The organism is Paenarthrobacter sp. NPDC089307 (genome assembly GCF_040685055.1).
In the GTDB taxonomy this organism is placed as follows: Bacteria; Actinomycetota; Actinomycetes; order Actinomycetales; family Micrococcaceae; genus Arthrobacter.
This window is the reverse complement of the sequence record NZ_JBFBHE010000007.1, coordinates 57491-171122: the sequence shown is the minus strand read 5'-3', so window position 1 is coordinate 171122 and position 113632 is coordinate 57491. Positions and strand designations below refer to the sequence as shown.

General features: G+C 63.4%; 106 protein-coding genes, 1 tRNA gene, 1 pseudogene and 2 riboswitches (2 of these 110 cut by a window edge). Of the genes and pseudogenes, 52 read left to right on the top strand and 56 right to left on the bottom strand.

What is annotated here, in order from left to right:
* Nucleotides 1-93, top strand: the end of a protein-coding gene (locus tag AB0N72_RS17845; RefSeq protein WP_363933592.1) for a hypothetical protein. Its footprint begins 558 nt before the window's first position; 93 of the gene's 651 nt are visible here — the last part of the coding sequence; its start codon lies off the left edge, out of view; the stop codon is at nucleotides 91-93.
* A 102-nt stretch (nucleotides 94-195) separates the two neighbouring features.
* Nucleotides 196-618, top strand: a complete 423-nt coding sequence (locus AB0N72_RS17840; RefSeq protein WP_363933590.1) for a hypothetical protein — start codon at nucleotides 196-198, stop codon at nucleotides 616-618.
* A 36-nt stretch (nucleotides 619-654) separates the two neighbouring features.
* Here AB0N72_RS17840 and AB0N72_RS17835 read toward each other — a convergent pair whose 3' ends face one another.
* From AB0N72_RS17835 to AB0N72_RS17805, 7 genes are all read right to left on the bottom strand, one after another.
* Complete coding sequence (locus AB0N72_RS17835) at nucleotides 655-969, bottom strand: DUF3040 domain-containing protein (RefSeq protein WP_363933588.1); 315 nt, start codon at nucleotides 967-969, stop codon at nucleotides 655-657.
* A 172-nt stretch (nucleotides 970-1141) separates the two neighbouring features.
* Nucleotides 1142-2128 (bottom strand): ornithine cyclodeaminase family protein, encoded by a 987-nt coding sequence (locus AB0N72_RS17830; RefSeq protein ID WP_363933586.1) that lies wholly within the window; start codon nucleotides 2126-2128, stop codon nucleotides 1142-1144.
* Nucleotides 2129-2133: 5 nt separating this feature from the next.
* On the bottom strand, nucleotides 2134-3330 hold the full coding sequence (locus AB0N72_RS17825) for an amidohydrolase (protein ID WP_363933583.1): 1197 nt from the start codon (nucleotides 3328-3330) through the stop codon (nucleotides 2134-2136).
* A 23-nt stretch (nucleotides 3331-3353) separates the two neighbouring features.
* Nucleotides 3354-4145, bottom strand: coding sequence for an amino acid ABC transporter ATP-binding protein (locus tag AB0N72_RS17820; protein ID WP_363933581.1), 792 nt, complete (start codon nucleotides 4143-4145; stop codon nucleotides 3354-3356).
* The gene (locus AB0N72_RS17815; protein ID WP_363933579.1) at nucleotides 4142-5095 is read right to left on the bottom strand and encodes an amino acid ABC transporter permease; all 954 of its coding nucleotides are present in this window, start codon (nucleotides 5093-5095) and stop codon (nucleotides 4142-4144) included. Before AB0N72_RS17815 ends, AB0N72_RS17820 begins: the two co-directional genes overlap by 4 nt.
* A complete protein-coding gene (locus tag AB0N72_RS17810; protein WP_363933577.1) occupies nucleotides 5096-6031 on the bottom strand; it encodes an ABC transporter substrate-binding protein in 936 nt (311 codons plus the stop codon).
* Between the two features lie 83 nt (nucleotides 6032-6114).
* Nucleotides 6115-7323 carry an amidohydrolase gene (locus tag AB0N72_RS17805; protein ID WP_363933575.1) on the bottom strand — a complete coding sequence of 403 codons (1209 nt, stop codon included), beginning with the start codon at nucleotides 7321-7323 and terminating at the stop codon, nucleotides 6115-6117.
* Between the two features lie 213 nt (nucleotides 7324-7536).
* Here AB0N72_RS17805 and AB0N72_RS17800 point away from each other — a divergent pair, with 213 nt between their 5' ends.
* Nucleotides 7537-7935 (top strand): nuclear transport factor 2 family protein, encoded by a 399-nt coding sequence (locus AB0N72_RS17800; RefSeq protein ID WP_363933573.1) that lies wholly within the window; start codon nucleotides 7537-7539, stop codon nucleotides 7933-7935.
* Between the two features lie 100 nt (nucleotides 7936-8035).
* Nucleotides 8036-8404, top strand: a complete 369-nt coding sequence (locus AB0N72_RS17795) for a hypothetical protein (protein ID WP_363933571.1) — start codon at nucleotides 8036-8038, stop codon at nucleotides 8402-8404.
* Between the two features lie 9 nt (nucleotides 8405-8413).
* Here AB0N72_RS17795 and AB0N72_RS17790 read toward each other — a convergent pair whose 3' ends face one another.
* From AB0N72_RS17790 to AB0N72_RS17760, 7 genes are all read right to left on the bottom strand, one after another.
* Nucleotides 8414-8842, bottom strand: a complete 429-nt coding sequence (locus AB0N72_RS17790; protein WP_363933569.1) for a helix-turn-helix transcriptional regulator — start codon at nucleotides 8840-8842, stop codon at nucleotides 8414-8416.
* Between the two features lie 9 nt (nucleotides 8843-8851).
* The gene (locus tag AB0N72_RS17785; RefSeq protein WP_363933567.1) at nucleotides 8852-9829 is read right to left on the bottom strand and encodes a DnaJ C-terminal domain-containing protein; all 978 of its coding nucleotides are present in this window, start codon (nucleotides 9827-9829) and stop codon (nucleotides 8852-8854) included.
* Between the two features lie 89 nt (nucleotides 9830-9918).
* On the bottom strand, nucleotides 9919-10578 hold the full coding sequence (locus AB0N72_RS17780) for a nucleotide exchange factor GrpE (protein ID WP_363933565.1): 660 nt from the start codon (nucleotides 10576-10578) through the stop codon (nucleotides 9919-9921).
* Between the two features lie 2 nt (nucleotides 10579-10580).
* Nucleotides 10581-12446: a molecular chaperone DnaK gene (gene dnaK, locus AB0N72_RS17775; RefSeq protein ID WP_363933563.1), complete on the bottom strand. Its 1866-nt coding sequence runs from the start codon at nucleotides 12444-12446 to the stop codon at nucleotides 10581-10583.
* 164 nt (nucleotides 12447-12610) lie between these two features.
* Nucleotides 12611-13585 (bottom strand): DUF817 domain-containing protein, encoded by a 975-nt coding sequence (locus tag AB0N72_RS17770; RefSeq protein ID WP_363933561.1) that lies wholly within the window; start codon nucleotides 13583-13585, stop codon nucleotides 12611-12613.
* A complete protein-coding gene (locus tag AB0N72_RS17765; RefSeq protein WP_363933559.1) occupies nucleotides 13578-14369 on the bottom strand; it encodes an oxygenase MpaB family protein in 792 nt (263 codons plus the stop codon). Before AB0N72_RS17765 ends, AB0N72_RS17770 begins: the two co-directional genes overlap by 8 nt.
* 23 nt (nucleotides 14370-14392) lie before the next feature.
* Nucleotides 14393-15118, bottom strand: a complete 726-nt coding sequence (locus AB0N72_RS17760; RefSeq protein WP_363933557.1) for a WHG domain-containing protein — start codon at nucleotides 15116-15118, stop codon at nucleotides 14393-14395.
* 142 nt (nucleotides 15119-15260) lie between these two features.
* Between AB0N72_RS17760 and AB0N72_RS17755 the strand changes: the two genes are divergently transcribed.
* A complete protein-coding gene (locus AB0N72_RS17755; protein ID WP_363933555.1) occupies nucleotides 15261-16184 on the top strand; it encodes an NAD-dependent epimerase/dehydratase family protein in 924 nt (307 codons plus the stop codon).
* Here AB0N72_RS17755 and AB0N72_RS17750 read toward each other — a convergent pair.
* A complete protein-coding gene (locus tag AB0N72_RS17750) occupies nucleotides 16177-16779 on the bottom strand; it encodes a dihydrofolate reductase family protein (protein ID WP_363933553.1) in 603 nt (200 codons plus the stop codon). The two genes, AB0N72_RS17755 and AB0N72_RS17750, sit on opposite strands and share 8 nt — an antisense overlap.
* Before the next feature lie 138 nt (nucleotides 16780-16917).
* Here AB0N72_RS17750 and AB0N72_RS17745 point away from each other — a divergent pair, with 138 nt between their 5' ends.
* The gene (locus tag AB0N72_RS17745) at nucleotides 16918-19344 is read left to right on the top strand and encodes an HAD-IC family P-type ATPase (protein WP_363933550.1); all 2427 of its coding nucleotides are present in this window, start codon (nucleotides 16918-16920) and stop codon (nucleotides 19342-19344) included.
* Here the strand turns inward: AB0N72_RS17745 and AB0N72_RS17740 are convergent.
* Nucleotides 19326-19736, bottom strand: a complete 411-nt coding sequence (locus AB0N72_RS17740; RefSeq protein WP_363933548.1) for a hypothetical protein — start codon at nucleotides 19734-19736, stop codon at nucleotides 19326-19328. The genes AB0N72_RS17745 and AB0N72_RS17740 overlap by 19 nt on opposite strands.
* Nucleotides 19737-19852: 116 nt before the next feature.
* On the opposite strand from AB0N72_RS17740, the gene AB0N72_RS17735 reads away from it, so the two are divergent.
* Both AB0N72_RS17735 and AB0N72_RS17730 read left to right on the top strand, forming a co-directional pair.
* Nucleotides 19853-20545, top strand: coding sequence for a hypothetical protein (locus AB0N72_RS17735; RefSeq protein WP_363933546.1), 693 nt, complete (start codon nucleotides 19853-19855; stop codon nucleotides 20543-20545).
* A gap of 58 nt (nucleotides 20546-20603) precedes the next feature.
* Entirely contained in the window at nucleotides 20604-21839 is a 1236-nt protein-coding gene (locus AB0N72_RS17730) for a pyridoxal phosphate-dependent aminotransferase (protein WP_363933544.1), read from the top strand.
* A gap of 17 nt (nucleotides 21840-21856) precedes the next feature.
* Here AB0N72_RS17730 and AB0N72_RS17725 read toward each other — a convergent pair whose 3' ends face one another.
* The 4 genes from AB0N72_RS17725 to AB0N72_RS17710 all read right to left on the bottom strand — a co-directional run bounded on the left by AB0N72_RS17725 (nucleotide 21857) and on the right by AB0N72_RS17710 (nucleotide 27064).
* Nucleotides 21857-23503, bottom strand: coding sequence for a long-chain fatty acid--CoA ligase (locus tag AB0N72_RS17725; protein ID WP_363933542.1), 1647 nt, complete (start codon nucleotides 23501-23503; stop codon nucleotides 21857-21859).
* Nucleotides 23504-23507: 4 nt separating this feature from the next.
* Nucleotides 23508-24890 carry an MFS transporter gene (locus AB0N72_RS17720; RefSeq protein WP_363933540.1) on the bottom strand — a complete coding sequence of 461 codons (1383 nt, stop codon included), beginning with the start codon at nucleotides 24888-24890 and terminating at the stop codon, nucleotides 23508-23510.
* A 66-nt stretch (nucleotides 24891-24956) separates the two neighbouring features.
* Entirely contained in the window at nucleotides 24957-26150 is a 1194-nt protein-coding gene (locus tag AB0N72_RS17715) for an acetyl-CoA C-acyltransferase (RefSeq protein WP_363933538.1), read from the bottom strand.
* The gene (locus AB0N72_RS17710) at nucleotides 26147-27064 is read right to left on the bottom strand and encodes an SDR family NAD(P)-dependent oxidoreductase (protein WP_363933536.1); all 918 of its coding nucleotides are present in this window, start codon (nucleotides 27062-27064) and stop codon (nucleotides 26147-26149) included. The genes AB0N72_RS17715 and AB0N72_RS17710 overlap by 4 nt, the downstream gene beginning before the upstream one ends.
* 129 nt (nucleotides 27065-27193) lie before the next feature.
* Between AB0N72_RS17710 and AB0N72_RS17705 the strand changes: the two genes are divergently transcribed.
* Nucleotides 27194-27817, top strand: a complete 624-nt coding sequence (locus AB0N72_RS17705; protein ID WP_363933534.1) for a TetR/AcrR family transcriptional regulator — start codon at nucleotides 27194-27196, stop codon at nucleotides 27815-27817.
* Nucleotides 27818-27868: 51 nt separating this feature from the next.
* Here AB0N72_RS17705 and AB0N72_RS17700 read toward each other — a convergent pair whose 3' ends face one another.
* Complete coding sequence (locus AB0N72_RS17700; RefSeq protein WP_363933532.1) at nucleotides 27869-28906, bottom strand: zinc-dependent alcohol dehydrogenase family protein; 1038 nt, start codon at nucleotides 28904-28906, stop codon at nucleotides 27869-27871.
* A 93-nt stretch (nucleotides 28907-28999) separates the two neighbouring features.
* On the opposite strand from AB0N72_RS17700, the gene AB0N72_RS17695 reads away from it, so the two are divergent.
* Both AB0N72_RS17695 and AB0N72_RS17690 read left to right on the top strand, forming a co-directional pair.
* Nucleotides 29000-29458 (top strand): carboxymuconolactone decarboxylase family protein, encoded by a 459-nt coding sequence (locus AB0N72_RS17695; protein WP_363933530.1) that lies wholly within the window; start codon nucleotides 29000-29002, stop codon nucleotides 29456-29458.
* A 17-nt stretch (nucleotides 29459-29475) separates the two neighbouring features.
* Nucleotides 29476-30375, top strand: coding sequence for a sigma-70 family RNA polymerase sigma factor (locus AB0N72_RS17690; protein ID WP_363933528.1), 900 nt, complete (start codon nucleotides 29476-29478; stop codon nucleotides 30373-30375).
* Between the two features lie 6 nt (nucleotides 30376-30381).
* Here AB0N72_RS17690 and AB0N72_RS17685 read toward each other — a convergent pair whose 3' ends face one another.
* Complete coding sequence (locus AB0N72_RS17685; RefSeq protein ID WP_363933526.1) at nucleotides 30382-31677, bottom strand: amino acid permease; 1296 nt, start codon at nucleotides 31675-31677, stop codon at nucleotides 30382-30384.
* A gap of 102 nt (nucleotides 31678-31779) precedes the next feature.
* Nucleotides 31780-33549: a beta-galactosidase family protein gene (locus AB0N72_RS17680; protein WP_363933524.1), complete on the bottom strand. Its 1770-nt coding sequence runs from the start codon at nucleotides 33547-33549 to the stop codon at nucleotides 31780-31782.
* 196 nt (nucleotides 33550-33745) lie between these two features.
* Here AB0N72_RS17680 and AB0N72_RS17675 point away from each other — a divergent pair, with 196 nt between their 5' ends.
* The gene (locus AB0N72_RS17675; protein WP_363933522.1) at nucleotides 33746-34705 is read left to right on the top strand and encodes a family 43 glycosylhydrolase; all 960 of its coding nucleotides are present in this window, start codon (nucleotides 33746-33748) and stop codon (nucleotides 34703-34705) included.
* Nucleotides 34706-34897: 192 nt separating this feature from the next.
* On the opposite strand, the gene AB0N72_RS17670 is transcribed toward AB0N72_RS17675, so the two are convergent.
* Entirely contained in the window at nucleotides 34898-38176 is a 3279-nt protein-coding gene (locus AB0N72_RS17670; RefSeq protein ID WP_363933520.1) for a discoidin domain-containing protein, read from the bottom strand.
* Nucleotides 38177-38536: 360 nt separating this feature from the next.
* A complete protein-coding gene (locus AB0N72_RS17665) occupies nucleotides 38537-40732 on the bottom strand; it encodes an alpha-galactosidase (RefSeq protein ID WP_363933518.1) in 2196 nt (731 codons plus the stop codon).
* 247 nt (nucleotides 40733-40979) lie between these two features.
* Here AB0N72_RS17665 and AB0N72_RS17660 point away from each other — a divergent pair, with 247 nt between their 5' ends.
* The 6 genes from AB0N72_RS17660 (at nucleotide 40980) to AB0N72_RS17635 (ending at nucleotide 48269) form a co-directional block, all read left to right on the top strand.
* Nucleotides 40980-42329, top strand: coding sequence for an extracellular solute-binding protein (locus tag AB0N72_RS17660; protein ID WP_363933516.1), 1350 nt, complete (start codon nucleotides 40980-40982; stop codon nucleotides 42327-42329).
* Between the two features lie 71 nt (nucleotides 42330-42400).
* Nucleotides 42401-43351 carry a sugar ABC transporter permease gene (locus tag AB0N72_RS17655; protein ID WP_363933514.1) on the top strand — a complete coding sequence of 317 codons (951 nt, stop codon included), beginning with the start codon at nucleotides 42401-42403 and terminating at the stop codon, nucleotides 43349-43351.
* Nucleotides 43352-43355: 4 nt separating this feature from the next.
* Entirely contained in the window at nucleotides 43356-44378 is a 1023-nt protein-coding gene (locus tag AB0N72_RS17650; RefSeq protein ID WP_363933512.1) for a carbohydrate ABC transporter permease, read from the top strand.
* Between the two features lie 27 nt (nucleotides 44379-44405).
* Entirely contained in the window at nucleotides 44406-45413 is a 1008-nt protein-coding gene (locus AB0N72_RS17645; RefSeq protein WP_363933510.1) for a hydroxyacid dehydrogenase, read from the top strand.
* On the top strand, nucleotides 45410-47080 hold the full coding sequence (locus tag AB0N72_RS17640; RefSeq protein WP_363933508.1) for a family 43 glycosylhydrolase: 1671 nt from the start codon (nucleotides 45410-45412) through the stop codon (nucleotides 47078-47080). The genes AB0N72_RS17645 and AB0N72_RS17640 overlap by 4 nt, the downstream gene beginning before the upstream one ends.
* A gap of 163 nt (nucleotides 47081-47243) precedes the next feature.
* A complete protein-coding gene (locus AB0N72_RS17635) occupies nucleotides 47244-48269 on the top strand; it encodes a LacI family DNA-binding transcriptional regulator (RefSeq protein ID WP_364081360.1) in 1026 nt (341 codons plus the stop codon).
* A 15-nt stretch (nucleotides 48270-48284) separates the two neighbouring features.
* Here AB0N72_RS17635 and AB0N72_RS17630 read toward each other — a convergent pair whose 3' ends face one another.
* Nucleotides 48285-48722, bottom strand: coding sequence for a hypothetical protein (locus AB0N72_RS17630; protein ID WP_363933504.1), 438 nt, complete (start codon nucleotides 48720-48722; stop codon nucleotides 48285-48287).
* Between the two features lie 2 nt (nucleotides 48723-48724).
* The gene (locus AB0N72_RS17625; RefSeq protein WP_363933502.1) at nucleotides 48725-50692 is read right to left on the bottom strand and encodes a primary-amine oxidase; all 1968 of its coding nucleotides are present in this window, start codon (nucleotides 50690-50692) and stop codon (nucleotides 48725-48727) included.
* A 122-nt stretch (nucleotides 50693-50814) separates the two neighbouring features.
* Between AB0N72_RS17625 and AB0N72_RS17620 the strand changes: the two genes are divergently transcribed.
* Complete coding sequence (locus tag AB0N72_RS17620) at nucleotides 50815-51405, top strand: TetR/AcrR family transcriptional regulator (protein ID WP_363933500.1); 591 nt, start codon at nucleotides 50815-50817, stop codon at nucleotides 51403-51405.
* On the opposite strand, the gene AB0N72_RS17615 is transcribed toward AB0N72_RS17620, so the two are convergent.
* Nucleotides 51402-52040, bottom strand: coding sequence for a LysE family translocator (locus tag AB0N72_RS17615; RefSeq protein ID WP_363933498.1), 639 nt, complete (start codon nucleotides 52038-52040; stop codon nucleotides 51402-51404). The genes AB0N72_RS17620 and AB0N72_RS17615 overlap by 4 nt on opposite strands.
* A gap of 160 nt (nucleotides 52041-52200) precedes the next feature.
* Here AB0N72_RS17615 and AB0N72_RS17610 point away from each other — a divergent pair, with 160 nt between their 5' ends.
* Nucleotides 52201-53613 (top strand): aldehyde dehydrogenase family protein, encoded by a 1413-nt coding sequence (locus tag AB0N72_RS17610; RefSeq protein ID WP_363933496.1) that lies wholly within the window; start codon nucleotides 52201-52203, stop codon nucleotides 53611-53613.
* Here the strand turns inward: AB0N72_RS17610 and AB0N72_RS17605 are convergent.
* The 3 genes from AB0N72_RS17605 to AB0N72_RS17595 all read right to left on the bottom strand — a co-directional run bounded on the left by AB0N72_RS17605 (nucleotide 53603) and on the right by AB0N72_RS17595 (nucleotide 55289).
* Nucleotides 53603-54109, bottom strand: a complete 507-nt coding sequence (locus AB0N72_RS17605) for a MepB family protein (protein WP_363933494.1) — start codon at nucleotides 54107-54109, stop codon at nucleotides 53603-53605. The genes AB0N72_RS17610 and AB0N72_RS17605 overlap by 11 nt on opposite strands.
* A 50-nt stretch (nucleotides 54110-54159) precedes the next feature.
* A complete protein-coding gene (locus AB0N72_RS17600; protein ID WP_363933492.1) occupies nucleotides 54160-54573 on the bottom strand; it encodes a hypothetical protein in 414 nt (137 codons plus the stop codon).
* A gap of 77 nt (nucleotides 54574-54650) precedes the next feature.
* A complete protein-coding gene (locus AB0N72_RS17595; RefSeq protein WP_363933490.1) occupies nucleotides 54651-55289 on the bottom strand; it encodes a flavin reductase family protein in 639 nt (212 codons plus the stop codon).
* Nucleotides 55290-55355: 66 nt separating this feature from the next.
* On the opposite strand from AB0N72_RS17595, the gene AB0N72_RS17590 reads away from it, so the two are divergent.
* Nucleotides 55356-56060: a helix-turn-helix domain-containing protein gene (locus tag AB0N72_RS17590; RefSeq protein ID WP_363933488.1), complete on the top strand. Its 705-nt coding sequence runs from the start codon at nucleotides 55356-55358 to the stop codon at nucleotides 56058-56060.
* 73 nt (nucleotides 56061-56133) lie between these two features.
* Nucleotides 56134-56991, top strand: coding sequence for a prephenate dehydratase (locus AB0N72_RS17585; protein WP_363933486.1), 858 nt, complete (start codon nucleotides 56134-56136; stop codon nucleotides 56989-56991).
* A gap of 54 nt (nucleotides 56992-57045) precedes the next feature.
* Here the strand turns inward: AB0N72_RS17585 and trxB are convergent, their stop codons facing one another.
* A complete protein-coding gene (trxB, locus tag AB0N72_RS17580) occupies nucleotides 57046-58023 on the bottom strand; it encodes a thioredoxin-disulfide reductase (protein WP_363933484.1) in 978 nt (325 codons plus the stop codon).
* A gap of 137 nt (nucleotides 58024-58160) precedes the next feature.
* Here trxB and AB0N72_RS17575 point away from each other — a divergent pair, with 137 nt between their 5' ends.
* Nucleotides 58161-58970, top strand: a complete 810-nt coding sequence (locus AB0N72_RS17575; protein ID WP_363933482.1) for a hypothetical protein — start codon at nucleotides 58161-58163, stop codon at nucleotides 58968-58970.
* A gap of 20 nt (nucleotides 58971-58990) precedes the next feature.
* Here the strand turns inward: AB0N72_RS17575 and AB0N72_RS17570 are convergent, their stop codons facing one another.
* A complete protein-coding gene (locus AB0N72_RS17570; protein ID WP_363933480.1) occupies nucleotides 58991-61183 on the bottom strand; it encodes an efflux RND transporter permease subunit in 2193 nt (730 codons plus the stop codon).
* 159 nt (nucleotides 61184-61342) lie between these two features.
* On the opposite strand from AB0N72_RS17570, the gene AB0N72_RS17565 reads away from it, so the two are divergent.
* The 5 genes from AB0N72_RS17565 to AB0N72_RS17545 all read left to right on the top strand — a co-directional run bounded on the left by AB0N72_RS17565 (nucleotide 61343) and on the right by AB0N72_RS17545 (nucleotide 65439).
* Entirely contained in the window at nucleotides 61343-61885 is a 543-nt protein-coding gene (locus AB0N72_RS17565) for a helix-turn-helix domain-containing protein (RefSeq protein WP_363933478.1), read from the top strand.
* 44 nt (nucleotides 61886-61929) lie between these two features.
* On the top strand, nucleotides 61930-62745 hold the full coding sequence (locus tag AB0N72_RS17560) for a class I SAM-dependent methyltransferase (protein ID WP_363933476.1): 816 nt from the start codon (nucleotides 61930-61932) through the stop codon (nucleotides 62743-62745).
* A 102-nt stretch (nucleotides 62746-62847) separates the two neighbouring features.
* Entirely contained in the window at nucleotides 62848-63207 is a 360-nt protein-coding gene (locus AB0N72_RS17555) for a YciI family protein (RefSeq protein ID WP_363933474.1), read from the top strand.
* Nucleotides 63208-63210: 3 nt separating this feature from the next.
* Nucleotides 63211-64437 (top strand): DUF6596 domain-containing protein, encoded by a 1227-nt coding sequence (locus AB0N72_RS17550; RefSeq protein WP_363933472.1) that lies wholly within the window; start codon nucleotides 63211-63213, stop codon nucleotides 64435-64437.
* Nucleotides 64438-64455: 18 nt separating this feature from the next.
* A complete protein-coding gene (locus AB0N72_RS17545) occupies nucleotides 64456-65439 on the top strand; it encodes an aldo/keto reductase (RefSeq protein ID WP_363933470.1) in 984 nt (327 codons plus the stop codon).
* A 36-nt stretch (nucleotides 65440-65475) separates the two neighbouring features.
* On the opposite strand, the gene AB0N72_RS17540 is transcribed toward AB0N72_RS17545, so the two are convergent.
* Nucleotides 65476-66567, bottom strand: coding sequence for a DNA polymerase IV (locus AB0N72_RS17540; RefSeq protein ID WP_363933468.1), 1092 nt, complete (start codon nucleotides 66565-66567; stop codon nucleotides 65476-65478).
* Nucleotides 66568-66718: 151 nt separating this feature from the next.
* On the opposite strand from AB0N72_RS17540, the gene AB0N72_RS17535 reads away from it, so the two are divergent.
* A complete protein-coding gene (locus AB0N72_RS17535) occupies nucleotides 66719-67345 on the top strand; it encodes a LysE family transporter (protein WP_363933466.1) in 627 nt (208 codons plus the stop codon).
* 36 nt (nucleotides 67346-67381) lie between these two features.
* Nucleotides 67382-67735, top strand: coding sequence for a hypothetical protein (locus AB0N72_RS17530; RefSeq protein WP_363933464.1), 354 nt, complete (start codon nucleotides 67382-67384; stop codon nucleotides 67733-67735).
* A gap of 9 nt (nucleotides 67736-67744) precedes the next feature.
* Here the strand turns inward: AB0N72_RS17530 and AB0N72_RS17525 are convergent, their stop codons facing one another.
* Entirely contained in the window at nucleotides 67745-68782 is a 1038-nt protein-coding gene (locus AB0N72_RS17525) for a LacI family DNA-binding transcriptional regulator (RefSeq protein ID WP_363933462.1), read from the bottom strand.
* Nucleotides 68783-68920: 138 nt separating this feature from the next.
* On the opposite strand from AB0N72_RS17525, the gene AB0N72_RS17520 reads away from it, so the two are divergent.
* The 3 genes from AB0N72_RS17520 to AB0N72_RS17510 are packed head-to-tail and all read left to right on the top strand — an operon-like array spanning nucleotide 68921 to nucleotide 72389.
* Nucleotides 68921-70003 (top strand): nucleoside hydrolase, encoded by a 1083-nt coding sequence (locus AB0N72_RS17520; RefSeq protein ID WP_363933460.1) that lies wholly within the window; start codon nucleotides 68921-68923, stop codon nucleotides 70001-70003.
* A complete protein-coding gene (locus AB0N72_RS17515; protein ID WP_363933458.1) occupies nucleotides 70003-71445 on the top strand; it encodes an MFS transporter in 1443 nt (480 codons plus the stop codon). The genes AB0N72_RS17520 and AB0N72_RS17515 overlap by 1 nt, the downstream gene beginning before the upstream one ends.
* Nucleotides 71442-72389 carry a ribokinase gene (locus tag AB0N72_RS17510; protein ID WP_363933456.1) on the top strand — a complete coding sequence of 316 codons (948 nt, stop codon included), beginning with the start codon at nucleotides 71442-71444 and terminating at the stop codon, nucleotides 72387-72389. The genes AB0N72_RS17515 and AB0N72_RS17510 overlap by 4 nt, the downstream gene beginning before the upstream one ends.
* A gap of 80 nt (nucleotides 72390-72469) precedes the next feature.
* Here AB0N72_RS17510 and AB0N72_RS17505 read toward each other — a convergent pair whose 3' ends face one another.
* Entirely contained in the window at nucleotides 72470-72793 is a 324-nt protein-coding gene (locus AB0N72_RS17505; protein WP_363933454.1) for a hypothetical protein, read from the bottom strand.
* A 99-nt stretch (nucleotides 72794-72892) separates the two neighbouring features.
* Here AB0N72_RS17505 and AB0N72_RS17500 point away from each other — a divergent pair, with 99 nt between their 5' ends.
* The 3 genes from AB0N72_RS17500 to pabB all read left to right on the top strand — a co-directional run bounded on the left by AB0N72_RS17500 (nucleotide 72893) and on the right by pabB (nucleotide 76204).
* The gene (locus tag AB0N72_RS17500) at nucleotides 72893-73498 is read left to right on the top strand and encodes a TetR/AcrR family transcriptional regulator (protein WP_363933452.1); all 606 of its coding nucleotides are present in this window, start codon (nucleotides 72893-72895) and stop codon (nucleotides 73496-73498) included.
* A gap of 103 nt (nucleotides 73499-73601) precedes the next feature.
* Nucleotides 73602-74162: a low molecular weight protein-tyrosine-phosphatase gene (locus AB0N72_RS17495; protein WP_363933450.1), complete on the top strand. Its 561-nt coding sequence runs from the start codon at nucleotides 73602-73604 to the stop codon at nucleotides 74160-74162.
* Complete coding sequence (gene pabB / locus AB0N72_RS17490) at nucleotides 74159-76204, top strand: aminodeoxychorismate synthase component I (protein WP_363933449.1); 2046 nt, start codon at nucleotides 74159-74161, stop codon at nucleotides 76202-76204. Before AB0N72_RS17495 ends, pabB begins: the two co-directional genes overlap by 4 nt.
* A 4-nt stretch (nucleotides 76205-76208) precedes the next feature.
* Here the strand turns inward: pabB and cls are convergent, their stop codons facing one another.
* Nucleotides 76209-77681, bottom strand: a complete 1473-nt coding sequence (gene cls / locus AB0N72_RS17485; RefSeq protein ID WP_363933447.1) for a cardiolipin synthase — start codon at nucleotides 77679-77681, stop codon at nucleotides 76209-76211.
* A gap of 87 nt (nucleotides 77682-77768) precedes the next feature.
* Between cls and AB0N72_RS17480 the strand changes: the two genes are divergently transcribed.
* Nucleotides 77769-78710, top strand: coding sequence for an aminodeoxychorismate lyase (locus AB0N72_RS17480; protein ID WP_363933445.1), 942 nt, complete (start codon nucleotides 77769-77771; stop codon nucleotides 78708-78710).
* A 265-nt stretch (nucleotides 78711-78975) separates the two neighbouring features.
* Entirely contained in the window at nucleotides 78976-80430 is a 1455-nt protein-coding gene (locus tag AB0N72_RS17475) for an amino acid permease (RefSeq protein ID WP_363933443.1), read from the top strand.
* Between the two features lie 106 nt (nucleotides 80431-80536).
* Here the strand turns inward: AB0N72_RS17475 and AB0N72_RS17470 are convergent, their stop codons facing one another.
* The 4 genes from AB0N72_RS17470 to AB0N72_RS17455 all read right to left on the bottom strand — a co-directional run bounded on the left by AB0N72_RS17470 (nucleotide 80537) and on the right by AB0N72_RS17455 (nucleotide 85070).
* Entirely contained in the window at nucleotides 80537-81019 is a 483-nt protein-coding gene (locus tag AB0N72_RS17470) for a carboxymuconolactone decarboxylase family protein (protein ID WP_363933442.1), read from the bottom strand.
* Nucleotides 81020-81130: 111 nt separating this feature from the next.
* Nucleotides 81131-82183 (bottom strand): cysteine synthase family protein, encoded by a 1053-nt coding sequence (locus AB0N72_RS17465; protein ID WP_363933440.1) that lies wholly within the window; start codon nucleotides 82181-82183, stop codon nucleotides 81131-81133.
* Nucleotides 82180-83742 carry an aromatic amino acid ammonia-lyase gene (locus AB0N72_RS17460; protein ID WP_363933439.1) on the bottom strand — a complete coding sequence of 521 codons (1563 nt, stop codon included), beginning with the start codon at nucleotides 83740-83742 and terminating at the stop codon, nucleotides 82180-82182. Before AB0N72_RS17460 ends, AB0N72_RS17465 begins: the two co-directional genes overlap by 4 nt.
* A complete protein-coding gene (locus AB0N72_RS17455; protein ID WP_363933438.1) occupies nucleotides 83742-85070 on the bottom strand; it encodes an NtaA/DmoA family FMN-dependent monooxygenase in 1329 nt (442 codons plus the stop codon). Before AB0N72_RS17455 ends, AB0N72_RS17460 begins: the two co-directional genes overlap by 1 nt.
* Before the next feature lie 155 nt (nucleotides 85071-85225).
* Nucleotides 85226-85337, top strand: a riboswitch (SAM riboswitch).
* 13 nt (nucleotides 85338-85350) lie between these two features.
* Between AB0N72_RS17455 and AB0N72_RS17450 the strand changes: the two genes are divergently transcribed.
* From AB0N72_RS17450 to AB0N72_RS17435, 4 genes are read left to right on the top strand one after another with little or no spacing between them, the layout of a single operon-like run.
* Nucleotides 85351-85614 carry a DUF1737 domain-containing protein gene (locus AB0N72_RS17450; protein WP_363933437.1) on the top strand — a complete coding sequence of 88 codons (264 nt, stop codon included), beginning with the start codon at nucleotides 85351-85353 and terminating at the stop codon, nucleotides 85612-85614.
* Entirely contained in the window at nucleotides 85611-86021 is a 411-nt protein-coding gene (locus AB0N72_RS17445) for a rhodanese-like domain-containing protein (protein ID WP_363933436.1), read from the top strand. The genes AB0N72_RS17450 and AB0N72_RS17445 overlap by 4 nt, the downstream gene beginning before the upstream one ends.
* Complete coding sequence (locus tag AB0N72_RS17440; protein ID WP_363933434.1) at nucleotides 86022-87230, top strand: O-succinylhomoserine sulfhydrylase; 1209 nt, start codon at nucleotides 86022-86024, stop codon at nucleotides 87228-87230.
* 10 nt (nucleotides 87231-87240) lie between these two features.
* Nucleotides 87241-87840, top strand: a complete 600-nt coding sequence (locus AB0N72_RS17435; RefSeq protein ID WP_363933433.1) for a hypothetical protein — start codon at nucleotides 87241-87243, stop codon at nucleotides 87838-87840.
* Here the strand turns inward: AB0N72_RS17435 and AB0N72_RS17430 are convergent.
* From AB0N72_RS17430 to AB0N72_RS17420, 3 genes are all read right to left on the bottom strand, one after another.
* The gene (locus tag AB0N72_RS17430) at nucleotides 87837-89021 is read right to left on the bottom strand and encodes a glutamate--cysteine ligase (RefSeq protein ID WP_363933432.1); all 1185 of its coding nucleotides are present in this window, start codon (nucleotides 89019-89021) and stop codon (nucleotides 87837-87839) included. The genes AB0N72_RS17435 and AB0N72_RS17430 overlap by 4 nt on opposite strands.
* A gap of 105 nt (nucleotides 89022-89126) precedes the next feature.
* Nucleotides 89127-90650 carry a UDP-N-acetylglucosamine 1-carboxyvinyltransferase gene (locus AB0N72_RS17425; protein WP_363933430.1) on the bottom strand — a complete coding sequence of 508 codons (1524 nt, stop codon included), beginning with the start codon at nucleotides 90648-90650 and terminating at the stop codon, nucleotides 89127-89129.
* A 145-nt stretch (nucleotides 90651-90795) separates the two neighbouring features.
* On the bottom strand, nucleotides 90796-91521 hold the full coding sequence (locus tag AB0N72_RS17420; protein WP_363933429.1) for a siderophore-interacting protein: 726 nt from the start codon (nucleotides 91519-91521) through the stop codon (nucleotides 90796-90798).
* A gap of 101 nt (nucleotides 91522-91622) precedes the next feature.
* Between AB0N72_RS17420 and AB0N72_RS17415 the strand changes: the two are divergent.
* Nucleotides 91623-93742 (top strand): annotated as a pseudogene (locus tag AB0N72_RS17415) (penicillin acylase family protein).
* Between the two features lie 37 nt (nucleotides 93743-93779).
* Complete coding sequence (locus AB0N72_RS17410) at nucleotides 93780-94379, top strand: GNAT family N-acetyltransferase (RefSeq protein WP_363933428.1); 600 nt, start codon at nucleotides 93780-93782, stop codon at nucleotides 94377-94379.
* On the opposite strand, the gene AB0N72_RS17405 is transcribed toward AB0N72_RS17410, so the two are convergent.
* From AB0N72_RS17405 to AB0N72_RS17395, 3 genes are read right to left on the bottom strand one after another with little or no spacing between them, the layout of a single operon-like run.
* Nucleotides 94376-95170, bottom strand: coding sequence for an energy-coupling factor transporter transmembrane component T (locus tag AB0N72_RS17405; protein ID WP_363933426.1), 795 nt, complete (start codon nucleotides 95168-95170; stop codon nucleotides 94376-94378). The two genes, AB0N72_RS17410 and AB0N72_RS17405, sit on opposite strands and share 4 nt — an antisense overlap.
* Nucleotides 95167-96729 carry an ATP-binding cassette domain-containing protein gene (locus AB0N72_RS17400; RefSeq protein ID WP_363933425.1) on the bottom strand — a complete coding sequence of 521 codons (1563 nt, stop codon included), beginning with the start codon at nucleotides 96727-96729 and terminating at the stop codon, nucleotides 95167-95169. The genes AB0N72_RS17405 and AB0N72_RS17400 overlap by 4 nt, the downstream gene beginning before the upstream one ends.
* Nucleotides 96729-97349, bottom strand: coding sequence for an ECF transporter S component (locus tag AB0N72_RS17395; RefSeq protein WP_363933423.1), 621 nt, complete (start codon nucleotides 97347-97349; stop codon nucleotides 96729-96731). Before AB0N72_RS17395 ends, AB0N72_RS17400 begins: the two co-directional genes overlap by 1 nt.
* A 74-nt stretch (nucleotides 97350-97423) precedes the next feature.
* Nucleotides 97424-97560: riboswitch (TPP riboswitch) on the bottom strand.
* A 147-nt stretch (nucleotides 97561-97707) separates the two neighbouring features.
* Here AB0N72_RS17395 and AB0N72_RS17390 point away from each other — a divergent pair.
* Nucleotides 97708-98385 carry an NUDIX domain-containing protein gene (locus AB0N72_RS17390; protein WP_363933421.1) on the top strand — a complete coding sequence of 226 codons (678 nt, stop codon included), beginning with the start codon at nucleotides 97708-97710 and terminating at the stop codon, nucleotides 98383-98385.
* Between the two features lie 27 nt (nucleotides 98386-98412).
* On the top strand, nucleotides 98413-98673 hold the full coding sequence (locus AB0N72_RS17385) for a DUF4235 domain-containing protein (protein ID WP_363933419.1): 261 nt from the start codon (nucleotides 98413-98415) through the stop codon (nucleotides 98671-98673).
* 82 nt (nucleotides 98674-98755) lie between these two features.
* Here the strand turns inward: AB0N72_RS17385 and mnhG are convergent, their stop codons facing one another.
* The 6 genes from mnhG to AB0N72_RS17355 are packed head-to-tail and all read right to left on the bottom strand — an operon-like array spanning nucleotide 98756 to nucleotide 105070.
* A complete protein-coding gene (gene mnhG, locus AB0N72_RS17380; protein ID WP_363933417.1) occupies nucleotides 98756-99145 on the bottom strand; it encodes a monovalent cation/H(+) antiporter subunit G in 390 nt (129 codons plus the stop codon).
* The gene (locus AB0N72_RS17375) at nucleotides 99135-99413 is read right to left on the bottom strand and encodes a monovalent cation/H+ antiporter complex subunit F (protein WP_363933415.1); all 279 of its coding nucleotides are present in this window, start codon (nucleotides 99411-99413) and stop codon (nucleotides 99135-99137) included. The genes mnhG and AB0N72_RS17375 overlap by 11 nt, the downstream gene beginning before the upstream one ends.
* Nucleotides 99410-99976, bottom strand: coding sequence for a Na+/H+ antiporter subunit E (locus AB0N72_RS17370; RefSeq protein WP_363933414.1), 567 nt, complete (start codon nucleotides 99974-99976; stop codon nucleotides 99410-99412). The genes AB0N72_RS17375 and AB0N72_RS17370 overlap by 4 nt, the downstream gene beginning before the upstream one ends.
* Nucleotides 99973-101541, bottom strand: coding sequence for a Na+/H+ antiporter subunit D (locus AB0N72_RS17365; RefSeq protein WP_363933412.1), 1569 nt, complete (start codon nucleotides 101539-101541; stop codon nucleotides 99973-99975). Before AB0N72_RS17365 ends, AB0N72_RS17370 begins: the two co-directional genes overlap by 4 nt.
* Nucleotides 101538-102038 (bottom strand): Na(+)/H(+) antiporter subunit C, encoded by a 501-nt coding sequence (locus AB0N72_RS17360; protein ID WP_363933410.1) that lies wholly within the window; start codon nucleotides 102036-102038, stop codon nucleotides 101538-101540. Before AB0N72_RS17360 ends, AB0N72_RS17365 begins: the two co-directional genes overlap by 4 nt.
* A complete protein-coding gene (locus tag AB0N72_RS17355; protein WP_363933408.1) occupies nucleotides 102035-105070 on the bottom strand; it encodes a Na+/H+ antiporter subunit A in 3036 nt (1011 codons plus the stop codon). The genes AB0N72_RS17360 and AB0N72_RS17355 overlap by 4 nt, the downstream gene beginning before the upstream one ends.
* A 200-nt stretch (nucleotides 105071-105270) precedes the next feature.
* Here AB0N72_RS17355 and AB0N72_RS17350 point away from each other — a divergent pair, with 200 nt between their 5' ends.
* The 3 genes from AB0N72_RS17350 to AB0N72_RS17340 all read left to right on the top strand — a co-directional run bounded on the left by AB0N72_RS17350 (nucleotide 105271) and on the right by AB0N72_RS17340 (nucleotide 108427).
* Nucleotides 105271-106674, top strand: coding sequence for an MFS transporter (locus AB0N72_RS17350; RefSeq protein WP_363933406.1), 1404 nt, complete (start codon nucleotides 105271-105273; stop codon nucleotides 106672-106674).
* Nucleotides 106675-106739: 65 nt separating this feature from the next.
* Nucleotides 106740-107222, top strand: a complete 483-nt coding sequence (locus AB0N72_RS17345; RefSeq protein WP_363933404.1) for a cation:proton antiporter regulatory subunit — start codon at nucleotides 106740-106742, stop codon at nucleotides 107220-107222.
* A gap of 5 nt (nucleotides 107223-107227) precedes the next feature.
* On the top strand, nucleotides 107228-108427 hold the full coding sequence (locus AB0N72_RS17340) for a cation:proton antiporter (RefSeq protein WP_363933403.1): 1200 nt from the start codon (nucleotides 107228-107230) through the stop codon (nucleotides 108425-108427).
* 34 nt (nucleotides 108428-108461) lie between these two features.
* Here AB0N72_RS17340 and dcd read toward each other — a convergent pair whose 3' ends face one another.
* Entirely contained in the window at nucleotides 108462-109037 is a 576-nt protein-coding gene (dcd, locus tag AB0N72_RS17335; protein ID WP_011776299.1) for a dCTP deaminase, read from the bottom strand.
* A gap of 109 nt (nucleotides 109038-109146) precedes the next feature.
* Here dcd and AB0N72_RS17330 point away from each other — a divergent pair, with 109 nt between their 5' ends.
* Nucleotides 109147-111099, top strand: coding sequence for a CAP domain-containing protein (locus AB0N72_RS17330; RefSeq protein ID WP_363933401.1), 1953 nt, complete (start codon nucleotides 109147-109149; stop codon nucleotides 111097-111099).
* Here AB0N72_RS17330 and AB0N72_RS17325 read toward each other — a convergent pair.
* Nucleotides 111096-111533 carry an SRPBCC family protein gene (locus AB0N72_RS17325; RefSeq protein ID WP_363933399.1) on the bottom strand — a complete coding sequence of 146 codons (438 nt, stop codon included), beginning with the start codon at nucleotides 111531-111533 and terminating at the stop codon, nucleotides 111096-111098. The genes AB0N72_RS17330 and AB0N72_RS17325 overlap by 4 nt on opposite strands.
* A 277-nt stretch (nucleotides 111534-111810) precedes the next feature.
* Between AB0N72_RS17325 and AB0N72_RS17320 the strand changes: the two genes are divergently transcribed.
* Entirely contained in the window at nucleotides 111811-113322 is a 1512-nt protein-coding gene (locus tag AB0N72_RS17320; protein WP_363933398.1) for a M15 family metallopeptidase, read from the top strand.
* Nucleotides 113323-113422: 100 nt separating this feature from the next.
* Nucleotides 113423-113493 (top strand) — tRNA-Gly (locus tag AB0N72_RS17315).
* A gap of 83 nt (nucleotides 113494-113576) precedes the next feature.
* Here the strand turns inward: AB0N72_RS17315 and AB0N72_RS17310 are convergent.
* Nucleotides 113577-113632 carry the 3' portion of an MFS transporter gene (locus tag AB0N72_RS17310; RefSeq protein ID WP_363933396.1) on the bottom strand. The gene runs 1333 nt beyond the window's last position, so 56 of the gene's 1389 nt are visible here — the last part of the coding sequence; its start codon lies beyond the right edge, outside the window; the stop codon is at nucleotides 113577-113579.

The window sequence follows — 113632 nt, the reverse complement described above, 5'->3', positions numbered from 1 at the left end:
TCTGCCCCCGAACTTCATGGCGAACTCACCCTCAACGGCACCTGGGCCGGCTTGGAGAACCCGGTGGAACTGGCTTCGGTCGTCCGCGACTGACTGCAGCACCGGCCCGCGCCTGGACACGCCGGAGCACCTTTTGAACACAAGGGCTCCGGCGTAGGCTGGCAATCAGGCCATCTACTTCGATAGAGGTGCACTATGTACACACCGCAGGCAATCATTCCGGCAGCGCAGGACCTCGCACGCGAGTGGGTCTCCCACGCGGCGGAAGGCACATCCTCACAGACTGACGCGGTTGTGAGATGGGCTTTGTCCCGGATCAACCACGCAAACGTCCCGTCAGTGGTCCAGGGAGTCATGCTCACCCTGACCGGCAACAAGAAGACCGCCAAGGAAGCACGACGCAGGGCGGAAAAGGCCGTCCAAAGGGCCACGCAGACGTTGAAACGCAGGGCCCCTCAACGCAGCCCACGCCGGGGCGGATTGTGGATCGCCCTCATTGCGGCGGGAGCTGGCGCCGCTGCTGTGCTGGCGTGGCGAATGATGATGCCTCCAGGCGAACCCGAGCCGGTTAGGGAACCGGAGACACCGATCCAGCCGCCAATTCCCCCGGCACCCTGACGCCGCCCCCGGCTCAAAAGCCGTGCGGTCTCAAGGTTACGTGCCCGGCGAAGGGCCGTCGCCGTCGTCGTGCCTTTTGACCCGACGCCGGAACGGCCGCCGGGCGATCAGCAAATACGCACCGGAGCTTGCCAGCAAGAAACCGAGCACGCCCAGCACTACCAGCTGGGTGATGATTCCGGCTATCACCATCGCGAAGCCGCACACCACGGCAAGGATTCCACCCGTGGTGCGGGCTTTCGCTCCTCGAAGCCGGCCGGATGTCAGCTCAAGTGCAAGATCCGGATCGGTCGCTACCAGATCCCGCTCCAGCTCTTCCAAGCTCCTGCGCTCTTCTTCCGACAAGGACATCGGAATCTTCCTCACCACACGAGCAGGGTCGCCATCCCGGCACTGCTGCTCACTGACCGGCACGGACGCTGCTTGCCGTGCTTTGCCTTCATTATCTGCCCGTGGTGGCGTGCCCGCTACAGGTACCTTGCCCGGGATCCGCGGAAGGCCACTCTTTCGCGGATAGTATCGTTCAGCGCGCCATGTGCACCTCAATTCCGTGGCCGTCGCGGACAGCAGCGTCGAAGAGCAGGCGACCAATGACGAGGTCCTGCATCCCTATACCCACGGAGTTGAACAAGGTGATGTCGTCGTCGCCGCTGCGCCCCGGCAAATCTCCAACGATGACCTCTCCAAGCTCGCCCCGGACGTCCTTGATCGACATGGCGCCTTCCGCGACCGCCATTAGCAGGTCCCCCGATTTTTCAACGGCTGTTTCCATACTGTCCACGAAAACTGTTGAGCGGCTCATACCTGCAGCGTCGATTTCGCGGTGAGTCGGCCGGGGACGCGCTCCTACGGCATTGACGTGCAGCCCAGGGCGGAACCATCCCCCATGGACCAACGGCTGCTCTGAAGGAGTCAGAGTACAGAGCACATCGGCTGATTCAACCACCTCCCTGACGCTGGAAGCTGGAATGACTTTCACGGCGTGGTGGGCGATCTTTTCCCTGAAGGCCTCAACTGTTGACGGGTTTCGGGACCAAACCAGCACAGTGTCAATGGGAAGGACCATGAGCATCGCGTCCACATGCGCCATAGCCAAGGCGCCCGCACCAATAAGTCCCAGTGTTGAGCTCCCCGGACGGGCCAGATACTTGGTGGCCACGGCACTTGCTGCTGCCGTTCGCACCCGTGTAGGCACCCTGCCATCGAGCAAGGCCAAGGTCTCACCCGTACTTTGATCGGCCAGAAGGATGCTCGAGCGCTGAGTCGGCAGTCCCACCGCTCCGTTGCCAGGAATGTCGGAAAGGAGCTTCACCGCCGCCAGCCCCTGGGCATTTGCCAATCCGGACATCAGCACGTACCGGGCATCCGAGCCTGGCAGCTGCAGGGAAGTCGGGGCTGGCTGCCGCGCGGTGCCGCGCGCGATGTCACCAAAACCCTTTTCGACGGCGGCGATGGTCGCCCGCATATCCGCCAACGGTTCCAGAACGGAAGCGGTCAGAATAAGCGTCATGGGCGTCAGACCAATACTTTGCCGTCACGGGCCACCACTCGTCCGCCGGAAACCACGAGGCGGCGCTGCGGGCAGCGTACGAGTACGTCAGGCACGTTCTCGGCGTCGAGGAGCACAATGTCGGCGCGGGCCCCGGCCACGAGGTCATGATTCCCGCGCCCTACGAACGGCGCCCCGTGCCTTGTGGCATATTCGACGGCGGCCACCAACTTGTCGTCGTGACGGAACCCGTGCAGACGCGCGAAGGCGAAGGCCACGCGCAGCAGGTCTCCGTCTCCAAAGGGCGACCACAGGTCGCGGACGCCGTCGGTGCCCAGGCCCAAGGGAACGCCGGACTGCTGCATCCGCTGCCAAGGCAATGGCGCCGTACCGCTCATCGCAACGGTTGTCCACGAGATTCCGGCTTCGGCCAGCCCTTCGATGATTTCCTCCTGGACGCCCTGCGGCAGCGATCCCAGGGCGAAGCCGTGCGAGATATTCACTTTGCCCTGCAAACCGGCATCAATAGTGCGGCGGATTACCTGACGGTATTCATACGCACCGAGCGATCCGAAGTCGTGCAGGTGCAAATCCAGCCCGACTCCCCGCTCCACTGCGATCTGGAACAGCCCATCCAGCTGGCCCTCGACGTCTCCGTCGATGGTGCCCGGGTCAAGACCGCCAATGTTGTGGGCCCCGGCCTGGGCAGCCTCATCCAGCAGCCGCATCACTCCGGGCCGGCGCAGCACGCCGTCCTGTGGGAATGCCACGGTCTCCACTTGAATCGCGCCCTCAAGCTCGGCGGCGGCGGTCTGCACAGATTCGAGGCCCTTCAGCCCGATACCCAAATCAATGTCCACGTGCGTCCGGGTCGCTGTGGTGCCGTGCCGCAGAAATTCGCGCAGCACCGCGGTGGCTGAGTTCACGTTCGGGATGTGATAGTTGCCCCGCTGGGCACGCTCGTTCGCGATCCACCCCTCGACTGTCGGGGTATCCGAATAGGTGTACGACACCCACGGCTTGCCCCACCAGCTCTTGTCCACGTGGGAGTGGGTGTTGATGAAACCCGGGAGGGCCAACAACCCTCCGCCGTCGAGGTCGCCGTCGTTCGTGGTCCTGGCTGCTGGTGCCACCTGGGCGATCACGCCGCCGTCGACGACGATGTCCACTGCGTCCTCACCCCACGGACGGACGTTCCTCAGGGTGTATCCATTTTCAGTCATTCGTTTTCTACTTTCTTAGGGAATTAGTGGACGCGGCGCAGGAAGGCGGCCGTACGCTCGTGCTTGGGGTCGTCGAGTACCTCCCCGGCAGGACCGTCCTCAAGGACACGGCCTTGGTCCATGAAAACCACCCGGTCAGCTACCTCGCGGGCGAAACCAATCTCGTGCGTCACGACGATCATGGTCATGCCTTCCTCCGCGACCTGCCGCATGGTCTGTAAAACCTCGCCCACCAGCTCGGGGTCGAGGGCGCTCGTCGGTTCATCGAACATCATCAGCCGTGGCTCCATGGCAAGCGCCCTGGCGATGGCCACCCGCTGCTGCTGCCCTCCCGAAAGCTGGCTCGGGTATGAGGATTCCTTGTCGGCCAGGCCGACCTTTGCCAGCAGCTGACGCGCATGTGCGATCGCCTCCTTGCGTGGGCGGCGGAGGACCCTGGTGGGGCCGTACGTGACATTATCGAGGACCGTCATATGGCCGAAGAGGTTGAAGTGTTGGAACACCATGCCAATGTGCTGGCGCGCCTTGGCCACACGGCGTTCGCTTTGCTCGTAGAGGTGGTCCCCGTGGAGTTCGTGCCCGACGCGCTCGCCATTGACCTCGATCAAACCGCCATCTACAGGGTCCAGATGGTTGATGCAGCGCAGCAAGGTGCTTTTGCCGGAGCCGGAGGGACCGAGGATGCAGACGATTTCGCCCGTGCCCACTTCGATGTCGACGCCTCTCAGTACATGATTGTGGCCGAGCCATTTGTGTACGCCGTCGATGCGCAACATGGTGCCGCTGGCTGGTCTTGCGTGGATTGCTTGCGTCATTGCGCACCTCCGGCAGAAGTTTGGAGAGAAGTTGGTTCCGGCTCAGTGCTCTTGTCCGCCTTGCGTGATCCCGGCTGCGAGGCGTTGAAGTGCCGCTCGAGGAAGTGCTGCCCAGTGCCGGCGATGGTCACCAGGATGAGGTACCAGAGCACAGCAACGATTAGCAGGGGCAGGATTTTGAAGTTCTGGCCATAGATGAGCTGGACCCGGGTGAGCAGGTCGCTGCCGCCGATCACGGAAACCAGCGAGGTCGCCTTCAACATGCCGATGAACTGGTTGCCGGTGGGCGGGATAATGACCCTGATCGACTGTGGAAGCACGATACGGGCCAGGGCCTGGTTGCGGGTCAGGCCGATGCTTACGCCCGCGTCGGTCTGGCCCGCCGGTACTGAGATGATGCCGCCCCTGATGATCTCGGCCATGTAGCCCGATTCCGCGAGCGAGAGGGCGATAAGGCCGGCGGTGAAGCCGGAAATGAGGCTGTTCGTATCCTGCCCAAGGATCACTGGGAAAAGGACGGCCAGATTGAACCAGAGCAGCACTTGCACGAGCATTGGCACACCCCGGAAGAACCAGACATAGGCGCGGCCAATGACGCTCGCCACTCTGTTGTTGCTCTGGATCATCAAGGCGATCACAAACGCAAGGACGATCGAGATGAGCATGGCAAACAGTGCCAGCTGGATGGTGACACCGACGCCCTGCAGCACCACCGGGTTGAACATGTACTGCCAGGTGAGACTCCACTCCATGTTGGGGTTTTGCGCCTGGGACTGGATAAAGAGGATGAGCAGGGCGATCGCTGCCAGCCCTGTCACGATCTGGCCATATCTGGGTCGCTGCTTCGGACGGATTGGCGCGCTTTGCACTGGAGGTTCATCGCCCGGTTTTCGGACGTAATGCGCCGGTCCGGTGGAAGCGGAGATCAGCGAATGGGTGAGGTCGGACATTTACTTCACCGCCAGGTTGATGCCCGGGGTGTCAAGATCGATGACCTCAACGTGCCACTTCTTCAGAATCTCGTCATAGGTGCCGTCCTCGTGGATCGCCTTCAGTGCGGTGAGGAAGGCGTCACGGAGTCCGGTCTGCTGCTTGTTGAAGGTCATACCGAGGTAGACCTTCTCCTCGAAGTCGACGGGGAGGGACTCGAGTTTGTCGCCGGTCTCGCGCTGGATGACGGATACCGCCATGTCGGGCCAGAAGATGGCATCGATCCGGCCGGATGTGACCGCGAGGTTCTTGTCGCTGGAGTTCGGGAAGGAGATGAGTTCTGTTGCCGGCTTGCCTTCAGCCACGCACGCCGCAGCCATCATGTCCACCAAGCGCTTGGCATCAGACCCCTTCACGTCGCCGATCTTGAGTCCGCAGGCGCCGTTGACGGCGCTCGTGACACCCTTCGGGTTGCCCTTCTGCACCATGAAGACCGTTCCGGCCCACTGGTAGTCGATGAAGTCGACCTGTTCCTGCCGCTGCTTGCGGTCGGTCATGCCAGCGATCGCTGCATCAAATTTGCCACCCTGCATGCCGATCAGGATTTGGTCGAAGGGGACTTTCTCCCACTTGATCGGGATACCGAGCTTCTTTGCCATTGCCTCCATAAGATCCACGTTGTAGCCCCGGATTCCTGTTTGCCCGGCGGGGGTGAAGTTGGCCGGTTCGAAGTCGGGCTGCGTGGCGACCGTAAGCACACCCTTGTCCTTGATTTTCTGGGGCAACAGGTTATGAAGGGGCGCCTGGTCGTTGATGACGGATGGCTGCTGTGACTCCCCGGCCGCCGTGGCTGAGGAATCCGAGATTCCGCAGCCTGTGAAAGTGAGTACAGCCAGGCTGCCGACCATGAGGGTTGCCGCGGCGCGGCGTGCGAGAGTGATGCGGGAGAACGACATTGTTCATTTGCCTTTCGGGCGAGGTTCCGCGGGATGCGGAACTGGTTTTGGGGGGAAGAGCGAGCGGGGGTCCGCTCGCCGGGTCAGGATCGACGCGGGGGCACAGCGAGGCCGTCGCGCGCGACGACCTTGCCACGTTTCAGGACCAGTCGTCGAGGCGGCCGCGCTGCGACTGCCTCGCCAATGCTGGCTGCGTCGACGAGGAAGAGATCGGCTGGCGAGCCGGGTTCAATCCGGGCGGGTTCACGGCCCAGGGCAATCGCCCCGCCGCTGACCGCCAAATCGAAAGCAACGGCTATCTGCTCGTCGGTCCGGAAGCCGCTGCGGTACGCCAGATGAAAGGTGCGGTCCAGCATGTCCCCGTTGCCATAAGGACCCCAAAGGTCCCTCACGCCGTCGTTGCCCGCACCGATGTTCACGCCTCGCTCCTGCAGCTTCGTGAACGGCAAGACCGGAGTGTTGTAGACCGTCGCCGTCAGCAGCGAGATCCGCGCTTCGCCCAGGCCCTGCGAGATTTGCTCGAACTGGGTGCTTCCCACCTCGGCTATGGCTACAGCGTGCGAGATCGCCACCCGGCCCTGGAGCCCGTGCCGCAGCACCCTCTCGATGATGAGCTCCATGGTGTGGGCACCAAGTGTGCCCCGCTCATGCAGGTGGATGTCGAGCTTAGCGCCGTAATTTGCCGCCAAGTCGAAGATGAGATCGAGGTGACGAGCCGAGTCCCGTTCCAGGGCGGCAGGATCGATGCCACCGAGGCATGAGACCAACCCTTGTCGAAGGGCATCTTCGAGCAGCTCGGCAGTGCCGGGGCGGGTCAACAGCCCGCCCTGTGGGAAGGCGACCTGCTCGACGTCGATCACGTCGCCCAGCTCTTCGGCGGCTCTCGCCACAAGCTCGAGGCCTTTCAGTCCAATTCCAGGATCGACGTCCGTATGGGTACGAGCGAGAGTCGTGCCGCATGCGGCCATGTGGGCGAGCAATGCGTGCACCCCGTCGGGATCTGGAAGGTTGAGTTCAGAGCGGCCCCGCTCGCCGTTCGCTATACGGTCCTCCAGCAGCGGACCCGCGGTGTGGGGCACCCATTCGCGTCCCCAGACCGTCTTGTCCACGTGACAGTGGGCGTCAACCATTCCAGGCAAAGCGAGGGCGCCGGCTCCGTCCTCGCGGTCCGCACCGGCAGCGTCGATGACGCCGGAGGGCTGGATTTCCGCGATGTGGCCGTCGCGGACGAGGAGGTCCACCAGCGGCGCCTCATGAGCCAGCCGAATGCGCTCTATCAGCGTCTCCCGCATATTGATCTCCCTACACTGTGACGACCGTCATATTTTGTCGATGACTCATAGAGTAGGGCTTTTGGTATGCCATGACAATACTCGGGAAGTAATCGAGCCAAAATTTCAGCTCATTACAGGCGAGCATCGGCCTCGCATCATTCACATTTTTCAGCTTGGTATACTATTCAGCGGATTCTCGGATTGATGCGGGAGTTGGCGCATACTGGGGGCATGAGCGACAACGACGACTTTCTGGCGTGGGTCAGGTCCACCCTTCACGAGGCTGAGCTTGCCCTCCACAACGGCGATTCTTCCCTGCGCCGGGCCATCTGGTCCCGCAAAGAACCAGTGAGCGTGCTCGGAGCATTCCGCAACGCCTACGGGCAGCAGGAACTGGATGAACTTTTCACGGCACTGGGCGCCAGCTTCTCCGACTGCACTTCCTACGAGTTCGAATTACAGGCTTACGACGTCGCCGGAGACATGGCCTATACCGCCGGGTTGGAGCACACCTCGGCGTCACTGGATGGAAAGCCCCGCACGTACACGCTCAGGGCAACCCAGGTGTACCGCCGCGAGGACGGCGAATGGAAGGTAGCGCACAGGCACGGCGATACTGTGGCAGAGTGAGTGGAATCCAACAGAGCACTCTGGAACGGACAACGATTCACCGATCGGAAGGTTACGTCTTCCCATGGCCCAAAAATCCACAGGCATATCGAATCCCGGAATGAAGATCCCCGCCGCGAAGGGTCGCAAACGCGGGCGGACGCTGTTGCTCATCGCAGCAGGTCTCATCTCCGGCGTCGCAGGGGCCGTCTTCGCTGTTCGTATGTTGGTGCCACCGGGCGAACCGGAGCCGGTCAAAGAGCCGCCAAGGCAGCCGGGGGAAATCCTGCCCCGTGAAGAGCCCGTAGAGATCTCCACCAGGATGCGTCCGGGCGAATGGACCGAAGAGTCGCTGGCGGAGCATATCGAGAACTACAAGCAGCGAATCCGGGACATGGGCGCCAGGGAGTCGCAGATCGTGACGAACGTGGAACGCACCGAAACCGGCGCCGTCCGGGTAGCGGTCAGCTGGGACCGGACCCTGGACTAGCGCCGGTTCCTACAGTTCTTCTCCGGACCGCGGCCGCCACACCACAACGGCCTGCGATCGAGCGCGGGGTCGCTGCCCGCGGGCAAGGCTTACGACGTCGCCCGCAGCTCCGGCAGCGAAAATGCGCGCATCAACCGGTGTACGTCGGCGTGACAACTCATCGGTCAGCTCCGCCACCCGGTACTGCAGCGCGGCCACCTGGTTTTCGAGTTCGAGGATGCGTTTGATGCCTTCAAGCGAAACTCCGGACTGCGAAAGCCGCTGGACCTCCCGCAGTTTGTTGACATCGTTCTGCGAATAGCGGCGGGACTTGCCCGGCGCGCGGCTGGGCGAAACGATGCCCAGGCGGTCGTACTGGCGCAACGTCTGCGGATGCATGTCGGCAAGCTCCGCGGCAACGGAGATGACAAAGATCGGCTGGTTGACGTCAATTGCCATGACGACTCCTTACAACCGGGCCTTCGCGGCCAGGTCATGACGCGGGTTGGCGTCAGTAGTGGCCGCAGCAAAAGCCTTCACGGCTTCCTCTGCTTCTTTACTGAGGTTTTGCGGGACCGCGACGTCGATGGTCACCAGGAGGTCGCCGGTCGCCTTGGACGTCTTCACGCCCCGGCCCTTGACCCTCAAGGTGCGGCCTGAGGGTGTGCCCGCCGGTACGCGCAACTTGACGGTGTCGCCGTCGAGCGTTGGGACCTCAATGGTGGCGCCGAGCGCCGCTTCCGCGAACGTGACCGGCACGTGGATGCGGATGTTGTCGCCGTCGCGCTGGAAGAATTCGTGGGGCTTGACGCTCACGGTGATGATCAGGTCCCCGTTGCCGGCCGGCCCGACATTGCCCTTGCCGCGCTGACGGACCTTCTGCCCGTCCTTGATGCCGGCAGGAATTTTGACGTCGATCACGTTGCCGTTGCTCTCGCGCAGGCTCACGGTGGTGCCTTTGATGGAACCGGCGAACGAAATGGACGTGGTCGCCGTACGGTCCGAACCCTTCTGTGGGGCGCGCTGGAAGCCGGTCTGGCCACCGCCGCCAAAGCCGCCACCGAACAGGTCGGCGAACTCCGGAGGAATGCCCCCGCCGGCAGGCTGACGGGCACCCGGGCCGCCGCCGAACAGGCCACCGAACAGGTCTTCAAACCCGCCGTTGGTACCCGCACCGCCACGGCCGGCTCCCGGCGCGAACCGGGCGCCGCCACCCATGGCGCGGATGGCGTCATATTGCTGCCGGTCCTCAGGACTCGACAACACCGAGTAGGCCTCGGAAATGTCCTTGAACTTCTTCTCCGCAGCAGCGTCCCCGGAATTGGTATCCGGATGGTACTGCCGGGCGAGCTTGCGGTAAGCCTTCTTGATATCCGCGTCGGACGCGTCCTTGGCAATACCAAGGATCGCGTAAAAATCCTTTTCAACCCAGTCCTGGCTGGCCAAGAGCGTTTCCTTTCGTTGTGGGAACGAGATGGCAGTTCATGGCAATGTTTCAGTCAAACACTGTCACGAACTGCCATCTCGATGAGTCGTTACGCCGGAACGGCGACGATAACCTGGGCCGCGCGGAGGACACGCTCGCCTGAGCGGTATCCGGAGCGCAGCACCTGGCTGACCGTGTCGACCTGGATGTCTTCGCCCGGCTGCTGGATGAGTGCCTCGTGGATGGTGGGGTCGAATTCGACTCCGGTATCCGCGATGCGTTCCAGTCCGTACGTCTTCAGCGCGGTCTCCAGCTTGGTGGCGATGGCGGCGAAGGGGCCGTCCTCAAGGTCACCGTGCTGGCGGGCGGCGTCGATGTCGTCCAGCACCGGAAGCAGGGAGTTCAGGACGCCGATGACGGCCATTTCCCCTGCCACGGCACGGTCGCGTTCGACGCGCTTGCGGTAGTTGACGTACTCAGCCTGGAGGCGAAGGAGATCGTTGCGGAGCTCCGCTGCCTGGGCTTCAGCTGCGGCACCGGAGGCCACCGACTCTTCCGCCGGCACCTCTACCCCGTTGAGGATTTCCTCAGCCTGGGAGAGGGCGTCGCCGTCCGTGGGAGCGGCATTGCCTTCGGTGGGAGCCGCAGCTTCGCCTTCAGGGTGGCGGGCCGCCCCGGTCTCCGGGTCAACCTTGCGGTTGTCCCGGATAACCGGTTTGCGCGGCTCGTTGCTTTCTGAGTGCTCTGCTTCGTTGCCGTGATGAGGCATGGCTACTTCTTCGCTTCGTCTTCGTCGATGATTTCGGCGTCAACGATGTCTTCGTCGGCCTTGCCCGGCTCACCGGCAGGAGCACCTTCGGCACCGGCACCCGGAGCGTCAGCTGCGGAGGCCTGCGAGTAGATGGCTTCGCCGAGCTTGGTCTGGGAAGCCTGGAGCTTCTCAAAGGCCGTCTTCACGGCTGCGTCGTCGGTGCCTTCCAGCGCGGACTTAAGGGCGTCGACGTCGGCCTTGACCTCAGTCTTGACCTCTTCCGGCAGCTTGTCGTCGTTGTCGGCGATCAGCTTGTCCACCGAGTAGGCGAGCTGTTCAGCGGAGTTACGGGTGTCCGTAGCTTCGCGGCGGGCCTTGTCCTCTGCAGCGTGCTCTTCGGCTTCGCGGACCATGCGGTCGATGTCGTCCTTGGACAGGGCCGTGCCACCGGTGATGGTCATGGACTGTTCCTTGCCGGTGCCCTTGTCCTTTGCGGAGACGTGGACGATGCCGTTGGCGTCGATGTCGAAGGTGACCTCGACCTGCGGGACGCCACGGGGTGCCGGAGCGATGCCGGTCAGTTCGAACGTGCCCAGCGGCTTGTTGTCGCGGGTGAATTCACGCTCGCCCTGGAAGACCTGGATGGCCACGGACGGCTGGTTGTCATCAGCGGTGGTGAAGGTCTCCGAACGCTTGGTGGGGATAGCCGTGTTGCGCTCGATGAGGTGCGTCATGACGCCACCCTTGGTTTCGATGCCGAGGGACAGCGGCGTGACGTCGATGAGGAGGACGTCCTTGCGCTCACCCTTCAGCACACCGGCCTGGAGTGCAGCACCGACGGCCACAACTTCGTCCGGGTTGACGCCCTTGTTGGGCTCCTTGCCGCCAGCGAGTTCCTTGACGAGCTCGGAGACGGCAGGCATGCGCGTGGAGCCACCGACGAGGACGATGTGGTCGATGTCGGAAACCTTGATGCCGGCTTCAGCGATGACGTCGTGGAACGGCTTCTTGGTGCGGTCCAGCAGGTCCTTGGTGAGGTCCTGGAACTTGGCACGCGTCAGCTGCTCGTCCAGGTGGACCGGGCCGTCAGGGGTGACGGAGAGGTACTGGAGGGAGATGTTGGTGCTGGTGGAGGAGGACAGTTCCTTCTTGGCCTGCTCAGCAGCTTCGCGGAGGCGCTGGAGGGCGATCTTGTCCTTGGAGAGGTCGATGCCCTTGACCTTGAGCTGGCCCAGGAGCCACTCGACGACGCGGTTGTCCCAGTCGTCGCCACCGAGGCGGTTGTCACCTGCGGTTGCGCGGACCTGGATGGTGGAGAAGTTGTCTTCGTCCTTGCCAACCTCGAGGAGGGAGACGTCGAACGTGCCACCACCGAGGTCGAAGACCAGGATGAGTTCGTCTTCCTTGCCCTTGTCCAGGCCGTAGGCCAGTGCAGCCGCGGTGGGCTCGTTGACAATGCGGAGAACGTTGAGGCCTGCGATTTCGCCGGCTTCCTTGGTGGACTGGCGCTCGGCGTCGTTGAAGTAGGCCGGAACGGTGATCACAGCGTCGGTGACCTTTTCGCCCAGGTAGCTTTCGGCGTCGTTCTTGAGCTTCATGAGGATACGGGCGGAGATTTCCTGCGGCGTGTACTTCTTGTCATCGATGGCGACGTTCCAGTCGGTGCCCATGTGGCGCTTGACTGAAGCGATGGTGCGGTCGATGTTGTTGACGGCCTGGCGCTTGGCGATCTCGCCAACCAGGACTTCGCCGGACTTGGAGAACGCAACGACGGACGGCGTGGTGCGGCCGCCTTCGGCGTTGGCGATGACGGTGGGCTCGCCACCTTCGAGAACAGAGACCACGGAGTTGGTGGTTCCGAGGTCGATACCTACTGCACGTGACATATCTTGTTTCCTTTCAATGGCCGATGTTGGAGATTGCACCCGGCAACGGTCCGCTGGGCGGTCAATGTACCGGGGGCCCACTCAACAATCGGCTAGTTGAGCGTTCTGCACTCAACTGTACTCAGCCTCGGAAGGATGTCAATCCAAAGTTGAGTGAAGTACGCTCAACTCTGCTCCTCGGGGTCCAGACTTCCCAGTAATCCCGGGCTTGCAGGGCTGGTTTCGCCCACGGTGAACTGGGAAGTCGGCGCAACAACTGAGTCACCGTCGCGGCCAGCAGGAGGCTCCGGCTTGTACACCCACGCTACGAGCACCACCGAAATGATCATGAGCAGGAACCACGCCAGCAGCTTGTCAATGGACACGGCCTGCCAGCCGTTCAGCTGGTTGGGATACAGCCAAGCGCGCGACCAAGTGCCGATGTTCTCGGCGAACCATATGAACAGCGCCACCAACAGGAACGAGACCAGGATGGGCATCTTGAACCGACGGCGGAACACCCTGAAGTGCATCACGCACCGGCCGTAGACAAGCACGACGGCGGCAAGCAGCACCCAGCGAAGGTCAAGGATGTAGTGGTGCGAGAAGAAGTTGACGTAGATCGCGCCGGCAACAAGGGCCGTGATCCACCGCCGCGGGTAGCGGTCGAAGCGGAGGTCGAACAGCCGGAAGACCCTCACCATGTAGGAGCCCACGGCCGCGTACATGAACCCGCTGAACAGCGGAACCGCACCGATCCGCAGTACGCCCTCGGCCTCATAAGCCCACGAGCCTACGTCGGTTTTGAACAGCTCCATCACGGTCCCCACAACGTGGAACAGCAGGATCACCCGCAGTTCGCGCAGCGTCTCAAGTTTGAAGCTGATCATCAGGACCTGGATGACGATCGCAGCGATGGTCAGGAAGTCGTTGCTGGCCAAGGCTGCATCGGCGGGGTACCAGAGCCGTACGCCGATGATCACCGCGAGAAGCAGACCGCCAAACACACAAGCCCAGGCCTGCTTCAAGCCAAAGACCACGAACTCCGTCAGCCGGCCACGCAGCCGCCCGCCATCTGCACGGCCCAGATAGCCCGCACGGTCCAGATAGCGGTGGGCGGCCTGGTCGATGGACTGTTCAACGGACGTGGGATTACGCATGCGGCCCTCCCGCGTCCACGGCCAACTGCTTCAAGTAGTAGTCCCGCGGCCAGTGCCGGAGCCTTGACGGCAAACGGGGGTAGACGCGCCCCACCGCACTCATGGTCTTCTTGAACCGGCGGGCATGACCGGGACTCCAGTCAAAGCCGAATCCCTCCCGCACATGTTCGGGCAAGAGGCCTGCCGTGAGGAAGCGTGCCAGCGGCATCGCCAGGCGCAACAGCTGTGGCCCTCCAGACGGATACAGCAGGTCCTTGGCAACCTTCAGCGCTTTGGCATCCGGCTGCAACATGGACAGCTGCGCGTTCCAATATTCAGCGAATGCGGCCCGGTCGCGCGGCCACATGCTGGGCGGTAGCTGCAGGGCCGTCCCGATCCGCGCGTACTCGCGGTAGATGTGGTCGGCGGAGTCGTCGTCGAGCGGTCCGTGGACCTGTTCGTAGACGGTGACGGCGGTGTCATACAGCGTGGCGACCACCCACAGTTGGGACTCGGCGTCGAAGGCACTGTAGCCAGCCGAGGCGTCGTCCGGTCCCCGCCGCACTGGCGCATGGGCCCGGTTGACGGCGCGACGGACGGCCTTCAGCTGCTCTTCGGAGCCGTACACCACCGCGTACACATAGGTCATGGTGGCCCGGAGCCTGTCCATGGGCCGCTCGGCGAAATTGCTGTGTTCGGCCACGCCATGGCCCACGCGGGGATTGGCGATCTGGAGGAGGATCGCGCGGCCCGCCCCGGCCAGCAGCACACCCTCCGCACCAATATCCGCCAGTCCCCGAACCATCCGAATACTCTAGCGCTCCAACCTTAGAGCCCTGCCGTGGCTTGAAGGACAGCCAGATGGTGCTCGAACAATTGGTCCCGCGCCCTGAATGTATCCGGACCGTACTGGCCGAAGACCTCAAAGCTGATTGCCCCAAAGATTGACGTCCACGCCAGCACCCCGCGGGCCAGGGTCTCATCGGGCAGGGAAAGGTTCAGTTCCGAGCGAATGGCTTCCAGGTCTCCGGCCAGTTCCGGATTAATTACGACGCCGGGACCCACCTGCGGGTTGAGGGCACCTGCCTGCTGGGCTGCTTCGAAGATGCCCACCAACCGGAAGATGACTCGGGTTCCGGGCACGGTAGTGCGCTCCCCCGGAGCCTGGTAGCCGGGCACCGGGCTGCCAAAAAGGAGGGCGTAGCTGGCTGGTTCCCGGCCGGCCCACTCCCGGGTGGCCCTGCCCAAGGCCCTGAATTGTCCGGCGAAGTCGTCCTCCGGAACGGCGGCGACGGCTGCATCCACGTGGTCGCCGAGCTCGTTGTACCCGTCGATCAGCAGGAGCGTGAGGAGTTCGTCGCGGTTCTGGACGTAGCGGTAGACGGCAGAGGACACGACGCCGAGATCCCTCGCCACCGCGCGCAGGGACAGGGCAGCGGCTCCATGGACGGCCAAGTGCTCGCGTCCGATGCGGACGATGTCCGCCAGGGTTTGGGCACGGGCCCGCTCGCGGGGAGTCGCTGGTTTGGCCTTGGTTGTTTCAGGGGATGCCATGCCACCAGCTTGCCACACGAGAGAGCAACGTCAACTTTAGAGAGCAGTGCTCTTGACATTGATCGACGCAAGGCCCATTCTGGTTTGAGAGAGCAGTGCTCTCTCAGTTCAGATGAAACCCGACAACCAAGAAGAGGACACCATGTACGTCGTCACAGGAGCAGGCCCAGTGGGATTCACCATCGCCGAACAACTCGCCGAACAGGGGCACAAGGTGCGGGTCTTGACCCGTTCCGGCAGCGGCCCGGACCATCCACTGGTGGACCGCAGGCAGGTGGATGTCTCCGACCCGGCGCAGCTCAGCGAAGCCGTGGACGGAGCATCAGCCATTTTTCACTGCATCCACGGCTCGGCCTACCGTGCCTCAGCGTGGGCAGCCGAACTCCCCCGGGCCGAGCAAGTGGTGATGGATGCAGCAGCAGCCGCAGGCGCCGTCGTCGTCTTTCCTGAAAGCCTGTACTCCTACAGCGAGCCGGACCGGGTCATGACCGAAGCAGGCCCGCGGACGGCGAGCGGTGGCAAGCGCGGCATCCGGACCGCCCTGCTGAACGCCAGGCGGGCACACCCGGCCAATACCGTCAGCGTTGTGGCCGGGGACTTTTTCGGACCCAGGGTCAAGACCGCGCATGCCGGCGAGCGCATGGTCACGCCCATCCTGGCGGGCAAAGCTGTGCAGGTCATTGGGAGTTCACGCCAGCCGCATTCGTTCACGTATGTTCCCGATCTCGCGGCCGCCATGATCGTTGCCGCCCGGAAGCCGGAACTCTGGAACAGCGTGCTGCACGCCCCCACAGGGCCGGCCCTCACGCAGCGCGAGATCGCCGCAGCGTATGTATCCGCCGCCGGCGTTTCCGGCCCGAAAGTGGGCGCTGTGCCCGGCTGGGTGCTCCGCGCCGCGGGCATCGTGTCCACGGACATGCGCGAACTTGCTGAACTGCTCTACCAGTTCGAGCGGCCTTTCGTGATGGATTCCTCGGAAAGCCAGCAGCTCCTGGGTCTCAAGCCGACTCCCCTGCCGGAAGCGGCAGCAGCAACGGTGGCCTGGTGGCAGGCGGGGGCTAACTGATGTCGATGCCTGTCACCGGGGCACCATTGCGGTCGTAGGCAAGCAGGACAGCTCCGTTGGGGAATGCCTGTGGGGGTTGGGCAAGGCGGAAGGCCGCGGGGACGCCCGAGCCGTCCGGAAAGAGCCGCTTTCCAGTACCGAAGGTGAGCGGGTAGAGGTAAAGATTGAGCCGGTCCACGACGTCGGCCTCCAGCAGTGAGCGCGCAAGGTCACCGCTGCCGATCATGTGGATGTCCTTGAACCGGTCCTTGAGCCCGGCCACGTCCGAGACATCCTGGAGCGCCGTGGTGCCCTCCCACTCCGGGGCCGTCAGGGAACGGGAGACCACGAACTTGGGCAAGGCGTTGAACGTCCGGGCAATATGGTCATCCTGCTTGGGCCAGTACCCCGCGAAGATGTCGTAGGTTTTTCGTCCAAGCAGGAGCGCATCCATGCGGTCGATGCCTGAGACGATCGCTGCACCAGCCTCCTCATCCGAATAGGCCGCCTGCCAGCCCCCGAAATCGAAACCGCCTGAACGGTCCTCGTCCGGCCCGCCGGGAGCCTGGTAAACGCCGTCCAGGGTGATGAAAAGGTCCAAGGAGAGAATCCCCATGATGTGCTCCTGATGTGACTGGGTTTTGTCGGGGTCATCCTAGTCCCGCTTCAACGCCCGCGGCAGGGGTCGCACGGTGGACCGATTGGGTCTATCCTGACGCGCATGGCCCAGGGAACCAGTCAAGCGGGGGCATGATTGCCAAACGAGAAGGATGAATCAGGGACAGCCGTCCGGGAGGACGTTGCTTCGGCGCATGGGCTGAATTCAGCGGAGGTGGCCGAGCGGGTGGCGGCGGGCCAGACGAACGCCTTTGTCCAGGACACCAGCCGCAGCGTGTGGAGCATCGTCCGCGCCAACGTGCTCACCTTGTTCAACGGCATCATCCTTGCGTGCTTCATTGTCCTTTTCGCGATTGGGCGCTGGCAGGATGCCCTGTTCGGTTTCAGTGCCATTGCCAACGCGGTGATCGGAAGCGTCCAGGAATACCGGGCCAAGCGGGCTTTGGACCGGCTGGCCCTGCTCAACGCCCCTCACGCCCGGGTACTGCGCGACGGGTCAGAGGCTGAAATTTCCCTGGACGACGTCGTGATGGACGACACCCTGGTGCTCAGGGCAGGGGACCAAGTGCCGGCAGACGGGGTGGTGGCTGCCTCTCGTGGCCTCCAAGTGGACGAATCCATGCTGACCGGTGAATCCGATGCCGTGGAGAAGACAGAGGATGACCGCGTGCTGTCCGGTTCGGTGGTGGTGGCCGGTGAAGGAACAGCGGTGGTGGACCGGGTGGGTGCGGACTCGTTCGCGAACTCGCTTGCTGCCGAGGCAAAGAGGTTCTCCCTGGTGGCGTCGGAGCTCCGGTCTTCCATTGACCGGGTCCTGAAATGGGTGACCTGGTTCGTTGGACCCGTTGCCTTGCTGGTGCTGAACGCGCAGATGCTTGCCCAGGGCGGGTGGGCAGAGGCTGCGGCGAGTGGAGCGTGGCGGGACGCAGCGACGGCGGGCATTGCCGCCGTCGTCGCCATGGTGCCGCTTGGGCTGGTACTGATGACCAGCATTACCTTCGCTGTGGGGGCGGTGAAGCTGGCCCGGCAGCAGGTGCTGGTGCAGGAGCTGCCGGCAGTGGAGGGCCTGGCACGCGTGGATATCATCTGCCTGGACAAGACCGGCACCCTCACCCAAGGGGACATCGTTTTCGACGCCGCCCACCGGCTGGTGCATCGTCCCGACTGGGAGGCTGTCCTTTCCTGGTACGGGGTGCAGCACGATGCCAACGCCACGGCACGCAGCCTCGCCGGGCACTTCACCCAGCCCCCGGAAGAGCAGCCGTCGGACCGCGTGCCTTTCTCGTCTGCGCGCAAATGGAGCGCGGTGGTCTTCGGGGACGGCATGTGGATTCTGGGCGCTCCCGAAATGGTCTTCCCGGGCGCCGTTGACCCCGCACACCAACAGCTCACCGCCCAAGCTGCCGAGCTGGCGGCGACTGGCCGCCGGACCCTGGTCCTGGCCCACGGTACGCCCACACACGACGAAACCGTCCCGGCCGATGCTGTTCCCGTGGCACTGCTGACTTTCAAGGAGAATATCCGTCCCGATGCCGCTGAAACCCTCACCTACTTTGCGGCGCAGGACGTGGACGTGAGGATTATCTCCGGCGACAACCCCAGGACAGTTGCGGCCATCGCCCGGGAAGTTGGCCTGGATGCGCCGCACGGCTTTGATGCGCGGGAACTGCCGGACGATGACAAGGAATTCCTGGACGTCCTCAGCAACAACATTGTGTTTGGGCGGGTGTCGCCTGACCAGAAAAAGAGGATCGTCCTGGCACTGAAGTCCGCGGGCCGCACAGTGGCGATGACCGGCGACGGGGTGAATGATGCCTTGGCCATCAAGGAAGCCGACATCGGCGTGGCCATGAACTCCGGCGCGGCCGCCACCAAAGCCGTGGCGCGGCTGGTCCTCCTGGATGGCAAGTTTTCGCACCTGCCCAGCGTGGTGGCGGAAGGACGGCAGGTGATTGCGAACATTGAGCGCGTGTCCATGCTGTTCCTCACCAAAACCGCATACGCAACCTTCCTTGCCATCGCGTTCGGCATCCTCCTGCTGCCTTTCCCGTTCCTGCCGCGGCAACTCTCCGTAACCGATGGCCTGACCATCGGCATTCCGGCGTTCTTCCTGGCTCTGCTGCCCAACGCCCAGCGCTACATCCCCGGGTTCCTCCGGCGGTCGCTCACCTTTGCGGTGCCGGCGGGTGTTTCCGTCACGTTGGGGCTCGCAGCGTACGCGCGCCTGGCGGCGAACCTGTCCCTCCCGGAAGCCGAGATCAGGACAGGGTCCACCCTCATCCTGGCGATCATCGGGATTTGGATCCTGGTGGTGCTTTCACGGCCGGTCACCCGTTTTAAGGGGATGGTCATTGGCGCCATGATGGTGGGCCTCGTGGTGGTCTATTCCGTGAGGTTCGCACGCGACTTCCTGCAATTCACCGACCCAACCCTGCCCACGGCGCTGCTGGTCCTCGGAACGTCCGTAGCCTGCATTGCCCTGATCGAGATCGTCCGGTTTGTGCACCGCCGCGTTGCGTACCGGGACGAACAGGATAAGTCCCGTCAGCGGCTCTCGAAATAGCGGCGTCCACGGCCCAGCCACAGCGGCACGACAACCAACACGGTTGCAATGGACTGCGAAATGACGGCCGACCAATCCCCGTCAGCGGCGACCATCAGGTCAACCACGGCGAAAGCCAGTCCCAGGAACATTACCGCCGTTGCTCCGCTGCGCGCGGCCGCACTTCCCCGCGCTACTCCCGAGGCGAGCCCGATCACCAGCAAGCCAAACAGGATCATTCCTGCTCCGAGCAAAGTCACCGGCAGGGCAACGCCGCCGGACTGGGCCTCCGGCGTGTACCGCAGGAAAATGGTCAGGACCCCAAGGACCATCTGCGCGATGCCGCCGATATACATCAGCACCACCGAGAAGGTCACCGCACCGGGCCGCTTTGGGCGCTCCCCCGTTGTCATGAACTGAGCATAGACGAGCCAGGGCCGCCCGTGACCGGCACCCAACCGTTTGGAGTTACCCCCGGATTCCAGTGACTACGCCGAACAGCGGGAGTAGCCTAGTTCCAGTTGAAGTTGTGGATCTTTTGTCCGGCTGGGGTTCTGCCGTGGGCCATGTGCATTCGTCGCTGTCCGACCTTCTGGGGGTACTTTCCAACGCCGTCGCTCCACAACACGTAAGGTTCGACGACGGGTCCCCCACCGCCGTCGTTCCGCCACCTGACGCTCCGGTCACGGTCCGCGCCGTCGCGCTCAACCGAGTGGGACGGTCGCGGCGCGATGGGCCCGTCCTGGACCTCGAGTTGAGGGTGGCCGTGGAATGCCACGGTCCGGATCAGCTGGAAAACATGGAACGGCTGCTGTTGGCTGTTGAACTTCACAGCCACTACTCAGTGGTGTCCAGTGGAGAGTTCCGGCACGAAGAATACTCGGATGCAATACAACAGGGGCTGGGCTTCATGGTCCGTGTTCCGGTAGCCCTGCCCTTCGAGGAACCTTCGGATCCCCCGGCCCGGGAACCCGATCCAGGCAAGGCCAGCGGCGGGCGCCGGATCCGCGGGCGGCTGGTTGATGCCCACAACAAGGGCATTCCCCACGCATACATCCACGCCCACTCATCAGCCACGGCCGTTCTCAGCGACGCCACCGGGCATTTTGAGATCCTGGCTTCCGCTGACGATCTCCAGCATTTCGCCGTGGCGGTGGACGGCACTGAACGTGAAGTTTCCGCAACCACCCGCAGCCTCCCGGTGATTATCCGCTGGAAGTGAGTGCGATTATTTCCGATACGGTTTGGTCGGCCCTGCCTGTGACATGAAAAGATCAACCATGCGTCCCATGCAGCACTCCAGCAAACTCCAGAACGTCCGGTATGAACTCCGCGGACCCATCCTCCAGGCCGCCAAGGCCATGGAGGCCGAGGGACACCGCATCCTCAAGATGAACCTTGGAGACACTGCACCGTTCGGACTGGAAGCGCCGGAGTCCGTAGTGGTGGACATGATCCACCACATTCGCGGCGCGCAGGGCTACAGCGATTCCAAGGGCATCTTCTCGGCCCGCACAGCCATCTCGCAGTATTACCAGACGCGTGGGCTCATGAACATTGGTGTGGAGGACGTCTTCATCGGCAACGGTGTCAGCGAACTGATCTCCATGACCTTGCAGGCATTCATGGAAAACGGCGACGAGATCCTCGTCCCGGCACCGGACTACCCGTTGTGGACCGCCGCCGTCACCCTTACGGGCGGCAAGCCGGTGCACTACCTCTGTGACGAGGACGAGAACTGGTGGCCGGACATGGCCGACGTCGAAGCGAAAATCACGCCCCGCACCCGCGGAATAGTGATCATCAACCCCAACAATCCCACCGGGGCCGTGTACCCCCGGCACATCCTGGAACAGTTCGCAGCGCTCGCCAGGAAGCACGACCTGGTCCTGTTCTCGGACGAGATCTACGAGAAAATCCGCTACGTCGACGCGCCCCACATCCATACGGCTGCCGTTGCCGAGGACATCTGCGTGCTGACTTTCAGCGGATTGTCCAAGGCGTACCGGATGCCTGGCTACCGGGCCGGTTGGGTTGCAGTGACCGGCCCCTTGACCGCCACCGCTGCCTACCGGGAATCCTTGGAACTGTTGGCATCACTCCGGTTGTGCGCCAACGTGCCCGCGCAGCACGCCATCCAGACCTGCCTGGGCGGCTACCAGAGCATCGAAGCCCTCATTCGCCCCGGCGGACGTCTCCGGGAACAACGCGACCTGGCATGGAAACTGCTCACGGCCATCCCCGGCGTCTCGTGTGTTCCCGCTGCCGGAGCGATGTACCTCTTCCCACGCCTGGACCCCGAGATCTATCCCATTGCCTCGGACGAGAAATTCGTCCTCCAGCTCCTCCAGGAACAAAAAATCCTGGTCTCGCACGGCACAGCCTTCAACTGGCCCACCCCGGACCACTTCCGGTTCGTGATCCTGCCGGCCGTAGAGGACATCGAAGAAGCGGTGCGCCGGATCTCGCACTTCCTGGCGGCCTACCGGAACCGCCCGGCGGAGGATTCGGAATAAGGGTCCCGTCAGCGTCCTTAGATGTTCCCCTCCCCGGGCCCTTTCCCTTCTCCGGGCCCAGCCTCCCGGAGCGTCCTCTTGGCGATTTTCCCGGTTGACGTCTTGGGAATTTCGGAAATGACCACGACCCTTTCCGGAATCCACCATTTGGCCACCTTGCCTTCAAGGTGCAAGCGAACGGATTCTGCGGTCAGGGCGGCGTTCCCCTTGGGAGAAACATAGGCAACGGGCCGCTCACCCCACTTCTCATCAGGCAGTCCGACGACGGCGGCCTCCCAGACGTGCGGGTGGCTCAGGATGGCGTTTTCCAGCTCTGTTGAGCCGATCCACTCGCCGCCGGACTTGATCAGGTCCTTGAGGCGATCGACGACGTGCACGCAACCCTCCGGATCGATGGTCCCGACATCTCCGGTCTTCAGCCATCCATCGGGTGTGAAGGACGCTGATCCGTCGGAGGCGCCGAAATAACCGCCGGCCACTGTAGCACCGCGTGCTTGCAGTTCACCGGTTTCCTTGCCGTCGTGCGGGGCCAAGGTACCGTCCGGCCGCACAACGCGGAGTCCGACCAATGGGCTCGGGTAACCCGGAGCGCACATCCTGGCAAGGGCTTTGCCTTCGCTCTCCAGGACGGCGGCCTGGTCTCCCTTGGACGGCGTGCGCGCCGAGGTGAGCAGCGGGCTTGCTTCCGTCATTCCCCACGTTCCAACGAGCGGAACATTCAACTCCTCGAGGTATTGGCGGGCCAGGTCCACGGGCAAAGGGCTGCCACCGTTGGCCAGCCGCCGGAGCCCGGACAGGTCCCGCCCGTGCAGATGCGGCAGCAAGCCTTTCCAGACCGTGGTCACGGCAGCGGACACAGTGACCTTTTCCTGTTCCAACAGCCCGGCAAGCTTGTCCGGTGCCGTGGCCCTGCCCGGCAGGACCAGGGAGGCCCCGCACAGGGCGGCTGCGTAGGGAAGTCCCCATGCATTGGCATGGAACATGGGAACGATCGGCATCACTACGTCCGCCTCCCCCAGGGCGAAGATGTCCGCGAACAGGAGGGACATGGCGTGCAGGACGATGGAGCGGTGGTCGTACAGCACACCCTTGGGGCGTCCGGTGGTGCCCGAGGTGTAGCACAGGGCTGCCGCGGTTCGTTCGTCGGGGACCTCGAAGGCTTCCGCGCTGTCCGCCTGCTCAAGGATCGCTTCGTAGTCCAACACTCGCGGGTCCTGGGGCACCAAGGGCCCGTCGCAGTCGTCCATGACGACGATGTGCCGAAGAGTGGGCAGCTGGTCCACGATGGGCCAGAGGACATCGAGCAAGGATCGGTCAACGAAAAGCACATCGTCCTGGGCGTCGTTGACGATGTACGCAATGTCGGCCGGTGCCAGACGGTGATTGATCGTGTGCAGCACCCTGCCGGAACTGGGCACGGCGAGGTAAAGCTCAAAATGGCGCTGGCTGTTCCACCCCAGGGTTGCAACCCGGGCGGACCCGGGTACTGCAAGGTCGTCCAAGGCACCAGCCAGTTTCCGGGTCCGCCGCGCGACCTCGCCATAAGTCGCGGATCTCCGGTCCTGCTGCGCCCCGGTGATGACTGCCTTGTGGGCGAAGGCGCCTTCAAGGCGCTCCACCAGCATGGGCGTGCTCAGGGGATGTTCCTGCATTAGTCCGCGCATGATGTCAGCCTTCCTGCTGTGAATCCATGAGTGCGCGCGACGACAACTCCACGTCCCGGTTGCTGTCCAACCCGGCCTTCGATGCCGAATCGCGGTCTTCGCGCCTCAGCGCCCACGCCAGGATAGGTGTGATGGCAACGGAGACACCGGACGCCGCGATGATGATGAAAAAGCCGGTGGCCGGATCCCCCGTGGCAGTCTCGGCCACGCCGAAGAGGTAGGGACCAACGAATCCGCCGATGAGGCCGATCATGTTGATGAACGCAAGGCCCGCGGCGGCCACGATCCCTGACATCCGCGCCATCGCGATGGACCAGAACAGCGGCAACGTACCGAAGATGAAAACCGCTCCGACGGCGATGAGCACCACCCGCACCACTGGCGGCTCGACGAGGACATAAGCCACGGCGGTCACCAGGGTGCCCAACGCCATGAAGCCAACCCAGGACGCCTCCCTGGCGGATCGCCGGAACAGCCTCGGGATAAGCAGGACGCCGATGGTCGCTCCGATGCCGACGCTGCCGGAGATGAGTCCGATCATGAAGGGGCTGTCCACGTCCATGGACTCAATGATCGATGGGATGTTGAACACCAGGCCAACGCTGCTTACCTGGTTCAGGAAGTAGACCAGGGCGATCAGTACGATGAAGGGCCGGCCGAAGGCCCTGCGCATGTTTCCCCGGATGCGGTGATCGTGCTGGTCGGGCGGCCCGGCATGCCTGGTCAGGCTGTCGGCCTCCTCAGGGGTCAACCACGTGGCTTGCTGCGGGGTTGATGGCAGCCTGAACCACACGACGACGCCGATCACCATCGTGATCAGGCCCTCGATCATGAACATCCATTGCCAGCCCTTCAGGCCGAACAGAGTGTCCAGTTCCATGAGGGCACCGCCCACTGGACCCCCGATGATGAGGGCGATCGTCGGTGCGAGGTAGATGAAGCCCATGACGCTCGCGCGCTGGTTCTGCGCGAACCACACCGTGACCATGTACGCCAGGGCCGGGAACAACCCAGCCTCCGCCGCACCGAGGATGAATCGCAGTGCGTAGAACGAGGCCTCTCCCTGCACGAACATCAGCAGCGCTGAAACAGCGCCCCACGTCAGTGCGATCCGCGTGATCCACGCCCTCGCCCCGACGCGGTACATGATCAGGTTGCTCGGGACTTCAAGGAAGGCATAGCTGATGAAGAAGATGCCGGCACCCAACCCGTAGGCGGCCGCGCTGAGTCCCACGTCTGCCTCAAGGTGGGTCTTGGCCAGGGACACATTGGTCCTGTCCACGTAGGACATGAAGTAGACGACGCAAAGCAGCGGAATCAGCTTCAGTAGAGCCTTGCGCGTAGCCCGCGCGTGGACGGCGTCGGGGCGCGGAGTTGGTTCGGTCATGGTGCCTTGATCCTCGCTCGGATTGTTCTTGGGATTGTTCGGGTGAAGGGAACAAGCGGTTCGACGTCAGCAGACCTCGAACAAGCCGGCGGCTCCCATTCCGCCACCAACGCACATGCTCACGACGACGTAGCGGGCGCCCCGGCGTCGGCCCTCCAGGAGGGCGTGTCCGACCATCCTGGCGCCGCTCATTCCGTAGGGGTGGCCGATCGAGATGGCCCCGCCGTTGACGTTGAAGCGGTCAGGATCGATCCCCAGCCGGTCGCGGCAAAAAAGGGCCTGCGAGGCGAACGCTTCGTTGAGCTCCCACAGGTCTATGTCCTGGATCCCGAGCCCGTGCTGTTGCAGGAGTTTGGGGATCGCGAAGACTGGCCCGATGCCCATTTCACCGGGTTCGCAGCCTGCCACAGCCAGGCCGCGGTAGATGCCTAGGGGGTCCAGTCCGCGGCGATGCGCCTCGCCGGCCTCCATGAGCACGGCAGCCGAGGCACCGTCGGAAAGCTGGGAAGCATTTCCGGCAGTCACTGTGGACGTCCTGGATGCCTGGCCGTCCTTAAGCACAGGTCGCAGCGACGTCAAACCCTCCAAGGTGGTGGAGGGGCGGTTGCCTTCGTCCCGGGCCAGCGTGATGCTTCCGTCTGGCCCGTCGCCCTCCCGGGAAACATCGCCGGAGACCGTAAACGGAACGATCTCGTCGTCGAAAAGGCCTGATGCCTGCGCCTGTGCGGTGCGCTGCTGGGACACCAGGGCGAATTCGTCTTGCAGCTCGCGGCCGACGCCGTACCGCTCGGCCACGATTTCCGCCGTCTCAAGCATCGACAAGTAGATCGAGGGGCGATGCTCCCGCAGCCATGGATCCTGGGACCGGTAACTGTTCTGGTGCTCGTTCTGCACCAGCGAAATGGACTCCACACCCCCACCAATGGCAACGGACATTCCGTCGGCAACGATCTGCTTCGCAGCAGTTGCGATGGCCATGAGGCCTGAGGCGCACTGCCTGTCGATGGTCATTGCCGGAACGGTATCGGGCAGTCCGGCCCTCAGGACAGATTGCCGGGCTACATTGAATCCGGTGGTGCCCTCTTGCATGGCACACCCCAGCACGACGTCGTCGACATCGCCTGGCTCCAAGCCGGCCCGTTCGACGGCGGCAGCAATAGCGTGGGCCGCCAACTCCGGCCCCGAAGCGGACTTCAGAGTCCCCTTGTACGCGCGGCCGATGGGCGTTCTCGCCGTCGAGACGACCACGGCCTCCCTCACAGCTGCGCCTCCGCAGCGGCACCCTCGGCTACAGCGATATACCGTCTCGTCTGTTCAAAGGCACTGTTGGTGACCACGGAACCGGTCATGTCGCTGACCTGTGCCCAGTGGTGGGCAACCTGCTCGGCAGTGCGCATGTCCTCGGGAAGGTAGACGCCGGCCGATTCCTCCATCCGTGCGACGGCGAACACTCCCGCGCCTGCGGCCAGAATCGTCTTTGTTGGAGCGTCCGGCGACACCATGAAGACGGCGCCGGGAGACACGGCTTCAGGCGCCAACCGGGCCAGTTCCTGCGGCTCGAGAAGATCCTCTGTCATTTGCGTTGCTGCGGTCGGGGCTAGGGAATTGACTCTGATCCCTTTGCTCTCGCCCTCGATGGCAAGAACGTTCATCAGGCCTACCACGGCGGACTTCGCCGCGCCGTAGTTGGCCTGGCCGAAATTGCCGTAGATGCCGGACGCGGAGGTGGTCATGAGGATTCGTCCGTACCCTTGCCGGACCATGTGGGACCACACTGCATGCGAGCAATTCACGGACCCCATCAGGTGTACGTCCACCACCTTGCGGAAAGCGTTGAGATCAGACTTGCCGAAAGACTTGTCCCGCAGGATGCCCGCGTTGTTGATGAGGATGTCCACCCGCCCCCACTCGCCAACGATCCGTGCCACCATCTCCTCGACGGCTTGCTCATCCGAAACGTCGCAGAGTGCCACCATGGCTTCTCCCCCGGCGTCCCGGATCTCTAGCGCGACCCTTGCGGCAGCAGACCGGCTGACGGGGACGCCCGGGGACCCATCGACGTCGTTAACGACCACCTTGACGCCTCGCTCTGCCAGCGCCAAGGCATGCGCCCGCCCCAATCCGGCACCGGCTCCGGTGACGATCGCTACTTGCCCGTGGAGGTCGATTCCCACTGAAAACTCCTTTGTCCGCCTACATACTACTCAGTATTATGTTGTCACCGTCACAGGACCGTCAAGGACGGGCGCAGGAGATTGCCCGGGGAATGACATGATGTTGGGACTATGCGTGATGGAGGACAAGTGACTACCAGTGCCGACGCCGACCCCCACATCCGGGCACGCGTCCTCGATGCAGCCGCTGCAGGGTTCGCCCGAAGGGGCTTCGCGAAGACGACGATCGATGACATTGCTGCGGCCGTGGGCGCCACGAAGGGCCTGGTCTACTACCACTTCAGATCAAAGTTCGACATCTTCCTGGCTGCCTACGAGCTCGGCATGCACAAAGTGAAGGCCGTAGTGGAACCTTTGGCCGAATCACCTGGATCCGGGCTTGAGCGGCTGAAACTCATGGCGACCGCCCACGTGGTCAACCTGATGGAAGATGTCGATTACCACCACGTAGTCCACCAGGGCGTCCGCGACCAGTCGTCGGAATCGCTCACCGTTCACCAGCGGGAAGCCTTGGTGAAGCTCAACCAACTCCGCAAGGAATACGAACTCTTGTTCCGGGCAGTGGTTGAGGAAGGCGTCAATGACGCGTCGCTGCGAAAAGTCGATCCACCGCTGGCGACCCGAGTTCTCCTCAGCAGCCTCAACGCTGTGGACGTTTGGTACCGCGAGCAGGATCAGCAGGCTCCGTCCGGCATACGGTCATTGGCCGAGGAAGTCGTTGACCTCATCCTCGCCGGAGTCGCATCCCACTGACGGCTTTTACAGCCGAACAGCCTTTCAGCCATTCAGCCTTCAACGTGAAAGCTAGAGGGCAGGGTCCACCATGGTCATGCCCGCAGGGTTGGCCTTGTCGAAGCGGGGCAACAGCGCCGCAGCGTCCTGCAGGCCAATGGTGCGCTCGATCAGCAGCTGCGGCTGGAGCGCGCCCTGCTCAATGAGCGCCAACATGCCCGGATAGTCCACCGCGGCCATGCCATGGCTGCCCAGGAGATCGAGTTCCCAGCCAATCACGCGGGCCATGGGCACTTGCGGATTGCCGTCGATGGAGGGCAGCAAACCGATCTGGACATGCCTGCCTCGCCTGCGAAGGCTCAGGATCGCGTCGGCGCAGGTTTGCTCACTTCCGACGGCGTCCACCGCCACGTGGCTGCCTCCATCGGTCAAGCGGCTCACTGCTTCGGGGATGTCCGTTCCGTCAGCGAGTACAGTGTGGTCAGCGCCCAAGCGGGCAGCAACAGCCAGCGCCTCCGGGTTCCTGTCCACGGCGATGACCTTGGCTCCCATGGCCTTGGCGATCATCACGGCACTCAGCCCGACGCCGCCGGCACCCACAACAGTCACCCATTCTCCGGCCTTCACCTTTGCGCGGGCCGCCAAGGCGCGATATGCCGTGGCGAAGCGGCAGCCGAGGCTTGCCGCCGTCGTAAAGTCGACGCTGTCAGGGATGGCAACAAGGTTGCTGTCGGCAGCATGCAGTGCCACGTATTCGGCGAACGATCCCCAGTGGGTGAATCCGGGTTGCTGCTGGTCGAGGCAGACCTGCGCGTCACCGGCAAGGCACCATTGGCATGTGCCGCAACCGCAAACGAAGGGGACGGTGACGCGGTCGCCCACTTTCCAGCGCTGGACGCCTTCCCCCACCGAGTCGATGACTCCGGCGAGCTCGTGGCCCGGGACGTGGGGCATGGCGATGTCGTCGTGGCCGGCCCACGCGTGCCAGTCACTGCGGCACATTCCTGTAGCCAGCACCTTCACCACCACGCCGCCAGCGGGGGCTTCGGGTTTGGCGACCTCCCGGACGTCGGGCTGGGTGAGGACCTCATCAAATATCACTGCGCGCACGCCCTGACTCTAGCAATTGGCTGCCACTGTCACACTTCCGGCGCCGCTTCCGACATTCCAGATGTAACGAACCATCTCTGAAGGGAAGTCAGTATGACCCGCATCAACATCGGCCGCAGCAACAAGCTCGGCTACGCTGCCGTCATTGGCCTCGAGGGCTACGCACGCACTGCCGTGGACCCGGACCTGTACGAGCTCATCAAGCTGCGCGCTTCCATCCTCAACGGCTGCGGCTTCTGCGTTGACATGCACGCCACCGACGGGCGGAAGCGCGGCATACCCGAAAGGAAGCTCCACGCGGTTGCCGCCTGGCAGCATTCGAAAGTGTTCTTCGATGCCCGCGAACAGGCCGTGCTCGCCCTGACGGACGCGCTGACGCAGCTCGGGCCGGACACGGTGACCGACGAGATCTGGAACGCGGCGGCTACCCATTTCGACGACGGGCAGATGGGTGGCCTCATCCTGGCAATTTCCACCATCAACGTCTGGAACAGGATCGCCATCAGCACGCAGATGGAGCCGCCGCTGGATGAAAAGAATCCGCTGGTCTGAACGGTAACGTGGGCACCATGACTCTTGCCGTCTCAGCCACGGTGGCGTGGCAAAGCGAACGGAACCGTCTGCTGGGGATTGCGTACCGCATGCTGGGCGACTTCGGCCATGCCGAGGACGTGGTCTCCGAGGTTGCGATCGACGCCGTCCGGCAGGAGCGGAACACCGGCGCCGGCCGCGTGGACTCCTGGCCGGCGTGGCTGACCACTGTTTGCGTGCGGCGTTCCATCGACAGGGTGCGCCAACTCGCCGCCGCCCGCGAAGACTACACAGGGCCATGGTTGCCGGAGCCCGTGGACACCGCCCAGCTACCCGAGGAAGCAGTGGCCAACCGCGAACTGCTGTCCTTGACCTTGCTGCACCTGGCTGAGCAACTGGCGCCGGAGGCGCGGGCGGCGCTGGTCCTGCACCGCGCCTTCGGGATGGCAGCACCGGAAATCGGGGAGATCCTGGACAAGACCCCTGCTGCCGTGCGCCAGATGATTTCGCGTGCGGAGCGCCGCCTGGACATCGACCCGGAGGCGCCCGCTCCCCGGGCCAAGGACCGGGCCGTCCTGGAGAAGCTGGTGCAGGCCATCGAGGAAGGCGAGATCGAAACCGTCGTGGCGATGCTCCACCGGGATGCGGTGCTGTGGGCCGACGGCGGCGGCAAGGTCAAGAGCGCCATGAACCCGCTGTTCGGGGCGGCAAGGATCGCGCGGTTTTTTGCCGGCATCCTGGGCAATGCAGTGGTTTTCGATCCTGTGGAGCCCGTCCGTGCCTGGATTGTGGAGGTCAATGGCGGAGCGGCTTTGGTGCTCAGGCACCACGGCCGCTCCGACATCGTCGAGGTGGACGCCGGCCCGGATGGGAGTATCCGGGGGCTGCGTCAGCTGTCCAACCCGGACAAACTGGCCCGGGTCTCGCAGCTTATATAGCCCCGCTCACCACGTCACCATGCTTGGGCCGTCCACCGGCTGCGGCTGGAGGCGTTTGGACGACCTTCGCCCGACCATGAACGCCGCGGCACCCAACCCTGCCGGAACCAGCAGCGCCCATCCGCTGAACAGCAGAACCACAAGCATCACGACGGCGGCCACGATCACGCCGTACCAGGCTGCGGTCCGTCGCGGCAACAGTCGAACGCCCGCCGCCAACCCAAACGCCGTGACGGCCGTGAAGCATGCGGATGCCGCGCCGATCTGGAACTCCATGCTGAGCACACCGGCAGCGGCAAGGGCAAAGGACACCGTGGTCATCGCCGCCAGCGAACCAAGGCTCACCGAAGGCACCTGCCCCGCGCCGATGCCGCGCGCAAGAGGCCGCGGCAGCACGCCGTCGGACGCCAACCGGGCACCGAGCTTGCTGGCGCCCGCCACGAAAGTACTGAGCGGACCGAACGTCAGGACGGCCGCTGCGACGGCGGTCACCGGTGCAGCCGCCGGGCCAAGTCCTTTAGCCAGCAACTCGGCCACCGGGACACTGCTGTCCGCAAGGCCGGGTCCGAGGACTGCCACGCAAGCAGCGACGAGTCCGATGTACACCACCCCGACGACGACGAGCGTCAGCCAGGTTGCCCGCTTAAGGTCGCGTTCGGGGTTGCGGAACTCCCCAGCGAGGTGCGTCACCGCTTCCCACCCGGCAAAGCAGAAGAACAACAGGCTGGCGGCGCCGCCCACAGCCAAGTAGCCGTGTGGGGCGAACGGCACGAAATTGCCTGCCTGTGCATGCGGCGCGGCCACCGCTACGGCAAACGCAAGCAAGGCCACCAGCAACACCATCAGGAACAGTTGCAGTTTGCTCGAGACCCGGATCCCCACCGCGTTGGCCGCAAAACCGGCTGCGAGGATCGCTCCAGCCGCGATCAGGGCTGTTTCACGGCCGCCTCCCATGGCATGGGCGATGTACTCTCCTCCGATCACTGCTGTTGCCGGGGCTCCGAACGGAATGGCGAAGTAGAACAGATAACCGGCCACCACAGAGGCGCGCTGCCCAAAAGCCCTGGTGACGAACGTTGCAATGCCGCCGGCGTCGGGCTGCTGCCGTGACATCTCCGCGAAACTGAACGCCACCGGCGTGCAGAACACCAGGAGCAATGCCCACGCCAGGATCGACGCCGGACCCGCCACTTGGGCGGCAATGGCAGGCAGAACCAGCACCCCCGATCCCAAAATGGCACCTACGTAGATCCCCGTTGCACGGAAGAGACCCAGACCCGAACCTTTGACAGCATTATTCACCCTTCTACTGAACAGTATTCGGACCGGTGCCAGCCAGCAGGGAAACTGCCTGCAAACAGCAATATCCTGCCGAATTTCCGCACAAATGCCACCGTCACTCTGTCAGGATTCGGTGTGTCCCAACCCCAGGGCCGGCACCAATGCCACTGAGCACGCAGCGGCGCCGTGCAACTCGAAGACAACGATGGAGTTGGTACCCCGGCGCAGAACGGGCCCCGGGACGTACAGGGTGGTTTGGGGACCCCGCGACCAATACCGACCAAGGCAAAAATCGTTGATCCAAACAACCCCTTTGGTCCAGCCACTCATCGAAAGAAACGCATCTGCCTGATCGCCTGCCTCGAATTCGCCTTGGACAAAAGCAGGACCGGAAACAGGCCCGTCAAGGTGCACTTCCTCGCTGTCCAGTTCGGACAGAGTGGAAGTGATTCCGGCGAGGTCCAGTGGGAGACAGCGCCAGTCCGGTACTGATTGGCCATTGATTCGCGCCTTGCCGACAAGCCCCTTGGGTTCACCCAACTTCGGGCCGTAGTTCACCCTGCCTTGGTCCTCCACCAAAATCTGAAGAGTTCCGGCTGCATCGCGGGGCAGGGAGATCGACTTTTCGTGATGATCGCGGGCCAAAGTGCCAACCGGCTGCCCATTCAAGAAGACTTGTGCGCGGTCACGAACCGCGTCAAAGGTGAGTACACCGGGGCCGCTCAAGGCCACCTCGGTGCAATAGACGCTATAGCCGGAGTAGTGCTCAAGGTCATCATGGGTGGGGAGGTCCCCTTTGTGGTCCCAGCGTCCGAGGTGGTCCAAACCGTCCCACAAGGGGACCTTCCGGTTCAGCGGGAGAACAGCCTGCGCCAATGCCCCGGAAGGTACCGGAACATCGGCGTCGTCAAGTTGGGAGTACTTCGATATCACGTCTCGGAGGGCCCAATACTTGGCCGTGGGATTTCCGGCTTCGTCCAGTGGGGCATCGTAGTCGTAGCTTGTGGCAGTGGGTTGGTACACGCCCTTATGGTTGGCGCCGTTAGTGAGGCCAAAGTTCGTTCCGCCATGGAACATGTAAATGTTGACCGACGCACCCATCTCCAGCATGACGTCCAGTTCCTCGGCTGCCTGCTCCGCCGGCGTCGTGTGGTGGTGGGCTCCCCAATGGTCAAACCATCCCACCCAGAACTCAGAGCACATCAGGGGTCCACTGGGTTGGTGCCGGCGAAGGGTTGCCAAGCGTTCAGTTGCCCTGGAACCGAACGAGCCAGTCTTGTGCAATCCGGGCAAGCTCCCATTCCGCAACATGTGGTCCTCGGGTTGGTCAACCGTGGTGAACGGAACGGTCAGGCCGATCTCCTGGTTGATGCGGACCAGCTTTTCCAGGTAAGTGCGATCGTCGCCGTAAGCCCCATATTCATTTTCAATCTGGACAAGAATGATGGGACCGCCGGCGTGGATCTGCCGGGGTACCAGGATCGGTGCAAGTTGATTGAAGTATTCCCTGATGGCCTCCAGATAAGCGGAGTCGTCCACCCGGATCGCGTTCGCTCCAGAGTCGAACAACCACGCAGGCAGGCCCCCGTTGTCCCATTCAGCGCAGATGTACGGGCCTGGCCGAACAATGGCATGCATGCCTTCCGCGTCCACAAGATCGAGGAACCGGGCCAGATCCAGGATTCCCGAGGTGTCGAACACCCCGGGCAATGGCGCATGCGCGTTCCATGGGATATAGGTTTCGATGGCATTCAGCCCCATTTGGCGCGCCTTGCGGATCCTGTCCGCCCAGTGCTCAGGATGTACCCGGAAGTAGTGCAAGGCGCCGGAGATGATCCGGTGCGGCTCGCCGTCGAGCATGAAATCGTGCTCGCCGATATCGAAGTGGGACATTGATGGATCCAATCTCAGGGACGTGGGAGAGGCGGGATGGGTTCTGTGCAGGCGTCCGCAATGCGTGAGGCATTTGGGGAATTTTCCCGGCGCATCCCCGGCAACCACACTCTGCCAATTTGCCGCTCCACAAGCTATGATAACGATTTCAGAGCCTAATCGTCCATGGCTCAAAGCTCAACAGACTGGAGAGTCCGTGACTTCTTACCACTACGCCGAACGCGGGAAAATCTCACCCGGCAAATTGTTCCTGGACCAGGACGGCAAAGTCGCCCAGCTCCACGGAGCAGGACTCCAACAGTTCGGCGACACGTTCTTTGCTTGGGGCGAAGACAAAACACATGGGGGAACTTTCGGCGGCGTGGCCTGCTACTCGTCCCCTGATTTGTCCACTTGGACGTTCCGTGGGCATTCCCTCCCTGTGTCAGAGGACGTTCCCGAACTAGCGCTGGACCGTGTCATCGAACGACCCAAAGTCCTGAGGAACCGCGACGGAAAATACGTCATGTTCCTCCATGTGGACTCCCGGGACTATTCGGACGCCAAGGTCGGGTGGGCCATATCGGAGACGCCTGAAGGTCCCTACCAATTCCTTCGCGCCGAGCGGCCGCTCGGCAACGTCAGCCGGGACATCGGCGTCTTTGTCGACGACGACGGTACTGGTTACCTCCTCAGCGAAGACAGGGACCACGGCCTTCAGATCTACCGCCTTTCGGAAGACTTCCTGGCCGTGGACAGCCTTGTCTCCACCACCTTGGCACCTGAGAGCGACCACCCCTTGGGATCACATGGATATGAGTCCCCGGCGATGGTGAAAGTCGCTGGCCTCTACTACCTTTTTGGCTCCGACCTTACGGGCTGGTCCACCAACGACAACAAATATTCAACCGCAAAGGCGCCGAGTGGGCCATGGAGCGAGTGGCAGGACTTCGCGCCGCCAGGCTCGGCCACCCACGACTCACAAGTTTCCACCATCGTGAGCATAGAAGGGACTGAGGGCACAACCCACGTGTACGTCGGGGACCGGTGGATCCGCGACGACCTCTTCCACTCCGCCCCGGTCTGGCTTCCGATCCAGATTGCCGACGGCAACGCGTCTCTTGCGTGGATGGATGAGTGGTCGCTCGACGCCGGAACGGGCACCATCACGGCATAGCCTACGCACGCCGTATGGGACACAATGCAAACGGTCCAGGATCCGAAGATCCTGGACCGTTTGCTTTGCCCTTATCGTGCTGTGCTACTCAGCCGCTGCTTTGAGGCGCTCCTGGACATCGACCCCGACGAGCGAGCGGAGTTCGACCAACTTGCTCATGCTTCTCCCCTCAAAGGTGGCCATAAGACCTGCTCAACTCCCGTATAGCCGCAGTTCGGCGACACCCATGATGTCTCCGTTCACGAGGCGCACATACCGGTACTGGGAGTTGTCATTGACCGTCCATGGCTGCCAGGGAAGAACACTCTTGGGCGCAGCCGGGGTCAGCCGCTTCCAGTTCTGCCCATCGTTTGAGCCCTCCAGCCTGAGGTCCCGCACGCGTGATGTGCCGTAGCCGTCCTGCCGCAGGAGGATCTCTGCCCTGCCCAGCTTCACGGACCCGTTGGGGCCAAAGTCCCAGGTGATGCCGTAGACGCCGTCAAACTGCCGCGTGTCCGTATAGGTGGTCGCATTGTTATCGAAGAGCTTCGCAGCGTCCGCGGTGTGGGTGCTGCTCGGCTGGAGATTGGGGCGAAGCACGGCAGCGGAGGCGAAACGGCTGTCGACCAGCCCGGTATTGCTGGAAACGAACAGCCCGGACCCGTCGCTCGTGGCTTCCACCGGATCCGCGGCTTTACCCTCAGGTGCAGTGAAGTTGATAGCGAAGGTCAGCGGTGCGCCTTCTCCGCCCTGGAGCGCCCTTCGCGCAAGCCATGTGCCGGGTTCTTCGGCGGTCACCGTTGCCGGTTGCCCTTGGATGATGACCGAGATGTTCGAGTTTTGCGGGGCGCCCGTAAACCTGAGCTCAGCTGTGTCGCCGTCCACCACCCGGCCCGCCGTGGCGTTTGGAGAACCAAGGGTCACCGTGTTCATTGCACCGACCGTCTCGCGGCGTTCTCCTTCAATCCGCAGGTCAGCCACGCTCCATACACGGCCCGCTGGCTGCGCTCCTTCCAATTGAAACTTGAGGAAGCGGTAGGACTGGTTGCGAAGTTCCTGCTTGACGGGAAGGTATTCGAGGGCATTGTCCTGGCCCACGGTTTGCGCTTCGGTGAGCAGCGTCCAGTCGGAGCCGTTGCTGGAGCCATAGACGCTGGTTCCCCGGGTACGATCCGGAAAGGTATCCCGGGCCAGGAAGCCGAACCTGTCGACCCGGAGCCGGTAAGCCGTCCCCGCGTCGAAGACCACCGCCGGACCCGGAAGGTCACCCCATGTTGTCTGGTTGCTGCCGTCAATCAATGAACCCAGCGTTGAAGCCGATATCTGGCTCGAGGTCACCACCTTGGTGAAATCCAAAGACCCGTCTTCGAGCTTCGGGTTCAGTTCGGCCAGCTGTTGAACCGCCTGCCGCAAGCCCTCCAGCAACGTCCCGAATCCGGCAGCATCCGTAGAATCCTTGCCTGCCAGGGCGGCGTCTTTGGCCTTGACCAGGGCAGCCCAACTGGAGGAAGTGTAGAGCGCCTGATCCTGAACGCCGGAAAGCAGTTTGTCGATGGCGTCCTGCCGGTTGGCAGCAACACTGATGGTGACAGGTAGGGCCGAAGTGGTTTGGCCGTCGTTTGCCACGGCCAGGAATGCCGCCACATCCGCTCCGGACTGCGGGGTCCACGCCAGGCGCCCGTCGACCGCGAGGGAGGCACCCGCCGGAGCGCCCTGCAGGCTAAGCGAGGGGGCGCCTCCGGAGTCCGTGACCACCAGGTTGCGGGAGAACTGCTCACCGGCAACCGCAACCGTGCTGATCCCGGGTGCGTCCTTGAAGACAGGTGGGGTCAAAAGACCATTGGCCTGGCTAAGAACGCCGCTAACGTCGATCTGCGGGGAGCCGTCCTTGGCGCGAAGGAAAAGGATGTTTTCACCTACCTTGCTGGTTGGAATCTTATTCGAGTCCAGGTCGACCCAGGCGTAGGTCCACGCACCTGCGGTGTCAGGTAGCGCTATTTCAGCGAAAGCCGTCGAGTTCGCGGTCCGGGCGGCTTGCAGTGTGGCTGTCCCGTTCGTCCTCACCTTGATTCCCACGAGGGACGTCTTGGTCCTGTCCGACCACACCATCCGGCGAACGGCCAAGACCGCGTCGTCCTTATGGGAATCCAATCGGATGAACTCCTCACCGCCGGCGGTCTTTTGTTTGGCGTCCTTGCCGATCACCTTTCCGTATTGCGCGGTGGACATCTCGGCGGTTGGGCCCGGCACGGGAACGCTGACATTCTCGTTTGCCAGTTGTGCGGGGAACGCTACCCAGTAATCCGCAGGGTTGAAGTCCGATCCTCGCGGATTCCAAAAGTTCTCGATGCCGGCGCCGTTGTAATACAGGGGGCCGTCCCGCTTCTCGTGAAGCTCGGCAACATAAGGCGCTTCCCGTTCAACGTCAACGCCTTCAACGTACTTGTACTGATAGTAGATCTCGCTCATCATGTCCCTCAGCCGTCCTCTGTAAGCCTGGGAAAGGGAGCTGGAACCACCGGACGTGTCAATGAACGGCACTTCTTCACCCATCATGAACTGGACATACTTATCGGCCCCCTTCAACAGCCGGTTGCCCAGGAAACCGTAGGGGCTGACGGCGTCGGCGGCCTGGGACACTGTGCCGTGGACAGGGTCCAGGCGGGTGCCTTGGTTATTGATCATTCGCGAGATGGAGCCCAGAAGAGTGATGTCGCCTTCGGCATGGGCCTGGTCGCGGCCCATCTCGACCAGCTCAACAAAATCATGGCCGAGGGGGTTGCGGGGATCGTCAGACTTTACCTCCCGCAGCAGTGCAGAGAGGCTGCCGTTGACGTCACCGCCGTTGATGGTCCCGTTGATTTGGTAGGTGGAGTTTACGGAGAACCACTCAACCCGTTCGGCATAAAGCTGCGGATCATCTATGAAGATCGCTCCTGAGAGCATGCCGATCACCCCGTACAGGTGCTGATTCCACAACCGGTTCTGCGAATAGAGGAAGGTTCTGATGGTGGGCAGGACCATGTTGTCCTTGGCCCTCTGTTGGTCGCGCTCGGTCCACCTGAGATCGTAGCCGTTGAGGTCAGGGTTGACCGGCTGCGTGGACCGGATGATCTCTGCCGCGCTCACGAACTGGTAAAGCGGCACACCCGTGTGGATGTGGGAATCCGGAAAATATTTGTACTTCGCCGGGTCCATGCTGCTCCACGTCCTGAGGACGTGCAGCGCATTTGCCCGGTAGACCTCGTCGCCAGTCATGACATACATCAATGCCTGGGTGAGGGCTCCCAAGCTGTCCGTGTGCGCTTTTCCTCGCATGGACGCCTGGTCGTAGGCATTGTTCAGTGGTGTGTCGTCCGTGGGGCCTTGGTTTCCAGCAACATAGTCCCGAGCGGCGTACTTGGTCTCGGACATCGCCTTGTAGTAGCTCGCCCATGGTTCGACGCCGGCCTTCACCTGCTGCTGCGCGTTCTGTAGCTGGCTGGCTGTCATGCCTGCTCCCGGGTGCGTGAAACCCGCGGAACTGACCGTTTGGGTAATCTCGGGTAGAGCCACCTCAGTGACGTTAACGGCGTGGGCAGATGCCGGCGTCAGTAGGGCGATCCCTATGAAAGCAGACAACGTGCCGGCAAGGACTCTCAGGATTCCGGGACTGGATCCGGGTTTATGCCGGACAGCCAAAGGACCACGGGATCTTCCCGCACTGCTGGAATGGTCAGGAAATTGCTGCATTGCATTTCTCCTTTGTTGTGAAAATGTGGCCCGGGGCGGCAGGTCCGGGCTGCGCTGCACGGGATTGGTAGTGACGGGGCACCATCCGGGGACGCATCACCCCACGGGCCGGCGTGCGAATCAGTACTTGATCCGGATAAGGCGGGCACTGTTCTGCTCCGGAAGTTCAAGCTTCAGCTCCAGCCTGCCCTCCAGGCCTGGAACCAAGGCCACCAGACCTTCGCTCCAAGTGGGATACAGAACCTCCACGGATGCCCCCGGTCCGACCTCGGGCGGCAGTCCTATGTGTTGCTCGGGGCTTCCCGCTCTCCGGTGAACGGCAACCACCACAGACCGTTCTTCCAGGAACGCGCCTTGGGCCACCCAGTCGTCACGCCAGGCCGGAAGGCCCAGGGGAAAGAAAGGTCGGCTATGCGGTAGGGCGCCGCGCAGTCCTTTGTAGAGGTCAATGGCTTCTGCCACCACAGCCTGCTGGCCAGGCTCCAGGGTGTCTATCCGTCCTGCAAGGTGGATCCTTGAAAGCATCGAGCTGATCATGGAGAAAGCCAGTTGCTCCTCGCCCATGGACCCGTCAACTGTTGCCCAGACTCCCGCCTGTTCCGGCGGCAATGCCAGGGGCGCCGCCGCAGAGATGGCCGGGATTTTGGCGTAGTCCTGCTGGTCGGTCAGGGAGAGGATGGGGAAGGACGAGCACGAGGCCCCATCAAGGCGGGATCCACCGGCCGCACATCCTTCAATGGTCAGCCCGGGATGGCGATCCATGGCGGCAGAAACCCAGGCGAGAAATGCCCTGTTGTGTTCCATCAGCCCCGATCCGGCAGAGCCGTTCAGATCGGTGCCGGCGCCTATGTCGATGTTGTAGTCGAGCTTGAGATAGCCAAGACGGAAGTTCTCCATCAACCGGTCCACCACCCGGTCCAAATGGGCCCGGGCTGCCGGATGGCGCAGATCGAGCTGGTACCTGCCCCACTCCTGGACCCGATGGCCTTTTCTGCTGAAGAACGCCGCATCCGGAAGGGACCGCGCTATACGGCTCCTGCTTCCAACAACTTCTGGCTCGAGCCAAAGACCCGGTTGCATTCCGGCGCGCCGGATTCTGTCGATGACTGCATCGAGCCCACCGTCGGGGAACCTGTTCGATGACGGTTCCCACTCACCTACCGAGTCCCACCAGCCCCCGTTCTCGTCGTCGTACCAACCGGCGTCGATGCAAAAAACCTCCGCGCCCAGAGCGGCCGCCGCTTCAATCAGCGGTATCTCCTTCTCGGTGGTGGGATCGGACATGAGACAGTTCAAGAAATCGTTGTAAACCACCGGCAGGGCCGTGTTGTCGGGGTGCGGCCGGCGAATGCGGCGCCGGTAGGATGTCAGCTCAGCAGCAATCGCATCAATGCCTCCTTGTGGCGCAATGGCGACGGCGGCAGGAACCGTTGTGAAGGTCGATCCGGGTTCCAGGTGCACATCCCACTGGTGCTCTTCAAAGGTGGGCCCTGAAAGAACCAAAGCGACGTCGTTGTACCTGTCGGCCAGTTCGTAATGCCAAGCGCCATTGTGTTCTACCTGCCACGCCATCATGCGTCCGGTGGATGTGTCTTCAAGTATTCCCATGGGCATCTGCTCGGATGTGGACCAGGCTCCGGTTGACGTGGCGACGATCCGGTTCTTTGAGCCCACTTGGTTGTACTGAACCATGCCCACATTGATCAGGCCACGGCTGGCGAGCGATCCTTTGGCCCAGCGAAACTCACCGGACCAGGGATTGAACGCGTGCCAAAGCTGCAGTTTCTCTTCCCAGTCCGTGCCGTGGCCAAGTCCTGAAACGGCAAACGACGAAACGTATTCCAGGTCCACTGGGGCTGTTGAGGCCTTGACGTCGGTCCACGTGCGGACCACTGCAGCGGCTTCCGCCACCTCGTAATGAGCAACAGCATGCAGCCCTGAGCGTTCGTCGCCGGCATGGACTTCCAAACGGCGCACTCCGTCGGCCTCCGACTCCCGGAATTCGAGCAATCGCAAATCCTGGGACGTGCGCCCGTCCATGTGCCGCTTTCCTGCGGTTCCACTCCTTCCCTGACCGGCCAGGGACAGCTCAATCACGGGACGGGAGGAACGCACGAGGTTGGCAGGCTCAAGCGGCGCATCATCTTTGTGGGAAATTGCGAGCAAGCGTGGCGCGATTGCCGGGCCATGCAGGAAGTGAAGCTGAAGCAAGCCGTTGCCCCAGGTGAACAGGGACGTACCGGGACGCAGACCCTCTTCCAGTCCATCGGCTGGTTCGACGGCCAGCGCTGCTGGATCCGGGTGGATGGCGGTCATGACGGCGTTCTCCTAAGGTCAACGGACGCGGCCACACGCTGTTCAGCAAGCGCCACGACGGTGGCCCAACTGTATGATATCGATATCAGATTAAGCAATGCCCCCACGGTTGGCATGTAACGCACGCCACAATCCGCTCTTGCCAACCGCCGTGTCGGCGTTTACTCTGATATCGATATCAGCTTCCAATCCGTCCCATCGGACGTGTCCGTCGGTCACCGAGGAAGCCATCTCTCCAAGGAGCATCATGAATGCAATGAAGCGTTTTATTACCGGAGCCGCGGCCCTCTCCCTTGCGGCGTCGCTGGCAGCATGTGGAGGCGGGCCAGCCGCAGCCCCGGCCGGCCCCTCAGCGGATCCAGGGGTGGAGGGAACGGATTCGCAGCCCGTCACCCTCAACTACTGGGGCTGGAAGAAAGGCACAGCGGACCAGGTCAAGCTGTTCAACGCGGCCCATAAGAACGTGCAAATCAAGTACACAGAAGTCAAAGGCGGGGCGGACGCCCTGAACGGCCTGCGCAACGCAGCATCAGCAGGCAACGCACCTGATCTTCAACAAGGCAACCAGGACTGGATGGTGCCGTTGGTGGCGGAGAAAGTGGCAACCGATGTCACTCCCTGGCTCTCACCCAGCAAGGACAAGTTCCGCGAATCGGCCTATAAAGCTTCGCAGGTCAATGACCACAACTACGTCATCCCTACTGAGCAGGCCCCCCAATTCTTCGTGTACCAGAAGCCGATCTACGATGCAGCAAATCTCAACGCCCCGAAGACCATGGATGAATTCGTGGACCAGGGCAAGGTGCTGGCAGGGCAAGGTCACAAAATAACCAACATGGCCGGCGAGGATCCCTCCACGTTGGTGAACTGGGCCTGGCAGGCCGGCGCCCAGTGGTACAAGGCCGATGGAGACACCTGGAAGATCAACTTCCTGGATAAGGCCACCATGGAGGCAGCTGACGTTACGCAGAAGTTGATCGACGAGGGCGCCATATCAACCCAGAGCTTCGCCGATTACGCCGCCGTGCAGCAGATGTATGACAAGGGAAACACGGCCACCCGCCACATCTGGACGTGGTCCACCAATGGCATGGTGAGCAATTTCAAGGACTCATTCGGCAACTGGGCGGCAGCGCCGATACCGGAATTCAGCACGGGAGGCAAGGCCAACGTCAGTCCCATTGGGGGAATCTTCGTGACCGAGCAGTCCAAGTCCAAAAAGGCGGCGGCCGAGGCAGCAGTGTGGCTGGCTACTGAGAAGGAGTCAGTAACCATTGCCGCAGACCCCATCAAGGGAGCTTCTTCGTTCCCCGTCATTGCGGACTCTGACTCCTACGTGAGCACACTGCTTCCCGAGAAGCTCTTCGGTGCCAATCACGCCGAGGCCGTGAAGGTGGCAATCGAAGCGTCCAAGAACATCGCTCCGGATTGGACCTACGGGCCCAACTACACCGCCATGTACACCGAACTGGCGGACGGATGGGCCAAGGTGATTACCAAACAACAGAAAGTCACGGACCTGCTCAAGCACATGCAGGAATGGACGATCAACGATCTGAAAAAGAAGGGAATCAACGCCGCAGACGGCTCCGTGTAGCCGGGCGCAGGCGGGTGGCGGAAATTGCACGCCACCCGCCTTCCCTTCGAATCAGTCTCTAAGGAAACAGCATGTCGTCTCTGACTCAACGGGCCGGGCGCCCCGCACAAGCACCGCCCAAATCCAGCCGATTCGGCTGGCGGACTCTTCTTGCCGCCAAGGGTGCGGCCTTCACCTTGCCTTTCGCCGCAGGTTTCGTTGTTCTGTTCATCCTGCCCCTCGGATATGCAGTGTTCCAAAGCCTCTTTAGCGTCAAGTCCTCTGGACTGGGACTTTCAGGTAATACGACCGTTTTTGTGGGGTTGGACAACTTCATTACCGCCGCCACCGATCCCAGGTTTTGGGAGTCCATGGGGCGGGTTGCTGTGTTCGCGTGCGTTCAGGTTCCCATCAAGCTCGCTTTGTCCCTCATGCTCGCGCTCGGCCTGGACTATCTCAAAGGAAGGGTGGTGGCCGGTCTCCGCATCGGCCTTTTGATCCCCTATATGATTCCCGGCGTGGTGGGCACCCTGGTGTGGATCTACCTCTACTCCCCCGAAATCGGGCCCCTGACGGAATTCGGCAAATTCTTCTCCCTCAACTGGAACTTCCTCTCTGATGCCATGATGTGGCCATCGATCGGCAACCTCCTCACCTGGGACAGCATTGGGTTCAACATGCTGATTATCTATGCCTCCTTGCAGGCCATCAGTCCTGAACTCTTCGAAGCTGCCCGGCTCGATGGCGCGGGCGAGGCGCGAATCGCCTTATCAATCAAAGTTCCTTTTGTCCGGAGCGCATTGGTGCTGACCGGAATGTTGTCCATCATCGGACTTCTTCAGATCTTCGCTGAACCATTGCTGTTCAGGTCCTTCGTCCCGGAGGTGGTCACCAAGGACTACACCCCTACGCTGATGATTTTCAACCAGGCCTTTGATTCCAACAACTACAACTACGCCGCCGCATTGTCGATGATCTTCGCCGTCGTCATTGCCGGGGTGTCCTTCCTTTACTACAAATTCACCAACAAGCCGGAAGCCTGACGTCATGAGCACCACAAATCCAATTCCCACAAATGTGGTTCCGGAAGACAAAGCGGGTCTGCCACCCGCTGTGATCCGCAGCCCCGAAATTCCCGCAACGAATCGCGAAGGGTTTGCGTCAGGAATTCGCCGCCACGGCGCCGGCCCGGCGCGAGCTGCAGGCGTCAAGCAAAACAGGACTTCCCAACTGCTGGTCCTGGTCGGCCTGGGCCTGGCTGTCATCTATTCCGCTGGCCCTATTTGGTGGCTGATCGTTGCATCCACCAAAGGTCAATCCGATCTCTACGGTGCCAAGGGTCTTGAATCGTTGTGGTTTGCGAACTTCAACCTTTGGGAAAATCTGCAGCAAATATTTGTGTACGACGACGGCTACTACTTCCGCTGGATGCTCAACTCGGTGCTGTATGCAGGTGTTGGTTCTTTTGTTGCGATGCTGATTTCGCTCGCCGCAGGATACGGCCTGGCCCGGTACGAATTCCGCGGCAAGAAGGTGGTATTCGGAGCGGTGGTTGCATCCTTCCTGCTGCCCTCGGCGCTGCTCACCATTCCGCTGTATCTTCAGTTTTCATCGTGGGGGCTGGTCGGGACCCCATGGGCCGTCCTCATACCCTCATTCATCAGCCCCTTCAGTGTTTATCTAGCCAAGGTCTACATCGAGGGAGCCATCCCGGCAGAACTCCTGGAAGCGGCACGAATCGATGGTGCAGGCGAATTCAGGATCTTCGTCCAGGTTGTTATGAGACTGATGACAACCGGCGCGGCCACCATCTTTCTGCTTGCCTTCGTCGGCAACTGGAACAGCTTCTTCCTGCCTTTGACAATGCTGGGCAGCTCAGGCAAGGAGAACTGGCCGCTCGCCCTGGGTCTGTACAACTGGGCAGGAAAGCGGACACTGGCGGGAGAAACAGTGGACGGCACCAGCATGCTCATTCTCGGATCACTGCTCGCCATCGTTCCTTTGGCAATCTTCATGATCGCGATGCAGCGGTTCTGGAAGTCAGGCGTGACCCTTGGCGCGGTGAAGTAAATGACACGGATAGATAAACCGCGCACCATGGCTGTAATGTCACCGCCCGGCCTCTTTGATCAACTTTTTTCCCTGGAGGCCCAAGCCAAATGGCACGCAACGGCTCACCATACGGGGATCGTTTTTGAAGACTTCGAGTCCCCAGCCGCGCGTCGGATCCTGGCAGAAACAGAGGTACTCATCACCGGATGGGGGTGCCCGCCGCTAGCCCCGGAGACGCTTGGCATGGCGCCTAACCTGAAGGCAGTAATCCACGCTGGCGGGGTCATCTCGGACAAGATGCCTCCACTTCCCCGCGGCCGGGAGATCAAGGCCTCCAACGCCGGCGAGGTCAATGGCATGCCCGTAGCGGAGTACACCGTGGCCATGATTCTCCTCGCCAACAAGCAGGCTTTCAGCGCCGCAAGACTCTATCGGGAACAGAGGAGGTTCATCGACCGTGAAACTGAGTTTCCCACTGCGGGGAACTACCGAAAGGTCATCGGACTAATTGGCGCATCGCGCATCGGACGAATGACGGCCAAGTTATTGCAGCCTTTCGAGTTCGAAGTATGGCTCTATGATCCGTACATCGCTCCGGAGGAGGCGGATGAACTGGGAGTAAGGTTGGTCTCCCTCGAGGAGCTCATGGCCGCCAGCGACGTGGTGTCCATTCATGTTCCTGTGACACCGGAAACCCAGGGGATGATCGGAGCTGCCGAATTGGCGGCAATGCGGCCCGGCACCACGCTGATTAACACTGCCCGAGGAGAGATCCTGGACCAGGGCGCTCTTGAGGCAGAACTGGTCTCAGGGCGGATCCACGCGATTCTCGACGTTGCCGTACCGGATGTCCTTCCACCCCAACACATACTCTACGAACTGCCAAACGTTGTCCTGACTCCACACATTGCGGGGTCCATGGGCACTGAACTGCAGAGGATGGGCGACCATGTGGTGGCCGAACTGGAACGGTACGCCGCAGGCTTGCCGTTCACCCACCCCGAGCACCTGGCAACAGACCCGGTCGACGGGCACCTGGAGTCGATTGCATGACCGTCCTCGCTAACCCGGTTCTCCCTGGGTTTTCGCCCGATCCCTCCATCATCAGAGTGGGTGACTGGTACTACCTGGCAAATAGTTCCTTCGAATGGTTGCCATCTGTCCCTATCCACCGGTCAAGGGACTTGCGGACGTGGGAGTTTGCGGGTTCCTTCCACGGACACGAGGACGCCCTCGGGCTTCCGGGAATCCAGGACTCTGGTGGCGTGTGGGCTCCCTCCCTGAGCTGGGCCGACGGGACGTTCTGGTTGGTCTTCACGGTGGTTACAGGGTTCGGTGGCCCCCATAAGGACATGGACACATATGTCACCAGGTCCCCGCAGGTTTCAGGGCCCTGGACGCCGCCGGTCAGGGTCACAACAACAGGTTTCGACCCTTCGATTTTCCATCACGAAGACCGGCACTGGCTGCTCAATATGGAGTGGGACTACAGACCGAACGGACGTGGGAGGTTCGCCGGCATCAACCTTCAGGAACTGGATTCGGAGGGCACATCCACCATCTCCGCGCCCCGGACCATCCACCGGCGCAAGGAACTCATTGAGGGTCCCAACATCTACTTCATTGACGGCTTCTTCTATCTGATGCTGGCCGAAGGCGGGACCGGGAGCAACCACGGAATTGCCATGATGCGTTCCCGGCACTTGTTCGGGCCATACGAAGAAGATCCGCACGGGCCCGTCCTGACTTCGCGCGACAGGCCCACGCACGCACTGCAGAAGGCGGGCCACGGCGAGATTGTGGCGGACCAGGACGGAAGCCTGTTCCTGGCCCATCTCGCAAGCCGCTGGCTGGAGAGAGGCGGACGCCAATATTCCATCCTCGGCCGGGAGACCTGCGTGCAGCGCCTGACAAGAACAGAGGACCACTGGTTGCGTCTTGAGAACGGTGGCTGGCATCCTGCCACACACGTAGTGGGTCCAGCCCTGTCAGATGCTGAGGGCCCTGATGGCGAACGGGCAGCACCGGCCAAATCGTCGGAGAGTGTCGATGCAGCATCGTTCTCAAGCACAGGCCGGAATGTGTCGACTGTTGAGTGGCCCTGGAACACGCTCCGCCGGCCAGCGGACCCGGAATGGGCGAGCCTGGCAAAGCGCCCAGGCTGGCTGCGGCTGCGCGGTGGTGCCAGTACCGACAGCCTCCGTGACCAGTCGTTAGTGGCCCGCCGGCTCACCTCCACATCGCTGGACGTCAGTGTGCTCATGGAAGCGAACCCACGGAACTACAGCCAAAGCGCGGGTTTGATCTTTTACTACAACACGGCCAGCTACTTTTACCTCCGAACTACGGTCGCCGAAGTCGACGGCCGGTTCGCAACGGGCGATCCGGAGTTCGAGACTGTTCTGGAGGTCTACGAAAAGGATCCAGGCAGCGGCCTTCAGTCACATGGCCGTGTAGTTGTACGGCCCGACACGCCCCTTCGGCTCATGGCTTCTCTTCGAGATGAGTCGCTTCAGTTCAGTTGGAGGCACCCGGGCGGCCCCGAGACGCACATCGGCCCCGTTTTGAACAGCCTCAATCTCTCAGACGACCACGGGGATACGTTACGCTTCACGGGCGCCTTCGTGGGGGTCACAGCCCAGGACCTAAGGGACCGCAAATTCACAGCAGATTTTCGTGATTTCACCTATCGCCTACAAGGCCCCACCACTACCCAGTAATTTCACACCTCGTTTGTAACCCCTACTGAGGCCCCGGGGCGTCGGGAGGGGTTTACGCTGAAACCGATTGCGGAAGGCTACTATTGAGCTGTCAGCACCCCTTTGGATGGGGTCGCGGACGGGCGATGCCCGCGACGTGAACCGAATTGCAGCTGAGGACACCATGAGGACACCACCGACTTCGCGCCAACCCGTTATCGCCGATGTGGCCCGGTTGGCTGGAGTCTCCGTTCCCACGGTCTCGAGGGTGCTCACCGGTAACATTCCCGTAAGCGAGGAGAAACGCCAGCGCGTTGAGGCGGCCATCGAAGAGTTGAACTATCGCCCCAGTTCCCTGGCAAGGGCGCTCAAAAGCGGCCAGCGGAACATGATCGCCATCTTCGCCGCCAGCACATCCACTTATGGCTACGCCAACACTGTTGGCGGCATCGAGGAGATCGCCCAGGCCGAAGGCTTCTCCGTAGTGGTCTCCGTGGTGAAATCCGCGGCGCCTTCAGACGTCAAGGCGGCCATGGAGGTAGCCCTGCAGCAACAGCTCGCAGGGATTATCGTTTTGGATTTCGATCCCTCGGCTGCCGAGGTGCTGAAGCAGCTGCCGGAGAACATTCCCGTAGTCGCGGCGTCAGGTTTCTCTTCCGGCCAACCGGGGTTTCCCTATGCCTACTTGGACGAGTACGCAGCTGGCCGGGAAGCCACGGAACATCTCCTGGGCCTTGGACATCCCATGGTCCATCACCTGGGCCTGTATCCCCTTACCCAGTTCTCCGGTCGATATCAGGGTTGGTTCGATGCCCAGGTGGAGGCTGGAATCACGCCGCCGCCGGTCCTGGAAGCGTCAAGGGAGCTACGGTCCGGGTACGAGCAGGGCCTCAAGATCGCCACGTCGCCGGATATCACCGCGGTCTTCTGTTCCAACGACGGCCTGGCCATCGCTGCATTGCGGGCTCTCTCCGAAAAAGGCATCCGGGTGCCCCAGGATGTGTCAATCATCGGCTGGGACAACCAACCGTTCAGCGAGTTCACTTGGCCTGCCCTGACGTCCGTGGCTCCGGACTTCAACGATCTGGGCGCACGGGCGTTCCGCCTGTTGCATCGCCTCCTGAAGGGGGCAGATCGAGTTGATGACTCAACAAAGTCTCCCCGCCTCCGGCAACGGGAATCGACGGCTCCGTACGCACCCCGGGCGTAGTCTGAGGCCGGCACGTCAGGAGGCCGCAGCCGCGGAGCGCCTGAGCCGGGCCACGAGCGTCGCGGCGAGCAACGCCGTCGTGATTTCCAAGCCGATCACCAGCAACAGTTGCGTGGCACCGGAAGTATCAACAGCGTTCGACGCCGGCCTGCCGCCGTGCGCGTGCACGACGCCACCCGCTCCGAGCAGCAGGACTGCATGCAGGGCAACCATGGCAAGGGCGGAGCCGGTTACCTGTTTGAGTGCTCCGACGCGGCTGTGGCGCCAAATGTGAACGGTGCACGGAATGCACACGGCCGCGAGGGCGATCATGAGGATTCCCAGCCAGGGTTCATGGTGTCCTGAGGCTGCGAGCCAGAGGTGGACAGCGCACGAGAATGCGGTGAGGGCCGCGCAGATCCGAGGATGGAGGACGGGTCCGGTGGAGCGGACCCGTCCTGCAGTCATAGCCATGGCTAGTGGCAGTGCCCGTGCGCGTCATCGGCCGCTTCACCGGAGGCGGCGGACCCACTGTGGCAGCTCGAACCGGAGGTGTTCGCTGGCACATCCAGTACGGGGCTGCGGTCGAAGAAGCCCTCGGGACGGAGCTTGAAGCCAACGGTGTCCACAGGCATGATCGGCCAGTCCTCAACGCGCGGGAAGTGGGTCAGGCCGAAGGTGTGCCACACGACGATGTCCTGTCCGTCGATCTCGCGGTCCTGGGCCACGTACGCAGGCAGGCCGGCGCCGCCGGAGTGTTGGTTCACGAAGTCGCCTGTGGGGTAACGCTCCTCATCGGCGTAGCGGGTGACCCACAAGTCCTTGGTGGCGAAAGCGGCACGCTTGGCAATGGAGGAACCGGGGTCGGCCAGCAGCGTGGGCTGGTTCTCCGCGTGGAGCTTGTAGCCAACCGACTCGCCCAGGCGGTTCTTGGATTCCGGGTTGGAGATGATCCACGTGCGCCCCACCTTTGCGTCTGCTTCCCGGACTCCTTCGGATTCCTTGGCGAGGACAGTGCGCTTGCGGGAGAACGCGTTGCCGCGCTCGTTGCCCGGTCCCATGGCTTGGCGGACCACGTCCTCTTCCTCGACGCGGTTGGTGAACCCGTCGATCGCCATGTCCAGGCGGGCGCTGAACAGATGCTGGTGGAAGGGCGCTCCCAAGCCCGGGGCGAGCTGGGAGATGTTGTCCGATCCGCCCTCCGGGAAAGCACTCGTGAAAACAACGCCGGTGGCCTTGGCTTCGAATTCGATGGTGCCGTCCAGGTAGAGGTACCAGTAGAAGCCGTAGTCGTAGTTGCCGATGGTGGTGAAGAAGGAGATCACCAGGCGGCGGTTCCGGCGGGTGTAATTGATGCCTGTCCAGAGGTCGGAGTGCTTGGACAGGACGCTCCAATCTTCCTCATGCATACAGATGCCATTGCGGATTTCGCGGGGGTTGCCGAACGCGTCACTGATGACAGGACTCAGGTAGGTGATGTCACCCAGGCAGTCACAGCCGAGCTCAAGGGAGTTGGCGTATTGGCCCACCAGGTATTCGCCGGTGTCGAAGTAGTTCTGCCAGGACCGGATGGGTGAAGGATCACCATAGGGAACCACCATTTCGGCAATGGAGGCCCGGTTGATGATCGGCCGCCTCTTGTCCCCGTCCTGGAAGGCAAGGTTGTGGAGGACCACTCCTTCGCGGACATCAAAGCCGATGTCCACGCTCCACTTTTCCCACTCGACGTGATTGCCGCCCGTGACAGTGAAGCTCGGACCTTCGGGCTGGGTGATGCTGATGGGCTTTTGGGTTTCCCGCAGCGGGCCCGTCAGTTCAGGGTCCGTGTAGTTACCGTGCTCGGCGGGGATAGGCATGACGTCAAGATCAATCACCTGCGTGACTTCCTTGTTCACGACGTCGACGTACGCCACCAGCCCATCCACCGGGTGGGCCCATGCGCTGTCCTCGGGGAAGTCCTGCACGAAAGCCAGGCCGCGGAGGATGCGGCGGCCCCGTTCTTCGTCGTATTCAAAGACACCGGCGGACAAAGGAGCGACACGGACCTTTTCCACGTCCAGGTTCCGGGCGGCGAGCGCGGCGAGCCAACGCTCGTCCGTTGCGAGGAGCGTCTCCACAACTTCAAACTCTTCTTCAAGGACCGGCAGCTCGCCGGAGACTTTGGTATCAAGTTCCACAGCGGAGAGGATCTCGCCCCGGGTCACCGAAACGAGGACGTCCGCGGGTGTTCCGCCGGAGATGTCGTGGATGAACACGCGGAAGCGGCGGTCTGCTTTTGCCTGCCCGCGGGCTGGATCCACCAACCCCAGGTAGGCGATTCGCTTTTCGGAACCCAGGTGTCCGGCGGCCTGCAGGATTGCCTGGACCTCGGAGATCTCGGCGCCCGTGGCCAGGCGGTACTGGGTTTCCTCGGTGGCGACTGTCTCAGTTGCTGTGGGCGTCATGGCTGCCTCTTGTCCGGGACCTATGATGGGTCGGGATTTATTTTCTATAGGTGTAGAGAATAACCAAAACGTAAGATGGGTCACAAGACCTTTCCGCCATTATTTTTCCAGGAGCCCACCAAGTGCCAAAGATTGTGGACCACGATCAACGACGCCTCGAACTGGTCGACGCAACGTGGCGGATCATTGCAAGGCTCGGCATGGAAGGCGCCACCATGCGCGAAATAGCCGAGGAAGCAGGCTTCGCCAATGGCGCACTCAAGCCCTACTTTCCCACCAAAGACCTGCTGCTCACATCCGCTTTCGGTCACGTCTTCAACCGCACCAACCAGCGCATCGCGGCCATGACCGAGGGGCTCGCCGGTGTGGCGGCCCTCAGGGCTTTCTGCGCCGAAGTCCTTCCGCTGGACGAGGAACGCATCAACGAGGCCCGCATCGTCATTCCGTTCTGGCAGAAAGCCCTCAACGACCCCGATATGGCCGCACTCCACAGCGAGTCCATGAACCAGTGGCACACCACCATCGCCGCCCACGCAGCGGCAGCCCGGACGGCAGGCGAGATCGACACCCCCATTGGGGACGCCGCCGTCGCCGATCACTTGCTGAACATGATGCTGGGCGCCCAGATCGTGGCGGCGTTATCGCCGGACGAACATTTCTCGCAGGACCTCGCAGGACAGCTGGACAACTACCTGGCGTTGCTGGCCGCCTAGCTGGTGGCGCCCGAGGCCACCACGCCGACGCCAAGTCCGGCGATCACGCCGCTGCTGACACGCTCGACGGCGGTGCTCACCTTGGGGCGCTTGAGCCACCGCATCGCTTTGAAAGCTACTACCGCGATCATCGACAGGTACGCGAAGGCAATAACGGCTACCACGACGCCCAGGATCAGGGAGGTGCCCATGGTGTCGCCACCGTGCGGGATAAATTGCGGGACCACGGCCAGGTAGAACAGGCCAACCTTGGGGTTGAGCAGGGTGGACAGGGCTCCAGCACCCAAAGCCGCGAGGCGGCTGTACGGGAGTGGCTCTTCAGCCGCTCCACTGGCACCTGCCTTGGCGGCCCTCCTGGACTTGATGAAGGACGAAACACCCAAATACAGCAAGTACAGGCCGCCGGCGATCTTGAGCCAGCGGAACAGTTCCGCGGACTGCTCCAGGATTGCCGCCAAGCCAACGCCCACAAGTGCTGCCCACGCGATCGCGCCAAGGGCTGAGCCGGCGGCCGCTGCTATCCCCGCGCTCGGCCTGTTCAAGGCGATACGCAGGACAAGGAACGTATCCGGACCTGGGGTCACGGACAGCACAAGGCAGAGGCCGGCAAACGCTGCGAGGGAAGCAAGAGTCACAAGGTCGATTATCAGGCACGGCTGCCTGGGAGAAAGCGTTCGCTTCCCGTCAAGGGCCGTTCGTGCATCGACAAGGCCCTTCGTAGTGGTGCGGACCACACTGGAAACATCGCCGCGCGGCTCACTGGCCGCGAAGACTTACTACCCGAGCGGAGTACCAATGGAGACTTACGACGCCCTGCTGGCCTCGATCACCCCGGCCACCGGCCAAAACAGCCGCACCATTTTCGACCCGGCCACGGGCGAGGCCGTCGGCGAAGCCCCCGTCCACACCGTCGAGGACCTCCAGCGTGCCGTTGACGCAGCCGTCACCGCGCAACCCGCGTGGGCTGCCTTGGGCCACGACGCGAGGTCTGCCGCGCTCATGAAAGCAGCCGACGCCGTCGAGCGTTCCGCTGAAGAACTCGCCCAACTGCTCTCCCGCGAGCAAGGCAAGCCGCTGAACGGCCCGAACGCCCGTTTCGAAGTCGGCGCCTGCGCCGCGTGGCTGCGCGCCACCGCCGCCACGCCGCTGGAGCCGGAAACCGTGGTGGACGACGGCGAAACGCGCGCCGAGCTGCACTACCGGCCCATCGGCGTCGTGGGCGCCATTGGTCCATGGAACTGGCCGATGATGATTACGGTCTGGCAGATCGCGCCGGCCCTGCGCATGGGCAACGCCGTGGTGGTCAAGCCCTCCGAATACACGCCGCTCTCAGTGCTGGCGCTGGCCTCGATCATTAACGAGGAACTCCCCGATGGCCTGCTCTCCGTGGTCTCCGGCGGGCGCGACGTCGGTGAGGCCCTGGCCGGCCACGACGCGATCGGCAAGGTCATGTTCACCGGTTCCACCGCCACGGGCAAGGCGATCATCCGGTCCTCGGCCGATACCGTCAAGCGGCTCACCTTGGAACTCGGCGGCAACGACGCCGGCATCGTCCTGCCGGATTCGGATCCGAAGGCCATCGCCGAGGGCCTGTTCTGGGGCGCGTTCATCAACACCGGCCAGACCTGCGCTGCACTGAAGCGCCTGTATGTCCACGAATCCCAGTACGACGCCGTCTGCACCGAGCTTGCCGCTGTTGCTGCGGCAATGCCGATGGGCAACGGCCTCGATGAGGCAAATGTCCTGGGCCCGTTGCAGAACCGGCAGCAGTACGACATCGTGGCCCGGCTGGTGGAAGCTGCCCGCGATTCCGGTGCGCGGATCCTGATCGGCGGCAACCCCGACGCTGACCAGCCCGGCAACTTCTACCCCACCACGCTGGTGGCGGACATCGACAACGACAACCCGCTGGTCGCCGAGGAACAGTTCGGCCCCGCACTTCCGATCATCAAATACAGCACCGTCGACGAGGCCGTCGCCAAGGCGAACGCGCTCGACGTCGGCCTGGGCGCCTCAGTCTGGTCCTCTGACCTGGGTGCCGCCCGCGAGGTCGCCTCCCGGATCCAGGCCGGTACGGTCTGGATCAACAAGCACGGGGCCGTTGATCCCCGAGTACCGTTTGGCGGTGCGAAGCAGTCGGGCTACGGCCTTGAGTTCGGGGTCGAAGGCCTCAAGGCATTGGGCGTCCCGCAGATCATCAACGGCTAACCGCGCCAGCGTGGGTGGGCCGCGATGCACCCGTCGATGGGAACTCGACGAACGCAGCGGCTTGCCCGCGCTGGGTGCGCAGCGCCTGTGGATTTAGTCCAGTGCACCACGAAGGGTAGACGCGGAAGCCGCGCTTGCCTGCTTTGGATGATGAGCTGACGTAGCCGAGCCAGACGAGCTGTTCCGGGGTAAAGCGGAACATGCCAAACCTTTCCTCACCCTCCACCCGATCCTCTACAAAAACGAGGAGCCCTGCCAACGACTCCCCGGCTGTAAAGGGGCGGGTCGCGCCGTGTTCGTCCCGTTTCCAGACGGCGACAAAGGCGCCGGGTTTGGTGGGTGTGATGCGGGCTGTGCGGATTCGCCACCACTGGCCAGAGACAAGGGCTATCCCCGATTCGTAGTCGCTGTTCTGATCTTCCGGCTGGACAACGGGCTGGGTGTCGTCGGCAGGCGGCTGGTGGCTGACGAAGCGGTGAAAGGCGTGGAAGTTCACCTTCGAACCCTACCGTTCCACCCTGCCGCTTGCCTTTGTCTTCGGTGGAGTCAGATGCCCTGGTAGTCCCCGGAGCCCTGCTCAGGCACGATCCATTCACCGGTCTCAGTCCGTTTCCCGCGCATGATGCCGAACATCATGTCGGTCATTCCGGTAGGGTCGCCGCCGCATCGTATGAAGTCCTCCCGCCGGCGTCGCCCATCGCGAAGGTTGCTCCTGACGAACAAGACGCAACCGAGGCTGCCGCCTATGACGGCCGCCACAAGGTAGAGGATTTTCGCTTCCGGGTGGAATGGGAGCAGCGAGCAGGACGCGGCGATAGCGCCGGCTCCGATGGACAGGACGAACCCGGTGACTATTCCCCCACGCAGGGATGCGTTGCTGGGCCGGTCGATGTGGACAAATTTCTTGGGGTCAACGGGTGGCGGACCCTTACGGGCCCGGCGGCCGCTTCGCTCAGACATGGCTATTTCTTTCTCGGATGGATCGTGCCCGGCAGCCCGGCTGTTGAAGAGCCTACTGCCCTGCCCCCACTCGGCGGTTATGGAAGCACCCTTGGGCTCCCGCCGGGTGTCTCGGAACGGTAGGAGAAGCCACGCTCCCTCCCGAGTCCGAAGTAATGCCTGAAGTTGTAGATCAACGGTTCCCATTTTGTTGGATCAATGTGCTGCGAATTTGGCAGGACCAGGGATTCGCGCGCGTGGATCTTCTCCGCCTCGCATTCGACGATCACGAATCCTCCCCCTGCGGACGATGAGAACCCGGCAACCTTTGCCTCGAGCTGGATGCCGCATTCTTGTACTCGGGGCGGCCTAACAGCAACCGAGCGCTGCTGGTTCAGTCGCGCGGCCGCGAACTTGTCCGGTCGGTAGACGGTTCGGGCAGGCTTCGTCTCCGGAACGGGATTCGCTCCAGTCAAGGAAGCGAGCCGCTCAACCGCCGCCCACAGGTGGGGTTCCGGGTAGTTGATGGTCAGCTCGGGGCGCGAGCGAAGATTGGCAAGGGTGTGCCCGTCCTCCCCCAGTCCGAGGACTACGGTGTGCCCCAGCGCCCAGGCGGATGAAACGGGTGCGAGGTTGAAGGAGCCATCTGCATTTTCTGTGCTGACCAGGACTACGGGAGTCCCGAAGTAGAGGATCTTGGGTTTCACTTCAATATGTGCTGATTCCTGATGTGACATGGTTCAGAAGCCTATGTGCCGGTCAGTTCGGGCTGGACCGAACCGTCGCTGGCCAATAATGGAGCCATGGCTTCCGACGTTCTTCCAGACGGCAATGGATTGGCTGCCCTCGCCGCTCTCTTTGCCGACAAGACCCGCGCAACCTTCTGCCTGGCACTGTTGGACCGGCGGGCATGGACCGCTACCGAGTTGGCCAGCTACGCCCAAGTGCCCAAGTCGTCAGCCACCGAGCACCTCAACAAACTCATCCGCGCCGGGGTACTCACCGAGCTCCGCCAGGGCAGGCATAGGTACGTCCGGATCGAGGACACGCAGATGGCGGAACTGATCGAGGCAATGGCTGGCCACGCTGAGCCGCTGCCCGGCAACCGTCGTTCCTACAAAGCAGTCACCCAGGATCTAGCACTGAGCCGCGCCCGAACCTGCTATGACCATCTCGCCGGGGAGTTGGGGGTCAATCTCATGAAAGCGCTGGTCAACAAGAAGGTCATCAACCTCGACTCCGGAGTGCAACTGACGCCCGTGGGTGCACGGCTTCTGGAGGAAGCGGGGATTTCGATAAGTAACAAAACCACCAGGCCGCTCATACGGACGTGCCTGGACTGGACAGGACGCCAATACCATCTGGCCGGCAACGTGGGCGGAGCAATCTGCGATCATGCCCTCGCCAGCGAATGGGTACTCCACATTCCCCACACCCGGGCGCTCAAAGTTACTGCCCTGGGCCGTGCAGAACTGAAAAAGCACTTCGACCTTGAGCTGGCCTGGTGAGCACGGCCGGCAGCACAGTCACAACGTGGACGCTTTTGCGCTGCCATATACCTGGCGTGAAACCATGAGCAGCATGGCCCAGAAGATTGCGTACCAAGGCGAGCCCGGAGCCAATTCGGACCTCGCGTGCAAGGAAATGTTCCCCGAACTCGAAAGCGTGCCCTGCGCCAGCTTTGAGGATGCGTTTGAACTCGTCTCCAACGGCGACGTGGATCTGGCCATGATCCCCATCGAGAACTCCATCGCCGGACGCGTGGCAGACATCCACGTCCTGCTCCCGCAGTCCAAGCTCCAGATCGTCGGGGAGTACTTCCTTCCCATCCACTTCGACCTGATGGGAATTCCCGGGAGCACCATTGAGGAGGCTACGGAAGTGCACAGCCACATCCACGCCCTCGGCCAGTGCCGCCGCATCATCCGCGAAGCCGGATTGAAGCCCGTCATTGCCGGCGATACCGCTGGTTCGGCGCGGGAGGTGCGGGACTGGAACGACCCCCGCAAGCTGTCCCTCGCTCCCCCTCTTGCCGCCTCCTTGTACGGACTCGAAGTCCTGGCCTCCGGAGTCGAGGACAATCCCACCAACACCACGCGGTTCGTCGTGCTGGCACGCGAACGTGACCTTCCCACCAAGGAAGAACTTCCCGGTCCGGCGATCACCAGTTTCGTGTTCCGTGTCCGCAACGTTCCTTCTGCGCTCTACAAGGCCCTTGGTGGTTTCGCGACCAACGGTTTGAACATGACGCGACTGGAGAGCTACATGGTGGGCGACGAATTCGCGGCAACCATGTTCCTGTCCGACGTCGAGGGCCACCCCGAGGACGCCCGGCTGCGCCGTGCGCTGGAGGAATTGGAGTTCTTCACGACGGAGGTACGTGTCCTGGGCGTTTATGCGGCGGACGCCTACAGGGAACGGAACGTTGTCAGCGCCTGACGCCATACATTCAGCGGCGCACGGACGACTGAAAGGCCCGTTGGTTCGCGCGAACTAGAAGTGCGTTGGCTCCTCCACAAGTGCCGTTGCAATACTGTCGGCGTCTTCCAGTGCCGCCAGGTAGCGCTCTGCATCCAGCGCCGCGGAACACCCCGTTCCTGCGGCCGTGATGGCTTGGCGATAGCGGTGGTCCACAGCGTCGCCGCACGCGAACACACCGGAAAGGTTGGTGCACGTCGTGGGTGAGTCCACCTTGATGTAGCCCTCGGCGTCCAGGTCCACCTGTCCCACCAGCAGCTCCGTGCGGGGAAGGTGACCGATGGCTACAAAGATGCCAGTTGCTGCTTGCTCGCGGGTTTCGCCGGTTCGTGTGTCCGTGAGCGTCACACCGGTCACTTTGGAGCCTCCGTGAATGGCCGTGACAGCTGAGTTCCAGGCAAACGTGATTTTGGGGTTGTCCTTGGCTCGCTGGGCCATGATGCGGGATGCCCTGAGTTCGCCCTTCCGAACCACTACAGTCACGGACTTTCCGAAGCGTGTCAGGAACGTGGCTTCCTCCATGGCAGAGTCGCCACCGCCCACCACGATGATGCCCTGCTCACGGAAAAAGAAGCCGTCGCAGGTGGCACACCAGGACACGCCGTGTCCACTGAGCTTCTTCTCCTCAGGCAACCCGAGTTCCTTGTACGCGGATCCGGTCGCGAGGATGACCGCAGTCGCCTCATGGGTGTCGCCCGAACCAGTGACCACAGTCTTAAGGTGACCCGCAAGCGAAACTTCAGTGGCGTCGTCGAACACTATCCGGGCGCCGAACTTTTCGGCCTGTTCCTGAAGACCGTCCATGAGCTCGGGGCCCTGGATGCCGGCCGGGAAGCCTGGAAAGTTCTCCACTTCTGTGGTGTTCATGAGGGCACCACCGGCGGTGACGGAACCGGCCAGCACCAAGGGATTCAATCCTGCCCGGGCGGCGTAGATGGCAGCCGTGTAGCCCGCCGGGCCGGACCCGATGATGATCAATTGTTCGTTGCTCACGGTCGCTCCTGATGTCGGATTGCTTGTGGGCTGAGTATGGTTCCGAACGTTCGTGATTTTCAAGAGAGGGCCTGCCGCGGCGCTCGACGCCCGGCCGGCGGTTGCGACTAGTCTGGTCCCCGGGGGTAATACTGAACTTGAAGAAATCGAACCAACGGTCCTCGCTGATTCTTTCCTGGGTGATGACTGCGGCCATTGTGGCGCTGTTCATCTGGATGGCCCGCAGCGTGCTGATCCAGGCTGTGCCATTCTTTGTCCTGGCGGCGGCATACGCCTTCCTGTTGTTCCGTGTGGTCACCATTTCCACGCGCGCTTCAATGGCGATGAACTTCGGACTGATCCTGATCTTCTTCTCGCTGCTGTCAGTCCAGGACGATCTGGGAATTCCGGCGGCTGCTTCCTGGCTGCTGGGTTTCATCGCCGGAGGAATGGCCAGCGGGTGGTCCGGGCAAGGCCCGGGACACCAGGCCCTGCGCAAACGCGAGCGCAAGGCCAAGGACGGTGGAGGATTCACGGGAGGCCTCCGGCTCGCATTGATAAACGCCGGCAGCATCGCGGTCCTGCTGGGTTGCAGTGTGGCCCACTTCGCGTTTCAATCCCCGACGGCGCCAGTCGCCGCCGTTTTTGCGGGCGCCTTGATCTGTGGTTGGGCTCTGTACCGGTTCCCGCCCTCGGCACTGACCAGGAATCTCCTGCAACTGGTCATCCCGGTGGAGTTCCTGCTGCTGATGATCCTTGCAGCAAATACCGGCCAGGTGGCTCTTCCTTTTGTGTGGACCTACGGGGTTCTGGCCGGCATTCTCCTTGGCGGGCGGTACTGGAGCGGCCCCCGGCTCGGTGAGCCCCGCCCACCCTTCAGTGGACAGGGCACACGACGCCGCAAGCGGAAAACCGTACGGCGGTCCCACCAAAAACAGAAGAGCAGGGGCAAGACCGCCGTACGTTGATTGAAGGAACGTTTCTTGTCTTAGCGGCCCGCGGACGCCTGTTCGTCTTCGCGCTCCTCGCGCTTCTCACGGGAACCAAGCGAAGGGTCCGAAGACCTACGTCCCAGCTTGCTGGGCCACCAGATCTTGCTCCCGATGTCGTAGGCCAGTGCAGGAACCAGGAGCGAGCGGACCAACACGGTGTCCAGGAGCACGCCGAATGCCACGATGAACGCCAGTTGCACCAGGAACATGATGGGGATGACGCCGAGCGCTGCGAACGTGGCGGCCAGGACCACACCGGCAGAGGTGATGACACCGCCGGTAACGGAAAGTCCCCTCAGGATCCCGGGCCTTGTCCCATGCTTGAGCGATTCTTCACGGACCCGGCTCATCAGGAAGATGTTGTAGTCCACGCCCAGGGCAACCAGGAACACGAAGCCGAACAGCGGCACAGTAGCGTCAGCGCCGGAGAATTTGAAGACTCCGTTGAATACCCACGCCGAAACACCCATCGCTGCTCCGTAGGACAGGACCACGGAAAGCACCAGCAGCACCGGCGCAACCACCGAGCGCAGCAGGAGCATCAGGATGAACAGGATAACCACCAGGACAATCGGAATGATGACCACCAGGTCACGTTGGGCTGTGGTGTTGGTGTCCAGGGCCGTAGCCGTCACGCCACCCACCAACGCTTGGGAGTCAACCTCGCGTACCGCACTGCGCAGGGCTTTCACGGCATTCTCTGCCTCGATCGAATCAGCCGCCGAGTTCAGCGTGGCGTTTATGAGCATCTTGCCATCGCGGACCGCGGGCTCGGAAGGAGTTCCCGGTGCCCCCGTGATGGGCACGTTTCCGTCGGCCAGCAGGTAGGCGTCGCCCACGCCGTCGGCTGCTTTGACCTTGTCCAGGACCTGCTGCGCTGAACTTGCGGAAGCGACCACGACGGCGGGGCTGCCGCTGCCGGCGTCGAAATGCCTCGCCAGCGCGTCCTGGCCGTCAACGGCGTCGGACTTGGCCAGGATGACGTCCGTCTGGGGGACGCCGTTGGCCTTCAATTGCAGGACGCCCGTGGCGGCAACCAGGAGCAACAGCACCGAGGCAACCCAGACCACGCGCGGACGGCGCGAAACCAGCCGGCCAGTGGCACGCCACAATCCCTTTTGCCCCTCAAGCCCGGTAACAATCTCAGGTTCGCGTTCGTCGTCGGGCAGCAGCTTGGGCCGGAAAGGCCAGAAGGCGGCGCGGCCCAGCAATGCCATGAGCGCGGGCAGGAGCGTGAGCGCAGCGAACAGCGAACACAGGATGCCCGCGGCGGCAACCGGACCCAGGGCCTTGTTGGAATTCAGGTCCGAGAAGAGGAGACAGAGCAGGGCGATGATGACCGTGGCTCCCGAGGCCAGGATCGGCTCGAAGGATGCCTTCCACGCAGTAAGGACGGCCTGCGTCCGGTTGTTGGTGTGGGTCAGTGCCTCGCGGAAGCGGGCCACGAACAGCAGCGCGTAGTCGGTTGCCGCGCCAATAACCAGGATGGACAGGATGCCTTGGCTTTGGCCGTTGAGCTGGATCCAGCCGAGCTTGGCCATGCCGAAGACCAGCAGGATTGCCGCGCAGAGGGCGAACACCGAGGTGAAGAGCACCGCCAGGGGAAGCACCACCGAGCGGTACACCAGAAGCAGAATCACGAATACAGCACCCAAAGCGACCAGCAGCAGGATGCCGTCGATGCCACCGAAAGCGTTGACCAGGTCGGCGGTCAGACCCGCAGGGCCTGTGACGAACGCTTTCATCCCGTCCGGGGCGCCCGGTTGAACGACGTCGCGCAGTTCCTTTACGACGTCGCGTATTTCGTCGGACTCAGCGATCGGGACGATGAACTGGACGGCTTTGCCGTCTTCCGACGGAACAGGCCCGACGACGGCGCTCCCCAGCTTGAGTGCCTCGATGTCGCCTTTCAGCTTGGCTGCTTCGCCCAACTGCGCAGGGGTGAACGCTGCGTCATTCTCGACGATGACCAGGGCGGGAATCTCTTCGGAGTCGCGGAACTTGGCCTGCCAGTCCCCGGCTTCCGTGGCTTCCGCTCCTGCGGGCAGGAAGGATGCCTGGTCATTGGAGGAGACTTCGTCCAGGCGCCCGAACGTGGGGCCGCCGGCCCCGGCGATGCCCAGCCAGGTAATGACCAGCACCACGGGCACCAGCCAGCGCAGCCAGAACGGTACTCTCTGCGGTTTCATGAGTCCTTCTTCGTGGGGAAGTGGGTGAGGGGTTTATTCCATCATAGATTATCTCTATGATGGAACTAATCCAATACCCTATCTTCATACTCCCGGATGCACTGATGGGACGGCCCTGGGAGTAATATCCGGAGGGCAGCAGAGACGTAAGGAGGGCAGATGTCGGATACGAGGGACGAGCACCCCGGCGGCCCCGCCGCAGCCCCTGGGCTCGCACCGGAAGGTGCCGTCCCGCCGTCGGGCGCCACCCAGGACCTGGTCCGGCTTCTTCAGGACTTCACCCTGGAGGCAAACCATTACGTGGACGCAGCCGGCGGACGGAACGACATGCACCGCACCGACCTCAACGCGCTGGCGGTGATCATGCGCCACTCAGCAGCCGGCCGCGTGGTGACCCCGGGCGTACTTCGCAGCGAACTGCGGCTCAGCTCCCCCGCCACCACAGCGCTGGTCGACCGCTTGCACGCCTCCGGGCACGTGGTGCGCGAGCGGCTCGGAACAGACCGCCGGCAGGTCCAGCTCCAGATGACCCCCAAGGCATACCGCGATGGCAGTGCCATGTTCATGCCGCTCGCCATGCGCATGGGCAAAGCAATGGCCGCGTACAGCCCGGAGGAACTCGAACTCGTCGGCCGCTTCATGGCCGACATGGTGGAGGCAACCATCGAAGCCCGCCACCAGGCCTCGCAGAAAAGCGACTAACGGCCTTCCGCCAGGATCTCCCTTCCAAGTTGTAGCGTTTCCCTATGAACGCGCAGCAGCCTGAAGATGTCTACACCCACGGGCACCACGAGTCGGTTGTCCGGGCCCACGCCTCACGGACGGTCGATAATTCGGCCGCGTTTGTAAAGCCGCACCTCACCACCGGGACCTCGGTGCTCGACGTCGGGTGCGGACCCGGCAGCATAACCTGCGATTTCGCGGGGCTGGTTGCGCCCGGGCAAGTGATCGGTTTGGACCGGTCTGCGGACATCGTGGCCCAGGCAACCGAGCTGGCCAGGGAACGCGGCGTGGACAACGTGGCGTTCCAGACCGGCAACATCTACGACCTCGACTTTGAGGACGAATCCTTCGACCTCGTCCACGCCCATCAGGTCCTGCAACACCTCACCGACCCGGTTGCCGCACTGCGGGAGATGCGTCGAGTGGCCAAACCGGGCGCCATCGTGGCCGTGCGCGACGCCGATTTCCATGGCATGAGCTGGTACCCCGAAGTCCCGGAACTGGACGACTGGATGGAGCTGTACCAGAAGATCGCCCGCCGCAACGGAGCAGAACCCGACGCCGGCCGGCGCCTGGTTTCATGGGCACAGCAGGCAGGTTTCACCCAGGTGGCCCCCACCAGCAGCAACTGGCTCTACGCCACGGCCCAGCAGCGTGCCTGGCAATCGCGGGTCTGGAGCGAGCGTGTGCTGCACTCCGCGTTCGCCGAGCAGGCCCTGGAGTACGGCTTCGCCAACGAGGCCGACCTCGCCCGGATCGCCGCTGGATGGCACCGCTGGGGAGCTACTGAGGACGGGTATTTCCTCATCCCCAACGGTGAAGTGATTGCCCGGGCCTGAAGTTTTTCGAAAAAGATTTTCGAAGCATGTAGAAAAGCCCACCGCAGTTCCGACCCATCAGTGAAGCACCCACACCGGGGGCCACACCACAAGGAGTTTGAGATGAAATACATGATCATGATGTTCGGGTCAGCAGAGGGCATGATGGAGACCGCCGACCCTGAGTGGATCAAGGAAATGATCGGGTTCATGATCCAGATCGACAAGGATCTCACTGAATCCGGCGAGCTCGTCTTCAACGCCGGCCTCACTGATGGCAGCACCGCCAAACTCGTCAAGCAGACCTCCGACGGCGTGATCACCACTGATGGTCCGTACGCGGAATCGAAGGAGTCGCTGGTCGGTTACTGGGTGGTTGATGTCGCCAGCGAGGAACGCGCCGTGGAGATCTGTTCCAGCATTGTGAAGTACTCACAGGTTGTGGAGCTCCGCGCGCTCGCGGAAGGTCCGCCGGAGGTTTAGCCTTTGGCCGAAGCACCACGGGATACCCGGATCGAGGACCTGCTGCGCACGTTGGCGCCGCAGGTCCTCGGCGTGCTGGCACGCAAGCACGGCCAGTTCGATGCCTGCGAGGACGCCGTGCAGGAAGCCCTGCTGGAGGCCGCACTTCAGTGGCCTTCCGGATTGCCTCGCGAACCGAAAGCGTGGCTACTGGCCGTCGCAAACCGCCGGCTTGTCGATTTTTGGCGGAGCGAAAACGCCCGGCGTGCACGCGAAGAACGGGTGACAGCCATGGATCCCCGGGGCACTTCAGCCCCGGAAGCAGATGACACCCTCACGCTCATGTTCCTTTGCTGCCACCCGGCGCTGTCGGCCCCTTCGCAACTCGCCCTCACGCTGCGGGCAGTGGGTGGACTTACGACGGCGGAAATCGCCTCCGCGTTTCTGGTCCCCGAAGCGACCATGGGGCAACGCATCAGCCGGGCAAAACAGGGGATCCAGAAAGCCGGTGCCACGTTCAGCATGCCGCCGCCTTCGGAACGGAAGGCGAGGCTCGGCGTCGTACTTCACGTCCTGTACCTGATCTTCAACGAAGGTTACGCTGCGAGTTCCGGCCCGTCGCTGCAACGCGAAGAACTCACCACTGAGGCCATCCGGCTGGCGAGGTTGCTCGTGGGCGCCGTGCCGTCGGAGCTGGAAGCGACCGGCCTGCTGGCGCTGATGCTGCTGACCGATTCCCGGCGCGCGGCGCGTGCCACGGCCGACGGAACTCCCGTGCCACTGGCGGAACAGGACCGAAGTTTGTGGAACCGCGGGCAGATCGAGGAGGGCATTGCGCTGTTGTCGTCCGTACTGGGACGCGGCGCGGCCGGGCCGTATCAACTTCAAGCGGCGATCGCTGCCGTGCACGCTGAGGCGGACTCCGATGCCGAAACTGACTGGCCGCAGATCCTCGCCCTCTACACCGTCCTGGAGGCCGTTGCCCCCAGCCCTGTCGTGACGCTGAACCGCGCCGTGGCAGTGGCCATGGTGGACGGACCCGCCGCCGGGCTCGAGTTGCTGGCCGGGTTGGATGATGTCCTGGTGCGGTCGCACCGGCTGGATGCCGTGCGCGGTCACCTGTACGAAATGGCGGGCTCATTCCCGGAAGCACGGGCAGCATTTTTGGCCGCAGCCAGGAAAACTCAAAGCCTGCAGGAACGGTGGTACCTGTTGGGCAAGGTGGCAAGGCTGGACTCTACCGGGTCCTAACCCCATATAGTCGGAACCATGGAACAGCGCATACTTGGCAAGACCGGCCGATCCGTTTCAACCGTCGGGCTGGGAACATGGCAACTCGGAGCCGACTGGGGTTCCGTCACTGAAGCGGACGCCTTTGCCGTGTTGGAGGCCTCGGTGGAGCACGGCGTGACGTTCTTCGACACCGCAGATGTCTACGGTGATGGGCGCAGCGAGCAGTTCATTGGACGCTTCCTGGGTGCCCATCCGGAGCTGAACGTCACTGTAGCCACCAAGATGGGACGCCGGGTGGACCAGGTCCCGGAAAACTACACCCTCAAGAACTTCCGGGAATGGACGGACCGTTCCCGCCGCAACCTGCAGCAGGACACCTTGGACCTGGTCCAGCTGCACTGCCCGCCCACCGCCGTGTACAGCAATGACGAGGTCTACGACGCCCTGGATACGCTGGTCAGCGAGGGGGCCATCCGCAACTACGGTGTCAGCGTGGAGCGGACAGATGAGGCCCTGGAAGCCATCAAGCGCGGGAACACCGCCTCCGTGCAGATCATCCTGAACGCCTTCCGCCTCAAGCCGCTCGACGAGGTCCTGCCCGCCGCTCGCGAAGCCGGCGTAGGCATCATCGCCCGGGTGCCGCTTGCCTCGGGGCTGCTCTCCGGAAAGTACACATCGGACACGGAATTTCCCGCAGACGACCACCGGAACTACAACCGTTCCGGTGCAGCGTTCGACGTCGGCGAGACCTTCTCCGGCGTGGACTTCGCCACCGGCGTCAAGGCGGCTCAGGAGTTCAGCGCATTGGTTCCCGACGGCGTCACCACCCCGCAAGCGGCCCTCGCCTGGATCGTCGCGCAGGATGGCGTCACCACGGTGATTCCCGGAGCGCGCTCAGCCCAGCAGGCCGCTGCCAACGCCGAAGCTGGAGACATGAAGGTTGTCGGTGCGGGGCTGACCGACGGGGTACATGACATCTACGACCGCTACTTCCGCGAAGCGATCCACCCGCGCTGGTAGGAGGCAGGCCGGCGTCGTGGGTTGTGCGGCGCTGGTTCACCAGCCGCTGCGCGTTGGCGTGTGGCCCTTGCGGGCTTCCTCCGGCATGGCCATCTCTGCCCGGAGTCCCAGAAGGCGGATAGGGCGGTCCGGCTCGATCTTGCCTGTGAGGTCCAGGGCTTGGGCCAGGACTTCATCGCGGTCGAAGGTCTCGGGGATCTTCCTGGCGTAAGTCTTGGTGAAGAACGGCTTGTACCGGACTTTGAGGGTCAATCCGACCACCGGCCGTCCTTCCGCCGCGACGTCCTCAAGAACGCGGGCAGCCAGTTCCTTGAGGGCGTTTTCGATTTGCCCGGCTTCGGTCAGGTCCTGCTGGAACGTCGTCTCACGGCCGTGCGCGCGGGCAACCCAAGGGGTGTCGTCCACTTCGGTTGCGCCTTCCCCGCGGCCAAGTTGTGCGTACCAAGGGCCCATCTTGGGCCCGAACTCGGGCACCAATTCCTGCGGGTCGATCGCCGCGAGCTCCTTGACGGTGCTGATGCCGTGGGCGGCCAGCCGCTTGGAGATCTTGGATCCGACGCCCCAGAGCCCAATGGTGGGTTTGTCTCCCATGACGTCCAGCCAGTTGTCTTTTGTCAGGCGGAAGATGCCAGCGGGTTTACCGAAATCCGTGGCATTCTTGGCCCGGACCAAGGTGTCGCCGATGCCCACGCTGCAGTGGAGTTGGGTCTTTTCGAGAACCGCTTCCTGGATCCGGCGAGCGTACGCTTCCGGGTCCTCAGTTTCCACTCCGACGAAGGCCTCATCCCAGCCCAGCACTTGGACTGTTGCGCCCGGCTGCTCCCGGAGGGTGTCCATCACGGACTCGGAGGCTTCGAGGTAAGCCTCCTGGTCGACCGGCAGGATGATCGCGTCGGGCACTTTCCGCGCTGCTATTCGCAGCGGCATACCGGACCCGACGCCGAATGCCCTGGCTTCGTAGGACGCGGTGGATACCACAGCCCGTTCTGTGGGGTCGCCCCGGCCGCCAACAATGATCGGCTTACCGGCCAGCTCGGGCCGCCTGAGAACCTCGACCGCCGCTATGAACTGGTCGAGATCAACGTGCAGCACCCATGGAGTTCCGCTCACGGGATCAGTCTGCCTCATCAGATGCGCCGTTGGCTGTAGCTTCCTGACCTTCATTGAACCCAGAAGCCCCGTAAATCAACCCATTCCGGGTGCATTCGCCGCTTGCCGACGTAAAAGTGGGTCAGGAAGGCACGCGTCCGCAGCACCCACCCGGCCCGCATAAGCTGACATGGTGCAGTTTTCACTTTGGCTGGCCCTGGTTGGCGCCGGCACCCTGATCAGTTTCACTCCCGGCGCCGGCGCGATCTTCACTATGAGCAACTCGCTCAATTCGGGGTTCCGGCGCTCCATCTGGGGCATCCTCGGCCAACAAGTGGCCTTGATCATCCACATCCTGATCGTCGCTTTGGGCGTGGGGGTCCTGGTTTCCAATTCGCCGGTCATCTTCAACGTCATCCGTTACGCCGGCGCGGCATATCTGGTCTACCTGGGCATCCGGCAATTCCTGCGCAAGCCGGACCTGGATAAAGAACAGGTGGACGACAAGAAGAACGAGCCCGCGCTGTCCATGTTCCAGCGGGGCGTTTGGGTTAACCTGCTGAACCCGAAGGCAATCGTCTTCTTCCTGGCGTTCATGCCCCAGTTCATCCGCCCCGATGAGCCCCTGGTGCAGCAATACGTGGTGCTGACGGCCACCGTGCTGGCGATCGACATCATGGTCATGTGGTTCTTCTTCGCCTTGGCCGCTCGCTCATTCCAACGGTTCACCCACGACCAGCGCGGCCAACTGGTCCTCAACCGCGTCTTTGGCTGCTTGTTCGTGCTGGTGGGCATCCTGCTGGCGGTTATTCATTAGCATCTGCAACCACAGTCGAGTGCTACGGTCGGAGGCATGGAACCGGACTGGATCGAGCATCGGCGCGCCGATGACGGCGAGCATGTCGGATGGATGAAGCCAGTGGACGACGGGTTCGTCGCCATCGACAGACTGGGACGCCCACGCACGGACGTTGTGGATTGGTTTACCGCCGAGGAAACGCTCGATGACATCGGGCTGCGGTACCTGGCCGACCCCCACGAATTACGGCTCGACGACGGCGGCTGGCTGCGTGTGCGGATCGCTGAAGTAACGCCTTCTGCGGTTCGGGTGAAGAAGGACGACTGGGGAGATATGACCGCTCCCCAGATCTACTTCACTGTTTCGCTGCCGATCACAGAGGATCAGCTTCGACCCCTAAAACGGTAATCTGCCCAGCTAGGACGTCGATCCCCGCACCACCAGCGAACTCTCCAGCGTCACGTGCGGCTCATTCAGCGCCACGCCCTCCATGAGTCCCCGGAGCTGCTCGCCCGCCTTGCGACCCAGTGGCGTCGCGGGCAGGTGCACGCTGGTCAGGCTGGGGTTGCTGGTGGCCGAATAGGGCAGATCGTCGAAGCCCGCTACAGCCAACTCTTCAGGAATCCGGACGCCCTCAACCCGCGCTTCCTGCAACACGCCGTAGGCATGCGTGTCAGTTCCGCATACGACGGCGGTCACCCCCTCACGCTGCCACTGCGGCCAGGCGTCGGCGAAAGCGGCGGCGGCAGCACCGACGTCGATCGCTGTACTGACAATGTGGTCTTCGGAGACCACCAGGCCGCACGCAACTGCCTCTTCCAGGAAGGCTTCACGGCGCAGCTGGAATGTAGTGGTGCCTGTGATGCCGTCAATGTAGGCGGCGCGGGTGTGTCCGGATGCGGCGAGGTGCCGGGCAAGCTGACGCGCTCCCTGGGCGACGTCGAGATTCACCGAGGGCGCATACGATTCCAGCCCCGGAGCATCCAGCAGCACCAGTGGTCCAGCTGCGGAAAGGTCCTCCAGGAACCCGGCGCTCGGGGCGCCCACCAACAGGCCGGCAGGGCGGAGCGCCAACAACTTGCGCACGTCGGATGCCTGTGGCGATTCACCGGCGTCGGTCACTGAGAGCAGCAGCTGGTATTCCGCGCCAAGCGATTCCCGCACCCCCGCTATAACGTTGGCGAAAAAGGGGTTGGACACGTCCGGGGTGACCAGGATGACGATCGAGCTGACACCGCGGGCCAGGGAGCTGCCGATGCTGTCCACCACGTAGCCAAGTTCGGCAATTGCGGTCCGGACGCGCGAGATGTTGTCGTCCGATACCCGTCCCTGCGTTTTGCCGTTGGCTACCAGGGAAACGGTGGCAGTGGAAACTCCGGCTCGTTCGGCCACCATTGCAGCCGTCACCCGGGGCGTGCGATGTGCCCGGCCGCTGCGCCGTTCCAGGGATTCCATGCATCGATCGTAGCCGGGTTCGCAGCCTTCAGGCCGCCGCAAGGCATCAAGCGCTTGACGCATTCCACGTTAAGCGTTTGACGTAGCAGCCATGGCGATGCCAAAATCACCCTGAATGCTTAACGCCCTGCCCAGGGCATGTTCCTGGCAGGCCCCAATGACGTGGAGACAAACGTGGACCCCAACACACGCAAGAAGATCATTCTTGACTGCGACCCTGGCCATGACGACGCAGTGGCGCTGCTGCTGGCACACGGAAACCCGGACATCGAATTGCTCGCTGTGACCACCGTGGTGGGCAACCAGACGCTGGAGAAAGTAACCCGCAACGCCCTCTCGGTGGCCACCATTGCCGGCATCACGGGAGTCCCGTTTGCCGCAGGCTGCGACCGCCCGCTGGTCCGCACCATCGAAACCGCACCGAGCATCCACGGCGAGACCGGCATGGACGGTCCTGAACAGCCCGAGTCCACCATCGAGCTCGACCCGCGCCACGCCGTCGACCTCATCATCGACACCGTCATGGCGCATGAGCCGGGCACCGTCACCCTGGTCCCCACAGCGGGCCTGACCAACATCGCGATGGCAGCCCGCAAGGAGCCGCGCATCGTTGAGCGGGTCAAGGAAGTCGTCCTCATGGGCGGCGGCTACCACGTGGGCAATTGGAGCGCCGTGGCCGAGTTCAACATCATCATCGACCCCGAGGCCGCGCACATCGTCTTCAACGAAAAGTGGCCCGTGGTGATGGTCGGCCTTGACCTGACGCACCAGGCACTGGCCACGGATGACGTAGTCCGGAAAATAGCGGAAATCGGCACCAAGCCCGCCCAGTTCGTCCTGGAACTCATGGAATTCTTCAAGAAGACCTACAAGGACGCCCAAGGCTTCGATTTCCCGCCTGTCCACGACCCCTGCGCCGTGGCCTACGTCATCGACCCGACGGTCATGACCACCCGCAAGGTCCCCGTGGACATCGAACTGCAGGGCAAACTCACCCTCGGCATGACCGTCGCCGACTTCCGCGCACCCGCCCCGGATGACTGCCACACCTCCGTTGCCGTCGAGTTGGACCACCAGAAGTTCTGGGATCTGGTCACCGATGCGATCGAACGGATCGGCGAACCAACGCTCGACGGCGGCACGTCCGCAGGCGCGCCCGTCACCGAAACTGCCGAGGTAGTGGCAGCCGTGGCGGCCGTCGCAGCAGGAGAGGCAAAGTAATGACCACGCTCACTGACACCAAATCCACGCGCGGGAACGTCACCGCGCTCATGGTCGCCCTGCTGGCAGCCTGCGTGGCCTTCCAGCTCAACGCCTCCATGCTCAGCCCGGCCCTGGTCACCATGGGCAACGAACTCCACACCGACCAAGCCACCATCGGCCTCTCCCAGACCTGGTTCTTCACGGCCGCTGCGTTGTTCTCCTTGTTCCTCCCCCGCCTCAGCGACATCGTGGGCCGCAAGAAGATCCTGGTGGGCATGATGCTCCTCATGGCTGTCGGTTCGGTCATCGCCGCACTGGCACCGGACGTCACGTGGCTTTTCGTTGGCCGCATCATCCAGGGCGTCAGCGGCCCGACGGTCCCGCTGTGCCTCATCATGCTCCGCTCCGCCGTGAGCAATCCCCGCAAATACGGGACCCTCATGGGCCTGATCACGGCTGTCAACGGCGGCGTGGCCGGCGTTGACTCCTTCGTGGGCGGCTACTTCGCCGAGAACTTCGGCTTCCGCAGCATCTTCTGGCTCATGGTTGCCCTTGCCGTGGTGGCCACGGTCCTCATCGCCGTCCTCGCTGGTGAAAGCAAGCCGGCAGCCGGCACCACCATGGACTGGCTGGGAGTGTTCTTCATCGTGATCGCCGTGGGTGCGCTGCTGACCGCGCTGAACGAAGGCGCCAAGCTCGCCACGGCCTTCGACGCCGGAACGCTGACTCTGGCGATAAGCCTGACGGTGATCGCCGTCGTCGCGTTCTTTGCGTTCTGGACCGTGGAGAAGCGCGCGAAGCAGCCCATGGTTGAAACCATCCACCTCCGCCAACGCTCCACGTGGGCGCCCCTGCTGACCACCACCCTGACCATGACCGGCATCTTCGCAGTGATCAACGGTATTGTTCCGGCCTACGTCCAGGCCGCCGATCCGGGCTTCGGGGTTGGGCCCACGGAGATGTCGCTGATCATCCTGACGCCGTATGCGCTGCTGGGCTGGATCTTCGGCCCTATCAGTGGCCGCCTGGCTCCGGTACTCGGCTACACCAAGGTGCTGCGCATTGGCCTCATCGGCAGCCTGCTTGCCCTGGCCATCATCGCGTTCTTTGGCCTGAACAACCTGCCCATGATGATCCTGGGTACGGCCCTGCTGGGCATCATGTACGCCGGCACTGTCAACATCATGCTGAACGGACTCGGCGTGGTCCTCTCACCGCAGGGCAATCCGGGCTTCCTCCCCGGCATGAACGCGGGAGCGTTCAACCTCGGCGCCGGGCTGAGCTTCCTGGTGCTGCCTGCCGTGCTGGTCGCCACGGCTTCGCTCAACGACGCCAAGGCTTCGTACCTGACAGTTGTAGTCGTGGGCCTGGGCATCACGCTTGCAGCCTTCGCCGCGTCGCTGCTGATCCCCAAGCCCGTTGATGCAGAGGTCACCGAGGAAGCGAAGGTGGCAGCGTGAACAACGCACCCAAGGCGGGGATCGTCGTCGTCGGGTCCTTGAACGCGGACCTGACCATCTACACCGAGCGCCTCCCCAAACCCGGCGAAACGGTGCACGGCAACGGCTTCGCCGTGAACCCGGGCGGCAAGAGTGCCAACCAGGCCGTGGCCGCCAGCAGGCTTGGGGGCAAGGTGAGCCTGATCGGCGCCGTGGGCGAGGACCCCAACGGCACCATGCTCCTGGACTCGACCGCCAACGCCGGCGTGGACGTCTCGCGCGTCCGTCGCACAGGGACCGCAACGGGTGTCGCCGTGATCTCCGTGGACGCGAACGGCGAGAACAGCATCATCATTTCCGCTGGCGCCAACGGGACGTTGTCCCCCGCCGACGTGGATGCGGCCGCCTTCCGCGACGCCGCCGTCGTCTGCCTCTGTTTGGAGGTGGGGATCGATACCGTGGTGGCCGCGGCCCAAGCAGGGCACGACGCCGGTGCAACCGTGCTGTTGAACCTCTCGCCTTACGCTGAGGTGCCTGAGGTTTTGGCTGGCTTGAGCGACGTGCTGCTGGTGAATGCGCACGAAGCCGCACTGTTCCTTGGTGACGGGGCTGATATTCCCGATGCCGATGCACCGGCCGACCACTGGGAGCCTGTGCGCAGCCGGTTCGCCCGCCGTGGCCTGCAACGCGTGCTCGTGACACTTGGTTCGCAGGGTTCTGTGGTGCTGGATTCGTTGGCTGATGAGCAGGTGACCCGGATCGCTCCGACGAGGGTTTCCGCCCTCGACACCACAGGTGCCGGAGATGCCTTTACGGGCGCCGTGGCCGCCCGCTTGGCAGCGGGTGATTCGCTGACCGATGCTGCGTCCTTTGCTTCAGTGGCGGCAGCACTGGCCGCAACAAAGAAGGGCACGCAGGCCGCCTACGCAACCTTCGGGGAAGTCGAAGCCGCCCGCGCCTCCTGAATCACTCCCCGCCCCCCAACTGGGTCGCAGTTCAGGTCGTTCTGAGCCCTCAGAACGACCTGAACTGCGACCTACTTGGGTTAAGCGGACTTGCGTGCGGCGCGTTGGGCTGAGCGTTCCACGCCTTTGCGGCTCAGGGCACCGTGGCCGGCCATGAGGCGGGGCACCACGACGTAAACAGCGGTGGGAACCACGAACGCGGTCAAGACCAGGGCGCGCAGTACGGGGTGCCAAGACTCCATGATCGGTCCGAGCAGCAGCATGCCCACGGACACGAGGGGGAAGATGGCGATCCAGGTAATGAGCGCCCGCATGTGAACGGACGGACCCTGCGGACGGGCGGGCGCGGTGAAGGCAGGCGCCTCGGCGGGGGCAGTTGTTTCGGCGGCGACGTGGGTCGTCATGAGATTCTCCAACCATCTAGTTGCAATTGATCCGGGATCACCATAACCCCGCAGCGGAACAATTACAACCACTTAGTTGGAAACTGGTAATATGACCCTATGGCATGGGACACGGAACGAACCAAGGCGCTGCTGTTGGAAGCGGCAACCACCGAGTTCTGCACGCGTGGCCTTGCCGGCGCCCGCATCGACAGGATCGCGTCCGAGGCCGGGGTCAACAAGGAGCGGATCTACCAGTACTTCGGCAACAAGAACGGACTGTTCGACGCCGTTATCGTCGCCGCGCTCAGCTCCCTCATGGACGAAGTACCCATCGAGGGCAGCGGACCGGAAGCCATGGCGGACTACGCCGGGCGGCTCTTTGACCACCACCAAAAGGACGCAACGGCCCCACGGCTTCTGTTCTGGGAAGGCCTGGAGCGCGGGACAGAAGTGGTGGGCCTGCCCAAACGCATGGCCAACTGCGCTTCAAAGGTCAACAGCACCATCGCCGCCCTCCCCGGGATCTCCCGGGAAGACGCCGGAGACCTCCTCATCACCATTGTCAGCCTCTGCGATTCCGCCCCCGTGCTGCCGGCCCTCGACGGGCTCATGGCCGGCAATGACCCCGGCCGCCTCCAGAGGCGACGCGCCGCCGTCGTCCGCACCGTCCATCTGGCGGCCGCAGCGCTGGCCGCCGAAGCCCCGGAAGCCGCAACCGCCTGAATCAGCCCCTGGCACCGGCTCTGTGACAGCTTTGACACCAAAAGTGACTTACTTGTGAAGTTGCCCCTAGCCAAGAGGGGGTGACATCAACCATGCTTGCTGCATGTACTCAACGTCGAGCCCATACCGCATCATCACGGTCTGCACGGGAAACATCTGCCGCTCCCCCATGGCAGCGCTCATGCTGACCGAGGCCTTGGCAGCGGAAGGGCTCGGCGATCTTGCAGCGGTCGACTCCGCGGGCACAACCGGGTACGAGGTAGGCCACCCGATCGACCCCCGTGCCGCCCGCGTCCTGACCGCCCAGCACATTGCCTCCGAAGACCACGTTGCACGGGAGTGGCGGCACGAATGGTTCGCCGACCGGGACTTGATCCTGGCACTGGACGTAGACCACTTCGGCTGGCTCCAGGAAGGCGCCCCCGACCACGCCTCCTTGGAAAAAGTCCGCATGCTTCGCAGCTTCGATTCCCGGATGGCAGGGCGCAGTTCCCTCGATCTGGGCATCGAGGATCCTTGGTACGGCGGCCACACTGACTTCGACAACACGTGGACGCTCATCAAAGCCGCCATCCCGGGGATCGTGGAACACGTCAAGGCCGCCATCGCCCGCGCCAACACCGAAGCAGGCCACGAGCACCAGCAGGTAACCTCTATGACATGACCCCTGCACCCGTGATCATCGCTGTTGACGGCAGGTCCGGCGCAGGCAAAACCACGCTGGCCGTCGAACTGGCAGCCCGGCTGCGGCAACACCACAAGGTTTCGCTGTTCCACCTGGAGGACATCTACCCGGGATGGAACGGCCTGCGGACGGGCATCGAACGCTACGTTGCCACCGTCCTCACGCCGCTGAGCCAAGGCGCGGCCGCTGAATGGGTCAGCTGGGACTGGGAGCGGCACTACGACGGCGGGCTCAACGTCACGCTGCCGGCCGAGATCGTCATCGTGGAGGGCGTAGGGTCCGCTGCCGAGGCTGCCCGGCCCATGCTGGACGCCGTGGTGTGGGTTGAAGCGCCGGGTGATGACCGGCGTCGTCGTGCCCTGACGCGCGACGGAAGCACCTACGAGCCCTACTGGGACACCTGGGCCGCACAAGAAGAGGAATGGCTTTCGGCCGACGCCGTAATCGAAGACGCCGACATCCACGTCCAAAACCCCGCCGATGGCAGCGCCCCGGACCACCTCCTGCAGGCCCTGATGTACCTGCCCTCGCTTGCCGCCATCCTGTCCCCGGAACTCAGTTCACGGCGCGGACTGCAGCTTCGGTCCGAGCGCATCGAAGCGACGCCGGACGCCGCCGTCCTCTTCGAGTCCCTGTACGGCCGCTCCACCAACGCCGTCTGGCTGGATTCCTCCAACGCCGCTGCGGTAGCCGGCCGGTCGCAGGCCGCGGCCCGGAGCCGCTTCAGCATCCTGGCCGACGACGGCGGGACGTTCGGCCAGTCGGTCCAGCACAGTGCCGGGGTCACCCGCGTGACGGCAGGGTCGGCCACCGTGACGACGTCCGGACCTTTCTTCCGCTGGCTCGACTCCGTCTGGGGCAGCCGGGCTGTCCGCGCTCCCCGCGGCTACGATTCCCAATTCACGCTGGGCTGGCTCGGGTATCTGGGCTACGAACTCAAGCGCGAAACCGGGGGCAATGACGTCCCGTCCGAGACCCCGGACGCCGCCCTCCTCTTCGCAGGCCGGGCCGTGGTCCTGGACCATCGCGAACACACAGTCTGGCTGCTTGCGCTGGAAGCCCCCGACGCCGGTGACTGGCTGCGCGAGGCGAGGGCCGCCGTCGTCGGTGCCTCTGGTTCCGGCGACGCTGCCTCCAGTGGTGCGCCTGCCCGCATTGCGGTCTCTGTCCCCGAATTCACCAGCCGTGATTCGGCCACCGACTACAAGCGCAAGATCGCGGACTCACAGCACGAAATCAGCGAAGGCAACTCCTACGAAATCTGCTTGACCACCACACTGGAGGCGCCGGCAGGCGACCTCGACGGCTGGAGCACCTACCTGGCGTTACGACGCCGGAACCCGGCACCGTTCGCCAGCTACCTCCGCTTCGGCGGATTGGAGGTTGCCAGCACGTCGCCTGAGCGCTTCCTGAGGATATTGTCCGACGGCGGCATGCGCGCCGAACCGATCAAAGGCACACGTGGCCGCTCCGCCGACCCTGGGCAGGACGCAGCCCTGCGGCTGGACCTGGAGACCTCGCTGAAGGACCGCGCCGAGAACATCATGATCGTGGACCTGCTGCGCAACGACCTCAGCCACTACGCTATCCCGGGCTCCGTGACCGTCAGCAGGTTGTGCGCCATAGAAAGCTACGCAACTGTCCACCAGATGGTGAGCACCGTGGACGCCCACCTTCGTCCGGGCGCTCCGCGGGCCGAAGCTGTGGCGGCGGCTTTTCCGGCCGGTTCCATGACCGGTGCACCCAAGATCAGCACCATGGACATCCTGGACCAGCTCGAATCGGGACCACGCGGCATCTACTCCGGCGCGATCGGCTACTTCTCGCTGAACGCCGCCACCGACCTCGCTGTGGTGATCCGGACCTTGGTGGTAAACCCTGATTCCGAGGGCGGGCGCAAACTGGCCTTGGGGGTCGGCGGGGCCATTACGGCGGATTCAGTGGCCGACGACGAATACGAAGAAATACGGACCAAGGCCTTCGGAGTGCTCTCCACCCTGGGCGCCGACTTCCCCGACTGAGTTTTTACTGGAGCGTTGCCGTCAATCTGGCCACGTTATCCACATACTTGGCCAGGGGTGGCCTGTCCATCCAGTCATCCAACATAAGCTCACGGGATACCTCGCGATACGTGGATTCCACGGCCCGCATGAGGTTCACGGTTTCGGCGCCCAACAGCATCACCGAGACCTCCATATTCAAGGAGAAGGAGCGCATGTCCATGTTGCTGGAACCAAGAACGGCTACCTCGTCATCAATGGTGAAGTGCTTGGCGTGGAGTACGTACGGGGCACGGTACAGATAGATGCGGACCCCTGCATCAAGCAAGGCCTCGTAATACGAGCGCTGCGCGTGGTGCACCAGGAACTGGTCGCCCTTCTCCGAGACAAACAACTCCACATCCACGCCCCGCTGGGCGGCGGTGGTGATGGCATACAGCAGTGAGTCATCGGGAACGAAGTACGGGCTGCAGATGGAGATCCTGTGTTGCGCCGAGTAGATCAGCGTGTTGAAAAGGCGCAGGTTGTTTTCGGTGGCGAACCCCGGGCCGCTGGGAACCACCTGGGCTGTTACCTGCCCGGGAGAGGGTTTGGCCGGCAGGCGCAGCTGATCCTCAAGGGATTCGTCGGTCTCACTGAGCCAGTCTGTCGCGAACACCACGTTGAGGGTAGGCACGATCGGTCCCTCGAGCCTGGACATGAGCTCCACCCATTTACGGCCCACCTTGTGATGCTTGGGGTTGTTGTAGGACGGCTCGATCAGGTTCTGTGAACCGGTGAAAGCCACTTGGCCATCGATCACCATGATCTTGCGGTGGTTCCTCAGATCGGGGCGCCGCCATTGGCCATGGATGGGCAGCAGAGGCAGCATCCGCTTCCACTGGATCTTGCCCGCCTTGAGCCGCCGGATCAGGCGTCGGTAGCCCTTGACCCGAAGAGTTCCAATGTGGTCGAAGAGGAGCCTCACCGTGACACCCCGTTCAGCTGCCTTCTCCATTTCAGTCAGCAGCTCATCTGTCACGGAGTCGCTGCTCATGATGTAGAACTCGGCGTTGACGTAAGACTTGGCGCCGCGGACGGCCGCGGCCATGGCTTTGATGGATTCCTCGTAGCCGGGGATCAGCTCCACCTTGTTGCCATCAACCATCGGCAGCGAACCCAGCCGGTGATTAAGCTCACCGGCCGATTTCACCCATTCAGGTCCGGAGTAGACACTCACGGGATCCGAGAGATCGGAGGTCACTGCACGAACGCGGCGGTTGACTTCTTCCTGCTGTTCGCGCCTGCGCCTTGAGAGCTTGAAGTTGCCAAAGAGCAGGAACAGGACGAAACCCACGGATGGGATGAGGAACACAGCCAGCAGCCATGCCATGGCGGTGGTGGGGCGGCGGTTGCCGGGGATGATGCCCAGCAGGACGATGCGCATGATGACTTCCGCGATGGCCCACGCGCCCAGCAACCAGGTCCACTCCTGGCCAAACGGAAAAGGAAAGAGCACGCGACAAACCCCCACGGTTCATGAACAACAGTGACCACAGCCTATCCGGCAAAGTCACCGGCAGCCGCCCCGCACTAAGCTTGGACCATGACTTCAGCAGCTCCCACGGTCCTCGTTTTCCTGGACCCCGCCTTCGAAAACGGCCGAATCGCCGATTCCAGCCAACCCCAGCTCATGGCCACGGACCTGGGAGCTACCCGCGGCGACGGCGTGTTCGAGTCGCTCCTGGCTGTCCAGGGCCGCCCCCGCAAGGTCCAGGCCCACCTGAACCGGCTGGCCGGCTCCGCGGCTGCGCTGGATCTGACCCTGCCCGGGCAGGACGCTTGGCGGAGGGCTATCGAAACTGCCATCACAGAGTTCCGCGAGGTCCACCCCGCGCCCACGCCCGAGGAAGACGAGGTGGTGGTCAAGCTGATCGTCACCCGCGGTGTTGAAGGTGCGGCCAGCCCCACCTGCTGGGTTCAGGCCTCGCCCTCACCCGCGGGCAGCCGCCGACAGCGCGAGACGGGCATCGACGTCGTGCTTTTGGACCGTGGCTTCGACACCGAGGCCGGCGAGCGCGCGCCGTGGCTGTTGCTTGGCGCCAAGACGCTCTCCTACGCCGTCAACATGGCTGCGCTGCGCTATGCGCACAAGCAAGGCGCCGATGACGCGATCTTCACCTCCACCGATGGCCGCGTGCTGGAGGGGCCGACGTCCACCGTGCTGCTGGCGCACCTTGAAACAGTGAACGACGCCGAAGGTTCCGTCAGGACTGTCCGTCGCCTCATCACGCCCCAACTGGACAGCGGCATCCTCCCGGGGACCTCGCAGGGCGCGCTGTTTTCCGCAGCCAAGGCTGCAGGCTGGGAGCTTGGTTACGGGCCGCTGGAACCGCAGGACCTGTTCGATGCCGACGCGGTATGGCTGATCTCGAGCATCCGCTTGATCGCCCCCGTGAACCACATCAACGGCAAGGAAGTGGGAACCCCTGCCGTTCGGAAGCAGCTCACTGCGGAACTGAACGAGCTGTTCGCGGGCATCGAATAGACGCCTGCACATGCACATCACCAATTGGGCATCCGCCGAGGATGCTCCGCTAGGAACCTAGCAGGTCGCAAGCAGAGTAATTGCTCGCATGACTCATTGATTAGGAACTCTTGGCCTAGGCCGCGAGCTGTTTATGCGTTCAATCGCATTTCTTATCCTCCTTGAAATGGTCATTCGTCCTGTGATGAATCTAGTTCTCGTGTTAGTTGGATCACGTCCAGCCGGCACTACTTCAAACTTTGCTGGCTAACTTCCCGGAGGGAACATGGGACTCAGCTCCCCCACAAAAGCCGAAGCATCGGCAACCGAAGCGCAGTCCGCCACTGCCGCTTCACCATCAGGACTCCGCCGGTCCATGGAGGCCCGGCACCTCGTTATGATCGCCATGGGCGGTGTCATCGGGTCGGGGCTGTTCGTCAGTTCCGGCTACACCATCGCCACTGCCGGACCCTTGGGTGCGGTGCTCGCGTTCCTGATCGGCGCCGTCGTGGTGTATCTCGTGATGGCCTGCCTTGGGGAACTCGCTGTTGCGTTCCCTGTGTCGGGCGCATTCCACATCTATGCCGCGCGGACCATTGGGCCCGCCACAGGCTTCGCCACCGCCTGGCTCTACTGGCTCTGCTGGGCCGTGGCATTGGGTTCGGAATTCACCGCGGCGGGCCTGCTCATGCAACGGTGGTTCCCGGGCGTGGACGTCTGGATCTGGTGCTTCATTTTCGCCACCGTCCTCTTCACCCTGAACGCGATCTCATCGCGGGTCTTCGGCGAATCGGAGTTCTGGTTCGCGCTCATCAAGGTCGCCGCCGTCGTCGGCCTCATCATCCTGGGCGGCGCCGCACTTGCCGGCTTCCACCCCCTCGCCACGGGCGACTACCCTTCATTCGGCCAGAACTTCAGCACGCCCGATGGGCTCTTCCCGAACGGCTTTACTGGAGTCTTTGTCACCTGCCTGGCCGTCTTCTACGCCTTCTCAGGTTCTGAACTGATCGGCGTCGCAGCGGGCGAGACCGCGAATCCGGGCGCCAACATCCCCAAGGCAATGCGCACCACGGTGATCCGCCTCATGATCTTCTTCGTGGGTGCCATCACGGTCATCGCGGCCACCATCCCGTACGAAAAAGTCAGCGTTGATGAGAGCCCCTTCGTCACCGTTTTCTCGATGCTGGGGATTCCGTATGCGGCCGACATCATGAACTTCGTGATCATCACGGCGTTGCTGTCGGCCGGAAACTGCGGACTGTTCTCCTGCGCGCGCATGCTGTTTTCCCTGGCCGACGAAGGCCACGCACCGCAGGTCTTCAAGAAGCTCACCAAGCGCGGGATTCCCATGGTTGCCCTGTGCGTGAGCATGCTTGGCGGACTGGCCTCGCTCATCAGCAGCGTGGTGGCCCCGGCTACGGTTTACCTGGTGTTGGTGTCCGTGGCCGGCTTCGCAACGGTAGGCGTGTGGATGTCCATTGTGGCTTCGCACTTCATCTACCGCAGGACGTTCGTGAGGAACGGCGGCGACGTCAACAGCCTGCCTTACAAGGCCCCGTTGTTCCCGCTGGTGCCCATCCTCGCGTTTGCGCTCTGCGTCGTGTCGCTGATCGGCATCGCCTTTGACCCCAACCAAGTGGCCGCCCTCCTGTTCGGGGTGCCATTCGTCGGCGCCTGCTACGCGTTCTTCTACTTCAAATACGGACGGCGACGCTCCCTGAAGAAGGCCATCGGCGCCTGACACTGTGGCTTCCTGACCCTGTTTTGACACAGATCAGCCCTTGGACAACCTCTTACGGTTGCCCAAGGGCTGATCTGGTCTGAAAGAAGGTCAGGACGCTTCCGGCCTACTTCTTGCCTGCCCTCACCGGGTGCTCGCTGAGGATGGAAAGCCGGTTGAACGCATTGATGCCAATGGCCGCCATGCAGATGACACTGATCTGCTCGTCGCTGTAGTGCTGACGGGCCTGTTCAAAAAGTTCCGGGCTGGGGCGGGACGTGCTCATCCGGGTGATCTGCTCAGCAATCTGCATTGCCACGACTTCGGCGGGCTCGAAGAGCTGGACTTCCTTGTACACAGCCACCAATGACAAGCGTTGCTCGGTTTCCCCATACTTCAGGGCCCGGCGATGGTGGAGGTCCAGGCAAAACGCACAGCCGTTGATCTGCGAACACAGGTAGTTGATGAGTTCGAGGGTCTTGCGCGAGATTCCGAGCCGGTCAGCTTCGTCCACGAGTTGCTGCGAATAGTGACTGAGCGTCGCATAGAGATCGGGTTGTTGCTTGTCGAGATAACCGGCCAGCCGGGGTTTTGTTTCCTGTTCGGGCATGGTTGGAGCTTAACCCACTGCAGACACGGCGACTAAGTGAGCGAGCGACCCACCCAAGCACCCAGAACGTGAGCGAGCGACCCGCCCAAACACCCAGAACGTGAGCGAGCGTCAGTCCGGGGCGTCGGCGGTGAGGCGGATGCCGTTCTCAGCCAGCCACACGGGATTGAAGGCCTTGCTCAGGTAGTTCGTGCCGGCGTCGGGAGCTATGGCAACAACCACCGAGCCGTGCGGCGCTGCACGCGCGACCCGAACCGCAGCCGCCACAGCGAGCCCCGACGACGGACCCAACGCAAGCCCCTCCTCGTCGAGGAGCCGATGGACGGTTGAGTAGACCTCGTCGTTGGGAATCCGGAGGAAGCGGTCCACCACGGAGCGGTCGAAGATCTTGGGCCATTCAGCCTGCGGCCAGGAGTTGCCCACGCCGTCCACCAGGATCTCGCCAGGATGGCCCCCACTGTAAGCCGAGCCGTAGGGGTCCGCGCCTACAACCTCAAGATGCCCGCCCGGCCGTGAAGGTGCCACTTGCTCTTTCAGGAACCGACCGTTGCCGCTGATGGTCCCACCTGTGCCAATGCCGGCCACAAAGTGGGTCACCAGTCCACCTGTCTGCTCCCAGATCTCCGGTCCTGTCGTCTCGTAGTGAGCCAAGGGATTGGCAGGGTTGTCGAACTGCATGGGCCGCCAAGCACCGGGCGTCTCCGCGGTGATGCGGGCCGCCACGGCCCGCGCGTTCTCCGGGGACTCGGACGGCGCGTTCCAGTCCGTCAGGATCACCCGCGCACCATAGTTGTGAAGGGCCGCGAGTTTTTCCTGCGAAATGGTGTCGCCGGTGACCACAACCACGGGGTGGCCGGTGAGGTGCCCGATCAGCGCCAGCCCGATGCCGGTATTACCGGACGTGCTCTCCACGATCGTGGCGCCTGGCTGCAGTTCCCCGGAACGCTCCGCTGCCCGCACCATGCTCAGCGCTGTGCGGTCTTTGATGGAGCCGCCGGGGTTCTCGGACTCCAGCTTCACGTGGATGGCGCTACCGAGCCCGCGGCTGAATGCCTCCAACTTCACCAGTGGAGTGTTGCCCACCTTTTCAAGAACCGAAGCATCGAGGCCGTCAAGGCTCCCGGGCTGTGCGTGCACTCCATGCCTGCGGGTGGCCGTACTCATGGCGTTTCCTCCTCTGCCTCAGGGAAAAGCTGGTCCACGGCTTCCCCCAACACTGCCCGTGCCCGCTCCACCAGCTCCGCGGCCGACGGCCGGTCTGCCAGCACATCTGCAAGCCTGCCCACCACCAGCCCTGTCCCGTTGCCGAGCGGTTGCGAAGCTTCCGCTTCCAGCAGGAGGTAGGACGCCGTGAGGGCCTCTATCGCCAGGAGCTTTTCCGCGGCATCGATGGACTTTTCCAGCTGCTGCAGGGCCAGCGGCGCCAGCGTGGAATGGTCCTCGACGTCGGCGGACAGGGTGGGCGCGCCCAGGGTTGCCGGGGCGGCCAGGAACTTGAGTTCGGCCAACAGTCCCGCCGCGGAATACCACAGCAGCCCGGGCAGCTCCTCCTGGACCAAAGCCGAGGCGGATCCTGGTTCGGAGGATGCCGCCGCGAGGTGTCGCGCCCGGATAGCCCGTTGCGGCGGGTACAGCTTGGCTATCCGCCGCTCGCTTGAAACCCCAACATGCGCCAGGGCCAGCCTCAAGCCTTCAAACGACAACGCAAGCTGCATCGGTTGGAAGTTCCCGCCGGACACCATACCGCCCGACTCCACATCAACCAGCGGGTTATCGCCCCGGCCGTTCAGCTCCACCTCGAGGGCCTCACGCAGTTGCGACACCAAGGACCTGAACGCACCATGGGTCTGAGGTGCCGCCCGGAAAGACAACGCGTCCTGCACCGACACTTCCGGCCGTGCATCCTCCAGCCAGCCGCCGCGCAAAAGCCCGCGGACAGCAGCAGCCGAATCCCGCTGGCCGTCCACTGCCTTGGCCGCCTGGATGGCCGGCGAGAACGGGCTGAGGTTCCCGCCGCCGTCGTACCTTGCGATCGTCTCCAGCGAGAGGGAAAGCGCGACGTCGGCCAGCCGGGCCAGCTGCCGCAGACGCACCAAAGCGAGGGTCCCGGCACCAACTGAATAAGAGTTGGCGCTCACCAAAGCCAGCGCCTCACCGGCGGCGGGCTGGAGCGGCTGCAGTCCGGCGTCGGCGAGCGCTTTTGCGCCGGGTACCAGCTTGCCCGCGGCGTCGAACGCTTCGCCCTCGCCCAGGGCAACGGCGGCGACGGCGGCGAGCTGGGTCAGGTCCGAGGAACCCACCGAGCCTTCTCGAGGAATGGCAGGGAAGACGCCGCGGTTGAGCAGTTCGGCATAGAAACCGGCGGTCCCGGGGCGGACGCCGGAGCCGCCGCGGCTGAATCCCACGAGTCGGGCGAGGATCAGGGCGCGGGCGGATGCGCGGTCAAGGTACGGACCTACGCCACTGTTGTGATACCTGACCACCTGCACCTGGTAGGCCTGGATGGACTTCTCCTCCACAGTGGTGTCGCGGCCGGATCCGAGCAAGGTATTGAGCCCGTAGACCCTCTGCCCGGAGGCAGCAGTCGCCTCGACGATGTCCCGTGCGCGGCGGATCAGACTCAACGCGTCGGGGTTGAGTTCAACGTGAAATGTGGGGTCGGCGGCTGCTCCAGCGACCGCCAGTGCGGAAACCGGCCCGGTTCCAATGCTGAAAATTCCCACTAGAAATCCAGGAGATTCTGCCGGAAGCCACCGTTGCCGTAACTCTTCCTCAACAGGCCTCGCCGCCGCAGCTCCGGCGTCAGTTTGTCCAGCACGCCATGCACGGTGACGGGATCCACGAAGCCGGAAAAGAGGAAGCCATCGCCGCCTACCGCCGAACCCGTCTCCTCCAGGTAGTCGGCTATCTCCCCGGTGGTTCCGATGATCGAATCCCCGGCACCGCCGCTGCGGGCCTGCAGGATCTCACGCAGGGTGGACCCTGGAGGGGCGGCCTTGGCGAAGTGCTCCAGCGTGCCTTGATTGCTGTTGGTGCTCAGTTCGGGCAACGGGGCGTCGAGGTCGAACTGCTTGAAGTCGATCACGGACAGGTAGGAGATGGAGTTGAGCTGGCTGTCGATGTCACGCTGGGTCAGTTCCCGGCGCTGCGCCCGCAAGTCCTCCGCCTCCGCAGCTGAACCCACCACGGTGGGCTTCAGCACGAAAAGTACCTTGACGTCGTCGGGGTTCCGGCCAGCCTTGGCAGCCTCGGCACGGATGGAATCGCGATAGGCCTTCATGCCGTCAACGCCGCGCGCCAAAGCGATCGCCACATCGGCGTGCCCTCCGGCGAAGGCCTTGCCCCGCGGAGAAGCGCCCGCCTGCACCAGCACGGGTTCCTCCGGCAATGGAGCCGTGTTCAGTGGCCCGCGGACCTTGAAAAAATCGCCGTCATGGTTGATCGGATGAACTTTGCTGTGGTCCGCGAACACCCCGGCTTCCACGTCCTCAAGCACCGCACCGGGTTCCCAACTCCGCCAAAGCCGCGTGACGACGTCGACGAATTCCTCCGCCTTCTCATACCGGCGGTCGTGTTCGATCTGCTGGTCAAGCCCATAGTTCTGGGCCGCGAGGTCGCTGCCCGAGGTGACCACGTTCCAACCCAGTCGCCCCTCCGAGAAGTGCTGCAGCGTGGCAAGGAGCCGGGCGGCCGTAAAGGGCGGGTAGAAGGAAGCACTGACCGTGGGCACGATCCCAAGGTGCTCCGTGGCGGACAACAAATACGGGACCAAGGCCAAGGGGTCGTGCTTGGGAGCGAAGGAGGCATGCGCCAGCGAAACCTCGGCCGTGCCGCCGTAGGTGTCGGGAACAGTGAGGGAATCTTCGATGATGAACAGGTCCAGGCCGGACTGCTCGAAGGCGCGGACGGCCTCCTGGTACAGGGCGGGCTTCTTCCAGTCATAGCCCAGGCTGTAGCCCGGAGTTCCCCAGCCCTGGACCCCGAATCCGTGCCCCACGAACCAACCAAAATGCAGCATGGGCTTGAGTGTAGAACTGCTCTGTCCGTTCACCGCGACCTGATTTCATACGAAGTTACAGGGGGTCGTACTGCGTCAATTATGCTCCCGGGACGTCTTAATTGGACCCGTACTCCAGCACCCTCCGATTACGCAACATGACGACGGCGGCGGTGACGGCCGCCGTCGTGGATGTTACGTTTTTCTTGAGTAATGAGCACCAGCGCGAAGCCCTGACTTGCTGGTCGGCAACCCTCTCTCCGGCGGGGTGCCTCAGGTGACTACTCGGCGTATCGACAACTCGAACTGCAAGCGTGACTGAGGAGCACCAGCAATGCCTGAACCCACTGAAGACAGACTCTCCTACCGCCTGATTACAGGCCCGGATACCCGCGACTTCTGCGAGCGGATCACCAACGCCCTGGCCGAGGGGTATGTGCTGCACGGCAGCCCCGCGGCCACGTTCAACGGCACCGACGTGATCGTGGCCCAGGCCGTCGTCCTGCCCGCAGCGATTGCCAGCGCCGACGCCGCAGTTGCCAACGCCGTTGACGAACTGGATACCGACGACGAAGAAGCATTCGAGGGCCACGCATGAGCTACGCAGGTGACCTGACCCCGCACGACGCGTGGGCCAAGCTTGAACAGGGCGCCATCCTGGTGGACGTCCGGACCGAGGGCGAATGGGCGCACATCGGCATTCCCGACACCAAGGCCACCGAGAACGACCCCCTGTTCATCCAGTGGAACCTCGCTGGCGGCATTCCGAATTCCCGCTTTATCGAGGACCTGCAACAGCAGGCACCTGAGGACGACGGCGTGGAGCTCGTCTTCATCTGCCGTTCCGGACAGCGGTCCGTCTCCGCCGCCATCGCCGCCACACAGGCCGGATTCACCGCCTACAACGTGCTGGAAGGCTTCGAGGGCGAGCCCGACCGTTACGGCGAGCGAACCGTGAATGGCTGGAAAAACCGTGGCCTGCCGACGAACCTGGGGACCGACTAAGTGACTTTCAATCCCGACGCCGCCGCCTGGAGCCCCGACACGCAGGCCGTTCGCGGTGGACTTGACCGCACTAATTTCCAGGAAACCGCCGAGCCCGTTTTCCTCAACTCCGGGTTCGTCTACGAATCCGCCGCCGCCGCAGAACGCGCCTTCACCGGCGAGGACGAACGCTTCGTCTACTCCCGCTACGGCAACCCGTCCGTGGCCACGTTCCAGGAGCGGCTGCGGCTGCTCGAAGGAACCGAAGCGTGCTTTGCGACGGCGTCCGGCATGTCCGCGGTTTTCACCGCCTTGGGCGCCCTGCTGGCTGCCGGCGACCGCGTGGTTGCTGCCCGCTCCCTCTTCGGCTCCTGCTTCGTGATCCTCAACGAAATCCTGCCGCGCTGGGGCGTGGAGACAGTATTTGTTGACGGCCCGGACCTGGATCAGTGGCGCGAGGCACTCTCCGAGCCGACCACGGCTGTCTTCTTCGAGTCGCCCTCCAACCCCATGCAGGAAATCGTGGACATCGCGGCCGTCAGCGAACTGGCGCATGCCGCCGGGGCGACTGTCGTCGTCGACAACGTCTTTGCCACTCCGCTGCTGCAACGCTGCGGCGAGCTGGGCGCCGACGTGATCGTGTACTCCGGCACCAAACACATCGACGGGCAGGGACGTGTCCTCGGTGGCGCGATCCTGGGCACCAAAGAGTTCATCGACGGACCAGTGAAGCAGCTCATGCGCCACACCGGACCATCCCTTTCGGCGTTCAATGCCTGGGTGCTGACCAAGGGACTTGAGACGATCGGCCTGCGGGTGAACCACAGCTCGGCGTCCGCGTTGAAGATCGCGGAATGGTTGGAACAGCAGCCGGCCATCAGCTGGGTCAAATACCCCTTGCTGAAGTCGCACCCGCAGTACGAGCTCGCGGCGAAGCAGATGAAAGCCGGGGGCACCGTGCTGACATTCGAGCTCGCTCCTTCGGCCGGGCGTTCGGCCAAGGAAGCTGCGTTTGCGCTGCTTGACGGGCTCAGGGTCATCGACATCTCCAACAACCTGGGCGACTCCAAGTCCCTCATCACGCACCCGGCCACCACCACGCACCGGGCCATGGGTCCCGAGGGGCGTGCGGCGATCGGGCTGTCCGATGGCGTAGTCCGCTTGTCCGTGGGGCTCGAGGACGTGGACGACCTCATTCTGGATCTGGAGAAAGCCCTCAAGCAGGTCTAACCTTGCTCGCATGAGGCATCCATACCGCCGTGCGGGGGCTGTCATTGTTGCGGGTTCGGTGGTGTGGTTGGCAGGGATTTCGCCGGGGTCGCGCGTGTACCTCATGAATGACCCCGGGGAGCGCCTGCGTTTGCTGGTCGACAGCGAGCGCGGCTGGATTATCGGCCACCACATGGCTGCTGCGGGCACCGCCGCGGTTCCGGCGGGATTCATGGCATTCGCCAAGGCTCAACGTCCCGGCAATTCCCGCTCGTGGGCATCCGCGGCTGCCATGGCCTTGCTCGCAGGCGCGCCGCTCTTCACCTACAGCTTGGCGCGGCGTGCCTCGGACATTGAACGATTCGCCTCGTTCCGTGGATCCAACGCACCGTTCCTTGGTTACTCCTGGCTGCACGTGGCGGGCCTGGCAGCGCTGGGCGTTAGCCTCCTGAACTCCCCTGCAAAACGGTGGCCTGGCATCACAGCAGCTGGAGTGGCTGCGGTGTCCGGGGCGGTCCTGGCAACCACCAAAGACATACCGCCGCTGGTCTTCTATCTCACCGAAGGAGCCGTGGGCGCGTACCTGATGACGTGGGAGGAACCCCCCGGCCCCAGCGACATCGAGGACTAGGGCCGCCGCACCCTGGCCAGCATCGGCAGGGGGTCCTTGGGCCCAGCCTGCCCGGTGCCGTGCACCGTAACCTTCGCAGCATGCGAGACCACGGCCGCCAGTGCCTCGGCGTTGGGCGGGGTCCCGGGCCCGTTATGCCTGTTGCTGTACCGTGCCGCCGCGTCGCGTTGTTCAAGCGCCCCGTTGCCGCGCTCCAGGATCTCCGCGATTCCGGCCTTGACCAGCGTCAGTTCACCCTGGTCATCCAAGACCGGGCTGAGGTAATCCACCAAAGCCCACACCACGTCCGCGGCCGGTAGGGGACGGAAATCGCCGAAGTCCAGGAGGTCTCCGCGCAAACCGGAGTTACTGGCCCGCCAACCCGCCATCCGGAGCAGTGCGGTCGGCACCGGGGTGGGATCCACGCCGTCGAGCATTTCCAGCGAAGCCGTCTCCACCAAGGCCCGCACCAGTACCGCGATCAAGGCTGCGTCCTCGGCGCGGAGGCAGACGTCGGCCACCCGGACCTCCACGGTGGGGTGGTTTCTGGAGACCCGGGCATCGAAGTAGATCATGCCCTCATCCAGGATCACCCCGGTATCCAGCAGCCGCTGCACCACCCTCCGGTACGCCGTCAGTGAGCCAAAGATGGACGACGGCCCGGACGTTGGCCAGCGGTTCCACGCCTGCGTGCGGTAGCTGTCAAAGCCGGTGGGAAGGCCGCGCCAGTAGGGTGAATTGGCGGAGAGCGCGGTCAGTACGGCGAGTTTGTCGCGGATGTGGTCCAACACCACTACCCCTTCTTCGGGCGACTCCACCGAGGTGTGCACGTGGAATCCGCACGTCAGTTGCTCGGTGGCGATGATCCCGAAGTGGTCCAGCATCGCAGCGTACCGGGGATCCGGGGTGGTGTGCGTGTTAGAGGCCAGGGGTGAGGTGGCAATTGCGGCAACCCTGGCGCCGTGTCGCCGGGCCGCTTCATCGGCCATGGCGCGGCCCCGGCGGATCTGCTGGAGCAGCTCGGCATAGCTGTGGCAAGGGCGCGTTTGGGTTTCGATCTGCTCCAGCTTGAGCTCCGGGCTCAGTCCTGTCTCCGTGGCGGGTTCCCCCTGGCCGGCGAGAAGCGCATCCGCCAAGGCCAGGGGCGCACCCGTCGCAGGATCAACGATGAGCAGTTCTTCCTCCACCCCAAACGTCCGCATGCTCCATTCTGCGTCACGAGTCCCCCGCATAAAAGCAACGCGGGGTCACTTATGGCCCATGTGCAGGGACGCGACGGGCCATAAGTGACCCCGCGTTGCGGGAGATCAGTCCTGGAAGTACTCCACCTTGGCGCCGATGGTGTTCAGCCGCTCGGCCAGGTCCTCATAGCCGCGCTCGATCACGTAGATGTTGCGGAGCTCAGAGGTACCCCGGGCCGCGAGCATCGCAAGGAGCAGGCAGGCGGCGGGACGCAGCGCCGGTGGGCAGCCGACCTCGGCCGCACGCCACTTGGTGGGTCCGTTGACGTAGATACGGTGTGGATCCAGCAGCTGTACTTGGGCGCCGAGCTTGTTGAGTTCGGTCAGGTAGATGGCACGGTTCTCGTAGACCCAGTCATGGATCATGGTCTGCCCCTCGGCGTTGCCCGCAATGACGGCGAAGAACGGCAGGTTGTCGATATTCAGGCCGGGGAAGGGCATGGGGTGGATCTTGTCCTGCGGAGCGCGGAGCTCGGAGGGCTTGGTGGTGACATCCACCAGGCGGGTCCGGCCGTTTCGTGCCATGTACTCGCCGGAGATCTCCAACTTCTGGCCCATCTGCTCCAGGGTTGCCAGCTCGATTTCCATGAATTCAATGGGTACCCGGCGGATGGTGACCTCGGAGTTTGTCACGATTCCGGCGGTGATCAGGCTCATGGCCTCGATGGGGTCCTCGGACGGGAAGTACTCGATGTCCACATCGATGGCGGGCCGGCCGGTGATCTTCAGTGTGGTGGTTCCCACGCCCTGGATATCCACGCCCAGGCCCTGCAGGTAGAAGCAGAGGTCCTGGACCATGTAGTTGGGGCTGGCGTTGCGGATCACGGTGGTGCCTTCACGGTGCGCGGCAGCCATGATTGCGTTCTCCGTGACGGTGTCTCCCCGCTCGGTCAGCACGAACGAGCGGTGGTGGGCGTCGGCGGGAGGCGCGGTGACGGAGTAGAACCCGGACTTCGCCTCAACGTCCAGTCCGAACTGGCGCAGCGCCTGCATGTGGGGCTCCACGGTCCGCGTTCCGAGGTCGCATCCACCGGCGTAGGGCAGAAGGTATTCGCTGGTCTCGTCAAGGAGCGGGCCGAGCAGCATGATCACGCTGCGGGTCCGGCGGGCGGCGTCGACGTCCATTGATTCAAGGTCCAGGACCTCGGGGCGGCGGATGCGCAGATCGCTTCCGTTGAGCCAGGTGCATTCGACTCCGATGGACGTCAGGACCTCAACAATCCTGTTGACCTCCTCGATGCGTGCAAGGCGCCGCAATGTGGTGGTTCCGCGGTTGATCAGGCTGGCGCAGAGCAGGGCCACGCCGGCATTCTTGCTGCTGTTGACATCCACTTCGCCCGAGAGTGTCCGCCCACCCTCAACCCGGAGGTGGGTCATCTGCGGTTTGCCCACCTTGACGATGGAACGGCCGAAGATCGCCTCGAGGCGTTCGATCATCCGGAGACTAAGGTTTTGTTTACCCTGTTCCATCCGGGCGATTGCGCTCTGGCTGGTTCCCAGCTCAGTAGCCAGCTGCCCCTGCGTCCAACCCTTTTCGCCCCGGGCGTTGCGGAGCAGGAGGCCTACGTGTTCTGCGGTGGGTTGCGTCATACCCAAGAAATATCATAAGTGAGCTAGAACTGGCCAGCGAAACACTGTTTTCGCGGCAAACGTCACAGCGTATCCGTTTTGTGCGATATAGATCTCGACGGCGGCACTCGCCTCACCTGCGCGGCCGCGCGGAGCCCCTTCGGTACTACGCCCGCCAGTACCCCAAGGCGTCGATCCTGTGCTTATCCACGCCCAGCCCCTTCCGCAGGTGCTTGACGATTGCCCGGGTGCTTGATGCTTCGCACGCGATCCAGAAGAAGTCGTCGGCTGCAGATACCGTATCCGCGGACAGGGCATCGCAGACCTCCTCCACGAGGGCGGCGCCGTCGCGCTTCCTGGGTATCCAGGTGACCACATCGTTCGGCGCCGTCCGCACTTCCAGCGAGGGATCGGCGTCGTGCTGGTATTCGAGCCACGCGGTCACCGGAACCTCAGCCAAGCCCCGCGCGTCCAGGAGGGAGTTGATCGCTGGAATGGACGCGGGGTCTCCTACCACCCAGAGGCGGCGCGGGGACGGCTGGGGGAAGCTGAAGGAACTGCCTTGGACCGTGGCCTCGATGGTGTCGCCGGGTTGCACCGTGCGGGCCCAATCCGCTGCGACCCCGCGGTGCATCGCAAAATCCATGCTGAACGTTCCGGCCGCGGCGTCGGCGTCCACCAGGGTGTAGGCGCGTTGGTGGGCCTTGCCGGAATCGTTGAACCACAGCCGGATCCACATGGTTGGGTGCAGGCCGCCGGCCTTCAGGAGTCCGCCGTCGCGCACGTGGACGCGGAAGAAATCGGGGGTAATTTCTTCGCGGCCGATGACCTCCAGGGTGAAGTCCTTCGCGCCCATGACCTTGAGGACTACGCCCTCCCAATTGCGCTTCAAGCAACACTCCTTCACGAATGTCCACGATTTGTGAACGGGGCCAAAGCCATTTATCTTGAACTTAAGTAAGCCTAACCTAAGCTCGAAAGCGGCCCCAGACTATGACGCCTGCCCCGACGCACCACCCCGCCCCGGCAGGCGGAGCAGGAACGTACCGCGACCACTGGGGCATTCCGAACCTCTGGGCTGATTCCGCCGATGAGCTCGCCTTCCTCCAGGGCCGCAATGCGGCGATCGACCGTTCCTGGCAGATCGAGCTGGAGCGCTGGCGTTCGGAAGGCCGGACCGCTGAGGTGCTGGGCCCGGACGCCCTGGCCTGGGACAGGTTTGCCCGGCAGGCCCGGCTCAACGAGACCGCGCGCCGCTGCTTCGACAACCTCCCTCCGGCCACCCGAAGGTGGTGCGGACAGTACGTGGCCGGGATCAACCAGGCCTTGGCAGACGGTCTCCGCGGAGGCCCGGAGTTCGATGAAGCCGGCTGCGCCCCCGAGCCGTGGCTCCCCTGGACACCGCTCGGGGTCTTCCTGGTTCATCACATCCTTTTCTCCACATTTCCCAACAAGCTCTTCCGCGCCCACGTCGCGAGGACACTCGGGGAAGACGCCGTGGACCTGTTCAGCATCGAGGCTCCGGTCTGGTCCGGCAGCAACGCCTGGGCCGCGCACGGCTCGACGACGGCCAGCGGCCTTCCGTTGATCGCCGGGGACCCCCACCGCCTCATGGAGCTGCCGGGCGTCTACCAGCAGGTGCGCCTGGCCTGCCCTGAATTCGACGTTGTGGGCTTCGCGTTTCCCGGCGTTCCGGGCCTGCCGCACTTCGCGCACACCGGCCACACCGCGTGGGCCGTCACCAACGCGATGGCCGACTACCAGGACCTGTTCGTTGAAGAACTGCGCCGGATCAGCGACAACGACGGCGAACGCATCGAGGCGCAGGGAGCCGAAGGCTGGGAACCCGCCGTCGTCAATACCGAAACCATCAGCGTCAGGGGCGGTGGGTCGGTGATTGTTGAGGTCATCGAGACAGCCCGTGGTCCGGTCATTTCCGAAACGCCCGACGGCGGCGCCCTGAGTTTGCGTTTTCCCGCCGGGGTGGAAGGGCGGCTGGGTTTTGAGGCCCTCCTGCCGCTGCTGCGGAGCCGGAGCGTCGCTGACGTTGAGGCTGCCTTCGATGCCTGGGTGGAGCCCGTCAACAGCGTGGTGGCCGCGGATTCTCAGGGGCCGTGCGGCATTTCGTCGCCGGACTGGTTCCGCTGCGCAACCCTGCAAACCGCCGGCTGCCCGCGCCCGCATTTTCGCCCCGCCACGCATGGGAAGGGCGATACGTCCCGTTGCACCGCGCCGGGATCGGGAAGTTTGCAGTCAGCGCGAACGACCGCGCGGCAGGTGGCGGGGATGCAGTGGCGATGGAGTTCGCACCTCCTTACCGGGCCCTGCGTATCCGGCAGCTGTTGGAGTCCGGACCCACCGGGATGCTGTCCGCAGATGACATGCAGGCCATCCACTCGGACACGTTGCTTGGTCCTTGGCCCTTCTTCCGGCAGCTTCTGGGCGCAGTGGACCCATCCCAGCTGTCGGAGGAAGCAAAGGAAGTCAGGACCCGGCTGCGGGCCTGGGATGGCCGGATGGACGCAGGCAGCCACCAAGCCGCCGTTTTCGCCGCCTGGCGGGCTGCGTTGGTTCAGCGGCTGGGACGGCATACCGCCCTTGCTCCGCTGAAGGCAGCCAGCGGCTATTCCTCCCTGTTCGGGCCGTGGTTGTCCGTGGCATCGCGCATCGGCTTCGCGTTGGAAACACTGCTGGTCCGCGGTTCCGAACTTGGCATCGCGGCAGGGGAAGAGGTGGCAGCAGCACTTGAGGACACAGCATCGGAAGCCATGTTGGATGGAGGCTCCTGGGGCGAGCGGCACCAGCTGATGGCAGTCCATGTCCTCCCCAAGGCACTTGCAGGAGCGGCCCCGGCGACCGCCCTGAGCGGAGACACCGGCTGCGTGCTGTGCACCGAAAGCCTCCCCGGAGTGGAAGACCGAAGCTTCCGGGGGCCCGTAGCCCGCTACGTCTGGGACCTGGCCAACCGGGACAACAGCCGGTGGATTGTGCCCTTCGGAGCTTCAGGATCACCCGGCCACAGTCATTTCGCCGACCAACTGGCGCTCTGGACAGAAGGGCAGATGGTCCCCGTGCCCACCGACTGGTCCAGCCTGGCCAAAGACACGCACTAACACCTGCCGACCTTCGCCCCGCCTACCAAAGGAAACCATGATCACTGCAACACCGGACTTCTCCGTCCGCACCACCGTCTACTCCGAAAGCCTCGAGGGATGGGGTGAGCTGCGTATTGTTCCGCTGGTTCCCGGCGAGGACATCGGGCTGGTCTTCGAATGGGTCAAGCAGCCCCGCGCCAAGTTCTGGGGCATGACGGAGAAATCGCAGGAGGAAGTGCTCGAAATCTACGAGTTCCTGGACTCGTTGGAGACCCACCACGCATTCCTGGCCCTCCTTGACGGCGAACCGCTGGCACTGTTCCAGACATACGAGCCGCTGCACGATCCCGTAGGTGAGGCCTACCCTGCACGGGAGGCGGACATCGGCATGCACCTGTTGCTGGCGCCGGCAACCCGGCCAATTCCCCACTTCACACCCAGGCTCGGCACATCCCTCATCAAGTACATGTTCTCCCTGCCCGGCAAGGACCGGATCATCGTGGAGCCCGACTCACGCAACGCCAAAGCCCTGCGACGGCTTGAAGCGACCTGTTTCGAGCTCGGTCCGATCATCCAGCTGGAGAAAAAGGAAGCCCAACTCGGCTTCCTCACACGGGAAGATTTTGACGGGATCCAGGAACTGGCAGCCCGCTAGCGCCAAACGAAGCTCCACGTTCCGGCGCCCACGGCAGCAAGCACGGCGCCGGCTGCTATCGCCAGGCCCCCAGCGAGCACCCATATGTCCAGGAGTGAGTACGTGGATTCGCGTGCCCACGTTCGTTGTCCCCCACCGAAACCGCGGGCTTCCATGGTCACGGCCAGCCGCGAAGCCCGCCGGACGGCCTGCACCAAGAGTCCGAAGCTCTGGCCGAGCGTGGCTTTCAGACGTTGGATCGGGCTGCCTTGTGAGCCAACCCCGCGGGCCCGCCGGGCCATGCCTATGGTCTGCCACTCCTCCGCCATGAGGCCCACAAGCCGCATCGCGGCAAGGGAGCCGAGGACAAAGCGGTGCGGCAGCCTGGCCTTCTGCGCCAGGGCGTCCGCCAAGTCAGTCGGGTCGGTGCAGGACATCAGCAGGATCGCCGGGAGGGCGATCGCCAAACCCCGCAGCATGAAACCCAGCCCCAGCTGGAGGGAACCTTCGCTGATTGACCAGAGTCCGACGTCGAGCAGTACAGCGCCGCTGTCCGCGGCCACAATCGCGGTACTCCAGCCACCAATCACGGCCGCAATGATCAACGGCCACGCCCGCAGCCACAACAGCCGCAGCGTAAGGCCAGCCAACGGGAAGAGAGCCAGTTCGGCGACGAGCGCCGTTGATGCCGAAACCCAGTCGATGGACAACGCCAACACCAGGGAAATGAGGAAGACAGCCACGAACTTGGCCAAGGGGTTTGCCCGTGTCAGGAGTGCCTGGTTGCCGCGCAGGTTCAAGGCGTCCCTCATGCGGCACCCGCTTCCTGATGGGTGGTTTCGCCCTGCGGCACCGGTCCCAGCCGCAGTTCGGTCCCACCCAGGACGGCGCTGAACTCCTGGTCGTGGGTCACCGAGACGACGGCAGTACCGGCGTCCAGCAACTCCGAGAGGAACGAGGCCAGTTCCGCCCAGGTATTGGCGTCCTGGCCGAAGGTAGGCTCATCGAGCACAAGTACCTTGGGGTGGGCCGCGAGCACTGTGGCCACTGAAAGCCTGCGTTTCTCCCCGCCGGAGAGTGTGTACGGATTCGCGTCCACCAGATGGTCCAGCCGCAGCCGCTCCACCAGTTCGTCCACCCGTTCCTCGCCATGCCCCAAGTGCTTCGGACCGAACATGAGTTCATCGATGACCTTGCCGGTGACGAACTGGTGTTCCGGCTCCTGGAAGACCGTGCCGATCCTGGAGATGAGCTGGTCCGCCTTCCATGCGTACGGGTCAATGCCCGCTCCCTGTGAAAGCTCGACGCCGGCACTCACCGTGCCGCGCACAGGCGCCAGGAGGCCGGCCAAGGTCAGCGCAAAGGTGGACTTTCCTGCCCCGTTCGGTCCGGTGATCGTCAGGGCCTGGCCGGCCCTGACCTGGGCGTTGATGTCCTCCTGCGCGGGAACCGGCGGGATGGTTTTGAAGCCCTTCCACCTCGGCTTTTCCCGGGAGACGGCCAAGTCCTGTGTCGCGAGGAGGAGCTCGTTCGTCCCGGTTGCCTGGCTCCGCGCCCTTGTTGCCGGAACATACCCGGGAACCCACACCCCGGCTGCCATGAGCATGGTGCGTGCTTCCGCGAGCACCTGCTCCGGTGGTCCGTCCAGAAGGACGCCCGTTTCTGTCCTGGCGGAGCCTGGCTGCAGGACCACAATCCGGTCCACCAGGTCCTTCCACACGGACACCCTGTGCTCCACCACCACCAGCGTGGCGCCCGTCTTGTCCAGGCAGCGGCCCACTGCGTCACGGACCTCGAGGACTCCCGCGGGATCGAGGTTGGCCGTGGGCTCGTCCAGCAGGATCAGCCCGGGCCGCATCGCCAAAATGCCGGCAAGCGCAAGGCGCTGCTTCTGGCCCCCGGACAGTGCCGCCGTCGGGTGGTCCAACGCCAAACCGCCACCGGCAGCGGTACGCAAGCCGACGTCGTCGAGCGCTTCGTGGACGCGTGCCCAGATCTCGTCACGGGGCACTGCCAGGTTCTCCGCGCCGAACGCGACGTCGTCGCCTACGCGCGAGAGGACTACCTGCGTTTCCGGGTCCTGCTGCATCAGGCCGGCGCGTCCACGTTGCCCGCGGGGCGCGGCGCCGTCGATCAACAGCGATCCGGTCTCGTCCGAGTCGTCTTCCTCGTCCCCCAGCACCCCTGCGAGGGCGTGCAGGAGCGTGGACTTGCCGGCTCCCGAAGGGCCCAGCAGCAGCACGCGTTCCCCCGGTTCGATCCTGAGGTCCAGGCCCTGGGTGGCAGGCGTTGCGCGGCCGGCATGCCGCCATCCCCACCCCTCGGCGGAGATGGCGGCCGGCCGCACCGAACCGCTGTGTGTGGCAGGCATCAGTTGAAGACAGGCTCCGAGGCGGCCTTGCGGGACCCGAAGGAGCTAAGGACGCCCGTCTTGGCCAGGCCGCGCGTGGCGATCCAGGACAGTCCGCCAGCGATCACTGCGCCGGAGATCGTGCAGAACGCAATGTAGGTCAGCTTGTCGATGGCTTCGTAGGCGATGTTCCATCCCCACGGCAGGAAGGAGTCGTTGAGGCCGCAGAAGAGCCCCGCACCCGCGCCCGCGAGGAGTGACGTGGGCAGGTTGAACTTCTTGTAGCGGAAGGCCGCGAAGATGAGCTCGGCGCCGAGTCCCTGCAGGATGCCCGAGATCAACACCGTGGTGCCGTACTGCGAGCCCATGATGAGCTCGCCCGTGGCGGCCACGGCCTCACAGAAGAGGGCCGCGCCCGGCTTGCGGATAATGAGCATGCCCAGGACAGCCGGGATCATCCAGCCACCAGCGATCAGGCCGGTGAGGGGCGGATATGCCGCGTTCATGGGAATGGATACAAGCGCGGCGCCCTGGGACCAGGCCCAGAAGATCACGCCGCCGGCGATGGCGATAAGGGCTGCCACCACGATGTCTACAACTCGCCAGCCATAACTGGTCTTCTTCACGTTTACCGTGGTCATTTTCTGCCTCCTGAGGTTACAGGAGGGGAAAGTGCTCCCCGGATCCGCCTGGCTTATGCCGTCCGGATCCGGACACTCTGAGAAGCTCGACTCCCTTGCGCCGGTACTAACCGGATCAGGTTCGAGGGTCTGCGGCTGTCCGCACTCTCAGCGCCCTCGCGTCTCCTGCACGGTTGCAGGATTCGACGGCGGCGCTCCCCTGTCGTTATCAAATCTGCCCTGATGGGCTGGTTCAGTTTACACCTCCAGGTGCGAGGGTGGCGGGCGCAGGGTCATATTCGGATACCACCCATTCCGGGGTCCTTGCCGGGCTTGGCGCGCAGGCCCAGCCCGGCACTCGACCTGACAGAATGGCCTTATGACGGACCTTCACGGCTCCAACGGCCCAGCGGCCGAGCCCCGCCTTGCAGCCAGCGTGATCCTGCTCCGCGACGCCCCATCCGGGCTTGAGGCCTTTGTCCAGCACAGGGTCAGCACCATGGACTTCGCTGCCGGAATGGTGGTCTTCCCCGGCGGCCGGGTGGATACTGCGGACGAAACCGGATGGGACTACCCGTCCGAACTGCTCCGCAGCCATGCGGCAGCCTGGGCACAGAGCTCCATTGCCACTGACCCCGCCCAGGCAGAACAGAAGGCGGGGGCAGTTGTCGCGGCAGCCATACGCGAAGTGCAGGAAGAGGCCGGGCTGGACATCGAAGCCGCTGACCTGCGCCCTTGGGCCAACTGGATCACTCCTGTTGACATGCCCAAACGTTTCGACACCTACTTCTACGTAGCCAAACCCGCGCCGGATGCCCAGCCCCGCCACCAAACAACGGAAGCGTGGCAATCCTTGTGGATGCCGGTGGCAGGAATCCTCGAAGCGGAAGCCGCCGGAGAATTGAAGCTCATGCCTCCTACGTACCATCTGCTCAAGGAGATTGCAGCCTTCGATTCCGTTGAGGCTGTGTGGTCCGCCGAGCACCCGGTGGTCCCGGTACTGGCCCCGGTGGGTTCTTTAGCGGCCTTCCTCAAGGAGCGCGAAAGCCGCAGGTAGCCGGGGCAGTGCAGCTAGGCTGGGGGCATGAACCTCTTTTTCAAGCTGCTGGGTGCCGGAGTAAGCCTCGGCGCAGGCTTTGTCGGTACCAAACTCGTCAACAAGGGCTGGGAGAAGGCCACGGGGAGCAAGCCGCCCACAGGCAACGACGACATGGAAGCGAGCCTCCGCTCGGCCCTGACCTTCGCGCTGATTTCTGCTTTTGTGAGCACCCTCATCCAGGTTCTTGCCAGCAGGGGCACGCAACGGGCAATTGCCCGCTTCGCCAAGAGCGCGGACATCGTCTAAGCACACCCTTAGAGAAGCAACGCGGGGTCACTTATGGCCCGTCCCACGGCGATTTATGGGCCACAAGTGACCCCGCGTTGTTCTAGGGTTCCAACGGATCCTGGCCCGCAGCCGCCCTTTGGACCACGGCTTCAAGTTCATCCTTGGTGAGCTTCTCGCGGTGCCCATGCTTGGTGCGGTAGGCGGAGCGGCCCACCATGTGGGCGGAGACCGGTGCCGTGAGCAGCTGGAAGATCCACGCCACCAGCAGGACAGGCCACACCCACCACGTGCGCATCTGCAGTCCGATCGCCCCGAGCATCAGGAACAAGCCCAACACCTGCGGCTTGGTGGCTGCGTGCATGCGGCTCATGAGATCCGGAAATCGCAGCAGGCCGATCGCGGCGCCGAGCGACATCAGGGCACCCACAATCAGGAACACCGCCGTTGCGGTGTCAATCACGAGATCCATCCCGGTGGCGTCAGGACTCATTGTTTTGTTCCCTCCGCTCGGCCACGAACCGGGCAACCGTCACCGAGCCAATGAACCCGATAATGGCAAGCGCCACCAGCAGCATCAGGTTATTGAGGTGGCGGTTCACTGCCATGTCTACGGCGAGGGCTGCGCCCAGGATGGCCAGCAGTACGTCAGAGGCCAGGACACGGTCCAGCAGGGACGGGCCAATTGCGATGCGCACGATGGCACCCGCAGCTGCCAGGCTGAGGATTACTGCCGTGGCCACAAGAACAAATTCCTTCACAGCGTGGCTCCTTCAATGCCGGGACGGGGCTCGGCTTTCAGCGCTTCGACTTCTTCCCGGGTGCCCATGATGCGGATCAACCCTGCCTCAATGTTTTGGGTTTCCCGGCGTATTTTGTCGATGTCCGCTTCTTGGTAAATGTTCAGCGCATGGAGGTAAAGGGTGGAAGTGGAACGGTCCACTTCCACCACGAGGGAGCCGGGGATCAACGAGATGACGTGGCCTGTGGCCGTCACCATGAGGTCCGAATGGCTTCGCAGCGGAACAGCGACGACGGCGCTGCGGACCTTGGGTCCCTTGACCACCGCGAGGTACAGCACCAGGAAGCTCGCTGCCACCACTTTGGCGACGAACATCAGGGCGAACGGAATGGCACGCAGGATGTTGAACCGTCCGCTGAGCTCCACCGGCGGAAGGTAGAAGAACTTGGCAACCAGCACCGCGATCAGGGCCCCGAAGAGCAGGTTGCCCGGGCTGAAGTCCCGCCACAGCGCACCCCAGACGACGACCAGCCAGATGAGCAGCGGCAGTTCCGTGCGGAATGAGATCGGCTTGCGGCTCATTTGGCACCAGCGTTCTGTGGCAGCGGCGGCACCTCAACGGAATCGCCCAGCACCGAATGGATGTAGGCCGAGCGGTCCAGCATGATCTCCGCGGAACCGTCCGCCACCTGGAAGAGCGGGCCGGCGAAGACCGTCAAGGCAACTCCAAACACCACCAAGGCCGCAGTGGAGCCCACCATGGTCCGCGGCAGCACTCCGACGTTCCCGGGGGTCAACAGCACGGGATCCGGGTATTCGGCGTCCTCGGGTTTGCGCCAGAAGGCCCTGTTCCATACCCTCGCGATCGCCAGGAGTGTCAGCAGGCTGGTGACCACTCCACCTACTACCAGCACGATCGCCAAAGGTGTGCCAAGCTCAACGCCGGCCTGCAGGAGGCCCAGTTTTCCAAGGAAGCCGGAGAACGGAGGGATGCCCGCCAGGTTCATGGCGGGTACGAAGAACAGCAACGCCAGCAACGGTGAGAGCTTGGCCAGGCCACCCAGCCGGTCAATGGAAGAGCTGCCGCCACGGCGTTCAATGAGTCCGGTGACCAGGAACAGGCTGGTCTGCACGGTGATGTGGTGCGCAACGTAGAAGACGGCTGCCCCGAGGCCGGCCACGGAACTGATGGCGAGGCCAAACACCATGTAGCCAATGTGGCTGACCAGGGTAAAGGACAAGAGACGCTTGATGTCGCTCTGGGCAAGGGCACCCAGAATACCGACAACCATGGTGAGTAGCGCCACCACCATCAAAGGGACGTTCAGGGTGTCCCCCGGGAACAGCAGGGTTTCGGTGCGGACCATGGCATAAACACCCACCTTGGTCAGCAATCCGGCGAACACCGCGGTGACGGGGGCCGGTGCCGTGGGGTAGGAGTCGGGGAGCCAGAAGGACAAGGGGAACACGGCGGCCTTGATGCCAAATGCGACCAGCAGCATCACGTGCAACAGGTTCTGGGTGCCTGGGTCCAGTTCGGCCAGTTTGACGGCCAGATCCGCCATGGTGATGGTTCCCGTGGCCCCGTAAATCATGGCAATGGCGATAAGGAACAGAACCGACGACACCACCGAAACCACCACGTAGGTGACGCCGGCACGAATGCGCGGCCCCGTCCCGCCCAGGGTCATGAGCACGTAGCTTGCCGTCAGCAGGATCTCGAAACCGACGTAGAGGTTGAACAGGTCGCCGGTGAGGAAGGCATTGGACACGCCCGCCACCAGGATGAGGTACGTCGGGTGGAAGATCGAAACGGGAGCTTCCTGGTCGCCGTCGGCCATGCCTTGGCCGGTGGCGTAAATCAAAACGGCAAGGCTTACCACGGACGAAACCACGAGCATGAGGGAGGAGAACTGGTCCACCACCAGCACCACGCCCCATGGCGGCAGCCAGCCGCCCAAGGTGACGGAGGTGGTGCCGCCGGTCCATACGGAGAACAGCAACAGGCATTCCAGCAGCAACGTGCTGCTGAGGATGCCGATACTGACTACCCTCTGCGCGGTCTGGTGCCGGATCAGGAGGAAGGCCAGCGCGGCCCCCAGGATCGGGAGGAGGACAGCCAGCGGCGACAGGTTTGCGAGATTCACGCGCTGCCTCCTTCCTGCGTCGATGACGTGTTGGGGGTTTCTGTGGCTTCCGGGTGGTACCGGTCCGAAGTGCTGGACGGAGTAAGCGCGAACTCCGAGGTTTCCAAGGGCACGATTGCGTCGTCCTCGGCGTCGAAACTGGGAGTCTTTGCCACGCGGACGTCTTCGAGGTCGTCCTGGATTTCATCCTGGCGGGCAAGCACCCACGTGCGGTAGATAATGCCGAGCATGAAGGCTGTCACCGCGAAGGAAATGACGATCGAGGTGAGGATCAGTGCCTGCGGAAGAGGGTCACTGTAGGAATCCGGGTTCGTTTCCTTGGTGAAGAAAGGCGCCAGTCCGGCGTACCCACCCGTACTCAGGATCAGGATGTTGGTGGCATTGGCCAGCAGCATCAAACCCAACAGCACGCGGGTGAGGCTGCGTTCGAGGATGAGGTAGATTCCGCAGGCGTAGAGGACGCCCATGACGATCAGCAGGGTCAGGTTGATGCTCATGATGTACCTTTCCCGGATGCGACGGATGCGGCAGCTTCCTGGGCCAGTCCGGCTTCCTGCGCCCTCCCGGCTTGCTCTGCGGCCTCTTCCTCGGTGAGGGGGGCGCCCGCACCTTCAAAATGTTCGTCGATTTCGGCACCGAGGCTTCGGAGGACGTCCAGCGCCAATCCCACCACCACGATGTACACGCCGATATCGAAAATGGTGGACGTGACGAACTTGACGTCGCCAAAGACGGGCAACCAGAACTCGATGATGGCGCTCTGGAACACCTGTCCCCCGAGGAACAGCGGCACAACTCCGGAGGCTGCCGCCGTCGCAAGTCCCGTTCCCAAAAGTGTCCCGGCGCTGACTGTCGCCGCCTCGCTCAACTCAAACCGTCCACCGGCCAGGTAGCGGATGGTCAGGGCGAGCCCCGCCGTGAGGCCACCGGCGAACCCGCCGCCGGGGAGGTTATGCCCTGCGAGGAGGAGGTAGATGGAGAAGACGATCATCGAGTGAAAGATGAGCCGGGTGACGACTTCGAAAATGATCGAGCGACGTTCGGGAGCCAGGGTGCGGCCTGCCACCAACCAGGCGTCGCGGGTGACGCCCGTGAACTTCCGGGCGACTGCCAGCGTGGCATGTGCCCTGGAATCACGTTCGACGCCGGTGCGGCGCCCCACGCTGCCTTCCGGCACCGCCTCGGACGTCTTAATCCTGTCCCCGCGGCTTCGGACGAAGATCAGGCTGGCGACGCCTGTGGCAGCGATTGCCAGCACGGAGATCTCACCGAAGGTATCCCAGGCACGGATGTCCACGAGGGTTACGTTGACCACGTTCAGCCCGCCGCCCCCTTCGTAGGCCAGGCGCGGGAAGTCAAGGGAAACCGGAGTGGTTACGCGGGCGCCCATTGCGTAGATCGCCACAAAGATCATGGTGATGCCAAAGGCCGCGCCAATGATGACACGGATGACCCTGAGCCGGCCCCCTGTCCGGTCCCGCAACTCCGCGGGCAGGCTGCGCATGGCGAGCACGAAGGCCACCAGCACGATGGTTTCCACCAGCATCTGCGTCAGGGCCAGGTCCGGAGCACCTTGGAACGCAAACATGAGGGCAATGCCGTAGCCGGTAACGGACACCATGAGCACCGCGAGGAACCGCTTGTTGGCCCTGACCGCGGCCAGTGCGCCCACAACGATTCCGACTCCTGCCACCACCTGCAAGGGCGAATTCGGATCGATGAAATAGATGCCCTCGGGCAGGGGCTTGTTGGCCATGACCAAGGCGGTCAGGGGAACCGCGAAAGCGACAGTCAGGATCACTGCCAGGTAGAAGTACAGCGAACCACGCTGAGTGCGGCCCGTGACCCAGACTGCAATATCGTCCAGGGCGCCGATGGTGTTTTGGTACGCACGGTCGCCGTCGACCCAGTCCGGAACCAGGCCCTGGACGCGGGCAACGAGGTTGCGCCCGTAGAACATGGCCGCGCCCAATGCGAAGGTCACCGCCGTCAGCCCCAACGCAGGGGTGAGGCCATGCCACAAAGCCAAGTGACCGGCGTCGACGGCGTCCGGACCGTCAGCGAACAACGCAGCGTAAGGCTGTATCCAGGTGTCCACCGGTGCCGGCCACAGGCCGTACACGATGGTGAGCAGGCTGAGGATCGCCGGGGCAGCCAGGAATGCGGGCTTGATTGGTTTGAACGGGGTGGGCTCAACTCCGGGCTTGACGGCGAACGCACCCCACATGAACCTGGCGCTGTAAGCGAACGTCAGGATGGAGCCAATGACCAGGCCCACGAGGATCCAGATGCCCCAAGCGGGGGCATCGTGGCCGGTTCCGTAGTGGACAAAAGCCTCGAATACCGACTCCTTCGCGACGAATCCCGCCAACGGCGGTACTCCCGCCATGGACGCCGCCGCAATGGCCGCAACCACGCCCAGGGCGCGGGAGGAACGGAAGACGCCCGAAAGCTTGCGGATGTCGCGGGTGCCGGATTGGTGGTCGATGATGCCTACCACCAGGAACAGCGCGGCTTTGAACAGACCGTGGGCCAGCAGCAGGCCGAGGCCGGCCAGTGCGGCATCGGGCCGTCCCAGCCCCACCACCATGGTGAGGAACCCGAGCTGGCTAACGGTGCCATAAGCAAGGATGAGCTTGATGTCCGTCTGCCGCAGCGCACGGTAGCCGCCTACGAGCATGGTGGCCAGACCGAGCCCCAGCACCAGCGGCAGCCAAAGGTCCGATTCGGCAAAGCCCGGAGCCAGCCGCGCGACGATGTAGATACCGGCCTTCACCATGGCGGCCGCATGCAAATAGGCGCTGACCGGCGTCGGTGCAGCCATGGCGCCGGGGAGCCAGAAGTGGAACGGAACAAGCGCCGACTTGGTGATGGCACCCACCAGGATCAGTACGACGGCGGCGGTCACCGCCCCTTGCATGGGTCCGCTCATGAGCGTGCCGGCTTGGTCCAGAATGGTGGAGATGCGGTAGGTCCCGGCGGCCTGGCCAACGATGATGAGGCCGACAAGCATCGCCAGGCCACCCGCCGTGGTGACCATCAGTGCTTGCAGTGCAGAACGGCGGGCCGCCAGGCGCGTGCGGGCGTAGCCGATCAGCAGATAGGACAGGATGGTGGTCAACTCCCAGAAGATGAACAGCATCAGGAGGTCATCGGAGGTAACCAATCCGAACATGGCTCCGGCGAAGGCCAGCAACTGGGCACCGAAACCACCGAGGCCCGCGTCCTTGTTCTTGAAGTACCTGGCGCAGTAGACCAGCACCAGGGAACCCACTCCAAGAATGAGCAGGGACATGACCCAGGCCAGTGGATCCATGCGGAATGCCAGTTCAAGCTGGAGGCTGGGAATCCACGGCAGGACTTCTTCTATGCCGCCATTGGAATATACGGGACCGTACTGGAACAGCAGCCAAACGAAGGCGGCTGCGGGGACCGCGGCGAGCAGATAGAACGCGTTCCGACCCAGTGAGCGAAAGACCAAGGGCGCCACAGTTGCCGCTACAAAGGTGATGGCGAGAACTGTGATCACTGTTTTCTCCGCAAAGTCAGGAAGGCATTGTCAAAAGTTGGAGCACGCGGTCATACGTTGGGTTCAGTCCATCTAGTTTATCAAGGGGCCCAGACAGTTTTAGGCCACGCTTCCGCCCCGCCCCGGCCGATTACTGCCGTTGTCCACACAGCGGTCTGTCATCCGCGCGCAGCCCTCCCCGTCCCTATAGCATTCACACTATGAACGCGGCCGCAGTTCCCGAAGCCTCCCATCCGACATCCGAGCTGGCGTCGGGTCCCGTCGCCTCCAAAAAGGGGCAGATTCTCGCGTGGGCGTCCTGGGATTGGGGTTCGGCTGCGTTCAACGCGGTCATGACGACGTTCGTCTTCACCGTTTACCTCACGTCCAAAGCGTTCGGCGGAGAAGACGCGGCATCGGCAGCGTTGGGTGCGGCACTGGCAATCGCGGGCCTGGCCATCGCGCTGCTGGCCCCCGTAACCGGGCAACGTTCCGATGCCGGGGGCAGGCGGAAACTATGGCTTGGAGTCAACACGGCCGCCACGGCATTGCTCACCGGCCTGTGCTTCTTCGTCTTTCCGCGGCCCGAATTCCTGTTGCTGGGAGTCTGCCTGATCGCGCTGGGCAATGTGTTCTTCGAGTTTGCGGGCGTCAACTACAACGCCATGCTTGCCCAGATCTCCACACCCAGGAACATCGGCAAAGTCAGCGGCTTCGGCTGGGGCATGGGGTATTTGGGCGGGATCGTGGCACTCCTCCTCGTCCTGCAGCTTTTCGTCCAGCCTTCCTTCGACTGGTTCGGGGCCTCTACCCAGGACTCCCTCAACATCCGGCTCGTCGCCGTGTTCTCCGCCCTCTGGTTCTTCATCTTCGCGCTTCCTGTGATGTTCGCCGTCCCTGAGGTATCCGTCAAAAAGGACTCGGCATCCCTCGGGTTCCTTGCCTCCTACAAACTGCTGATCCGGCGGATCGGGGCGATCTACCGAACCAGCCCCCACACCATCTATTTCCTGCTGTCCAGTGCCATCTTCCGCGACGGCTTGGCCGCAGTATTCACCTTCGGCGGCGTGATCGCTGCGGGAACCTTTGGCTTCGAACTCAAGGAAGTCATCTTCTTCGCCATCTTCGGCAACGTGGTGGCTGCCGTGGGAGCAGTCATCGGTGGCTTCCTCGACGACAGAATCGGGCCCAAAGCCGTTATCATCCTCTCCCTGATAGGCCTGCTGACCGCGGGCTCCTTCATCCTGGTCCTGGGCAACGGGGACTACGTCTTCTTCGGCAACGCGTGGCCCGGGTCTGCCACGTTCTGGGTCTTCGGGCTCCTGCTGTGCTTGTTCGTGGGTCCCGCACAGTCCTCGTCACGGGCCTACCTCGCAAGGCTCGCCCCCGCCGGAGAATCGGGCGAGCTGTTTGGCCTTTACGCCACAACCGGGAGGGCAGTCAGTTTCCTGGCGCCCACGCTGTTTACCCTGTGCATTGCGATCGCCTCACCCCTCGTCGCTGAAGGGGAAGCACAGCGCTGGGGCATCCTGGGGATCATGGTGGTGCTGTTGGCCGGGCTACTGGTGATCCTGCCGGTGAAGCCGCCGGCCAAAGTGGAAATAGCCGTAGTACCAGAGCGTTAACTACATAGGACCGGTTGAGCGTCAACAGCGTACCGGACCGGTTCAACAGAGTTTAGGGTGGAGCTATGAACGTGGATGAGACCGAACTTCCGGGCTTTGGCATCCGGAAGGACTTCGTGACGGCTTCGGGCCGCCGTATTGGCGTAGTCGAACTGCGCGAGGGCGAGACCGAGCTCTTCGTCTCGACGTGGGACGACCCCGATACGTGCCAGGCCTCCATCCCGTTGACGGCGGACGAAGCATCCACGCTTGGGAACCTGCTCGGCGGGCAACACATTGCCATGCGCCTGGCCGAGGCACACCGCGAAATCCCGGGAATCGTCACCCGCCAGTTCTCCATCACCGCTGATTCCCCATTCGTGAACCAGGCCATGGGCAAAGCCCAAATCCGCACACGCAGTGGCGTTTCCATCGTGGCGATCATGCGCGAAGGTGAGGTTGTCCCCTCGCCGGCACCCGACGTCGTACTTCACACTGGTGATCTGCTCGTAGCGGTCGGCACGCAGGAAGGACTTGACTCGGCAGCCGACATCCTCCGCAACGGCTAACCGGAATGGATCCGCTCGCAGTAGCCCTCATTGAGCTGGGGGCCGTCGTTTTCTGCCTCGGCCTCCTGGCCCGGTTAGCGGGCAGAATCGGCATGTCGCCCATCCCCCTCTACCTTGTAGGTGGCCTGGCTTTCGGTGCCGGCGGGTTCGTCAAGCTGGACGGCATGCACGAGTTTGCGCACCTTTCGGGTGAAATGGGCGTTATTCTGCTGCTGCTTATGCTCGGTTTGGAATATACGGCTTCGGAGCTGGTGACAGGGCTTCGCCGCTCCTGGCAGGCAGGGGTCATGGATTTCGTCCTCAACTTCCTGCCCGGCGCGGGATTGGCCGTCTTGCTCGGCTGGGGACTCGTGGGCGCAATCGTCATGGGCGGCGTCACGTATATTTCGTCGTCGGGCATCGCCGCCAAGGTCATCACCGACCTCGGGCGGATAGGAAACCGCGAAACGCCGGTGGTGCTGTCCATCCTAGTGTTCGAAGACCTGGCGATGGCCATCTACCTGCCCATCCTCACCGCCATCCTCGCAGGCGTTGGGTTCCTGGGCGGGCTGCAGACAGTGGGGATAGCCCTGGCAGTCGTCACGGTGGTTCTGGTGATCGCCCTCAAACACGGGCACAGGGTTTCGCAAGCGATCCACAGTGAAAACTCCGAGGTCTTCCTCCTCAATGTCCTGGGACTCGCCTTGCTGGTGGCAGGCATTGCGTCGGCATTGCAGGTGTCCGCAGCAGTGGGCGCGTTCATGTTGGGGATCGCAATCTCCGGCGCCACAGCACACAACGCAACCCGGATCCTTGAACCCCTGCGGGACCTCTTCGCTGCGATTTTCTTTGTGGCTTTCGGGCTCAACACGGATCCCACTTCGATTCCGCCGGTCCTTGGCTGGGCCCTCTTGCTGGCGTTGCTCACCACTGCCACCAAGATGCTCACTGGGTTCTGGGCTGCCAAGAGAGCCGGCATCGCGTTACCCGGCCGGTTCCGTGCCGGCGCCGCGCTGATCGCCCGCGGTGAGTTCTCGATCGTTATCGCCGGCCTGGCTGTCGCTTCCGGTGCTGTCCCCCACGAGCTCGCGGCGTTGGCCACGGCCTATGTCCTCATCATGGCCATCCTTGGTCCTTTGGCGGCCCGCTTCGTGGAACCCGTGGTCAAAGCGCTCCGGAGGAGCCCGAAGGCACCACCACGGACCACGGACCACGCCCCGGCCTAACGTCACGGCTTAACGCCCCACCAGGAACAGGGCGCTAGATGGACGTCCGGTGGAAGTTCTGGTGGCTGCGGCTGGCGGTCGGCCCGCGCTGGCCCTGGTAGCGGTTCCCGTATTCGCCGGAACCATACGGGTGCTCAGCGGAGGAAGTGAGCCGGAAGAAGCACAACTGGCCAATCTTCATGCCCGGCCACAGTTTGATCGGAAGCGTGGCCACATTCGAGAGTTCCAGGGTGACGTGTCCGGAGAAACCGGGATCGATGAAGCCCGCCGTCGAGTGCGTCAGCAAACCAAGGCGCCCCAGGGAGGACTTGCCCTCCAGTCGGGCCGCGATGTCATCAGCCAGGCTCACGGTTTCATACGTGGAACCGAGCACGAATTCTCCGGGGTGCAGGATGAAAGGCTCGTCGCCTTCGACCTCTACCAACCGGGTCAGCTCGGGCTGCTCCTCGGCGGGATCGATGTGGGCGTATTTGTGGTTGTCGAAGAGCCGGAAGAACCGGTCGATTCGCACGTCCACGGAAGAGGGCTGCACCATCGCGGGATCGTACGGCTCAAGAACAATCCGTTGGGAGTCTATTTCGGCACGTATATCGCGGTCAGAGATCAGCACGTCATCAAAAATACCGCATGCATTGTCCGGGCGCCCCCATGGGACTATAGTTCCCGGACATGTAAAGCCGCGCCCGTACTTGGGGGCAACGAGCAACCGCGGGGTAATTGTGAACAAACTGGCAGCGCCTGCCGCTATTGTGCTGGCTGGCGCGCTGGCGCTTTGCATGGCGGCCTCCAGCCAGATCCTGCCGGCAACGGAGGCAGCACCCAGCCCAAGCACCACGGCATCGTCCAGCGTCCCGTCCGGGCTCACGGCTCCGGAAGAAAGCTCGACGGCGGTGCCCGCACCTCAGGCGACGACGCCCGCCGTCGACGACTCTTCGAGTCCCGCGATACCCGCAACAGAGCCTGTGCCTTCGCAGGCTCCGGCGACCGGTACGGGCCCAGTCGCCGTCGATCCGGTGTTTGAGACGCCGCCGCCAGTGCCGAACATCGGACCATCGTGGGGACCGGACAATCCTTCGGATCCCGGTGCGGGGTCAACCAGCCCGGTGGCGACCCAGCCGAGCGAAGCGCCGCCCACTCCGGTAGAGACCGCGCAAAGCGTGCCTACACCGACAGCCGAGGCCGCTGGACCGTCATCCACGCCAGAGGGGACCCCCTCGGCAACAGCCGCCCCGTCGCAAACACCCTCCGCCACAGCAACCCCGGCTGAATCCACGGCACCGGAAACCACGGCGCCAGCAACCACGTCACCAGCACCCGCCACCCCCACAAACCCCATCACGGACTCCCCCACTCCTTTCCCCGGCAAGGCCCCCAACCACGACCCCAACCTCGAGGACGGAGCGATGGCGCTCCTCCCCGACAACAACAGCGCCGCGATCCTCACGGTGTTTAACGCGATCAACAGCTACCGGGCGTCGTTGGGCCTGGCGCCGGTGAAGTACCACGCGACGGTAGCGAACCTGGCACAGGAATGGTCAAACAGCATTGCCACCCGGGAAGTGATCCAGCACCGCCCGAACTTCTGGACAGACCCGCGGGCAATGAATCCGAACAACGGCGCCGGCGAGGTCATCGCTGTGCGTTGGGACCGCGACGCGGCCCAACTCGTGGAGTGGTGGAAGGGCTCGCCCGGCCACGATGCCTTGCTGCGTGACCCAAGGTTCAACGTGATGGGCATTGGCATCACGTACACGGACGGCAATTGGCAGACGACACCCAACCGCTACACGCTCTGGGGCGTGGTCAATTTTTTCGGCTACACCACCCTCCCTGCCGGGACGACCAACAGCCCTGGGGGAACGGTTACGCCGCCAACCGATCCCGTGGCGGTGTGCGAGCCCGGGTCCAAGCACCAACCACCCACCGTCGACTTGAGTGCCGCGTCGATCAGCAGCGCCGCGGATCTCGTGTCCATTGCCGGGGACGGATCGGTTGTGGCGTATCCGTCGTGGGGCAACGGCCGGTTCGGCCTGGGCAAGCGGATTGGGGCAGGTTTCGTGAACCTCAAGGACCTCTTTGTCACGGATTGGGACCGTGACGGCGTCTTTGACCTGGTCTATCAACGCCTGGATGGCACGCTCTTGGTCTATCCGGGCCTTCAAGCAGGCGGCTTCAAGGACCCGGTGCAGCTGGGCCAGGGCTGGGGGACGTTGAACATCTCCGTGGGCACGTGGTGTGCCAATAACAGGCTTCCCCAGATCGTCGCCATGGATCAGGGCGGCAACCTCTATCTGTACAAGAACAATGGCCTGGCTTTTATCCGCAGCCAGGCCGCGATTGGAACCGGCAACCCTTCCGTCCGGCTGACCATGGTTGATTACAACGCCGACGGTTTCGAGGACCTGCTCAGCACGGAGCCCAATGGCACGCTGCGGCTGTATCGCGGCAGCGGCCTGGGTACACCCAAGCAGGAGTCACGCCCCGTGGTGGGCAGCGCCTGGACGGATTACACGGGATTGAGGGCGTTGAGTGGCCTTACCGGTCCGGATTCGGTAGGCGTGGCAGGCTTGGACCGCAACGGCATGGTCGAGTACTGGGACTTGTCGTCCGGTCGCCTCACCACCCCCGTGACCATCGGCAATGGCTGGGGCGGGCTGAGGTTCGCGAGCTAGGAGCTTGACTCGATGGCGGTCTTCAGCCGGTCCAGCTGCCCCACCTCGTCTTCCAAGGCCTTCTGGATCATCCCGTTCATGAGTTTCCGCAGACCCTTGGGGTGGTATTCCAATGCAAAGCGGAGCCGGGTGGTGTCGCCCTCGGTGCTGAGGTAGTAGCCGCCGGTTGGCCGGGCGGGCCCGGAGACCACGGCGTACCGGACTTCCGCCCCTGGCCGTGCCTCCGTGATCGTGAAATCGGCAGCGATGGGCCGGCCGCCGGGACCAGCGACTGTCTGCTGGTACAACGCGCCCTTTTGCCCCCGGACACCCGAGCGGAGCGCGATGCTCCGCACGTCTGAACGCCAGAGTGAGTTGTTCATCCCGTCCATGAGGAAACCGTAAACGGTCATGGCGTCCCGACTGATCACCACTTCATTGGCTGCGAATGCCACGGAAACCTCTCTCGACCTACGGTTCAAATGTCGTAGCCGGGTTCCCCATACACTGCAGCTAACACCTTCAGAATAGTCAGCGCGGTGCAGGGAAGACACAGGACCGCCGAGCCTTGACCGAATGGTTACCTGCCGAGTTTTTTGGCACACACTGCTGACACGTGTCTCCGCGCCGGGTAGAGTGCCAGCCGCTGGGTAAACCAGCCGCTGGATAAAACTGGGGGGCGTCATGCAGGTTCAGGACCGACCGGGAACATCAAGGAACGCTCGACGCCGGATGGCTGCTTGCGCTGCCTTCCTCGCCCTGGCGCTGGCCGGCTCTGTCGCTCCCGCTGCTTCCGCAACCACGGCGTCGGCCGCCGCGACCGTCCCAACCCAACGCACCGCCGTCGTAAATTCCCCGTTACCTAATGCCGCGTTACCCACAGCACAGGTACCCACTGCACAGCTGCCCACCGCGGCGAATCCGCTGCCCAGTGTCGATCCTGTGGGTGACCCTGCCAGCTTGTCTGTCCTGGTCAACAAGTCCCGTCCGTTGAACCCTGCCACGTACGCCCCGGGCGATCTTGTCGACGCCCGCGGCTCAGGTCAGTACGTCCGGGCGGAAGCTGCAGAGAGGCTCAACGCGCTATTCCAGGGTGCGGCGGATGCCGGAACGGGCGGGCTGGCAGTGGTGAGCGGCTACCGCTCCTATGCGCAGCAGCAACAGCTGTACTCCTACTACGTGGGCATTTATGGCCAGGCGCAAGCGGACCTGATCTCGGCGCGCCCCGGCTACAGCGAGCATCAAACCGGGCTCGCCGTTGACGTCGGCAACGCCAACGGTTCCTGCGGGCTCAGCACCTGTTTCGGAGACACTGCTGCGGGGATATGGGTGGCGGCGAACGCGCACAAATATGGATTCATCGTCCGTTATCCCGACGGCTACACCAACATCACTGGGTACAGCTACGAGCCGTGGCACCTCCGCTATGTGGGCCTCGACCTCGCAACAGACATGAAGCGGCGCGGCTTCTCCACCATGGAGCAGTACTTCGCCGGCAATCCCAGTGTGTACGCGAGCATCACCTCCGGCGCGGATCTGGTGGCAGCGGATCCGGCGGGACGGCTCCTTCGCTACCCCGCGCTTGCGAGCGGAGGCTACGGTGTCCCGGTCCAGATCGGCTCCAATTGGACGGGCTTGAAACGGGCTTTCGTGGTCGACTGGGATTCGGACGGTGTCTACGACCTTCTGGCGCAATGGAACAACGGCACCCTGGGGTTGTTCAAGGGCTGGCCCGGCGGCGCCTTTTCCACCCAGATCGTGGTGGGCACCGGCGACTGGGACGCAATGACCATCACCGTGGGCAAATGGTCGGCCAACCAGGGCTACCCGGGCGTGGTGGGGTACTTCCCGGACGGCGGCCTCCGCTACTACCCCAATACCTCCGGCAGGGCGCTGACGTACCGGGTTGATATCGGGACCGGTTGGGCCGGCATGGGGTTGACCATGGCCGACTGGGACGCCGATGGCGCCAACGACATCCTCGCCACCACACCCTCAGGCCTCCTGCTCAGCTATCCGGGCAACGGCGTGGGTGGATTCCGGGGACTGCCAAGCACCATCGGTTCGGGATGGGGAACCATGAAGGCGCTGGTACCAAGCTTCGGTTTGTCCGGTCCGGGAACGCGCAGCATCACGGCCCAGACCGTGGACGGCTACCTGGTGGACTACGGATTGGGCAGTGGAGTGTGGGGCGTCCGACGCCAGGTGGGCAACGGCTGGGACGCGATGAAGCTCTTCAGCTAGGACCGTGGCGGACACGTTCCAGCTGCCCGGAGTCCCTGTCATGGGCACCCCCGCAACTGCGCTAAGCTAGGACTCGCCCGGTTGATTATCGCCGGGCAGTGCGGGCGTAGCTCAATGGTAGAGCGCTAGCTTCCCAAGCTCGATACGCGGGTTCGATTCCCGTCGCCCGCTCGCAACGAACCCCGGATCCCAAGGATCCGGGGTTCTTTTGTTGGCAAGACAAGGCCCGACGGCGGCACCCACCAAGGCGCGGATCAGGCCGCCTGCGGCTCCTGCACGATCCGCAGCACGCGCCGCCTGTCGCGCAGGT

Excerpts from the sequence above, each read along its gene's own strand:
- AB0N72_RS17645 (WP_363933510.1), top strand. The coding sequence starts at position 44,406 with ATGGCTGTAATGTCACCGCCCGGCCTCTTTGATCAACTTTTTTCCCTG.
- AB0N72_RS17590 (WP_363933488.1), top strand. The coding sequence starts at position 55,356 with ATGGCTTCCGACGTTCTTCCAGACGGCAATGGATTGGCTGCCCTCGCC.
- AB0N72_RS17445 (WP_363933436.1), top strand. The coding sequence starts at position 85,611 with ATGAGCTACGCAGGTGACCTGACCCCGCACGACGCGTGGGCCAAGCTT.
- AB0N72_RS17610 (WP_363933496.1), top strand. The coding sequence starts at position 52,201 with ATGGAGACTTACGACGCCCTGCTGGCCTCGATCACCCCGGCCACCGGC.
- AB0N72_RS17755 (WP_363933555.1), top strand. The coding sequence starts at position 15,261 with ATGTACGTCGTCACAGGAGCAGGCCCAGTGGGATTCACCATCGCCGAA.
- AB0N72_RS17515 (WP_363933458.1), top strand. The coding sequence starts at position 70,003 with ATGACCACGCTCACTGACACCAAATCCACGCGCGGGAACGTCACCGCG.
- AB0N72_RS17730 (WP_363933544.1), top strand. The coding sequence starts at position 20,604 with ATGCGTCCCATGCAGCACTCCAGCAAACTCCAGAACGTCCGGTATGAA.
- AB0N72_RS17395 (WP_363933423.1), bottom strand. The coding sequence starts at position 97,349 with ATGACCACGGTAAACGTGAAGAAGACCAGTTATGGCTGGCGAGTTGTA.
- AB0N72_RS17780 (WP_363933565.1), bottom strand. The coding sequence starts at position 10,578 with ATGCCTCATCACGGCAACGAAGCAGAGCACTCAGAAAGCAACGAGCCG.
- AB0N72_RS17425 (WP_363933430.1), bottom strand. The coding sequence starts at position 90,650 with ATGACGCAACCCACCGCAGAACACGTAGGCCTCCTGCTCCGCAACGCC.
- AB0N72_RS17585 (WP_363933486.1), top strand. The coding sequence starts at position 56,134 with ATGGCCCAGAAGATTGCGTACCAAGGCGAGCCCGGAGCCAATTCGGAC.
- AB0N72_RS17660 (WP_363933516.1), top strand. The coding sequence starts at position 40,980 with ATGAATGCAATGAAGCGTTTTATTACCGGAGCCGCGGCCCTCTCCCTT.
- AB0N72_RS17600 (WP_363933492.1), bottom strand. The coding sequence starts at position 54,573 with ATGTCTGAGCGAAGCGGCCGCCGGGCCCGTAAGGGTCCGCCACCCGTT.
- AB0N72_RS17640 (WP_363933508.1), top strand. The coding sequence starts at position 45,410 with ATGACCGTCCTCGCTAACCCGGTTCTCCCTGGGTTTTCGCCCGATCCC.
- AB0N72_RS17830 (WP_363933586.1), bottom strand. The coding sequence starts at position 2,128 with ATGACGCTTATTCTGACCGCTTCCGTTCTGGAACCGTTGGCGGATATG.
- AB0N72_RS17435 (WP_363933433.1), top strand. The coding sequence starts at position 87,241 with ATGAGGCATCCATACCGCCGTGCGGGGGCTGTCATTGTTGCGGGTTCG.
- AB0N72_RS17480 (WP_363933445.1), top strand. The coding sequence starts at position 77,769 with ATGACTTCAGCAGCTCCCACGGTCCTCGTTTTCCTGGACCCCGCCTTC.
- pabB (WP_363933449.1), top strand. The coding sequence starts at position 74,159 with ATGACCCCTGCACCCGTGATCATCGCTGTTGACGGCAGGTCCGGCGCA.
- AB0N72_RS17750 (WP_363933553.1), bottom strand. The coding sequence starts at position 16,779 with ATGGGGATTCTCTCCTTGGACCTTTTCATCACCCTGGACGGCGTTTAC.
- AB0N72_RS17360 (WP_363933410.1), bottom strand. The coding sequence starts at position 102,038 with ATGAGCATCAACCTGACCCTGCTGATCGTCATGGGCGTCCTCTACGCC.
- AB0N72_RS17390 (WP_363933421.1), top strand. The coding sequence starts at position 97,708 with ATGACGGACCTTCACGGCTCCAACGGCCCAGCGGCCGAGCCCCGCCTT.
- AB0N72_RS17470 (WP_363933442.1), bottom strand. The coding sequence starts at position 81,019 with ATGCCCGAACAGGAAACAAAACCCCGGCTGGCCGGTTATCTCGACAAG.
- AB0N72_RS17525 (WP_363933462.1), bottom strand. The coding sequence starts at position 68,782 with ATGGAATCCCTGGAACGGCGCAGCGGCCGGGCACATCGCACGCCCCGG.
- AB0N72_RS17760 (WP_363933557.1), bottom strand. The coding sequence starts at position 15,118 with ATGGCATCCCCTGAAACAACCAAGGCCAAACCAGCGACTCCCCGCGAG.
- AB0N72_RS17765 (WP_363933559.1), bottom strand. The coding sequence starts at position 14,369 with ATGGTTCGGGGACTGGCGGATATTGGTGCGGAGGGTGTGCTGCTGGCC.
- AB0N72_RS17555 (WP_363933474.1), top strand. The coding sequence starts at position 62,848 with ATGAAATACATGATCATGATGTTCGGGTCAGCAGAGGGCATGATGGAG.
- AB0N72_RS17565 (WP_363933478.1), top strand. The coding sequence starts at position 61,343 with ATGTCGGATACGAGGGACGAGCACCCCGGCGGCCCCGCCGCAGCCCCT.
- AB0N72_RS17650 (WP_363933512.1), top strand. The coding sequence starts at position 43,356 with ATGAGCACCACAAATCCAATTCCCACAAATGTGGTTCCGGAAGACAAA.
- AB0N72_RS17840 (WP_363933590.1), top strand. The coding sequence starts at position 196 with ATGTACACACCGCAGGCAATCATTCCGGCAGCGCAGGACCTCGCACGC.
- AB0N72_RS17495 (WP_363933450.1), top strand. The coding sequence starts at position 73,602 with ATGTACTCAACGTCGAGCCCATACCGCATCATCACGGTCTGCACGGGA.
- AB0N72_RS17690 (WP_363933528.1), top strand. The coding sequence starts at position 29,476 with ATGACTCTTGCCGTCTCAGCCACGGTGGCGTGGCAAAGCGAACGGAAC.
- AB0N72_RS17410 (WP_363933428.1), top strand. The coding sequence starts at position 93,780 with ATGATCACTGCAACACCGGACTTCTCCGTCCGCACCACCGTCTACTCC.
- AB0N72_RS17595 (WP_363933490.1), bottom strand. The coding sequence starts at position 55,289 with ATGTCACATCAGGAATCAGCACATATTGAAGTGAAACCCAAGATCCTC.
- AB0N72_RS17655 (WP_363933514.1), top strand. The coding sequence starts at position 42,401 with ATGTCGTCTCTGACTCAACGGGCCGGGCGCCCCGCACAAGCACCGCCC.
- AB0N72_RS17520 (WP_363933460.1), top strand. The coding sequence starts at position 68,921 with ATGTTCCTGGCAGGCCCCAATGACGTGGAGACAAACGTGGACCCCAAC.
- AB0N72_RS17400 (WP_363933425.1), bottom strand. The coding sequence starts at position 96,729 with ATGCCTGCCACACACAGCGGTTCGGTGCGGCCGGCCGCCATCTCCGCC.
- AB0N72_RS17635 (WP_364081360.1), top strand. The coding sequence starts at position 47,244 with ATGAGGACACCACCGACTTCGCGCCAACCCGTTATCGCCGATGTGGCC.
- AB0N72_RS17320 (WP_363933398.1), top strand. The coding sequence starts at position 111,811 with ATGGCTGCTTGCGCTGCCTTCCTCGCCCTGGCGCTGGCCGGCTCTGTC.
- AB0N72_RS17500 (WP_363933452.1), top strand. The coding sequence starts at position 72,893 with ATGGCATGGGACACGGAACGAACCAAGGCGCTGCTGTTGGAAGCGGCA.
- AB0N72_RS17725 (WP_363933542.1), bottom strand. The coding sequence starts at position 23,503 with ATGCGCGGACTAATGCAGGAACATCCCCTGAGCACGCCCATGCTGGTG.
- AB0N72_RS17665 (WP_363933518.1), bottom strand. The coding sequence starts at position 40,732 with ATGACCGCCATCCACCCGGATCCAGCAGCGCTGGCCGTCGAACCAGCC.
- AB0N72_RS17465 (WP_363933440.1), bottom strand. The coding sequence starts at position 82,183 with ATGAGTACGGCCACCCGCAGGCATGGAGTGCACGCACAGCCCGGGAGC.
- AB0N72_RS17740 (WP_363933548.1), bottom strand. The coding sequence starts at position 19,736 with ATGACAACGGGGGAGCGCCCAAAGCGGCCCGGTGCGGTGACCTTCTCG.
- AB0N72_RS17530 (WP_363933464.1), top strand. The coding sequence starts at position 67,382 with ATGGAACCGGACTGGATCGAGCATCGGCGCGCCGATGACGGCGAGCAT.
- AB0N72_RS17820 (WP_363933581.1), bottom strand. The coding sequence starts at position 4,145 with ATGACGCAAGCAATCCACGCAAGACCAGCCAGCGGCACCATGTTGCGC.
- AB0N72_RS17385 (WP_363933419.1), top strand. The coding sequence starts at position 98,413 with ATGAACCTCTTTTTCAAGCTGCTGGGTGCCGGAGTAAGCCTCGGCGCA.
- AB0N72_RS17805 (WP_363933575.1), bottom strand. The coding sequence starts at position 7,323 with ATGCGGGAGACGCTGATAGAGCGCATTCGGCTGGCTCATGAGGCGCCG.
- AB0N72_RS17540 (WP_363933468.1), bottom strand. The coding sequence starts at position 66,567 with ATGAGGCAGACTGATCCCGTGAGCGGAACTCCATGGGTGCTGCACGTT.
- AB0N72_RS17680 (WP_363933524.1), bottom strand. The coding sequence starts at position 33,549 with ATGTCCCACTTCGATATCGGCGAGCACGATTTCATGCTCGACGGCGAG.
- AB0N72_RS17560 (WP_363933476.1), top strand. The coding sequence starts at position 61,930 with ATGAACGCGCAGCAGCCTGAAGATGTCTACACCCACGGGCACCACGAG.
- AB0N72_RS17670 (WP_363933520.1), bottom strand. The coding sequence starts at position 38,176 with ATGACAGCCAGCCAGCTACAGAACGCGCAGCAGCAGGTGAAGGCCGGC.
- AB0N72_RS17430 (WP_363933432.1), bottom strand. The coding sequence starts at position 89,021 with ATGCGGACGTTTGGGGTGGAGGAAGAACTGCTCATCGTTGATCCTGCG.
- AB0N72_RS17450 (WP_363933437.1), top strand. The coding sequence starts at position 85,351 with ATGCCTGAACCCACTGAAGACAGACTCTCCTACCGCCTGATTACAGGC.
- AB0N72_RS17630 (WP_363933504.1), bottom strand. The coding sequence starts at position 48,722 with ATGGCTATGACTGCAGGACGGGTCCGCTCCACCGGACCCGTCCTCCAT.
- AB0N72_RS17625 (WP_363933502.1), bottom strand. The coding sequence starts at position 50,692 with ATGACGCCCACAGCAACTGAGACAGTCGCCACCGAGGAAACCCAGTAC.
- AB0N72_RS17505 (WP_363933454.1), bottom strand. The coding sequence starts at position 72,793 with ATGACGACCCACGTCGCCGCCGAAACAACTGCCCCCGCCGAGGCGCCT.
- AB0N72_RS17545 (WP_363933470.1), top strand. The coding sequence starts at position 64,456 with ATGGAACAGCGCATACTTGGCAAGACCGGCCGATCCGTTTCAACCGTC.
- AB0N72_RS17790 (WP_363933569.1), bottom strand. The coding sequence starts at position 8,842 with ATGGCAATTGACGTCAACCAGCCGATCTTTGTCATCTCCGTTGCCGCG.
- AB0N72_RS17825 (WP_363933583.1), bottom strand. The coding sequence starts at position 3,330 with ATGACTGAAAATGGATACACCCTGAGGAACGTCCGTCCGTGGGGTGAG.
- AB0N72_RS17695 (WP_363933530.1), top strand. The coding sequence starts at position 29,000 with ATGACCCGCATCAACATCGGCCGCAGCAACAAGCTCGGCTACGCTGCC.
- AB0N72_RS17795 (WP_363933571.1), top strand. The coding sequence starts at position 8,036 with ATGAAGATCCCCGCCGCGAAGGGTCGCAAACGCGGGCGGACGCTGTTG.
- AB0N72_RS17770 (WP_363933561.1), bottom strand. The coding sequence starts at position 13,585 with ATGCGTAATCCCACGTCCGTTGAACAGTCCATCGACCAGGCCGCCCAC.
- AB0N72_RS17475 (WP_363933443.1), top strand. The coding sequence starts at position 78,976 with ATGGGACTCAGCTCCCCCACAAAAGCCGAAGCATCGGCAACCGAAGCG.
- AB0N72_RS17800 (WP_363933573.1), top strand. The coding sequence starts at position 7,537 with ATGAGCGACAACGACGACTTTCTGGCGTGGGTCAGGTCCACCCTTCAC.
- AB0N72_RS17350 (WP_363933406.1), top strand. The coding sequence starts at position 105,271 with ATGAACGCGGCCGCAGTTCCCGAAGCCTCCCATCCGACATCCGAGCTG.
- AB0N72_RS17535 (WP_363933466.1), top strand. The coding sequence starts at position 66,719 with ATGGTGCAGTTTTCACTTTGGCTGGCCCTGGTTGGCGCCGGCACCCTG.
- mnhG (WP_363933417.1), bottom strand. The coding sequence starts at position 99,145 with ATGAGTCCTGACGCCACCGGGATGGATCTCGTGATTGACACCGCAACG.
- AB0N72_RS17405 (WP_363933426.1), bottom strand. The coding sequence starts at position 95,170 with ATGAGGGACGCCTTGAACCTGCGCGGCAACCAGGCACTCCTGACACGG.
- AB0N72_RS17815 (WP_363933579.1), bottom strand. The coding sequence starts at position 5,095 with ATGTCCGACCTCACCCATTCGCTGATCTCCGCTTCCACCGGACCGGCG.
- AB0N72_RS17570 (WP_363933480.1), bottom strand. The coding sequence starts at position 61,183 with ATGAAACCGCAGAGAGTACCGTTCTGGCTGCGCTGGCTGGTGCCCGTG.
- AB0N72_RS17345 (WP_363933404.1), top strand. The coding sequence starts at position 106,740 with ATGAACGTGGATGAGACCGAACTTCCGGGCTTTGGCATCCGGAAGGAC.
- dnaK (WP_363933563.1), bottom strand. The coding sequence starts at position 12,446 with ATGTCACGTGCAGTAGGTATCGACCTCGGAACCACCAACTCCGTGGTC.
- AB0N72_RS17835 (WP_363933588.1), bottom strand. The coding sequence starts at position 969 with ATGTCCTTGTCGGAAGAAGAGCGCAGGAGCTTGGAAGAGCTGGAGCGG.
- AB0N72_RS17810 (WP_363933577.1), bottom strand. The coding sequence starts at position 6,031 with ATGTCGTTCTCCCGCATCACTCTCGCACGCCGCGCCGCGGCAACCCTC.
- AB0N72_RS17340 (WP_363933403.1), top strand. The coding sequence starts at position 107,228 with ATGGATCCGCTCGCAGTAGCCCTCATTGAGCTGGGGGCCGTCGTTTTC.
- AB0N72_RS17370 (WP_363933414.1), bottom strand. The coding sequence starts at position 99,976 with ATGAGCCGCAAGCCGATCTCATTCCGCACGGAACTGCCGCTGCTCATC.
- AB0N72_RS17720 (WP_363933540.1), bottom strand. The coding sequence starts at position 24,890 with ATGACCGAACCAACTCCGCGCCCCGACGCCGTCCACGCGCGGGCTACG.